At 66.8% G+C, this 105363-nt stretch carries 97 protein-coding genes and 1 tRNA gene (1 of these 98 cut by a window edge); 57 read left to right on the top strand and 41 right to left on the bottom strand.

The annotated features are described in order from the left end of the window. The first annotated feature begins 388 nt into the window (after window positions 1–388). On the top strand, window positions 389–994 hold the full coding sequence (locus DMH01_RS41610) for a hypothetical protein (protein ID WP_125684881.1): 606 nt from the start codon (window positions 389–391) through the stop codon (window positions 992–994). A 47-nt stretch (window positions 995–1041) separates the two neighbouring features. Here the strand turns inward: DMH01_RS41610 and DMH01_RS41605 are convergent, their stop codons facing one another. Beyond that, a complete protein-coding gene (locus DMH01_RS41605) occupies window positions 1042–1650 on the bottom strand; it encodes a TetR/AcrR family transcriptional regulator (protein WP_125684879.1) in 609 nt (202 codons plus the stop codon). Between the two features lie 164 nt (window positions 1651–1814). Here DMH01_RS41605 and DMH01_RS41600 point away from each other — a divergent pair, with 164 nt between their 5' ends. From DMH01_RS41600 to DMH01_RS41590, 3 genes are read left to right on the top strand one after another with little or no spacing between them, the layout of a single operon-like run. After that, complete coding sequence (locus DMH01_RS41600; RefSeq protein ID WP_125684878.1) at window positions 1815–2618, top strand: SDR family NAD(P)-dependent oxidoreductase; 804 nt, start codon at window positions 1815–1817, stop codon at window positions 2616–2618. A 25-nt stretch (window positions 2619–2643) separates the two neighbouring features. Further along, the gene (locus DMH01_RS41595; RefSeq protein WP_125684876.1) at window positions 2644–3771 is read left to right on the top strand and encodes a DUF5938 domain-containing protein; all 1128 of its coding nucleotides are present in this window, start codon (window positions 2644–2646) and stop codon (window positions 3769–3771) included. 17 nt (window positions 3772–3788) lie between these two features. Further along, window positions 3789–5318, top strand: a complete 1530-nt coding sequence (locus DMH01_RS41590; RefSeq protein WP_125684874.1) for an AMP-binding protein — start codon at window positions 3789–3791, stop codon at window positions 5316–5318. On the opposite strand, the gene DMH01_RS41585 is transcribed toward DMH01_RS41590, so the two are convergent. Further along, the gene (locus DMH01_RS41585; protein ID WP_125684872.1) at window positions 5315–6220 is read right to left on the bottom strand and encodes an Lrp/AsnC family transcriptional regulator; all 906 of its coding nucleotides are present in this window, start codon (window positions 6218–6220) and stop codon (window positions 5315–5317) included. The two genes, DMH01_RS41590 and DMH01_RS41585, sit on opposite strands and share 4 nt — an antisense overlap. Before the next feature lie 210 nt (window positions 6221–6430). On the opposite strand from DMH01_RS41585, the gene DMH01_RS41580 reads away from it, so the two are divergent. Then, window positions 6431–8092, top strand: a complete 1662-nt coding sequence (locus DMH01_RS41580; RefSeq protein ID WP_125684870.1) for an amidohydrolase — start codon at window positions 6431–6433, stop codon at window positions 8090–8092. Beyond that, the gene (locus DMH01_RS41575) at window positions 8089–9369 is read left to right on the top strand and encodes an MFS transporter (protein ID WP_125684868.1); all 1281 of its coding nucleotides are present in this window, start codon (window positions 8089–8091) and stop codon (window positions 9367–9369) included. The genes DMH01_RS41580 and DMH01_RS41575 overlap by 4 nt, the downstream gene beginning before the upstream one ends. Here DMH01_RS41575 and DMH01_RS41570 read toward each other — a convergent pair. From DMH01_RS41570 to DMH01_RS41550, 5 genes are all read right to left on the bottom strand, one after another. Then, the gene (locus DMH01_RS41570; RefSeq protein ID WP_125684866.1) at window positions 9366–10940 is read right to left on the bottom strand and encodes a succinic semialdehyde dehydrogenase; all 1575 of its coding nucleotides are present in this window, start codon (window positions 10938–10940) and stop codon (window positions 9366–9368) included. The two genes, DMH01_RS41575 and DMH01_RS41570, sit on opposite strands and share 4 nt — an antisense overlap. A gap of 13 nt (window positions 10941–10953) precedes the next feature. After that, window positions 10954–12582 carry a GMC family oxidoreductase gene (locus DMH01_RS41565; protein ID WP_125684864.1) on the bottom strand — a complete coding sequence of 543 codons (1629 nt, stop codon included), beginning with the start codon at window positions 12580–12582 and terminating at the stop codon, window positions 10954–10956. Window positions 12583–12700: 118 nt separating this feature from the next. Further along, entirely contained in the window at window positions 12701–13540 is an 840-nt protein-coding gene (locus DMH01_RS41560) for an LLM class F420-dependent oxidoreductase (protein WP_199745829.1), read from the bottom strand. A 47-nt stretch (window positions 13541–13587) separates the two neighbouring features. Then, window positions 13588–14754 carry a CaiB/BaiF CoA-transferase family protein gene (locus DMH01_RS41555; protein WP_125684862.1) on the bottom strand — a complete coding sequence of 389 codons (1167 nt, stop codon included), beginning with the start codon at window positions 14752–14754 and terminating at the stop codon, window positions 13588–13590. Then, complete coding sequence (locus DMH01_RS41550; protein WP_125684908.1) at window positions 14751–15908, bottom strand: acyl-CoA dehydrogenase family protein; 1158 nt, start codon at window positions 15906–15908, stop codon at window positions 14751–14753. The genes DMH01_RS41555 and DMH01_RS41550 overlap by 4 nt, the downstream gene beginning before the upstream one ends. 102 nt (window positions 15909–16010) lie before the next feature. Between DMH01_RS41550 and DMH01_RS41545 the strand changes: the two genes are divergently transcribed. Both DMH01_RS41545 and DMH01_RS41540 read left to right on the top strand, forming a co-directional pair. After that, complete coding sequence (locus tag DMH01_RS41545; RefSeq protein WP_125684860.1) at window positions 16011–16355, top strand: hypothetical protein; 345 nt, start codon at window positions 16011–16013, stop codon at window positions 16353–16355. 61 nt (window positions 16356–16416) lie between these two features. Next, window positions 16417–17790, top strand: coding sequence for a hypothetical protein (locus tag DMH01_RS41540; protein WP_125684858.1), 1374 nt, complete (start codon window positions 16417–16419; stop codon window positions 17788–17790). On the opposite strand, the gene DMH01_RS41535 is transcribed toward DMH01_RS41540, so the two are convergent. Together DMH01_RS41535 and DMH01_RS41530 are read right to left on the bottom strand one after the other, a co-directional pair. After that, on the bottom strand, window positions 17787–18446 hold the full coding sequence (locus tag DMH01_RS41535; RefSeq protein WP_125684856.1) for a S1 family peptidase: 660 nt from the start codon (window positions 18444–18446) through the stop codon (window positions 17787–17789). The genes DMH01_RS41540 and DMH01_RS41535 overlap by 4 nt on opposite strands. Before the next feature lie 76 nt (window positions 18447–18522). After that, window positions 18523–19545, bottom strand: a complete 1023-nt coding sequence (locus DMH01_RS41530) for an LLM class flavin-dependent oxidoreductase (RefSeq protein ID WP_125684854.1) — start codon at window positions 19543–19545, stop codon at window positions 18523–18525. A gap of 603 nt (window positions 19546–20148) precedes the next feature. On the opposite strand from DMH01_RS41530, the gene DMH01_RS41525 reads away from it, so the two are divergent. The 14 genes from DMH01_RS41525 to DMH01_RS41460 all read left to right on the top strand — a co-directional run bounded on the left by DMH01_RS41525 (window position 20149) and on the right by DMH01_RS41460 (window position 33918). Next, window positions 20149–20865: an NUDIX domain-containing protein gene (locus DMH01_RS41525; protein WP_125684906.1), complete on the top strand. Its 717-nt coding sequence runs from the start codon at window positions 20149–20151 to the stop codon at window positions 20863–20865. Then, entirely contained in the window at window positions 20862–24014 is a 3153-nt protein-coding gene (locus DMH01_RS41520; RefSeq protein ID WP_125684852.1) for a tetratricopeptide repeat protein, read from the top strand. The genes DMH01_RS41525 and DMH01_RS41520 overlap by 4 nt, the downstream gene beginning before the upstream one ends. Window positions 24015–24497: 483 nt before the next feature. Next, the gene (locus DMH01_RS41515) at window positions 24498–25358 is read left to right on the top strand and encodes an aldo/keto reductase (protein WP_125684850.1); all 861 of its coding nucleotides are present in this window, start codon (window positions 24498–24500) and stop codon (window positions 25356–25358) included. A 577-nt stretch (window positions 25359–25935) separates the two neighbouring features. Continuing rightward, the gene (locus DMH01_RS43770; RefSeq protein ID WP_370323611.1) at window positions 25936–26391 is read left to right on the top strand and encodes a PadR family transcriptional regulator; all 456 of its coding nucleotides are present in this window, start codon (window positions 25936–25938) and stop codon (window positions 26389–26391) included. Continuing rightward, window positions 26384–26839: a hypothetical protein gene (locus DMH01_RS41505; RefSeq protein ID WP_125684846.1), complete on the top strand. Its 456-nt coding sequence runs from the start codon at window positions 26384–26386 to the stop codon at window positions 26837–26839. Before DMH01_RS43770 ends, DMH01_RS41505 begins: the two co-directional genes overlap by 8 nt. A gap of 290 nt (window positions 26840–27129) precedes the next feature. Continuing rightward, window positions 27130–28173: a nucleotide kinase domain-containing protein gene (locus DMH01_RS41500; protein ID WP_158633295.1), complete on the top strand. Its 1044-nt coding sequence runs from the start codon at window positions 27130–27132 to the stop codon at window positions 28171–28173. Between the two features lie 27 nt (window positions 28174–28200). After that, window positions 28201–28791 (top strand): hypothetical protein, encoded by a 591-nt coding sequence (locus DMH01_RS41495; protein ID WP_125684845.1) that lies wholly within the window; start codon window positions 28201–28203, stop codon window positions 28789–28791. Between the two features lie 43 nt (window positions 28792–28834). Continuing rightward, complete coding sequence (locus tag DMH01_RS41490) at window positions 28835–29242, top strand: acyl carrier protein (RefSeq protein WP_125684843.1); 408 nt, start codon at window positions 28835–28837, stop codon at window positions 29240–29242. Further along, a complete protein-coding gene (locus tag DMH01_RS41485; protein ID WP_125684841.1) occupies window positions 29239–30117 on the top strand; it encodes a hypothetical protein in 879 nt (292 codons plus the stop codon). The genes DMH01_RS41490 and DMH01_RS41485 overlap by 4 nt, the downstream gene beginning before the upstream one ends. Beyond that, on the top strand, window positions 30117–30515 hold the full coding sequence (locus tag DMH01_RS41480) for a holo-ACP synthase (RefSeq protein ID WP_255432183.1): 399 nt from the start codon (window positions 30117–30119) through the stop codon (window positions 30513–30515). Before DMH01_RS41485 ends, DMH01_RS41480 begins: the two co-directional genes overlap by 1 nt. Next, window positions 30499–30948, top strand: coding sequence for a helix-turn-helix transcriptional regulator (locus DMH01_RS41475; RefSeq protein WP_125684837.1), 450 nt, complete (start codon window positions 30499–30501; stop codon window positions 30946–30948). Before DMH01_RS41480 ends, DMH01_RS41475 begins: the two co-directional genes overlap by 17 nt. After that, window positions 30945–32300 carry an ImmA/IrrE family metallo-endopeptidase gene (locus DMH01_RS41470; RefSeq protein ID WP_125684835.1) on the top strand — a complete coding sequence of 452 codons (1356 nt, stop codon included), beginning with the start codon at window positions 30945–30947 and terminating at the stop codon, window positions 32298–32300. The genes DMH01_RS41475 and DMH01_RS41470 overlap by 4 nt, the downstream gene beginning before the upstream one ends. After that, a complete protein-coding gene (locus tag DMH01_RS41465) occupies window positions 32297–33037 on the top strand; it encodes a C1 family peptidase (RefSeq protein ID WP_125684833.1) in 741 nt (246 codons plus the stop codon). Before DMH01_RS41470 ends, DMH01_RS41465 begins: the two co-directional genes overlap by 4 nt. Continuing rightward, on the top strand, window positions 33037–33918 hold the full coding sequence (locus DMH01_RS41460; RefSeq protein WP_125684831.1) for a nucleoside triphosphate pyrophosphohydrolase family protein: 882 nt from the start codon (window positions 33037–33039) through the stop codon (window positions 33916–33918). The genes DMH01_RS41465 and DMH01_RS41460 overlap by 1 nt, the downstream gene beginning before the upstream one ends. Window positions 33919–33949: 31 nt before the next feature. On the opposite strand, the gene DMH01_RS41455 is transcribed toward DMH01_RS41460, so the two are convergent. Both DMH01_RS41455 and DMH01_RS41450 read right to left on the bottom strand, forming a co-directional pair. Then, window positions 33950–34864, bottom strand: coding sequence for a helix-turn-helix transcriptional regulator (locus DMH01_RS41455; protein ID WP_125684829.1), 915 nt, complete (start codon window positions 34862–34864; stop codon window positions 33950–33952). 198 nt (window positions 34865–35062) lie between these two features. Then, on the bottom strand, window positions 35063–35413 hold the full coding sequence (locus DMH01_RS41450) for a transcriptional regulator (RefSeq protein WP_125684827.1): 351 nt from the start codon (window positions 35411–35413) through the stop codon (window positions 35063–35065). Window positions 35414–36225: 812 nt separating this feature from the next. Here DMH01_RS41450 and DMH01_RS41445 point away from each other — a divergent pair. After that, window positions 36226–37698 (top strand): helix-turn-helix domain-containing protein, encoded by a 1473-nt coding sequence (locus tag DMH01_RS41445; protein ID WP_125684825.1) that lies wholly within the window; start codon window positions 36226–36228, stop codon window positions 37696–37698. Here the strand turns inward: DMH01_RS41445 and DMH01_RS41440 are convergent. The 3 genes from DMH01_RS41440 to DMH01_RS41430 form a co-directional block, all read right to left on the bottom strand. Then, window positions 37687–38037 carry a hypothetical protein gene (locus DMH01_RS41440; protein WP_025584627.1) on the bottom strand — a complete coding sequence of 117 codons (351 nt, stop codon included), beginning with the start codon at window positions 38035–38037 and terminating at the stop codon, window positions 37687–37689. The two genes, DMH01_RS41445 and DMH01_RS41440, sit on opposite strands and share 12 nt — an antisense overlap. Further along, the gene (locus DMH01_RS41435) at window positions 38034–39590 is read right to left on the bottom strand and encodes a transcriptional regulator (RefSeq protein ID WP_199745828.1); all 1557 of its coding nucleotides are present in this window, start codon (window positions 39588–39590) and stop codon (window positions 38034–38036) included. The genes DMH01_RS41440 and DMH01_RS41435 overlap by 4 nt, the downstream gene beginning before the upstream one ends. 144 nt (window positions 39591–39734) lie before the next feature. After that, window positions 39735–40115, bottom strand: coding sequence for a helix-turn-helix domain-containing protein (locus DMH01_RS41430; protein ID WP_093936782.1), 381 nt, complete (start codon window positions 40113–40115; stop codon window positions 39735–39737). A gap of 344 nt (window positions 40116–40459) precedes the next feature. On the opposite strand from DMH01_RS41430, the gene DMH01_RS41420 reads away from it, so the two are divergent. The 5 genes from DMH01_RS41420 to DMH01_RS41400 all read left to right on the top strand — a co-directional run bounded on the left by DMH01_RS41420 (window position 40460) and on the right by DMH01_RS41400 (window position 45843). Then, on the top strand, window positions 40460–40795 hold the full coding sequence (locus tag DMH01_RS41420; RefSeq protein ID WP_125684823.1) for a WhiB family transcriptional regulator: 336 nt from the start codon (window positions 40460–40462) through the stop codon (window positions 40793–40795). Beyond that, on the top strand, window positions 40792–41121 hold the full coding sequence (locus DMH01_RS41415; RefSeq protein WP_125684821.1) for a hypothetical protein: 330 nt from the start codon (window positions 40792–40794) through the stop codon (window positions 41119–41121). Before DMH01_RS41420 ends, DMH01_RS41415 begins: the two co-directional genes overlap by 4 nt. Beyond that, the gene (locus DMH01_RS41410) at window positions 41118–41819 is read left to right on the top strand and encodes a hypothetical protein (RefSeq protein ID WP_125684819.1); all 702 of its coding nucleotides are present in this window, start codon (window positions 41118–41120) and stop codon (window positions 41817–41819) included. Before DMH01_RS41415 ends, DMH01_RS41410 begins: the two co-directional genes overlap by 4 nt. Then, window positions 41812–43941: an FtsK/SpoIIIE domain-containing protein gene (locus DMH01_RS41405; RefSeq protein WP_125684817.1), complete on the top strand. Its 2130-nt coding sequence runs from the start codon at window positions 41812–41814 to the stop codon at window positions 43939–43941. The genes DMH01_RS41410 and DMH01_RS41405 overlap by 8 nt, the downstream gene beginning before the upstream one ends. A 150-nt stretch (window positions 43942–44091) precedes the next feature. Further along, the gene (locus tag DMH01_RS41400; RefSeq protein ID WP_125684816.1) at window positions 44092–45843 is read left to right on the top strand and encodes a recombinase family protein; all 1752 of its coding nucleotides are present in this window, start codon (window positions 44092–44094) and stop codon (window positions 45841–45843) included. Here DMH01_RS41400 and DMH01_RS41395 read toward each other — a convergent pair. After that, window positions 45825–45908 (bottom strand) — tRNA-Leu (locus tag DMH01_RS41395). The two genes, DMH01_RS41400 and DMH01_RS41395, sit on opposite strands and share 19 nt — an antisense overlap. A 549-nt stretch (window positions 45909–46457) precedes the next feature. Here DMH01_RS41395 and DMH01_RS41390 point away from each other — a divergent pair. Continuing rightward, the gene (locus tag DMH01_RS41390; protein ID WP_125684814.1) at window positions 46458–47012 is read left to right on the top strand and encodes a DUF5753 domain-containing protein; all 555 of its coding nucleotides are present in this window, start codon (window positions 46458–46460) and stop codon (window positions 47010–47012) included. Window positions 47013–47207: 195 nt separating this feature from the next. Here the strand turns inward: DMH01_RS41390 and DMH01_RS41385 are convergent, their stop codons facing one another. Beyond that, window positions 47208–50861: a serine protease gene (locus DMH01_RS41385; RefSeq protein ID WP_125684812.1), complete on the bottom strand. Its 3654-nt coding sequence runs from the start codon at window positions 50859–50861 to the stop codon at window positions 47208–47210. 8 nt (window positions 50862–50869) lie between these two features. Then, window positions 50870–51217 carry a CU044_2847 family protein gene (locus DMH01_RS41380; protein WP_125684810.1) on the bottom strand — a complete coding sequence of 116 codons (348 nt, stop codon included), beginning with the start codon at window positions 51215–51217 and terminating at the stop codon, window positions 50870–50872. Between the two features lie 998 nt (window positions 51218–52215). On the opposite strand from DMH01_RS41380, the gene DMH01_RS41375 reads away from it, so the two are divergent. Together DMH01_RS41375 and DMH01_RS41370 are read left to right on the top strand one after the other, a co-directional pair. Then, complete coding sequence (locus DMH01_RS41375) at window positions 52216–53637, top strand: serine hydrolase (protein ID WP_199745827.1); 1422 nt, start codon at window positions 52216–52218, stop codon at window positions 53635–53637. 22 nt (window positions 53638–53659) lie between these two features. Next, on the top strand, window positions 53660–54379 hold the full coding sequence (locus DMH01_RS41370) for a MerR family transcriptional regulator (protein WP_199745826.1): 720 nt from the start codon (window positions 53660–53662) through the stop codon (window positions 54377–54379). Here DMH01_RS41370 and DMH01_RS41365 read toward each other — a convergent pair. From DMH01_RS41365 to DMH01_RS41310, 12 genes are all read right to left on the bottom strand, one after another. Further along, the gene (locus DMH01_RS41365; RefSeq protein ID WP_125684804.1) at window positions 54338–55411 is read right to left on the bottom strand and encodes a sigma-70 family RNA polymerase sigma factor; all 1074 of its coding nucleotides are present in this window, start codon (window positions 55409–55411) and stop codon (window positions 54338–54340) included. The two genes, DMH01_RS41370 and DMH01_RS41365, sit on opposite strands and share 42 nt — an antisense overlap. A gap of 24 nt (window positions 55412–55435) precedes the next feature. After that, window positions 55436–55990 (bottom strand): dihydrofolate reductase family protein, encoded by a 555-nt coding sequence (locus tag DMH01_RS41360; RefSeq protein WP_125684802.1) that lies wholly within the window; start codon window positions 55988–55990, stop codon window positions 55436–55438. A gap of 34 nt (window positions 55991–56024) precedes the next feature. After that, on the bottom strand, window positions 56025–56435 hold the full coding sequence (locus tag DMH01_RS41355; RefSeq protein ID WP_125684800.1) for a PPOX class F420-dependent oxidoreductase: 411 nt from the start codon (window positions 56433–56435) through the stop codon (window positions 56025–56027). A gap of 153 nt (window positions 56436–56588) precedes the next feature. Continuing rightward, window positions 56589–56966, bottom strand: a complete 378-nt coding sequence (locus DMH01_RS41350; RefSeq protein ID WP_125684798.1) for a holo-ACP synthase — start codon at window positions 56964–56966, stop codon at window positions 56589–56591. A 4-nt stretch (window positions 56967–56970) separates the two neighbouring features. Beyond that, a complete protein-coding gene (locus DMH01_RS41345; RefSeq protein ID WP_125684796.1) occupies window positions 56971–57765 on the bottom strand; it encodes a hypothetical protein in 795 nt (264 codons plus the stop codon). Continuing rightward, complete coding sequence (locus tag DMH01_RS41340; RefSeq protein WP_125684794.1) at window positions 57762–58031, bottom strand: acyl carrier protein; 270 nt, start codon at window positions 58029–58031, stop codon at window positions 57762–57764. Before DMH01_RS41340 ends, DMH01_RS41345 begins: the two co-directional genes overlap by 4 nt. Further along, on the bottom strand, window positions 58028–58987 hold the full coding sequence (locus tag DMH01_RS41335) for a 3-oxoacyl-ACP synthase III family protein (RefSeq protein WP_199745825.1): 960 nt from the start codon (window positions 58985–58987) through the stop codon (window positions 58028–58030). Before DMH01_RS41335 ends, DMH01_RS41340 begins: the two co-directional genes overlap by 4 nt. Continuing rightward, window positions 58987–59811 carry an SAM-dependent methyltransferase gene (locus tag DMH01_RS41330; protein WP_125684790.1) on the bottom strand — a complete coding sequence of 275 codons (825 nt, stop codon included), beginning with the start codon at window positions 59809–59811 and terminating at the stop codon, window positions 58987–58989. The genes DMH01_RS41335 and DMH01_RS41330 overlap by 1 nt, the downstream gene beginning before the upstream one ends. After that, window positions 59811–60059, bottom strand: a complete 249-nt coding sequence (locus DMH01_RS41325; RefSeq protein ID WP_125684788.1) for a phosphopantetheine-binding protein — start codon at window positions 60057–60059, stop codon at window positions 59811–59813. The genes DMH01_RS41330 and DMH01_RS41325 overlap by 1 nt, the downstream gene beginning before the upstream one ends. A 27-nt stretch (window positions 60060–60086) precedes the next feature. Further along, the gene (locus tag DMH01_RS41320) at window positions 60087–60470 is read right to left on the bottom strand and encodes a holo-ACP synthase (protein ID WP_125684785.1); all 384 of its coding nucleotides are present in this window, start codon (window positions 60468–60470) and stop codon (window positions 60087–60089) included. 2 nt (window positions 60471–60472) lie between these two features. After that, entirely contained in the window at window positions 60473–61315 is an 843-nt protein-coding gene (locus DMH01_RS41315; RefSeq protein WP_125684783.1) for a hypothetical protein, read from the bottom strand. Next, window positions 61312–62196: a diiron oxygenase gene (locus DMH01_RS41310; protein ID WP_125684781.1), complete on the bottom strand. Its 885-nt coding sequence runs from the start codon at window positions 62194–62196 to the stop codon at window positions 61312–61314. Before DMH01_RS41310 ends, DMH01_RS41315 begins: the two co-directional genes overlap by 4 nt. 164 nt (window positions 62197–62360) lie before the next feature. Between DMH01_RS41310 and DMH01_RS41305 the strand changes: the two genes are divergently transcribed. Next, a complete protein-coding gene (locus DMH01_RS41305) occupies window positions 62361–62726 on the top strand; it encodes a holo-ACP synthase (protein ID WP_125684779.1) in 366 nt (121 codons plus the stop codon). Between the two features lie 2 nt (window positions 62727–62728). On the opposite strand, the gene DMH01_RS41300 is transcribed toward DMH01_RS41305, so the two are convergent. Then, complete coding sequence (locus tag DMH01_RS41300) at window positions 62729–65959, bottom strand: BTAD domain-containing putative transcriptional regulator (protein ID WP_125684777.1); 3231 nt, start codon at window positions 65957–65959, stop codon at window positions 62729–62731. A 211-nt stretch (window positions 65960–66170) separates the two neighbouring features. Between DMH01_RS41300 and DMH01_RS41295 the strand changes: the two genes are divergently transcribed. From DMH01_RS41295 to DMH01_RS41260, 8 genes are all read left to right on the top strand, one after another. Then, complete coding sequence (locus DMH01_RS41295; RefSeq protein WP_158633292.1) at window positions 66171–66770, top strand: LuxR family transcriptional regulator; 600 nt, start codon at window positions 66171–66173, stop codon at window positions 66768–66770. Window positions 66771–66955: 185 nt separating this feature from the next. Beyond that, window positions 66956–68659, top strand: coding sequence for an NAD(P)-dependent oxidoreductase (locus DMH01_RS41290; protein WP_125684773.1), 1704 nt, complete (start codon window positions 66956–66958; stop codon window positions 68657–68659). Continuing rightward, window positions 68656–69450: a protein phosphatase 2C domain-containing protein gene (locus tag DMH01_RS41285; RefSeq protein ID WP_125684771.1), complete on the top strand. Its 795-nt coding sequence runs from the start codon at window positions 68656–68658 to the stop codon at window positions 69448–69450. Before DMH01_RS41290 ends, DMH01_RS41285 begins: the two co-directional genes overlap by 4 nt. Beyond that, a complete protein-coding gene (locus DMH01_RS41280; protein WP_125684769.1) occupies window positions 69447–71168 on the top strand; it encodes a condensation domain-containing protein in 1722 nt (573 codons plus the stop codon). Before DMH01_RS41285 ends, DMH01_RS41280 begins: the two co-directional genes overlap by 4 nt. Further along, the gene (locus DMH01_RS41275) at window positions 71165–72403 is read left to right on the top strand and encodes an MFS transporter (protein WP_125684767.1); all 1239 of its coding nucleotides are present in this window, start codon (window positions 71165–71167) and stop codon (window positions 72401–72403) included. Before DMH01_RS41280 ends, DMH01_RS41275 begins: the two co-directional genes overlap by 4 nt. After that, a complete protein-coding gene (locus DMH01_RS41270; protein ID WP_199745823.1) occupies window positions 72393–73394 on the top strand; it encodes a helix-turn-helix transcriptional regulator in 1002 nt (333 codons plus the stop codon). The genes DMH01_RS41275 and DMH01_RS41270 overlap by 11 nt, the downstream gene beginning before the upstream one ends. A 12-nt stretch (window positions 73395–73406) precedes the next feature. Then, a complete protein-coding gene (locus DMH01_RS41265; RefSeq protein WP_125684763.1) occupies window positions 73407–74630 on the top strand; it encodes a glycoside hydrolase family 18 protein in 1224 nt (407 codons plus the stop codon). 146 nt (window positions 74631–74776) lie between these two features. Further along, on the top strand, window positions 74777–75031 hold the full coding sequence (locus DMH01_RS41260) for a hypothetical protein (RefSeq protein WP_233621874.1): 255 nt from the start codon (window positions 74777–74779) through the stop codon (window positions 75029–75031). A gap of 110 nt (window positions 75032–75141) precedes the next feature. Here DMH01_RS41260 and DMH01_RS41255 read toward each other — a convergent pair whose 3' ends face one another. After that, a complete protein-coding gene (locus DMH01_RS41255) occupies window positions 75142–77301 on the bottom strand; it encodes an MMPL family transporter (protein ID WP_199745822.1) in 2160 nt (719 codons plus the stop codon). Window positions 77302–77480: 179 nt separating this feature from the next. Between DMH01_RS41255 and DMH01_RS41250 the strand changes: the two genes are divergently transcribed. The 4 genes from DMH01_RS41250 (at window position 77481) to DMH01_RS41235 (ending at window position 80714) form a co-directional block, all read left to right on the top strand. Continuing rightward, the gene (locus DMH01_RS41250; protein ID WP_125684759.1) at window positions 77481–78758 is read left to right on the top strand and encodes a sensor histidine kinase; all 1278 of its coding nucleotides are present in this window, start codon (window positions 77481–77483) and stop codon (window positions 78756–78758) included. Then, window positions 78746–79387, top strand: a complete 642-nt coding sequence (locus tag DMH01_RS41245; RefSeq protein WP_125684757.1) for a response regulator transcription factor — start codon at window positions 78746–78748, stop codon at window positions 79385–79387. Before DMH01_RS41250 ends, DMH01_RS41245 begins: the two co-directional genes overlap by 13 nt. A gap of 10 nt (window positions 79388–79397) precedes the next feature. Beyond that, window positions 79398–80189: a DUF4097 family beta strand repeat-containing protein gene (locus DMH01_RS41240; RefSeq protein WP_125684755.1), complete on the top strand. Its 792-nt coding sequence runs from the start codon at window positions 79398–79400 to the stop codon at window positions 80187–80189. Between the two features lie 156 nt (window positions 80190–80345). Continuing rightward, window positions 80346–80714, top strand: a complete 369-nt coding sequence (locus DMH01_RS41235; RefSeq protein ID WP_125684753.1) for a cupin domain-containing protein — start codon at window positions 80346–80348, stop codon at window positions 80712–80714. 39 nt (window positions 80715–80753) lie between these two features. Here DMH01_RS41235 and DMH01_RS41230 read toward each other — a convergent pair whose 3' ends face one another. The 4 genes from DMH01_RS41230 to DMH01_RS41215 form a co-directional block, all read right to left on the bottom strand. Then, the gene (locus DMH01_RS41230) at window positions 80754–81107 is read right to left on the bottom strand and encodes a siderophore-interacting protein (RefSeq protein ID WP_125684751.1); all 354 of its coding nucleotides are present in this window, start codon (window positions 81105–81107) and stop codon (window positions 80754–80756) included. 16 nt (window positions 81108–81123) lie between these two features. Next, window positions 81124–82032: a sigma-70 family RNA polymerase sigma factor gene (locus DMH01_RS41225; protein ID WP_233621873.1), complete on the bottom strand. Its 909-nt coding sequence runs from the start codon at window positions 82030–82032 to the stop codon at window positions 81124–81126. 99 nt (window positions 82033–82131) lie between these two features. After that, window positions 82132–83856 (bottom strand): FAD-dependent oxidoreductase, encoded by a 1725-nt coding sequence (locus DMH01_RS41220; protein ID WP_233621872.1) that lies wholly within the window; start codon window positions 83854–83856, stop codon window positions 82132–82134. A gap of 2 nt (window positions 83857–83858) precedes the next feature. Continuing rightward, complete coding sequence (locus tag DMH01_RS41215; RefSeq protein ID WP_125684747.1) at window positions 83859–84617, bottom strand: SDR family oxidoreductase; 759 nt, start codon at window positions 84615–84617, stop codon at window positions 83859–83861. Window positions 84618–84772: 155 nt separating this feature from the next. Between DMH01_RS41215 and DMH01_RS41210 the strand changes: the two genes are divergently transcribed. Then, entirely contained in the window at window positions 84773–85819 is a 1047-nt protein-coding gene (locus DMH01_RS41210; RefSeq protein ID WP_125684745.1) for a ferritin-like protein, read from the top strand. Window positions 85820–85871: 52 nt separating this feature from the next. On the opposite strand, the gene DMH01_RS41205 is transcribed toward DMH01_RS41210, so the two are convergent. Next, complete coding sequence (locus DMH01_RS41205) at window positions 85872–87068, bottom strand: low temperature requirement protein A (protein ID WP_233621871.1); 1197 nt, start codon at window positions 87066–87068, stop codon at window positions 85872–85874. A gap of 164 nt (window positions 87069–87232) precedes the next feature. On the opposite strand from DMH01_RS41205, the gene DMH01_RS41200 reads away from it, so the two are divergent. Next, the gene (locus tag DMH01_RS41200; protein ID WP_125684743.1) at window positions 87233–87442 is read left to right on the top strand and encodes a hypothetical protein; all 210 of its coding nucleotides are present in this window, start codon (window positions 87233–87235) and stop codon (window positions 87440–87442) included. A 64-nt stretch (window positions 87443–87506) separates the two neighbouring features. Here DMH01_RS41200 and DMH01_RS41195 read toward each other — a convergent pair whose 3' ends face one another. Beyond that, on the bottom strand, window positions 87507–88073 hold the full coding sequence (locus tag DMH01_RS41195; RefSeq protein WP_125684740.1) for a hypothetical protein: 567 nt from the start codon (window positions 88071–88073) through the stop codon (window positions 87507–87509). A 195-nt stretch (window positions 88074–88268) separates the two neighbouring features. On the opposite strand from DMH01_RS41195, the gene DMH01_RS41190 reads away from it, so the two are divergent. After that, on the top strand, window positions 88269–91088 hold the full coding sequence (locus tag DMH01_RS41190) for a BTAD domain-containing putative transcriptional regulator (RefSeq protein WP_125684738.1): 2820 nt from the start codon (window positions 88269–88271) through the stop codon (window positions 91086–91088). A 48-nt stretch (window positions 91089–91136) separates the two neighbouring features. On the opposite strand, the gene DMH01_RS41185 is transcribed toward DMH01_RS41190, so the two are convergent. Next, entirely contained in the window at window positions 91137–92288 is a 1152-nt protein-coding gene (locus DMH01_RS41185; RefSeq protein ID WP_125684736.1) for an oxygenase MpaB family protein, read from the bottom strand. A 178-nt stretch (window positions 92289–92466) separates the two neighbouring features. Between DMH01_RS41185 and DMH01_RS41180 the strand changes: the two genes are divergently transcribed. Continuing rightward, window positions 92467–92778 (top strand): hypothetical protein, encoded by a 312-nt coding sequence (locus DMH01_RS41180; protein ID WP_125684734.1) that lies wholly within the window; start codon window positions 92467–92469, stop codon window positions 92776–92778. Window positions 92779–92807: 29 nt separating this feature from the next. Here the strand turns inward: DMH01_RS41180 and DMH01_RS41175 are convergent, their stop codons facing one another. After that, window positions 92808–93542, bottom strand: a complete 735-nt coding sequence (locus DMH01_RS41175; RefSeq protein WP_125684732.1) for a phosphotransferase family protein — start codon at window positions 93540–93542, stop codon at window positions 92808–92810. Between the two features lie 239 nt (window positions 93543–93781). Next, window positions 93782–94243 carry a MarR family winged helix-turn-helix transcriptional regulator gene (locus DMH01_RS41170; RefSeq protein WP_199745819.1) on the bottom strand — a complete coding sequence of 154 codons (462 nt, stop codon included), beginning with the start codon at window positions 94241–94243 and terminating at the stop codon, window positions 93782–93784. 90 nt (window positions 94244–94333) lie between these two features. Between DMH01_RS41170 and DMH01_RS41165 the strand changes: the two genes are divergently transcribed. The 9 genes from DMH01_RS41165 to DMH01_RS41125 all read left to right on the top strand — a co-directional run bounded on the left by DMH01_RS41165 (window position 94334) and on the right by DMH01_RS41125 (window position 104474). Further along, window positions 94334–95908 (top strand): amidohydrolase family protein, encoded by a 1575-nt coding sequence (locus DMH01_RS41165; protein WP_125684730.1) that lies wholly within the window; start codon window positions 94334–94336, stop codon window positions 95906–95908. A gap of 333 nt (window positions 95909–96241) precedes the next feature. Next, complete coding sequence (locus DMH01_RS41160) at window positions 96242–97456, top strand: Shedu anti-phage system protein SduA domain-containing protein (RefSeq protein ID WP_125684728.1); 1215 nt, start codon at window positions 96242–96244, stop codon at window positions 97454–97456. A gap of 472 nt (window positions 97457–97928) precedes the next feature. Further along, the gene (locus DMH01_RS41155) at window positions 97929–98531 is read left to right on the top strand and encodes a VOC family protein (RefSeq protein ID WP_125684726.1); all 603 of its coding nucleotides are present in this window, start codon (window positions 97929–97931) and stop codon (window positions 98529–98531) included. Between the two features lie 180 nt (window positions 98532–98711). Further along, window positions 98712–98867 (top strand): nuclear transport factor 2 family protein, encoded by a 156-nt coding sequence (locus DMH01_RS41150; RefSeq protein ID WP_233621870.1) that lies wholly within the window; start codon window positions 98712–98714, stop codon window positions 98865–98867. A gap of 169 nt (window positions 98868–99036) precedes the next feature. Next, a complete protein-coding gene (locus tag DMH01_RS41145; RefSeq protein WP_125684724.1) occupies window positions 99037–101760 on the top strand; it encodes a helix-turn-helix transcriptional regulator in 2724 nt (907 codons plus the stop codon). 113 nt (window positions 101761–101873) lie between these two features. Beyond that, window positions 101874–102242, top strand: coding sequence for a YciI family protein (locus DMH01_RS41140; protein ID WP_125684722.1), 369 nt, complete (start codon window positions 101874–101876; stop codon window positions 102240–102242). A 176-nt stretch (window positions 102243–102418) separates the two neighbouring features. Continuing rightward, entirely contained in the window at window positions 102419–103096 is a 678-nt protein-coding gene (locus tag DMH01_RS41135) for a sensor histidine kinase (protein ID WP_125684720.1), read from the top strand. 3 nt (window positions 103097–103099) lie between these two features. After that, window positions 103100–103750 (top strand): response regulator transcription factor, encoded by a 651-nt coding sequence (locus DMH01_RS41130; protein WP_125684718.1) that lies wholly within the window; start codon window positions 103100–103102, stop codon window positions 103748–103750. Window positions 103751–103850: 100 nt separating this feature from the next. Next, entirely contained in the window at window positions 103851–104474 is a 624-nt protein-coding gene (locus tag DMH01_RS41125; RefSeq protein ID WP_125684716.1) for a response regulator transcription factor, read from the top strand. 6 nt (window positions 104475–104480) lie between these two features. On the opposite strand, the gene DMH01_RS41120 is transcribed toward DMH01_RS41125, so the two are convergent. Beyond that, window positions 104481–105363, bottom strand: the 3' portion of a protein-coding gene (locus DMH01_RS41120; RefSeq protein WP_125684714.1) for a hypothetical protein. Its footprint extends 437 nt past the window's final position; only the last 883 of its 1320 coding nucleotides appear in the window; its start codon lies beyond the right edge, outside the window; it ends in the stop codon at window positions 104481–104483.

Here is a 105363-nt window from a genome sequence, read left to right as displayed (position 1 = left end):
AACTCGATGCCATCGCAGACGAACTCAACGACCGGCCGCGGCAGACGCTGGGCTGGCTTAAGCCGATCGAAGCGTTCAGCAAAGTGTTGCTAGACTAGAGGCGGTGCACTCACCAGTTGAAACCACCAAGAATACCGCAAAAGCCTCGCACAAATGTTCGTAATTTTAAGTCACCATGAATTGGCACGTTTACCACTGAAGGGTGATTTGACAACGACACTCCTTGCGGCCGAGTTTTGCCATGACATCGAGTAAGCGCTTACTCTCAACCCTGCCAACCCCATCGACACCGATCACCGGAACTCAGGGAATCTCCCCGATGCGCTCGCCGAGGACCGAAGCGACAGTGAACCGGACAGGCTCCGGACAAGAAGGAGAACAGCACGCAGTGACTTCACCGGCAGCACAGCTCGAATCAGCACTCGCCGCCACCATCACCGAGAAGACGGCACGCGGCTCGACAGATGTTCTACCGTCCCCACGAGGATGGCATCCCGGCGCCAGGGTCGGGGCCACCGCCGAACACGGAGCACTCCTCGCCTACAACGACGACGGATCCACCGGCATCTGCGTTCTCGAGAACGGCAGGGGCAGGTGGCTGAACCTGCAGTCCGAAGGCCAAGCCCAGGATTTCACCGATCGCCCATATTCGGTCTGGCAGTGGATGCCCGCCTACAACGGCCGGCCCGTCTGGCTACTGGGCGGAATCAGCCCTGAAGCGGCCCGATTGGAACTGGCCGGAAACGACGGCACGGTAGCCGAAGCCGCCATCGTGGACGGCACCTTCGCGGCGGAAATTGCCGTGGACATGGTCAGCCTCCGCAACGCGAAGGGAAGGCTGGAAAGCCACGCACCCGACTCCGACGAAGGCCGTGCGGAGTTCGAGCGACTCCTGGCGGACTCGCGAACGGAAATGACCCAGCTCAAGGTCCGGGTCTACGACAGCGCCGGAGCCCTGCTCTACGACGGCGCGGCGATCGACGCCACCGACTAGAAGAAGCCGTTCGATGGGCTCCACACCAAGGGGCCCATCGAACACCCTTACGAAACCAGCTGTCCCAGCAGCGACCCGGCATCCTCGGCCAGCCTGGTTTCCTCGCCGGCGAGATGATGCAACAACGCCTGCTGGAACAAGCCGTCGAAAGCGGCATAAGCGACCGATCGCGTCACAACCGGCGAAGCATCGGCGAGTTCGGCATAGCGCTCCACGACCCGCCAGATCATCGCCTGCCGCTGCGTGTCGATCTCGAGCACGTCGGCGCGGAACGCGGCCTCGAACAGGCTCTGATTCCGCAGGTCGTACCACAGCCGGTGCATCACGGCGTCCGTCCGCAGCGTGTCCGCCATCGCGACACCGAAGCCCCGTTGGAGTTCCTCGGCCGACTGCGCCATGGCAACCGCTTCGTCGTAGCGGGTCACGCACACTTCTTCGAACTTCCGGACCGCGTAGGTCAGCAGTTCCACCTTGTCGGTGAAGTAGTAGTGCAGCACCCCGTGCGAGAAGTTCGACTTCTGGGCGATCTCCCGCAGGCTCGTCCTGGCGTACCCCAGCTCGGACAGCGCCTGCAGCGCGGACTCCGCCAGTTCCGCCCGTCGCTGGGCGAACTTGTCCACGCTCCGGCGTGCGATCCGCTCGCTCGTCTCGGTCACCACGAGTTCCTGTCAGGTCCGGGAGCCCGCGCCTGCCGCGGGTCCCACAGTCTAGCGTCGCCGAAATCTTGACGACTGTCCAAGAAAATCTTGACGACTGTCCAAAACTGGCTCAGGATGTGACCCACGCCGCAACCGCGGACCGTCTCAAGGAGGAGAAGTCCATGGGTTCGTACGACCTTTCGGGCCGAAAAGCCCTGGTCACGGGTGGAGCGCAGGGCCTGGGAGCCGGTATGGCCGAAGCGCTGGCCTTGGCGGGCGCCTCGGTGGTCATCGGCGACGTCCAGGAGGATCTCGGGCGCGCCACCGCCGACCAGATCAAGCAGAAAGGCGCCAACGCGGGCTTCGTCCGGCTGGACGTCACCGACGAACAGAGCTGGGAGCAGGCGGTCGCCGCGGTCATCGGCGAGCTCGGCGGGCTGGACATCGTGGTGAACAACGCCGGCGTCGAGATCACCGGGCTCGTCGCCGATCTGGACCCCGCCGACGTGCGCAAGATGCTCGACGTCAACGTGCTCGGCACCGCCCTCGGCGTGAAGCACGCCTTCCGCGCGATGCGGCCCGGCGGACCCGCGGGCACCGGCGGCGCCGTCGTGAACATCGCCTCGGTCGCCGCGACCATCGCCTTCCCCGGGATCGCGGGCTATTCGGCAACGAAATCGGCGGTCGACCGGCTGACCAGGGTCGCCGCGATGGAGGCCGGGAAACTCGGCTACGGCGTCCGCGTCAACTGCGTCTACCCCGGCCTCGTCCCCACCCAGATGGGCAATCAGCTCGCGCAGGACGTCGTCGAGGTCGGCCTGTTCCCCAGCGTCGAAGAGGCCATCGGCGCCGTCATCGCGCAGACCCCGGCCGGACGGCTCGGCGAGGTCTCGGACATGGCCGACGCCGTCGTGTTCCTCGCCTCCGACGCGGCACGTTTCATCACCGGGGCCGGGCTTCCGGTCGACGGCGGAATGGGCATGTGACCAGCATTCACCGAAAGGAATCACCATGAGCAGCCCCAAGCCCGTCGTGGTCTACGGCGCCTCCGGCTACACCGGACGGCTGATCTGCGAATACCTGCGCGAGTACAACGTCCCGTTCATCGCCGCCGGCCGGGACAAGGCCCGCATCCAGGAGGCGATCGACCAAGTCCCCGGTCTCGACACCATCGACCACGAGGTCGTCGAGGTCTCGCACGACGTCGAAGCGCTCACCGAACTGTTCCGCGACGCCAAGGTCGTCTGCAACACCGTCGGCCCGTTCAGCGAGTACGGCCACGAGGTCGTCGAAGCCTGCCTGCGCACCGGAACGCACTACCTCGACACGACCGGCGAACAGGATTGGCTGATCGCCGCCGAAGATCGCTACGGCGAGCAGATGGCGGAGAAGGGCCTCCTGCTCTCCCCCGGCATCGCGCAGATGTACACCACCGGCGAGATCGCGGCGAACCTCTGCCTGGAGACCCCGGGACTGGACACCTTGGACATCCTGGTGTTCTGGAAGGGGTATCCCACGGTCGCTTCGACGAAGACCATCCTCGTCAACGCCGCGCTGTCCGCCGCGTACTACCTCGAGCAGAACGAGTACCGGCCGTGGCCCGCGGACGGCGGTTTGCAGGACGTCACCGTGCCCGGCCATCACGAGACCGGCCTGGCTTTGCCCTGGGGCGGCACGTCGCATCCGGTCTGGTTCAAGAACGACGCCCGCGTGGCGAATGTCAAGGCCGTTGGCGGCGTCTTCGATCGCGCGCTCATGCAGGGTGTGCCGCAGATCGTCGCGGCCGTGCTGGAGCAGGTGAAAGATCTGCCGCTGGACGAAAAGATGCGTGTGCTGGCGGAGCAGGCCGCCGCGGTGCGCGACGAGATGCCGCCGCGGGAGAACCAGCGGCTCAACACGTCACTCGATTCGGTGCACGCGTCGGGACCGCTGGGCCGCGCGCACTGCGTCATCCACGGCACCTGCAACTACAAGCAGACCGGGCTGATGCAGGCTTACGGCGCCTACTCGCTGCTGCAGCAGCCGCCGAAACGGGTCGGTTTCGCTTCCGGCTGCCAGGCTTTCGGCCACCGCGAACTGCTCGGCGTGCTACGAAGCTTCGGGCTGGTTTCGAAGCCGGTCCTGACCGTCCACGACTGACCGGGAGGGACGAGCGCGTGCGACTGACCGACTACCTCGACAAGGGCGCTTCACTCGATCCGGCGGCGCCCTGCCTCACCATGGGCGACACGTCCCTCAGCTACGGCGAAGTGCGGGAACTGTCGTGGCGGGTGGGGCGGGCGCTGGCCCGGTCCGGTGTCAAGCCCGGCGACAAGGTGGCGATCCTGTCCGGGAACGATCCCCTGTCGTTCGGCTGCGTGTTCGGCATCAGCCGGGCCGGCGCCGTGTGGTGCCCGGTCAACCCGCGCAACGAGGCCGCCGAGAACAGGGAACTGCTCGACCTGTTCGACTGCACCTGCCTGCTGGTGCAGGAGTCTTTCGCACCGCTCGTCTCCCGGATGCTCCCCGACCTGCCGAAACTGTCCACAGTGGTCTGTCTCGACGGTTCGTTGCCCGGCGCCGTCCCGTTTTCCGACTGGCTCGACAGCGGCGAGCCTTGGGAGGAGACCCCGCCGGACGACATGGTCCTGCTCGTCGGCACCGGCGGCACCACCGGCCGTCCCAAGGCGGTGATGCTCAGCGGCGCCAACGTCGAGACGATGTCCGCGCTCACGCTGATGAGCTATCCGTTCACCGGGCGGCCGCGGTACCTGGCGCTCGCCCCGCTGACGCACGCGGCGGGCGTGCTCTGTTTCCCGGTCCTGACGCTCGGCGGCGAGATCGTCGTGATGCCGTCGCCGGACCTCGGCGAATTCCTCGCGCTGGTCGAAAGCCGCCGCATCACGCACACCTTCCTGCCGCCGACCCTGATCTACCTCCTGCTCGACAATCCGGCGCTGGACGGCGCCGATCTTTCGTCGCTGCAATGTCTTTGGTACGGCGCCGCGCCGATGTCGGCGACGAAACTCGCCGAAGCGATCACCCGGATCGGCCCTGTCTTCGGGCAGTTGTTCGGCCAAAGCGAAGCGCCCATGATGATCTCCACCCTCGCCCCCGCCGACCACGTCCATCCCGATGGCTCGCTCGCCCTCGAACGGTTCACCTCCGCGGGCAGGCCCACCCCGCTCACCCAGGTCGCGATCATGTCCGAGACGGGTGAACTGCTGCCGCCCGGCGAACGCGGCGAGATCGTCGCCCGCGGTTCGCTGGTGATGCTCGGCTACTACAAGAATCCGGCCGCCACAGCCGAAGCGAGCACGCACGGCTGGCATCACACGGGCGACATCGGCTACCTCGACGACGACCACTACCTCTACATCGTCGACCGCGCCAAGGACATGATCATCACCGGCGGCTTCAACGTCTATTCGGCCGAGGTCGAGCAGGCGCTCATGGCCCATGAAGCGGTGCAGGACTGCGCCGTGATCGGTCTGCCGCACGAGAAATGGGGCGAGCAGATCACCGCCGTGGTCCAGCTCCACACCGGGAAAACGGCGGCGGCGCAAGAACTCCGCGCCGCCGTCAAGGAGCGGCTGGGCAGCGTCAAGACCCCCAAGGAGATCCTGATCTGGCCGGACCTCCCCCGGTCCAAGATCGGCAAGGTACTCAAGACCGAGATCCGGAAAACCTTGCTGGACGACGACTAACGCCGCGCGAGTTCTTCGGCGGTCGGCAGCGGCCACTCGTAGCGTTCCTTGGCGATGCGGAGGTGGACCCACGTCTCCGCGGTCACGACGTCGGGTCTGCCGCTGATCTCTTCGAGCGCCCGGTCGAGGTCGCGGGCGGACTGCGCCGCGATCGTGGCGACGACGTCGAACCGGCCGATGGTCCTGGCCAGGAACTCGGTGTCGTCGCGCGCCGCGAGCGCCGCCGTCACGGAGTCGCCGGCGCCCCGCACGTTGAGGCCGATCCCGCAGACCAGGCCGGCGTCCGGGCGGGCGCGGCTGAGCACCGGCGCGATCCGGATGACGTCGTGCTCCACGAGGAAGCGCACGCGGGTGCGCGTGGCCGACGGCGAAAGCCCGACGTGCTCGGCGATACGCGCGTAACTTTCCCGGCCGTCGGCCTGCAACCGCAGCATGATCGCGAGGTCGCGGTCGTCGAGCCGCAGCCAGGGCGGCAGCGGACGGCCAGGCATGAACAGGCCCTTCACCACGTCCACGTAGACGAGCGTGTTGACCTGCTCCACCTCCGGCAGTCCGCGGATGTCCGCCACCGTGCGGTACAGCTCCGGGGAATCGGGCAACCGCAACTCGGCGACGGTCTGGTACTCCCCGCTCACCGCGGAGACGAACGCCGCGGCCGGCAGTGCCGCGATGGCGTCCGTCGTCGCCTGCGAACGGCCCGACGTGCGGATCGCGAGATGCGCGTACGCGGTCAGGCCGAGGAACTCGGGATGGACCGCCGCGACCACGTTGAGTGAACCGTCGGCCTTCAGCTGCTCCAGCCGTGCCGACACGGCCGCCCGTGACGCCCCGACACGGTGAGCCAGGTCGGCCACGCTCATCCGGCCGTCCGCGCGCAAGGCCGCGACCAACGCGTCGTCCACGGCGGTTCTCCTCTGCTGAATTTCCGACGGGGCCCAGCACCATATCACCGGCTTGAAAGCCCGAACTACAGCCGAGATTGCGCGTTCTGTTCAAGATCACGCGCATATCGATCGTGAACACCGTCCGTGCACGACCGATCTGATTGCGCTCCCGGTTTTCGTCGCTTACCTTCGCCCCACTTCACCGACGAACCCCCTGGAGTCCGCGCGATGCGTCTGTTGCCCCTCGATCGTTCAGTCCTCGACGCGAGAGCGACGATCCTGCTTCCCGACGAGCTGGTGACCGTCGACGACGCCACCGAAGGCGCCGAAGCGGTGCTCGTGTTCGGCGAGGAGATCGCCGCGGTCGGTTCGGTGGACGAGTGCCGCGCCCGCGCCGCGGGCCTCGGCCATCCGGATCCGGAGGTGCGACGGCTGCCGGGCACGCTCCTGCCCGGCTTCATCGATCCGCACGCGCATCCCCTGATGTACGGACAGATGATGACCTGGGTGGACTGCGGTCCCGAGCGCGCGTCGACCATTCCCGAGATCGTCGCGCTGCTGCGTGAGGCGGCCGAGAACACTCCGGCGGGCAGGCCCGTCCGCGGGTACGGCTACGAACACCGCAACCTGGCCGAGAAACGCCACCCCCGCAAGGAGGAGCTCGACGCGGTCGCCGAAGACCGCGAGGTCTACCTCATGAACGCCAGCGGACACGGCGGCGTGGTGAACAGCTTCACGTTGCGGCGCAACGGCGTCACCCGCGACACCCCGGATCCCGACGGCGGCGTGTTCTTCCGTGACGAGCACGGTGAACTCACCGGGGAGCTGTCGGACGCGGCGTGCAACATCCTCACCGGCGTCACCGGGGTGAAGGTCGGGCGGCACGGGCCGAACTTCCACCTGGAGGACGAGCCGGAGGAGCACGCGCGGCAACTGGCCGCCGCGCAGGAGAAGTTCCTCGCCGCGGGGGTGACCGCGATCGGCGACGCCCAGGTGACGCGCCGCGAGTTCGACATGTACCTGCGGCTGGACGAAGCCGGCCTGCTCAAGACGCGCGTCCACATGTACCTGCTGTCGCATCTGCTCGACCAGGCCCTGGAAATGGGGCTGCACGGCGCTTTCGGCACCACTCGGCTCGCGTTCGCGGGGATCAAGTTCTACGCCGACGGCACGCTCGGCGGCTGGACCGCGTACTTCCCGGACGGCTACGTCGGTGACCCGTGCCGCACCGGGCAGCTCTATCACGACCCGAAGGACTACTCCGCGCTGATCGACAAAGCCCACGAAGCCGGGCTCCAGACCGCGACTCACGCCCAGTCCCCCGACGCGATCGCCATGGTGCTCGACGCCATCGAGGACGCGCAGCGGCGGAATCCCCGGCCGGACGCCCGTCACCGTATCGAGCATTGCGGGCTGCCGTCCCCGGAGCAGATCCAGCGCATGGCCGCGCTCGGCGTCCATCCGGTCAACCAGCCGCAGCACTACTACAACTGGGGTGAAGGCGTCACCGACGCCGTCGGCACCCCCGGCGAGCGGTTCAACCCCCTCGGCGAGTTCCAGGCGGCGGGCGTGCCGGTCACGCTGAGCTCGGACGCCCCGGTCGCGGAGCCGAACCCGCTCGAAGCCATCCAGACCGCGGTGACCAGGACGACCCGCCGAGGTCACCGGCTCGGCGGCGACGACCTGCTGATCGACGTGCGGTCAGCGGTCGCCGCGCACACGATCGCCGGTGCCAGGGTGCTCGGCCGGGAGCGCGACCTCGGCTCGATCACCCCCGGCAAACGCGCCGATTTCGTGCTGCTCGGCGAGAATCCCCTCACCTGCGAGCCGGACCGGATCGCCGGTATCCGCGTGGTGGAAACCTGGATCGACGGCGAGGTGGCCCGATGACCGTTCAGACCGGCACCCAGTCGCTCCGCCGAGCCCGCCGGGCCGGGCTCGCGGCTTTCGTCGGCACCACGATCGAGTGGTACGACTTCTACATCTACGCCACCGCGGCGAGCCTCGTCTTCGGCACCGTGTTCTTCCCCGAAACCGGCGACCGGCTGACCGGGGTCGCGGCGGCCTTCGCGACGTACGCCGTCGGCTTCTTCGCCAGGCCGCTCGGCGGCATCGTGTTCGGGCACGTCGGCGACCGGGTCGGGCGCAAGACCGCGCTCGTCGTGACCCTGACGATGATGGGCGCGGCGACCTTCCTCGTCGGCTGCCTGCCCGGCTACGCGCAGATCGGCACGTGGGCGCCCATCCTGCTCGTGGTGCTCAGGTTCGTCCAGGGGCTCGCCGTCGGCGGCGAGTGGGGCGGCGCCGTGCTGATGGCCGTCGAACACGCGCCGCCGGACAAGAAGACCTTCTACGGCGCCTTCGCGCAGGCGGGGAACCCGGCGGGCGCGCTGCTGGCCACCGGTCTGTTCAGTCTCCTGAGCATCGGCGGCACCGAATGGCTCACCACGTGGGGCTGGCGGATCCCGTTCTTCGCGTCCGTGCTGCTCATCGGGGTCGGCCTCATCGTGCGCCTGAAGGTCGAAGAGTCACCGGTCTTCGAAGAAGCCGCCGAGGAAACCGGCGTGCCGATCCTGTACGCCGTCCGGACGAACTGGAAGCCGATCCTGCTGGGCATCTGCGTGCTGCCCGTCGCGGTCGGCGGCTACTACCTCGTCACCACCTTCGCGACGGCGTACGCGACCGATCCGGCCGTCGGTGTCTCCGAATCGCTCGTGCTCAACGCGCTCACCATCGCCGCGTTCGTCGAACTGGTCGTCAGCTTCGGCGCGGCCTGGCTCGGCGATCGCTTCGGCCGGGTGCGGGTGGTCGTGATCGGTCTGATCGGCGTCGCCGTGCTCGCGGCTCCGCAGTTCCTGGTGCTCTCGACCAAGAACGCGGCGCTGATCATCGCGGCGTTCGTGGCGATGCGCCTCGCGATGACGGCGACCTACAGCCCGATCGCGGCGATCCTGTCGCAGATGTTCCGCCCGCGGGCCCGGTACACCAGCATCTCGCTGTCCTACCAGCTGGCAGGCGCGCTCTTCGGCGGCCTGTCGCCGTTGGTGTCGACGCTGCTGTTCCAGGCGACCGGCAGTATCTGGCCGGCGATCGGCCTGCTGATCGGCATGTGCGTGCTGAGCATCGCCTGTGTGCTGGCGGCACCTCAGCACACAGACGACGTTTAGCGGATGCGCAGACGCCGCATGAGTTTCAGCCCGGACAGCATCCCCTCGACGTACTTCTCGTAGGTCTGGCCGCCGCGGGGACCCATGACCTGCTTCTTGAGCACCGCCACGTTCTTCACGTCGGTGTACTTGAGCAGGCCCTGGTCCCCGTGGCGGGCGCCGACGCCGGAGTTCTTGACCCCGCCGGACGGCGTGCCCTTCGAGGCGTACGCGGTGGCGAGGATGTCGTTGATGTTGACGTTGCCGGACTCGATCCGCGCGGCCACGGCGCGCGCGGCGCCGACGTCGGTGCCCCAGACCGAGGCGTTGAGGCCGTACTCGGTGTCGTTGGCGAGGGCGACGGCCTCGTCGATCGTGCGGTACTTGTGCAGTGCGACAACGGGTCCGAAGGTTTCGGTGACGCCGCAGAGCATGTCCTTCGTGACGCCTTCGAGGATCGTCGGCTCGAAGAACGCCGGGCCGAGGTCGGGCCGGGGCTTCCCTCCACAAAGGACGGTCGCGCCCTTGGCGACGGCGTCATCGACGTGGGACTTGACCCGGTTCATGTGGTCGACGGAGACGAGTGAGCCCATGTCCGGCCCGAAGTCGTAGGCGGCGCGGACGTCGAGCGCCTTGGTCTTGGCCACGTACGCGTTCTTGAATTCGTCGTAGCGGGATTCCGGCAGGTAGATCCGCTCGATGTGCATGCAGATCTGCCCGGTGTTGCCGAAAGCGCCGAAGATCGCGCCCTGCACGGTCTCGGCGAAGTCGGCGTCTTCGAGGACGATCATCGGATTCTTGCCGCCGAGTTCGAGACAGCAGCCGATGAGGTTGCGGCCCGCCCGTTCGCCGATCACCCGGCCGGTCGCCGTCGAGCCGGTGAACATCACGTAGTTCGCCTGGTCGATCAGGGTCGGACCGACGTCCGGTCCCTCACCGCACACCACCTGGAACAGGCCCTTCGGCAGCCCGGCCTTCTCCAGCAGCTCGACGCCGTACAGCGGGGAAAGCGCGGTCTTGTTGTCGGGCTTCAGCACCACGGCGTTCCCGGCCATCAACGCCGGGACGGCGTCGGAAATACCGGTGGCGAACGGGAAGTTCCACGGCGCGATGATGCCGACCACGCCCTTGGGCTGGCGGATCTCGGTCGACGTCGTCAAGAACGGGACCGGTCCGCCACGTTTGGTCGGCGCCAGCAGTTTGGCGGCCCGCGTCAGGTAATGGCTCATCACCATTGCCGGATCGCAGGTCTCCTCGATCGCCATCCGCCGGTTCTTGCCGCTCTCGACCTGGATGAGGTCGGTGACGATCGGCGCGTTGTCGACGAACAGCGTGTGCGCCCGTTTGAACACCTCCAGCCGCTGTTTGAGCGGAGTGGCGGCCCACTTCTCCTGCGCGGCGCGCGCGGTGGTGAACGCCTGCTCGATGTCGGCGGGAGTCGATTGGGGCAGCTCGACGAGCACGTCGCCGGTGTAGACCTCGGTGAGCTTCCAGGTCGCGCCGGACGAGCCCGGCACGCGGGCGGCGAGCCGCTGGAGGAACGCGTCGGTCACCGACGCCGGACGGGTGAGCGCGAGCGGTGTGACGGTCATGGCCCTCTTTCCGTCAGTTGTCCGACAGGAGGAGCTGCGCGCCCATCTCGCCGATCATGATGGCGGGCGCGTTGGTGTTGCCGCCGGTGATCGACGGCATGATCGACGCGTCGCAGACCCGGAGGCCGTCGACACCGCGGACCTTGAGATCAGGGCTCACGACCGCGAGTTCGTCGACGCCCATCCGGCAGGTGCCGACACCGTGGTAGACCGACGTCGCGCGGTTCAGGATCGCGTCGCGCAACTCCTGGCCCCGCAGCGACTTGCCCGGGTGGAGTTCTTCCTTGATCGAGCCGTTGAACGCCTTCGACGCGAAGATCTCGCGAACCATCTCCGAGCCTTCGCCGAGCACTTCGAGATCGGACGGGTCGGACAGGTACTGGGGGTCGATGAGCGGCGCCGCCGTGGGATCGGCCGAGGCGAGGCGCAATGTGCCGCGGCTCTTCGGGTAGATCAGCGTGGTCAGCACGGTGAGCGCGGGCCGTTTGTCGACGTCGTGCCGGATCGGCGCGTCCTGGTTCGGCGTCACGTACGCCCACGGCAGGAGGTGCAGCTGGAGATCGGGCACCTCGGCGGCCTGGGAGGTCTTGAGGAAGGCGACCGCCTCGAAGACCGAGTTCGCCAGGAACGTCGTGCCGGGGCGCAGCAGCTCGCTGACGAGGCCGCGCGCGAAGTACGGTGGGGTGCCCCGGTTCTTGCTCGACGACGCGCGGAAGGTCAGCGCGTGGAACATGTGGTCGTGCAGGTTGTCGCCGACCGGCAGGTCCGCGACGACGTCGATGCCGTGCTCCTTGAGGTGCTCGGCGTGGCCGATCCCGGACAACATCAGCAGGTGCGCGGATCCGACGAAACCCGCCGCGAGGATGACCTCCTTGCCCGCGCGCAGCGTTCGCTGTCCCCCGTTCGCGTCGACGACCTCGACGCCGACCGCACGGCCGTTCTCGATGAGCACCTTCTTCGCCAGCACGCCGGACTGGACCTGCAGTGTGGCGGGTGCGAGATGGTGGATGTAGCCGCGTGAGGCGCTGTACCGCAGGCCGTCGGCGGCGTTCTGCTGCATCCGGCTGACGCCCTCTTGGGACTCGGCGTTGTAGTCGTCGAGGATCTCGCAGCCGATCGCCTCCGCGGTCGCCTGGAGGAACTGGAGCGTGCCCTCCTGCGGGGTCTTGTTGCGGGTGACCCGGATCGGCCCGCCCGCGCCGCGGAACTCGGTCTCACCGTCCTCGAAGTCCTCCATCCGCTTGTACGCGGCGTTGACGCTGTCGGCGTCCCAGCCCTTGTTGCCCTCGGCGGCCCAGGAGTCGAAGTTGGCGCGGTTGCCGCGGACGTAGACCATGCCGTTGATGGAGCTGGAGCCGCCGACCACCTTGCCGCGCGGCACCGGCATCCGCCGATCGAGAACATGTTTCTGCGGCACCGAGTAGTAGCCCCAGTCGAAGGGCTTCTTCAGCTGGGGCACCGCGTGCATCGGGCCGACCAGCCCCGGCTTCTTGACGAGCATCTTCTCGTCGCTCTTGCCCGCCTCGAGCACGATCACGCTGGCCCCGGACTCCGCCAGCCTGCCCGCGATCGCGGCACCCGAGCTGCCCGATCCGACGACCACGTAGTCGGCCTCGTCGCCGCGCGCAGCCCTGTTCGCCATGTCCGCTCCTCGGTCCGCCCACCGTGCAGAACTGTAACCTGTTCTAGTTCTGTCACCGTATAGCGAGACCGGCCGGTTCCGCAACGGGCCATCGCTCCCCGGCCGGCCTCCGGGGCTCTCAGCGCAGCGGCTCGAGCGCCTTCGCGAGCGGCTCCAGCACGGCGGGGGTGTGCGGCGGCGGCAGGTAGATGATCGCCAGGTCGAGGCCCACTTCACCGAGGGCTTCGACGTCCGCGGCGACCTTGGCGTAGTCACCGTCCGTGCCGAGCCGGACGTGCGAGGACAAGGTGATCTCGCTCGGATCCCGGCCGATGTCCGCGCAGTGCCGGTGCAGCACCTCGCGCTTGTGCGCGAACTCCTCCGGCGTGCCGCCGACGAAGTTCCAGTGCTGGGCGTACTTCGCGGCCGTGCGCAGGGTCCGCTTCTCGCCGCTGCCGCCGATGCAGATCGGCGGATGCGGCTTCTGCACACCCTTCGGCTCGCAGCGGGCGTCGGTCAGCTGGTAGTGCTCGCCCTGGAACGTGGTGGTCTCCTGGGTCAGCAGTCCGACGAGCACCTCGCAGGCTTCCTCGAACCGGTCACTGCGTGCCTTGATGGTGCCGAGTTCCATGCCGTACGCGCCGGATTCCTCCTCGTTCCAGCCCGCGCCGACACCGATCTCCAGTCGTCCGCCGGAAACGATGTCCAGTGTCGCGGCCATGTTCGCGAGCAGCGCGGGGTGGCGATAGTGGATCCCGCTGACCAGCGTGCCCAGCCGGAGCCGTTTCGTGGCCTGCGCGAGCGCGGTGAGGGTGACCCACCCTTCCAGGCACGGACCGGTCGAATCCGAGAAAATGGGATAGAAGTGATCGAAGGTCCAGCCCGATTCGAAGAGTTCGATCTCGTCGGCGGCCTGCCAGACGGCGAGCATGTCGGACCAAACGGTGTCCTGCGGCGAAGTCTTGATGGCGAATCGCATGATCTTGATCGTAAACCTGGAGTTCCTCCAGTCGCGCGGACTTGATTTCAGCCGGCGATACCGCGGCGAAGGTAGTCGTCGGCGTCCACTCCGGACTCGACGAGCAAAGCTCGCGTGTGTTCGCCCAGCGCCGGGACGTCGCCCATGCACGCCTCGAAATCGTCGAACGTCACCGGCGGCAGCAAAGCGTCGATCCTGGCGAATTCGGTGCCGACCTTGCGCCAGCGATCACGGGCCCGCAGCTGGGGATGATCGGCGACCTGGCCGACGTCCTTGAGCTGGGCGGCGGGAACCCCGGCCGCGGCCAGCCGTTCGTCGAGTTCGCTGTTGGACCATCGCGAAGTCCTGGCCGCGACGGCGGCGTCGCATTCCGCGCGATGGGCCACGCGTTGCACGTTCGTGGTGAAGCGAGGGTCGTCGGCGAGTTCGGGCGCATCGAGGACATCGGTGACGAGAGTGCGCCAGCCGGTGTCGTTCTGGACACCGATCAGCATCTGGCCGTCGCGCGTGGGAAAAGCGTCGTACGGCGCGATCGAACTGTGGCTCAGGCCCATCCGCTCGGGCTCGGTTCCGGCGTACATCCGGGTGTTGAGCGCGTAGCCCATCCATTCGACGGTGGCCTCCAGCATGGAGACCTCGATCGTCGCGCCCTCACCGGTACGCCAGCGGCGCAGCAACGCCGCCAAAACCGCCTGCGCGCAATACATCCCGGACGCGATGTCCGCGGTCGGGATCCCGGTCTTCGCCGGCGCGTCCGGGGTACCGGTGATCGCGATGAGCCCGGCCTCGGCCTGGATCAGCATGTCGTAGGCCTTGCGCTGCTCCATCGGCCCGCCCGCCCCGAATCCGGACAGGTTCACCACGACCAGCTCCGGGTGATCCGCCCGCGGATCACCGAAACCGAGCCGCTCCGCCGCGCCGGGCGCGAGGTTCTGGACGAACACGTCGGCCTTCGCGACCAGCCGCCGGACGACGTCACGGCCTTCGGCGGTCTTGAGGTCGACGGCGAGCGACTCCTTGCCCCGGTTGAGCCAGACGAAATGCGCGCCGCTGCCGTGTACGGCATGGTCGTAGGCGCGGGCGAAATCCCCGCCGTCGACGCGTTCGACCTTGATCACCCGCGCGCCGAGATCGGCGAGGTTGCGCGTGGCCAGCGGGGCGGCGACGGCCTGCTCGATGGCGACGACGGTGACCCCGTCGAGTGGCCTGGTCATGCCTTCTTCTTCTCGGCCCGCACCAGGCCACCGCCGATGATCAGCCGCTGGATCTCGCTCGTGCCCTCGTACAGCCGCATCAACCGGACGTCACGGTAGATGCGCTCGACCGCGACCTCGCGCATGTAGCCGCTGCCTCCGTGCACCTGCACCGCGAGGTCCGCGGCCTTCCCCGCCATCTCGGTGCAGAACAGCTTCGCGGCCGACGGCGCGATCCGCCGGTCCTCTCCCGTCACATACAACCGGGCGGCCTCCCGAGCGAGCGCCCGGCCGGCGAGCACACCGGTCTGCTGATCGGCGAGCATCGCCTGCACCAGCTGGAAATCCCCGATCGGCGTCCCGCCCTGGGTCGCCGTCGCGGCATACGAGACCGACTCGTCGAGTGCCCGCTGCGCCGTCCCCACCGCCAGGCCCGCCATATGGATCCGGCCGCGCGCAAGCGACGTCATCGCCGCCTTGTACCCGACCTCCCCGTCCCCGCCGACCAGTGCCTCCGGCCCGACACGGACCTGCGAGAACGTCACGTCCGCGGTACGCGAACCCTCCTGCCCCATCTTCGCGTCCTTCGCCCCGACCGTGATGCCCGGCGCGTCCGCGGGCACCAGGAACACCGCGATGCCGTCGCCCAGGCGCGCGAAAACCACGAGCAACCCCGCCTCGGTGGCGTTGGTGATGAACTGCTTGCCGCCGTCGATCACCCAGCCGTCGCCGTCCGGCTTCGCGCTGGTCCGCAGACCGGCCGGATCCGATCCGGCGCCCGGCTCGGTCAGCGCGAACGACGCGACGACCTCACCCGACGCGATACCCGGCAACCACCGCGCCCGCTGCTCGTCCGTGCCGAACCCGACCAGCACCTGCCCGGCGATCCCGTTGTTCGTCCCGAACATCGACCGCAACGCCAAGGACGTGTAACCCAGCGTCATCGCCACCTCGACGTCTTGCACCAGATCGAGGCCGAGCCCGCCCCACTCCTGCGGGATCGCGTACCCGAACAAGCCCATCTCCGCGGCCTGCGCGCGCAGATCGGCCGGGATGGCGTCCGTGCTCATGATCTCCAGCTCGCGGGGCATCACGCGGGTGCGGACGAAGTCGTCGATCTGGCCGAGAACGTCCGCGAAAACGTCGTCGGGGACGTCGGGGTTGCCGGTGTACATGCCCTCACTATCGATCACCGGCCGGACTCCGGTCCACCTCCCCGAGTGGATCCGGCCGTGAGGCCTATCGGAGATCTCGATCTTCGGCCTAGCGTCGTTCCCATGCGTACACGTACCGCTTTCCTCGCCATGGCCAGTGCCGTCGCCCTGTGCTTCACGATTCCCGCGACGGCCTCCGCCGCCGAAGGCGAATTCACCTACCGCTATTACGACGAGAACGAAGAGCTCCAGATCGGCACCCTGGTGGACCCGCCGAGCGGCGAATGTATAGAGATTCCCGAAATAGCCGACTGGGACGTCGACGCGTTCCGTCCGCGCAACGACACCGACTCCACGGCGGTGGTGTTCTTGGACGACGACTGCAAGAGCGACTCCTACTTTTCGCTTCGCCCCTTCGGCGGCCGAGGCTCGGACAGGCTCCTCCTGCGCTCGGTCCTCTTCAGTTAGGCCGAGCGGACCTCGACACTGCACCCCTCGCGGCGAAGGATGAGTCCCGGGGGTGGTCGTGATGGCCCGACGTGGTCTTGTTTTCCTGGCCCTGCTGACGATCTTTCTGGGGCTGCTGGTTCCGCGCGCCACGGCCGCCGTCCCGGTCACCAGGTACGAGGGCTCACTCGAAGGCGCGCGCTATCTGGTGCTGGTGCCGGAAAACTGGAACGGCACGCTCATACTGTGGAGTCACGGGATGTACTCCCTGGCGTTTCCGGAGCCGGACCGGATCGCGCTGACCTCACAGCCCACAACGGAGTCCTATCTGCTGGAGCAGGGGTACGCGCTGGCCGCGTCCCAGTACCGGACCGTGCGCGGCTGGTCGATCGAAGAGGCGCTGACCGACCAGACCCGGTTGCACGACTGGTTCTCCCGCACCGTCGGTCCGGCGCGCCGGACCATCGCGGCGGGCGAATCGATCGGGGCGATCACCGCGACCCTGCTCGCCGAGCGGAACCCGCACCGGTTCACCGGTTTGATGACCTTCTGCGGCAACCTCGCCGGCGGGGCCGCGCACTGGAACTCCGGTCTCGATCTCGGATACGCGCTGAACACGCTGCTCGACGCGCGGCTGGAACTGGTGCGGATCACCGATCCCGCGGCCAACGTGGGCCGGTTCACCAACGCGGTGCAAGCCGCCACCGCGAACCCTCAAGGCCAAGCCCGGCTCGCCCTGGCGAACGCGCTGGCCGAAATCCCCGGCTGGTTCGACGCCACCCGGCCCCGGCCGACGGCTGTCGCCGATCAGGTCTTCTGGCAAGGCGTCTGGGATCGCTTCTATCGCGCCGGCGCGTTCGGCATCGACAGAGTCGCGTTGGAAGAGCGCGCAGGCGGCAACCCGAGCTGGAACGTGGGCGTCGACTACCGGCGGATCCTCGCGAAGGCAGGCGAGCGGCCGCTGGTCGAACGGGCCTACGCGGAGGCAGGGCTCGATCTCGACGTCGACCTCGAAAGGCTGGCGAAGGCGCCGCGAGTCACGCCCGATCCGGCCGCGGCAGGCTATCTGGCGAAGTTCGGGCTGCCGCTGGGAGGCACGCCGGTCCCGGTGCTGACCATGCACACCGTCGCGGACGGCACCGCGCCGGCGGCGCACGAACGCGCCTACGCCGAGCGAGTCGGGCCGGGCGGCGATCTCCGGCAGCTGTTCGTGAACCGCGCTGGTCACTGTGTGTTCACCGCGTCCGAGGAGATCACCGCCCTGCGCACGCTGGAGCGGCGGCTGGACGCCGGAAACTGGCCGTCGAGCGGGCCTGCCGCGCTGAACGCCGAAGCGGGCAAGCTCGCGCCGGAACACCAGACGATCTTCGACGCCGTCGGCGAAGCCCGGGTGACGACCACACCAGCGTTCGCACGGCACTCCCCTCCCCCGTATCCGAGGGTCCTGCCGTTCTAGGGACCGGTGAGGATCGTCAGCCCGTAGGCCGACAGGACGCGGTTGACCGGGTAGAAGTAGGTCGTGCCGCCGCTGGAGCAGTTCCCGCTGCCGCCGACCAGCACTCCCTGCGCCTGCGTCCCGCTGACGAACGGACCGCCGTGGTCACCCGGCTCGGCGCACACGGAGGTCCGGGTCAGGCCGGTCAGCGTCCCCTCGGGGAAGGTGACCGACTGGTTCTTCGCCTGGATGATCCCGCAGTGCCAGCCGGTGGTCGCGCCGTACCTGCACACCGACGCGCCGACCTGGGCTTCGACCGAACCGGTGATCGTGACGCGGCTGTCGGTGGGCGGGATCGAGCCCACCAGCCGCCAGTCGGTCGTGTTGGTCACGCGGATGACGATCGCGCCGGTCGGCGGCGTCTGGGCGCCCACGACCACCCCGACCACCCGGCCCGCGCTGCGGATCGTGTCACCGGGTTTGCCGCAGGCGGAACTCGCGATCAGGTAGCCGGTCTGTCTCGAGACGGCGGCGAATCCGGCCGTGCACCGCGTCGCCGCGCTGCTCTGCAACACGCTCCCGCCGCCGAGCGGGGCGGGAGCGCTCGCATGCGCGGTCGACGGCAGGGCCAGACCGAGGGCCAGGACCAGGCAGGACAGGGATCGGGGCAGTCTCACGGGGCCCTCCGATGGCCGGGGATGTCCCGATCGTAACGAGCGGAACGCCCCGGCCCATCCGCCGAATCGCGCATTCTCAGCGCCAGCCGAGCTCCGGTGCCACGTGTTCGAGGATGCTCTCCAGCACGTGCGCGTTGTACTCGACGCCGAGCTGGTTCGGGATGGTCAGCAGCAGGGTGTCCGCGGCCTCGATCGCCTCGTCCTCCTTGAGCGCCCGCACCAGCTCGTCCGGCTCGGCGGCGTACGACCGCCCGAAGATCGCCCTGGTCGTCTCGTCGATCATGCCGACCTGGTCCCGAGAGTCCCGATCGCGGCCGAAATAGGCGCGGTCCAGGTCGTTGGTCAACGCGAAGATGCTGCGGCTGACCGACACCCGCGGCTCGCGCGAGTGGCCGGCCTCCTTCCAGGCTTCGCGGTAGGCCTCGATCTGCTTGCGCTGCTGAACGTGCAGCGGCTCGCCCGTCTCGTCGTCCTTGAGCGTGGAACTCTGCAGGTTCATGCCCTGCTCCGCCGCCCACACCGCGGTCGCGTTCGAGCTGGAACCCCACCAGATTCGCTCGCGCAACCCCTCCGAATGCGGCTCGAGCCGCAGCAGCCCCGGCGGGTTGGCGAACATCGGCCGCGGATTCGGCTGCGCGAACCCCTCGCCGTCGAGCAGCTTGAGGAAGACCTCGGTGCGCTGCCGGGCCATATCCGCGACGGTCTGCCCCTCCGCCGGCCCGTAACCGAAGTAACGCCAGCCGTCGATCACCTGCTCCGGGGATCCCCGGCTGACCCCGAGCTGGAGCCTGCCGCGCGAGATGAGGTCGGCGGCGCCCGCCTCCTCGGCCATGTACATCGGGTTCTCGTAGCGCATGTCGATCACGCCGGTCCCGATCTCGATCTTCGACGTCCGCGCCCCGATCGCCGACAGCAACGGGAACGGACTGCCCGCCTGCCGCGCGAAGTGGTGCACCCGGAAGTACGCGCCGTCCACGCCGAGTTCCTCGGCCGCGACGGCCAAGTCGATCGACTGATGGAGGAAGTCGGCGGCGGACCGCGTCTCGGAGTGCGCGCTCGGCGACCAGTGGCCGAAGGACAGGAAACCAATCTTCTTCACGCACGTGTAAGCGCCCGGTGACCGGGTTTGATTCCCCGGCTGGTCGACCTGCAGAGGCCCCACAACGCAAAAGAGCGGACGGTCGCTGTGACCATCCGCTCACCCCGTAGGGTACTGCGTGTGTCCGAGGGGCGAGTTGTTCACTATCCACACGCCTCTGGCTGATGTGACGTTCAGCAGTTTAAGTCCTTGGTGCCAACGCCCGTTCGGTGGCTACTCGCCGGTATTTCATGGGTGCTCGACCAGGTGGTTCAGCAAATCGGCCTAGCAAGCGAGGCTCCGGTGTCGATGGGCCGCGTGGTGATCGTGACCGTTAATGTCGGCGCTACGTCACCGAACTAGACGGCGAGTGCGCCGACGATGACGCCGACGAGCACGCTCCACACGACGAGCCAACATAGGGATCTGAGTGAGCACAAGATAGTCATGATGTTCTCCTCTGATGCTACTCGGCCGCAGTGCGCGACAAGGCTGTCTTCAACCCTTTGTCTCACTCTGAGTCTTATGGGCGTGGTGGCAACGGTAGAGCTGTCACCCCTTTTCGTCAAGGTGAGTTTAAGGTAGGCTTTGGTTGTGTCCCTGGAACTTTCGACACCGTTCGTCATGGCCGTCGCCGTCGACCTGGCAATACTCACTGTCCGCGACAAGCAGCTGCAGGTGCTGACCGTGGAACGTGGGACCCCCCCGTTCCAGGGAGCGTGTGCACTGCCGGGCGGGTACGTCGAAGACGAGGACCTCTCCGCAGCGGCGGCCAGGGAACTTCAAGAGGAGACCGGGTTAGACGCCGACAAGCTACACATCGAGCAGTTTGGCGCTTACGGTGCCCCTGACCGGGACCCGCGCGGCAGGGTCGTGTCTATCGCCTACCTTGCGCTCATGCCTGACCTGCCACTGCCAAGCGCTGGCGGCGACGCCCGCTCCGCGCATTGGATACCAGTTGGAAAGCTTCTCGCCGAGCCTGAGCGTTTGGCGTTCGACCACCACCAGATCCTCACCGACGCCGTCGAGCGTGCTCGCGCGAAGCTCGAGGACACAACCCTTGCACCCGCGTTCTGTCCGGACGAGTTCACTGTCGCTGAGCTGCGCGAGGTCTATGAAACCGTGTGGGGCCACGCCCTGCATCCTGGTAACTTCCGCCGCAAAGTCACCGGCGCTGAGGATTTCCTGATTCCCACGGGGGAACGCACGATCCGAAGTGGGGGCCGTGCTGCGGCCCTGTACCGGCGTGGGCCAGCGGAACGGTTGATCCCGGCGATCCTGCGTCACCACTCCGCGCGCTCAGGGGCTGGACGCAGCCAGCTAAGAGGACCAGCACGGTGACAGAGGCTCCGGGGACTCACGAGCAGATGCGCGGGGTGGCGGTGATCTGCACCGCGATCGACCTCGAATACGAGGCCGGCCGCGCCCACCTAATCGAGCCGATCGAAATACACCGCGAACGCGGCACCGTCTACGAAGTCGGCACTTTCCCAACCGTGCGTGGGCATTGGCGCGTAGTGCTGGTGCGCACCGGCCCCGGCAACTCGGTCGCGGGAGTGGCGTTGGAGCGGGCGATCGCCACGTTCGCCCCTCAGGTGGTGTTTTTCGTCGGAGTCGCCGGGGGTCGTAAAGACGTCGCCCTTGGCGACGTGGTGGTTGGAGATGTGATCTACGACTACGAGTCCGGCAAGGACGCAGGCAACGGATTTTTGCCGAGGATCAAGACCAACGCCCCTTCTCACGCCTTGGTGCAACTCGCCGGATTCGTTGCCCGTCGTGGGCGGTGGCAACAGCGGATCCGGCCTGGATGCCCCAAGCGGATCCCGACAGCGGTGGTGAAGCCGATCGCCACTGGAGGCAAGGTCGTCGCCTCCAGTGGCTCCGCCATTGCGAAACTGCTCGATCAGAACTGCGGCGACGCCGTCGCCGTGGAGATGGAAGGCAACGGGTTCCTTCACGGCGCCTACGTCAACAATCGCGTCGACGCCCTCGTCGTCCGCGGCATCTCTGACCTACTCTCCGGCAAAACCGAGAACGCCGATGCCCGTTGGCAGCCGGTCGCCGCCGCACATGCTGCAGCCTTTGCGTACGAACTACTCACCCATCACGGACTGGAATCGCCGTCGGTCGCGTTCCGGCCCAAAGCCATGCAGCCAGTTGACAATCTCAATCCATCCACGGCAGCCAAACTAGTCGCTCCAGCACTGACCATGAGGCGCGATATAGGTACATTTGTTGGCCGCGAACTGGAATTTCAGCTTCTGGCACAGTTTGCGTCCATTCATGGCGAAGCAATTTCCATATCTTCGTCGAACATCTGCATCATCGACGGAATGGCAGGAGTGGGCAAGACTGCCTTTGCTATACATGCATCACATAAGCTCGCCACCCAATTCCCAGATGGTCAGTTGTTTATTCCTCTCCATGGGCACACTTCGGGGCAAATTCCCGTTAGCCCAGAGGATGCCCTAGCTTCGCTCTTGCTTGCAACTGGAACGGATGCAGATTCAATGCCGGCAGATGTCGACTCCCGCGCAGCTCTATGGCGAAGTAAAATGGCGGGAAAGTCTGCAATTATTCTACTGGACGATGTGTCCAGTCATGATCAAGTTAGAAACCTGCTACCTGCTTCCAAAAGCTGTCTCGTCATCATCACTAGCCGACGTCGCCTTGAAGCGATCGAAGACGCGAGGGCAATTGCGATGAAAACCCTCCCAACTGATGAAGCAATGTCATTGTTTATCAGAATTTCCGGGACCAAAGAGGACAACACCGATGCCGTAAGGGAGCTGGTGCGACTATGCGGCCATCTTCCACTGGCAATCACTTTGCTGGCCGGACGCTTGCGGCACCACCCATCATGGACCTTGCCTTACCTGGTAACCAAGGTGAGTGCGACAGTGGACCGCCTGACCCACCTGCGCGCAGAAAACGTAGCTGTAGAGACCGCGTTTGACCTTTCGTATCGCAACCTTCCCTTGGATATGCGTAAAACATTTCGCAACCTCGGAATTCATATTGGTGACGATTTCGACGCGTACTCAACGGCGGCACTAGATGGCGCTGAATTGGCAAAAGTAGAGAATGATCTCGAATCTTTGCATGCTGACCATCTAATAGAAGAAATCGCCCCAGGTCGTTATCGCTTCCACGATCTAATTCGAGATTTTGCGAGAAACCTCGTCCCGACAGCCGAACGAGCGCCAATAATCGATAGGCTGATAAACTATTATATTTATGTGGCGAACCTTGCGAGTGAGAAGCTTCCGGGATCCGATCCGGATCCTAAGTTGCCCGGCACGGGTCTTCGCTTCCAGCATTCAGACATGTCATCCGAGCTTCTAGCTAAAGAATGGATGAACCGTGAGAGTGTAAACCTGGCGAGTTGTTTCAACTATGCCGCCAATCATGATCGTCCACGTCAGGCCCTATTGCTATTTTCCTCTTTTGGGTCCCATATGCGCCTACACGGCCCCTGGCAACAGGCGCTTGACATCCACCGCACGGCGAACGTCATTTATCTAGCGCTCGGCGACCAGCCCGGCCAAGTCGAAGTACTTTATCATCTTGGTCTTATGCATCGCCTCGTTGGCGACTATCCGGCAGCGACTGACGCACTTGCGAGGGCGTACGCGATCTACGTTGACCTGGACGACCGTCTCGGCCAAGCTCACACTCTCAACCGCCTCGGGGTAGTACAACAACTGACCGGCGATTACCCTTCCGCAACGAGCACCCTCACAAATGCCTACGCGACCTACGTTGATCTAAATGAGCTTCCTGGCCAAGCCCACACTCTTATGCATCTAGGTCTGGCCCCCCGTTTGTCTGGTGACTATCCGGCAGCGACTGACGCACTTGCGAGGGCGTACGCGATCTACGTTGACCTGGACGACCGTCTCGGCCAAGCTCACACTCTCAACCGCCTCGGGGTAGTACAACAACTGACCAGCGATCTCGGTGCTGCCACGGACACTCTCGCCGAGGCGCACGCCATCTACGTCGACCTTGGCCATCGGCTCGGCCAAGCCAACGCCCTCAAGAACCTCGGTCGAGTACAACACGCACTCGGTGATCTCGGTGCTGCCACGGACACTCTCGCCGAGGCGCACGCCATCTACCTCGCCATCGGCGACCGTCTCGGCCAAGCCAACGCCCTCAATTGCCAGGGTCGCCTGTCACTTAGTCGGTCATTTTATGAAGAGGCAATGAAGTTTCACGGCAAAGCCCTGACGCAAGCCCGCGAGATAGGAGCACTCCTCGAAACTGCTCGCGCTTCCGAAGGAATGGGACGGTGTCTAATTCAGGAAGGGGACCCGTATCGAGGCCGAAAATTTCTGAACGAGGCGCTTCGAATGTATAGAAACCTTGGTTCTTCTGAAGCGGGAAACCTAGCGAAATTCTATTTTGATCAGCAGTGGTCCAGTGATATAACTCCGTCTGCGGGTGCCGATCCCCAGTTTGTGAAGCCTGAGATCGCGGATGAATAGTACATCTAAGTCAGCTTAATTAATCTCTCAAGAGGGATGGTGCCCGCCATGGCGGATCACAAGCAGGAAACTTCGGGTCTATCAGATTCTGACTGGCCGAGTCTATCTTCGCTCTCAAATGAGAAAGCCTCAGCTGGAAGACATGGCGACCGAGACATGAAAAGGTGCAATACCCTAATTATTGCCATTGAGGAACTTGCAACTATCCGCAATCGTTCTGATCTTAACCATTCGGATAATGAAGACAATGGCGCTGGGGGTGATTCTTACTATCCGAATTGGAAATAACTCTAACTTGAAGAAGAGGACGAACATGTTGCAAGGCCTACTTCTTTCCGACAGGAGGCAAGCAGGTTGCATCCACAGTAAGGCCCTCTCCGTCTTGCGCTTGATCTCCTCAGCTGATCCAGGCAATCTGAGTCGGTTAGCGGTAAAATCGGATTATATTTACCCGTTCGCAAATGTGCTAATTAAGGATGGGATATGCGCAGGAGTGAACGGCGAATTTCTATCGGCCTATATCGATCTTTGCCTGACCGGAAGCTGCTTGAAACTGCACTGGATCTCGGTATTCGAAGTCTTGATACGTCGTTTAACTACGGCAATTTTTCCTCGCATAGAACCCTTTCGAGCCGCTTTGGAAGCCTCCTGACGGAGTTCTCTATTTCTACAAAGGTCGGCTTTTTTCCAGGAATTAACGGCGTTGAACACTCTCTCGATATCGGACGGCTGCGCGATGCTATTTTGGTCTCTGTTGACGAGCTCAATGTAGTTCCTGGCGCGGTGTTATTGCATAACCCCGAGCGCACGCTCTCCCGTCTCGCGCCTATGGAAAGATTCCAGTGTCTCGCCGCAGCCTGCTCGGTCCTGGTCGATGCTACTCGTGCTGGCTTGTGTCATTCATGGGGTATCTCCACTTGGGATCCTAGAGTGATCCAGGACACACTTCCTGCGGACGACCTTCTGCCGAAGCCGCAAGTGCTCATGGTGCGAGCGGGACTGAGCGTTTCTGCGCCTATACTCAGTGCAAGTGAAGCACTTGTCAAAAGTGTAAGATCCACTACCTTCACGACGTGGGGAATGAGCCCTTTTGGCGGAAATGGACGACATCCTGCATGGAACGTCCAAAATACTCTGCCATTTATAGGTCGCGACCAGAATTGCACTCCTGCGCAAGCGGCGTTTCGTGCGGCGTATGAGCTTCCAGTCGTAGATTGTCTAACCGTTGGCACGAGTAGTGTTGAGCATCTTCGTGATTTAGTTGATGCCTTAGATGTTAATCTTGACAGTGACGTAATCAATAGATATAGAGAAATTATTCGGGGACTCGATCGTGACTTGTGAGCTGGGGATCAACTCTCAGCGGTTACGATGCCCGTCGGGTTTCCGGCTTTGGCTGGCTCGAAAGCGCAAAGGCGCTTTAGTGGTCGACGACACCGGCGTTGAGGGGTGCCGCGGCGAGACACGCGAGTGGTTGGCGGTGGCTGCGGGTGATGCAGTGCGATCACGAGGGGCTCTCTTAGGAGGTATTCAGGGCTAGGCAGGAACTCCTGGGTGTTCGCGTCGGCCGAGTAATGCCGGCAGCCTAGGCTCGCCCGGGTGGCGAATACTCAGTAGGTGTGTCGCCACCAGGGCGTAGGTAGTGGTAGGTCGATGTCGTCGGGATGACCGGGTCCTCGCTCGTCTCGGGGACGGCCACCCAGCGGTTGCTGCGGCGGGCGAGGTTGGGTTGAGGATGATGACTCCGCGGTCGTGGCCGAGGCCCTGCGCGGTGTGGATGCAGTCGACTTGGTGAAGACCGTCGTCATCGGCCACCCAGAAGTGGGTAAGAACCAGAGATCACTTGCAGTGCTGCCGGCGACACGGAGAGGGTGGCGTGTCGGTTGCGATCCTGATCGGCCCCGAACGACCCACGTGACGGATGGATGCCGCGCAGGTCGGCGGGGGCGGGTTTGCTGATGGCACCGGGGTGCAATCAGCCGCGCCGGGGTGGCGATCTACGGAAGACCTATGTAGAGTACGAGTCATGCGAGTAACGCACGCTCTCGTTCAAGTCGCGGTGGCCATAATGGCGAATCCTGACGATCGCCAGTGGGGCTACGCCCTCAGCCGCCAGTCCGGCGTCCGGTCGGGCGTGATGTACCCAATCCTCCGGCGCATGCTGGAGGAAGGATGGGTCAAAGACGGTTGGGAGTCGGCAGACGAGGCGACAAAGCGACGGCCGCGGCGGTACTACCTATTGACTGACAGGGGGCGGCAAGCGCTCGGCGCTCTTCTTGTCTCTGCGCAGAGTGATCCACGCTTCAGGGGTATCCAGCCCCGACCCGGACTGCAGTTCGACTGGAAACGCCTCGGCTTGAGGTCGGCCTGTGACTGAACTTATAGAGCTGGCTGGCGCGCCCGGTGTTCTGCTCCTTGCGATAGTTATTTTCAGTATCGCGCCCGGTCTCGTGCTTCGCCTTACAGTGCTGCTTTACCCGGAGAATGACGAGCGACGAAAAGAACTAATCGCTGAACTCTATGCGATGCCAAGACTGCAGCGCCCCTTCTGGGTTGGCGAACAGTTTGAAACGGCGATCTTTGATGGATTGCAGGCGCGCCGAGTTGACAAGAGGCGGACTGTCCTCATTTACCTGGTGAATGAATTGGAAAACGACAACCTTCGGGCTGAATTGATGGGCCACCTGAGGGATCCGGATAAGTTCAATTCGTACGTTTATCGCATCCTTAAGGAAGCGCCGTCTCGTGTCGCTAAGAAGAATTGGCCAGGAATTGCAATTTCGGTTTCTGTTTATGTTGCCGCTCGTCATCGGCAGTCAAGGTGATCACTAGCGTCGACTCGGTCGCTCAGAACGCGCCAGTGGAGGCGCCCGTGATTAAGCTTTTCATCGTAGGTCATAACTAACTGTCGGTCGGGCTGACGCGCTCTGCGATCAAGCGAACGGCGACTGCGGTCTCCGATCCTGTCGTCAGCTCGGCGGCTGCGGCACGACTTCAGTGGCGTAGTGGTTGCCGGACACGGTCGACGACCGTGTCCGTATCATTTCTTCGCTCGCAAGTATAGTGTGACGTGTGGCGCGAATCGCGTCACCTCGGTTGCAGGAGGCGCTCAGTCATGGGATCTATCACGGCCACAGGACATCAACGGGCGCTGTCGCGTCCTCTGAAGGCCGTCGATATTCCGCAGGCGGAGTATCCGGAAGTCCGGATCGCCGGGCGAACCCTGCGCCCCACTGTGGTCTTCGATACCTATTGGCGATTCGCCGCGAAGCGGCAAGCTGTCTACCTTTCCCGGTTGGCCGGCGAGTCGGGCCCATGGACCGACGACCCGATCCTGTTACGCCACCGGTTCACCAACTGCTACCGGGCTGCGGACCGGGTGAGCCAGTACTTGATCCGGCATGTCTCGTACGAGGGATCGCAGCAGCTCGAGGAAGTGGTATTTCGCACGCTGTTGTTCAAGCTGTTCAACCGAGTGTCTACCTGGGAGCTACTTCGAGACGCGTTCGGTGAGATCTCGTGGGAAAACTTCGACTATCCCGCGTATGACGAGGTACTCAGCCGCGCATTCGCCAGTGGTCACAGGCTGTACTCCGCAGCATATGTTGTGCCACCCCCTAGACTCGAGGCGGACCGGAAGCACAGCAACCATCTGCGGCTGCTGGAACTGATGATGATGGGTGATTTGGGTACCCGGATCGCCGACGGTGGATCGCTGCGTGCCGCCTTCCAGATCCTGCAATCCTTCCCAGCGATGGGCAACTTTCTTGGCTACCAGTTCGCTATCGACCTGAACTACTCCGCGGTCTTCGACTTCGATGAGATGGAGTTCGTGATCCCCGGACCTGGCGCTCGCGATGGGATCCGCAAGTGCTTTGGGCCGGCCTCGGATGGCATCGAAGCCGAGATCATCAGCTATATGGCTGACCATCAGCAGGAGCATTTCGAGCGCTTGGGACTCAGATTCGCGGGCTTGTTCGGTCGCCCGCTGCAGTTGATCGACTGCCAGAACTTGTTCTGCGAGGTGGACAAGTACGCCCGCGTAGCTCACCCTGAGATAGCAGGTCACAGCGGTCGTAGTCGGATCAAGCAGCTCTTCGAGCCCGTGCCTGAGCCGGTAGACGCGTGGTTCCCTCCGAAGTGGGGCCTGCGAACCTGACCCTGCCGACAAATCCGGGGAGGATGGATGAAGCCACATCTGCGCCCCGGATGTCTCGTGGTTCTGGAAGGCTTGGATCGAAGCGGTAAGTCCACTCAGATCGAGCGCTTGCGTGCCCAGAACTGGGCCGGGCCACACCCGACCTTTGCGCACATGCCGTCAGGTCTCACGGTACTGACCGAGCGCATCTACGGCATCACCGAACAGGATCCGATTACGTCGCCGTTGGCACGGCAGCTACTACATATGGCCTGTCATGCGGAGAACATCGCAGCACTGGCCGACGCACGCCAGAGGGGTGGCGTCGTGCTTGACCGCTGGTGGTGGTCGACAGTCGCCTACGGCTGGCATGGCGGACGCCTCGCGGAGCTGGGCGTCAGCGAACGGGCGTTTTTCGGGATGATCGATGCGATCTGGTTGAGGCAGCCAGCAGACGTCGTCTTCCTCTTCACTACGCCGTTCGAACGGGATGAGCTCAACCGAGACGTAGTTCGTCACGGCTATGCGCAGCTCGCCGAGCGTTACGGCTCGATCACGATGGAGGTGCCGTCCGGCACCGCAGGCGAGACGACAGACTTCTTGATGTCACGGCTCCGCGGCCTTCAGCTCGTCGAGTGACGACTCCCTTGACAGGAATGTCAGATTATCCGACACTGATGTCATGACAGAGAACACAATGGGTGCTTTCGGTGCTCCGCTGTTCTTCCCGTCGTCCGGCGTAGTCCCGAGTGCTCCCGACGTCGATCTCCAGCCGAGCGACATCGCCCTGGACCCGATCGCCCTCCAAGCAATGAGCAGAGACGAGCTCTGCGAAGAAGTCCTCCGCATGCTGGCATGCCTTCGGCGTCAATCGGTGCAGGAAGTCGCTGCTGGCGCCCAGCACACCGACGGCACGCTCGCGCTCGACAGCATGACCGCAGTCTGGGTGATCTCGAGGGTCGGCACAGCCTTTGGTCGACACCTCGTCCGGCTCTCAGAGGTCGAAGACGAGAGCTTGCGCAGCGTCGGCACCGTCGCCGCGCTGATCCGACAATCCATCGCCCCGACAGCGAACGCAGGTGCGGCATGAGTGACTTCGTCGAACCCGCCGACAACATTGGCGAGGCATGGCTGCGCACGCTCGAACTGGTGCATGCCGAGGGTGGACGGCGGACCAACGTGCTAACCACCGTGGCGGAGCCGCTGGCCCCGGAGCCGCGCGCCATCCGCGCGGCGATCGACAGGACCTTGACACCTGGCAAACGTCGAGGAACCAGCGTTCAGCGAGCCGAAACGGTTGCCAACACGATCTTCCCGCACGACCTCTATCGCGACACTGGCCTTATGTGGTCGCCTGATCTGGACGCGGGTCAGACCGCCGTACTGGACGCGGCCGCGAGCGACCTCTACGAGGCCTACAGTGGGATGCTGGGCCTGCTCCGCACAGCACACGGCAATCCGCGTGGAACCTACTTCGGCCGCATGATCAGCTGGCCCGGCAAAGAAGCAGGAGGGGTGAACCAGCTGGCTGCCCGAGTGAAGTACCTGCGCAGCCAGCGACGGCAAGGGAACCGGAGTTACAACCTATCCGACATCGCGATCGGCGGAGAGGCAGAAGCATCGGCGATCGAGCGTCTAGAACTGGACGACGTGGGGGTCCAGGTTTACGCCGTGAACGACACCAGACAACGAGGCTTCCCCTGTCTAGTGCACATCGACCTGACGCTGCTCGACGGCAGGCTAAGCATGGTGGCGGTCTACCGCCACCAGTACCTGATCACCAAAGCCTATGGGAACATGCTCGGCCTGGCCCGACTGCTGGCGTTCCTAGCCCAGCAGACCGGCTTCGAAGTCGGCGAACTCGCTGTACTGGCCACACTGGCCGATACCGAGGAGACATTCGCCGGTGGCAAGCGTGGAGTCGCAGCCTTGATCGCGTCAGCCCGCTCCGAGAGCGCAGCGTGATGACTGCGATACTGCTCCGGACCGGGGTCGACATAGTCGACGTAGAACGACTGAAGCGGATGATCGAGCTATCCGGAACAGAGTTCCTGGAAAGCTCGTGGACCGCAGCAGAGCGCGAGTACTGCGCCGGTCGCCCCGAACGGCTGGCGACACGGTGGGCAGCGAAAGAGGCCACGATGAAGGCGCTGGACCGCGGCATCGGCCGCGTCAGCCCGCTGGACGTCGAAGTCGTCGCTCACGAAGGGCAGGCGCCCTCGCTGCTGCTGCACGGCCCCGCCGAAACGCGAGCTCTCGACATGCGGCTTGACACCTGGTCGGTTTCACTCAGCCACGAGGACCGCTGGGCCCTCGCCTTCGTCATCGGAGTAGGAAACGGACCCCATGGACAACACCAGTAACGCGCAGACCGGCAGCTACGCCGGTCAGGAACCGACCGAGCAAGAGATTGTCGGGAGACAGCTGCGCATCGGACGCGAGACACTGGGATTGACCCAGGATGACGTCGCTGGGGTTCTCGGCATACCGCGCACGAGTGTCGTCGCGATGGAGGGCGGCCGCCGCAACGTGACAGCGCTGGAGCTACGGCGGCTGGCGAGACTGTACCGCCGGAGCGTGCAGTGGCTGCTGGGAGAGGAAGACTCAGCTGCCGAGGTGGACTCTGCGCTCTACCGTGCCACGGCGGAACTGTCCGAAGGGGACAAAGAGCAAGTGCTGCGCTTCGCGCAATTTCTCGCGACCGCGGACGGTCCTCCGTCGGGCCCCGGCCGTCGTCAGGCACCGCCCTCGTTCGCACGAGGACCGCGTCCCGGTCCAGGAGCCTCAGCGCCATGATGGCACCGTCCCCAGGAGTCGGCCGTCGCAGGCGGGCGCTGCAAGCAGCGGCGAGCCTGCTCGAGGAGTTGAACGTCGATCAGGACCGGCCGGTGGACGTCTTCGCAGCCGTGGCTCGGCTCGACCTGTGGCTTGTGTTCCAGCCGCTCGAATCATTGCTGGGGGTGATGCTGCCGGAAGGTGGGATGATGCTCACCTCTCAGCGGCCGCCGACGATCCAGCGCTATACCGCAGCGCACGAGATCGCTCACTGGGTACTTGACCACAACCCCACGGCTTTCGACACCGAGGCCGATGTGCTCGGGTCCGGCACCCTCGAGCGAGAACGGCTCGCACAGTTATTCGCGTCCTACTTCATGATGCCGCCGTCGCTCGTCCACGGAACAGCAAGCCGTTACGGAGTGACAGCCAGCAGGCCGCCTGACCCCGTGGTGGCCTATCTGATGGCGCGGGACATGCGGATGAGCTACGAGGCCGCCGTACGACAGTTCGGCAACCTCCGGCTCATCACCGGACACACCCGCGAAGCCTTGCTGGAGGTGCCTCCACTGAAAATCAAGAAACAGCTTGCCCACGGGCACCGGCCCCAAGACGGCCGTGCAGACGTCTGGCCAGTCGACGAACGGGCTATGCATCACAGCATCGACATAGCGGTCGACGACGAGATCGTGATCGCACTTCCAGAGAACCGGACAACCGGTTTCCGCTGGCTGGACGAGACCGCGAACCGGCGCCGCGCGGACATCCGGGCTCGTCCCGCGCCGCCGCCGTTCGCCGGCCCGAGGACCCCACCAGCCGTCTCGGCCAGTTCGCGCCCCTCGCGACGAACGGCCGCAGACGTGAACGCCGCCCTCGCCTTACTTCCTCGGTCACCTCAGCCCACAGACGATCCGAAACCCACAGACAAGCCGAATGCAAGTCCCGAAGGCGGTGCACTGGTGGTCGTCTTCGACGACCACCAGGCCGACAGTGACGATCGCGACGCTCGCGAGGTCGTCCGACACCGTCGCACCATCGCTGGGAGCGTTCCGGTCCCACCTGCCACGACCGACCGCCCCGTCGATCTGGCGTCGGAGGATGAGAGGACGAGCCTTCCGAATACCCGGACACCACGGATTGGGGCCACTGGACGGCGCTGGCTTGCCCTGCGGGCAACGGCGGAGGGCCACTTCACATATGTGCTGCACTACGCGGCACCACACGAGCCCGATCATCCGGCAGCCGCGACGTTCACGGTGGAAGCCACCGTCGAGCCCCAGCCCGAACTCGCGAACCGTCGCCGGCTGCTGCAGGTGGATCTTTCCGACGACACCGGCGACAATCCCACCGCACGGAACGATCCGCAACGATGACCGCCCCCTCTGCTGCCGACCACGGGCCCGCCGCACGAGTCGCCCGCCTCGCCGCCTCTACAGCGCGTCCCGACGTTGATCTTCGGGAGTACTTGGACCCGGTCATCATCGCTCAGGGCGCACGTCCTCTATGCGTGGCTTTTGCCGTCTCTGGTGGCCACGAAGCCGCACGAGCGCGCAATGGCTCGACGCCAGATCCGCGTGCGCCGGAAGCGGTCTGGTGGGCCTGCACCCAGCGTCACCAGACAGGTAGTCACGGCATGCTGCTGACCGATGCAGCTGCAGCCGCGGCCGACATCGGGCAAGCCACCCTCGCGCACTGGCCTTACAACCCCGGCCTGGGCATCAGTACCGAACCCCCGCCACCGGCAGCCGGTACACCACCATGGCATCGGGCGATCGTTCGAGAAATACCGCTTGTACACGACGGTGTCGAAGATCCGCTCGAAGACGCCCTTGCGGCTGGGATCCCCGTCATTCTCGTCGCGGAGGTGACCGAGCAGTTCACATTTCCCGACGATGAGGGCCACGTCGAGTTGCCCAACATCCGTGTTCACGAAGGCGGGTACCACGCTGTCCTGTGTGTCGGCGCAGCGACCGATTCCCAACGGGGACGGCGGCTGCTCATCCGCAATAGCTGGGGCGAGCACTGGGGTCTCGGCGGCTACTGCTGGCTGCCGATCGCGTACCTGGTCGCCTTCGTGGTGCAAGCAGCAGTAGTCGAGGTGGAAAGGTGATGAATTTAGCCGACTACGAGCGCGCCGTCGCCGAAACCGATGTCCTCGCACCGGACGACCTGGTCCTTCCTATGCTCGGCCTGGCGGGCGAGATCGGCAGTCTGGTCGCTGAATACAAGAAGAACCAGCGTGACCACACTGGCTACCGAGCATTCCCCGAAGAAGTGAGCGAAGAGCTCGGAGATTTGTTCTGGTACGCCACAGCGCTGGCCCGGCGTTGCGGCTTGTCTCTCGAAGAGATCCTCGAGGATAATGCTCGAAAGGCTCGCGAGCGGTTCCTCCGGCCCGCCACGCCTCTCCCTCACTCGCTCTTCGACGAGCACCTGCCTGATCACGAGCAATTACCGCGCCTGCTCGACGTGACCTTTACCGAAACGCTCGCGCAGGATCGCGGCACTAAGCCAGTCCGCGTCGTCCGAATCCACCGAGGTACCAGCAGTATCGGAGACCCCCTCGACGACAACAGTGACGACGACGATGACTACCGCTACCACGACGTTTTCCACCTTGCCTACATGGCGGTCCTTGGCTGGTCGCCCGTAATGCGCAGTCTCTTAAAGGTCAAGCGCGCCACAGACCGCGACGTGGACAGAGTTCAAGACGGAGGCCGTGCGATCGCCGTCGAGGAAGGCGTCAGCGCCTATGTATTTTCTGCGGCGCGGGCGCACAGCTACTTCAGTACCAGTAAAATGATCCCGACTCAGATCGTTAAGGCTTGCCGAGCGATGACGTCTCACCTCGAGGTCTCACGGCGTTCTAACCAGGACTGGGAATACGCGATTCTATTTGGTTACCAGGCATTTCGCAGCCTTGTTGAAAACCGTGGTGGGGTAGTTCGCTTGGATCTGAACCGTCGAAGTCTCCACTATAGCCGAGAGTGATCCATTGGTGCCCCTGCTCTACTACCTCAACTCACGACCGGCGTAATTGATCTGGACGAAAGATGCTCGGCTCGCGATGCCGGTGATCAAGTTCCAACTCGAGCTCGGTCAGGTGATTGGTGAGCCAGTCACGGGTTTGTTGGCAAGTTAGAGCTTCGTTGGCGACGCGTTCAAGCTGACCTGCGTAGAAGGCGACGTCATCATCGTTCTCGAGGAACAGGCTGGTTGTGGGCTGTTGGTGGTGAACGAGCGGAAGGTGCTGATCGTGTCGATACAGGGCGAAACCGGTCTGGAGGCTGGCCAGAGCGAAGTGATCGGGTACGAGGTGGATGTGGTGATGGGGCAGCGACGACGTGATCAGCAGGTGCAGCACTTGCTCGTGCTTTACGGAGGGTTCTTTAGGGCGCCCGAGCAGAGTGGCTTCGTGCAGGTAGAAGGTGAAGGGGCCTGGTGACCGGAGGGATGCTGTCTGGCTGGCGAGGCGCGTACGCACTGCTGTGTCGAGGGCGTGGCCGTCCTCGTGCCCCTTCCTTATGAAGGCTTCGCGGATGTAGGGCTCGATCTGGAGTTGCCGCGGGATTTCGACAGGGTTGTAGGTCGTGATGGACTGGCTGCAGGTGTCGAGCACCTTGATGAGTGGAAGGCCGTCGGGAAAGTCATTGGGGTGGCTTCTGACCTGGTAGCCGTCGTCGGGGAGGCGGTCTAGTGCTACTAGTTCGTCGAGCTCCTGTGGGGTGGCTTTCGCTCGGGCGAGGTAGATGGCGATGTCACCGGCTTGGTAGTTGCGGAGGCCGCTTTCCAGGCGCGAGATGGTGGAGGCTGGCCAGCCGAGCATGCGGCTCATGTCGGTTGCGAGGTAGCCGGCGCGCATGCGGATTCGCCGTAGCTCGGCGCCGATCTCCCTTTGCTTTGCGGTCGACAGCTGCGGAGTCTTCTTCGCTTTCACCGGTTCCTGCTCAAAGGTCGTTGCGGGGGCGGGCCGTCCCACGGGGGCTTGGGTCGTCACAGGCGCCGTGACGGCGCGAGATAGCGGATTACCTGCGGAAACATCGCGTATGACGGCTGCGGCGGCGTGCTTCGCGCCCGTCACGTCGGCTGTGAACCGGCCATGAGACGTGCGGTTTCGAGGAAAAGTGATCAGCCGTCACGTCGGCGAACGAGGAGCGCCGTGTCGTGTAGTGACGAGTTGCGCGGCTGTGCCAGCGACCGCTTGGAGGGCAGTTACGTGTCCGGTCAGTCGGTCGAGTCCAAGCGGGGTAAGACGCATCTTGGTACGGCGACCAGCGACCCGGATAGACACATAGCCGGCCGCGGCGAGGAGCTCCGCATGGCGAGCGACGGAGTGCGGCTTGATTCGCAGTGCGTTTGCCAGAACCGCGTCCTCGTACCAGCGTAGGTCGGAGAGGAGGCACATCACGAACAGGCGGACCGGCAAGAGGAGAAGCGGGTCGAGGTCGCGGTGGGAGGACGGAACCGCAGGGCGTGTTGGCCGCATCACTGCTCACCACTCGTCAGCTCATGAGAGCCGGGTCGTCGGAGATGGAGGGCTAGGGGCGACCCGGCTGGGCTTTTCTGCAGCTCAAGTGGGTCGGCGCCCAAGGGTTTGCCGCAGTGCGTGGTCGGACTGTGCGGTGCACCGCCGTCCTGAGGGACGCGACGTGCGGCTTGCTGGGACTCAACCGCGGTGCCGGTCCGTGGCGCGATGATCAGCTGGCCCGGTGAACGGCGGGCGCGATGCTGCCCTACGTTCGTCGATGTGGTGGTCCGGCCGTCCCGCTCGGGGGTAGCACGCGCGCGTTGACGTGGGCGCGACTGCGGGACGGCCGGAGTCTGATGGCGGCCGAAGAGACGACACCAGCGGTGAGCCTGCCGGTGGCGTTCGGGTTCAGCCGTGGAAGCGGCGGGGCGGTTGAGGATCCGGAGCAGCGCCACGCACGCGACGCATGGAGGTCCAGGCGGTACGAGGCACGAGCCGATGAGTACAACATGACCGCAGACCGCCTGGTAGCAGCCCTCTTGGAGATCAAGCCCTTGGGCGAAAGCTTCATCGGTGACGGCGTGATCGAGGTTGTCACCTGCACAGCGGTACCAACTGACGTAGAGGCGGGATCGCCGTGGCCTGCGCGTACCGCTCATCTCATCCGCCCCTGTGTCTGCCCAATGTGTTGAAATCATCAAAGATGGATCAACGCCGAGAGACCAGGGCGGAAGTGTCAGAGTTTGGTGACAGACTAGTGACATGTATTGCCTTCACCTGCATATATAGCTGATATGCTCAAGTGCAAGTCAAGCAGTGCGAGGTGGTCGATGATCGGCGTCCGACGGCGCGATGGGCTGGTTTCAGCTCGTAAGACTGTGGGGCTGAGCCAGGAGAAGCTCGCTGAGATCATGGACGTCGATCGCCGGACGGTCATCCGCTGGGAAGCGGGTGACTTCGCGCCCCTGCCGTTCCAGCGGCCGAAGCTGGCGAGAGTGTTGGGACGCTCCCAAGAAGAGTTGCGCGTGCTGCTCGAGGGCTCGCCGGCGGCTGATCTGCCGCATGAGCTTGAACCTGCGTTCAGCTGGCTGGATCGTCGTGTGGGTTGGAGCCCTGGCACTACGCGTGAACGGGTCGGGGCACGTGTGTCGCCAGACGGGCGTCGCGGATCGCGAGTCGATCGGAGTCATGCCGCCGACGCGTTGGCGAGCTACTACGGCGAACTGCCTGTCGGCTACGCGCTCTACCAGGCGCGTTACGGAAAGCAAGGCGTCCGGACCAGCATTCTGAGTCGGTCAGAGTGGCTGGACCTGAGCTGCCAGCTGACGCCGGAGAACGACCAGCTGCTTCTGCGGCCTGGCCTTGGGGGCCACTCTTGCGGCATCAATGAGAAAGCGGCCGTTGGAAGGCTCGCGGAAGCGGCTGAAGGCGGCGTTCGGCTGGCTGACGTGCCGATCTACCGTCTGACGGAGCTCAATGTGGGCGGTGGCGCTCTATCGGGCAGCTTGGACGTCGTGCCCTTCGTCGAGTACGCCTTGACGTTGGACCTGCTTGAGCGCGAAATGTTCGAGACCCTGGCGGCGGAGAAGGCCTTACGTCCTGGCCACGTGCCCCTGCGGGACAAGTACTTGCCGGACCTCGCGACGGTGCTCGACCTGGCCGGACGGTTGTGCGCGGGTGGCGTGCTTGCATTGACCGCGATCGCTCGGCCCGCGGACCCGTATCGCGGTGGTCGCGACTACCTGCTGCTCATCCAAGAGCGGTCCAGGAACGTGCTGAACGCGACCGAAAGCTTGGCCGTGATCCCGAAGGCGTTCCACCGGCCATCGACGGATCAACGCGCGGATGCTCGGATCGGAGCGACCCTGCGGCGTGCGCTGGAGAACGAGCTGTTCGGACGGGTCGACGTCGACAACACCGCGGGCAGTCAGCGAGCAGCTGATCCGATGCACCCGCACAGGTTGTCCGCGCCGATGAGGTGGCTGACCGAACAACCAGGACGCCTGCGGATGGAGTGCACCGGGTTCGGCCTCAACCTTGTCAGCGGGAACTACGAGCTTGCCAGCTTGGTCGTCATCGACGACGAAGAGTTCTGGTCCCGCTTCGGCGGCGAGGTTGAGGCTAATTGGGAGTCGACTGAGTTGCGCTCGTATTCGACACTCGATGGCGATTTGATCGGCGGACTGATTGCCGATGAATCGTGGAGCAACGAAGGTTTGTTCGCGTTGCTCCAGGGGCTGCGCCGACTCGCAGAAATTAACGGTGAGCGGTTGGCAATCCCGAGTATTGAACTATGTCGCTGAAGGCCACCGCACAGCCAATACGACAGAATCCGATATGGCTTCCCAGGAATGGTCGATACCTGGCCCCCACATGATGTAGTCGCCTTGACGTGTCATAGTTTTGCCGCCGCCAGTGACATCGACGCGAAAGTGGCCGGAAATGAGAATCACGAGCGTCGTCCGCTGGTCATCGGAGGTCCACTCCGGGCGCTTGTCGCCTGCAGGATGGTTGGCCCACTTGACTTCCACGTCTTTCGATGAGCGGACGCCATGGGAGGGGTCGATGAAGTGCCCGACTAGCCAGCTGCGGGTGTCTGCTGCGTCTTCATTGGCGTTTCCGGCGGTCCAGCCGTCGTTCACGTGCTTATTTCCCATTCTATCGGCGGCAACTTCACGCGCTCTCCTCCGATTTCCGCCAGCCGTCGCAGGCCCTGCATCATCGCAAAGAGTCCTTCGTTGCTCCATGCTACATCACTCAGGAGCTCGGTGACGAGCTCTGTATCGGTTGTCGAATACTGCCGAAGTGTCGCTGATTCCCAGTTCGCTTCGACCATGCCGCCGTAACGTTGCCAGAATTCTTCGTCGTCGATGACTATCAGGCTTGCAAATTCGTAGTTTCCGCTGACCAGGTTCAGGCCGAAGCCTGTGGACTCCATTCGCAAGCGATCAGGTTCCTCCGCAAGCCAGCGCATCGGTTCAGAGCGGCGCGCTGGGTGCATGGGGTCCGCAGTCAGCATCTCGTCGAGTGTGTTGTCGATATCCGGCCGCCCGAACAACTCCTCTTCCAGCTCTCGTCGGAGTGTTGCGCCCACCTGGGCATCTCGGCGGACGTCGGTCAGCGGCTGATGGAAGCCCTTCGGGATCACCGCGAGTCGTCGCGCAGCGTTTAGGACGTGACCTGAACGCTCCTGTACGAGCAGGAGATAGTCCGCGTCGCCCCGGTATGGGTCAGCCGGGCGCGCGATGGCGGTGAGTGCGAGTACGCCTCCCGCGCAAAGCCGGTTGGCGACGTCGAGCACTGATCGAAGATCAGGTAGGTGCCGGTCGCGAAGTGGCATGGACGATGAGCCGGCCGCGAGGGCGTCCATGAGTTCGCCTTCGAGCAGGTCCATCGTCAGCGCGTAGTGCGCGAAGTGAGTGACGCCGAACGAGCCGCCGAGCTGGTGTTTGCGGATGTCCGTGCCGAGCAGGCGGTAGATCGGACTGTTCACGAGACGGGTGTTCATGGCCAGCGTCTCCGCCAGGCGCTGAACGGCGAGACTCGCCGCGCGTTCATCGAGCTCGAGGCTCGCGTCCGGCCGGGTACTCGTCGCCGTTAACCGCTCTTGCTCTGGCCGCAGCTCGCAGGCCACATCCAGCCAATCGACGCAGGTCAGGACGCTGGTGTTCACGGTGTCAGCGCCGATTCGCCCGCAGTACAGACCGTGATTCTTGACTTGATGCCCGTAGTACTGGCGGAGAGCGTCGACGACCTCCCGCTGGCTCACCCAACTCCGTCGGGTTCCGCGGTTGTGGAGGTCGTGGACGGTCACGTCCGCGAGGCGCGCAGCGACCGCGCGGCGGGCTGTGCCGGGGATCCAGCGGGCTGAGCGGTCGAGCCATTCGAGGGCTGCGCCGATGTGCGGATCAGTCGTAAGCCGCTCGTCCTCGGTGATGCCCGATACCGCCTGAGCGGCGGGCGCCTCGCCGGCCAGCTCGGCGAAGCGCGCACGCTCCGCCTCCGACGCTTGCTCAAACGCGGTGTCGAGCACCTGTTGCATCTCGGACTGCTGGACCAGGTCCGGCTTCTTGCGCCATGACGCCACGGTGCGTGCAGCGACGCCCAGCTTCTCGGCGAACCGCTCGTTGCTCAATCTCAGTGCGGCTTGAAGTGCCGACGCTGATCGACCGGTCCATTCGTTGGCTCGGCTCATCGGTGCACCGAAAAGCCGATATGCAGCGGATATGCAGTGATTGTGCAGTGCTCCCGCACTGGTTGTGCATGGGATCGTGCGCCGATTCGGCCTTGAATTCTAGGTATGGAAATCACCTGGATCACCAGCCCGAATCGCCCGCCTTCAACGCTTCGAGCGGACATGCTCGACCACGATCGCGAGGTTCGACTGAACGTCTTCGAGACGCTCGGTGAGCTCAGCCAGCCGCTGTTCGAGAGCGTCCAGTCGAGGCCAGAGATCATGCCCGTCGTCAGCAGGCTCGTCCGGATGCGGCGGAGTGCGATTTTGCAGAACTGCCAACAGATGCTGCGGGTGCCAGCCCAATGTCGTCGACAGTGCTTCGAGCGTGCGGGCGCTCCGGCGACGCTCCACCGTGTGGTGCTGCAACTCGCGCACGATCGCCTGCGACACGTGCGATCGCTCGGCCAGCTCGCGTTGCCGCCAGCCGAGTTCGTTGACGCGCATGCTGATCGCCTTCGCGACTGCTGCCCAGTCTTCCGACACGTATCCCTCCGCGCTCCGCCTCAGCGCTGAGATTAGCGGCTCATCGCGCTTTTATCGCGTCGCCTAGCGCATTAGCGGCGGCGCGTCGGACGAACGCGCCCTCCAGTGCGCTGAAATCACCAACATAGTCTTGAAATCATCAGATTGGTCTTTCTTATGAACTCGCAAATGACTTTTCACACCATTCCGCAGGCCGCCTGGATTCTGGGTGTTCCGTGCTCGGCTGCGAGCCGGGCGATCCGTACCGGACAGCTGAGGGCGATTCGCTCGCGGTTCGGTCTGCGGGTGTCGTCGACCGAACTCGTTCGGCTGCTCGGCACCACGAAGCAGGACGGAGGTGCGGCATGCACGCCGATGACCTCCGGCTGATCGGGATCGCGTGGCGGCTGGACCGCCTGCGGTGGATCCCCTCGGACGTCCTGATCGCCATCGTTACTAGCGAAGGGGTCTGCATGTGGCCATCGGCGGAGGGCGAACCGCCGCTGGCGCAGACCGATCAGCAGCTCGCCGACCGACTGTGCGGAGGATGTCCGGTCCGGGACGAGTGTCTGGAACTGGAGTTGCGCACTGCCGGGACGGAGACAGCCGGCGTCTGGGGCGGGATAACCGACGACGATCGTCGGGAGCTTCATCCGCACTGGCTTCGACGCGGTGAACGGATCGAGCGAGGTGCGCGATGAACGGCCTCACCTTGACGCCAACGCAGATACTCGCCGGAGTCGGCGTGCTGGTCGTGCTGTTCTGGGTTTGGCGGGCCGGCGCTCGCCGGGCGAAAGCCGCGGCAGAGAAGACGCGCAGCGGTGCGCGCCTCGTCTCCTTGGCTGGCCGCGTTCTTTTCAACGCTGGGTTGATCGTGGCTGTTCAGTGGGTCGTCATCTCGCATCCGAGCAGCACGTGGCTGCGGCTCGCGGTACTCGGACTACCCGCGCTGTTCGCATCTCATGCGCTGACTCGCGCTATGACCGTGACGACCGTCGACACCTCGAAGCGGGGTGGTCGCCGATGACACGAGCGCAACAGCTGGCCCAGGACGCGGCCGAGGCCGCAGAGGTACGGGCGTACGAGACCGATCCGGACGTTGTGGCGCTCCGGATAGAGCGGGTACGTCGGCAGGTCGACTGGATGTGCTGGACGGGGATTGTCCTCGGACTGGCGTTCACGATGACGAACGTTCAGACCTTCGCTTCGACAGGGACCCAGGCGTGGTCGCTGCCGTGGCTGGCTGCGTGGGTCCTGGATCCGACGGTGTCCCTCGTGCTGCTAGCGATCCTTCGCGCGGAGCAGGTAACTGCCCGGTACCAGGTTCGCACCGGTGGATGGGTTCGGCGGGCGAAGTGGTTCACGCTCGCCGCTACCTACGTCATGAACACGTGGACGTCCTATGCGGAGGGGGATCCAGCGGCGATCGTCCTGCACTCGGTGCCTCCGCTGGTCGTCTTCGCCGCGGTCGAGGCGATCACTGATCTGCGCGACAAGCTGACCGATGCTGCCATCGTGGCTGCCGGTGAACGGCGAGGTGTTCAGGGCGAGTCCATGAACGCCGGGCGCCGGAAGCTGTTCGCTGACTACCTGGCCGACGCTCGGCGACGCTGGACACCCGATGTCGACGTCACGCCGGCGTGGATCCGGCAGGCGACCGGATGTTCGCGCGGGTTGTCGCCGCGGTTGGCGCGTGCGTTGCGCGCGGAGGTGGCCGATGACTGAGCCGGGCGCACTGCCAATGAAGGCAGATCCCGTGCTGGATGGCGAGCTGGTCGATGACACGTTGCCGCAACCACGTCGCCGCACACGTCGCAACCGGCTAGTGAGGTGGTGGCTGCGCTCGCAACGCGTGCCGTTGTGGCTCAAGAGCAAACCGCAAGTGGTTCAGGCCGCGAAGGACGTGGTTGCCTGGCTGGTCATGTCGCCGGTGCGCTTCCTCGGGGCGGTTGTCCGCGGGGTGGTGGTCGGTGCGCGGTGGTGGCGTGGCTGGGTGACGGTGCGGGACTATCGGGCTGCTGCGGAGGAGTCCGAGAAACTGGCCGACAAGTTCACGGAGATTCGCGGGCTCACGCTGTTCCGCTGGAAAGTCACGGGCTTGGTTCTCGCCGTTGTCGCTCTGGTGGTCGCGATGGTGGATCTCCTGTACGGCGCCGATCCATTGTGGATGGCAGGGGCTGGTGTATCGGTCGCCTTGGCGATTCTTGGTCGCCGTAAGGACGGGAGCCCGGGACGCAAACCTGCGCTCGCTGGTCCGCGCACGCTGACGTGGACGATGGACCCACAGGTGCTGGTGGACGCGTTTCGGGATGCGAAGCTCATCGGTAAGGACGAGTCGCTGAGGTTGGTCGAGCGGGCAACTCGGGTCGGTGATGGCTGGGCCGTAACAGTCGACCTTCCCGCCACCCGCAAGGCCGCGGACGTCGTGAAGAACCGGGACGCGCTCGCGTCCGCCTTGGCGGTCGATGAGGTGCAGCTCATCGTGGAACGCGTCCGAGGCAACGGTGGTCACGCTGGCCGAGTCTCGATGTGGGTTGCCGACGAAGACCCGTACGCGTCGCCACCGCTACGGACGCCGCTACTCGGGGCGGCCCAGTGGGATGCGTGGCGTCCGGTTCCCTTCGGGCGAGATGCGCGGGATAGGCGGATCGATCTCCCGCTGGTGTGGACGTCGTTGCTCGTGGGCGCGATTCCGCGGCAGGGCAAGACATTCGCTGCCAGGCTCGCTGCTTCTGGACTCATCCTGGACGCGTGGGTGCGGCTGTACGTCGCCGACTTCAAGGCGGGCAAGGACTGGGACTCGGCCGGCAAGGTCGCGCATCGGTTCATGGCGGGCGACGAATCCGAGCATGTCCTGGCCCTCATCGGCTGGCTCGCCGAGCTGGTCGCAGAGGTTCAGTCGAGGTTTCGGCGGATGCGGGATCTCGATGACCTGACGTGCCCGGAGTCGAAGGTCACCCCGGAGATGTCTCGCGATAAGGCGCTGGACATGCCGATTACGGCGATCTTCATCGATGAGGTTCAAGTTCCGCTTGAGGACCGCACATCTATCGAGGTCCAGGGGAAGAGACTGACGGCGGGCGAGTACGTCGGCGAGTTGCTGACGTGGTTGGCGAAGAAGGGGCCGGCTGCCGGGATCGTGCTCGTACTGGCGACGCAGCGGCCGGACTCGAAGACGATTCCGTCCGGCCTACGTGCGGTGCTCGGCTCCCGGTTCGCGCTCCGAGTGATGGATTGGCGCGACTCGAACATCGTGCTCGGCGAGCAGATGAACACGCGCGGGTTCGATTCGTCTCGCCTGCTGCCGTCGCACAAGGGCGTGGGCATCCTGCGCCCGGACGGTGACACCGCGGCCGGGGCCGATGTGCTCGCGATGACCGTCCGGACCTACTACATGCCGAACGAGGACTGGCGAACGATCTGTGAGCAGGGACGGGCGCTGCGCGAAGCAGCTGGAACGTTGACCGGCCACGCAGCAGGCCAGGACGTTAAGCCAGTGCTCGACCACGCTGCGGTGGTCAAGGAGATCAATGCAGGTGGCAGCAGTGACGCGGTTGGCGCGTTGCCTGAACCGTTTGCGGCGATTGTCGACTACCTCGGGGCCGACCTTGGTCCGGAGGGTCGCGAGTTCGTGCCGACTGCGGAGCTCTTGGACGTGCTGAAGATCGACCGGATGACGCTCGCCCAGCAGATGAGCGAGGCGGGATGTCGGCCTACGCGGGATCGGATCACGACCGAAAACGGCGAGACACGGCAGGTTCGTGGATATCTAACAGCTGAAATCAATAGTTCCGTAGCCCGCATGGCCAGCGGTGACGCATCGGAAGATCTCGGTGATCGGACATGAGCGCCGAGCATTCGAAGAATCGGGACGTTCAAGTTATTCTACCTGCTGGATTGCCTGCTGTGTCGCCTGCGGTCGCACGCGGATTGCTCGCCATCCTGATCGAGCTGACCGAGGTGCCTGTCCTGGACGGACCGGCGGAGGAGGTAGGCAGTGACGGCTGAAATCAGTAATGACCCGTGGTCAACGCTGGACGACATTCTGGGACTCCAGGCCGCGGACCCGGTGGATGAAGGAATCGGAGAGCTTGCGGTCTACGGCCGTTGTTCGACCGAGGACAACCAGGACCCGGAGACCTCGCGGGGTTGGCAGTTCGGCAACGCGCGCAAGTTCGTCGAGCCGCTCGGCGGCCGGATCGTGGCGGAGTACTTCGACATCGGGCAGTCGCGCTCAGTGCCGTGGGAGCGCAGGACCGAGGCATCCCGGTTGCTCGCCGAGCTGAAGAATCCGCGGCGGACCTGGAACGCCTTGGTCGTCGGCGAGGGCACCCGTTGCTGGTTCGGCAACCAGTTCTCGCTGATTGCCCCGCGGTTCGCCGCCTATGGGGTGGAGCTGTGGGTGCCGGAGCTCGGCGGGCGGTTTGATCCGCGGAATCCATCGCACAAGATGCTGATGAGCGTGCTAGGCGGCATGAGTGAGTCGGAGCGGCAGCACGTTCAGGCTCGGGTGAGGGCAGCGATGGACGCGCAGGTCCTCAACGAGGGACGGCATCAGGGCGGCCGCGCGCCGTACGGCTACGTGGTCGTGGATGGCGGCCCTCATCCGAATCCCAGGAAGGCTGCGGAGGGTTTCCGGCTGCGGGTGCTCGCGATCGATGAGCCTGCTGCCGAGGTCGTGCGGCGGATCTTCGCCGAGTACCTCGACGGGAAGGGTGATCGAGCGATCGCGAACGGGCTCAATCTCGATGGGATCCCGTGCCCTTCCGCTCGGCGGCCGGAGCAGAACCGGCATCGGCTCGCCGACGGATGGCAGGGCAGCACGACGCGATCGATTCTGGAGAATCCGCGCTACACCGGGTACGCCATCTTCGGCCGATGGGCCAAGCACGAGACGCTCCTGAATCCTGACGACGTCGGTGCCGGGCATGTGGTCCGGTTCCGGCGCGCGGCACCTGACCGCATCGTGCGCTCACGGCAGCCGGCGCATCCGAAGATCGTTTCGGTGGAGGACTTCACGCAGGCCCAGCTCATGCGCAGGTCGCGGGCTGCTGGTGGACTGCGCGGTATCGCGAAGCTGGAGCGCGAGCGGCCCGCTGCCAAGCACACGTACCTGCTGAAAGGGCTAGTGCGCTGTGACATCTGCGCTCGGAGGATGCAGGGTGCGGTGATTCGTAAGGGCATCTACTACCGGTGCATCGCGCGGACGATGGCGCCGGGGTCGCCGGTGCTGGCCGATCATCCGAAGACGGTGAACCTTCGCGAGGACGTCGTGATCCCACCGCTCAATGCCTGGCTTTGCCAGGTCTTCGACCTGGACAACCGCGACGAGACCGTGGCCGCGATGGTCGGAGCCCAGCCGGGTGGGTCGGGAACGGGACGCGAGACCGTTGAGAAGCGGTTGAAGGCCGCAGAGGCGCGGTTGCGGCGTCATCAGGCGGCGATCGAGGCTGGCGTGGATCCGGCGGCGCTCGTGGACGCTATGAACCTTGCTCAGGCGGAGCGCCAGGCGGCACGAGAGGAACTGGAGAACCTGCCTGAGTCCGCCATGATCGATGCGGCGGAGGTGTACGCCATGCTGGACTCGCTGGGTGATGTCGAGCGGGCACTCAACTCGCGGAACCCGGACCGCATCACGCAGGTCTACCGGGATCTCGGGCTGCAAGTGCTCTACGACAACAAAAAAGAGGCGGTCGTAGTGACCGCCTCTCCACGTGTGGATAACGTGTGTGTCCGAGGGGGGACTTGAACCCCCACGTCCGTTAAGGACACTAGCACCTCAAGCTAGCGCGTCTGCCATTCCGCCACTCGGACTTGCTGATGTGAGAAGAGTATACGTCCCCTGAGAGGCCTCAATCAGGGGGGTACATATCGTCACCGATACTCACATTGAGACAATGTCAGGTTACCGTCTGGCAGCGATCAAGCCTCTCGGCGATCTCAATCCGCAGGTCAGAGGCCATAAAAGCAGAACGTGACGGCTGCTAACTCCAGGTGATCGTGGCCTCTGGCCACAGTCACTCCCTGTCGGGACTGGCCACCCAATGCACCACCGACCTACTCTGCGAGCCCAGGCCTACCGCACCCTGGCGTCCTTCATTACGCGCCGCGACAGTCCGGATGCGTCGGCTACCTCGCAACCGACATGAGCCGCCTGCTTGGCTGGCCCGCCTCCACCATCTCGCGACTCGAAAACGGCCTCCGCAGCTACCAAGCCGGCGACATCGACATCTACCTCGCCCGAGCCAAAGCAACCTCTGCGAACTCGACGACCTGGTAGCCCTAGACCGTCGCCCCCCCGACGATGGATATCAGGTCAGAAGCCATCCAGTCGGCTTCTATGAAGACCTACCGCTGATCAAGTTGCTCGATACCGGCAGCCAATCCATTACGATCTACGACCCTGTGGATATCCCGCGGAAGCTGCAGATCGAGCCGTATATCCGCGAGGCCCTCACCGGCACCATAGACGAAGACGGGCTCTCCCTCGACACAGCAGTACGTCGGCGACTCGGCTGCCAGTCGACATCCCTCAGAACACCCCCTTCCTTCAGCTTCTACGTGCACGAAACCGCGCTGCTCAAGCAGAATGACCGGCCCGTAGTCCTACATGAGCAGATACTGCATCTCCTGATCACGTCGTCGCTATCTTGCCACCATATCCGGCTCATCCCAGCAGACTCGGCCGCGATCGACATCCGCATGGGATTCACGCTCTACCAACACGATCACCACCGCCCAGTCATCCACCATCAACAACCCACCACAAGCCTCTTCCTCGAACACGACCATGACGTCGCCTTCTATAGGAGACAGCTTGAACGCATCGCCAGCAAGGCCGTCACCCGTCGCCCACGGGACGGACCGACCAGTTCGCCTGTAGTTGGCGGAGTGTTAGGTTCGATTGTGCGTTCGTAGCCGACTCCCGCCCAAGCGTCATCCAGGCAGAGGCAGGCGTGTGGCTAGTGAGCAACTCGCCCCTCGAACTTGTGGGGGCTCAGGGCCTAGGGCACCGCTGCGCACGATCCTCCAGGTGTTCGTAGGTGCACGGCAGGAGCGCGGCAACGATTCCGCCTGGCCGCGACATTCGACGCAAGACTCGCCCAGTCGGACCTAGGCGAACAGGTCTTTAACGATTGAGTTAATTTCCACCGCCACGCCCTGGCGAGTCAGGGCTTGCCGGATCACGTTGCGCTGTATCTCGAACCGCTTCGAGGGAAGGGGGACATCGGCGGCGATCCTCTCCGCCTGTTCGGCCAGGTCCACAAGTCGACGGTGCACCTCGTCGGCGGGGTCATACAAAGGTATAGGTAGCTGAAACACGGACTTGTCGAAGTGCCGTGGATTGTGCTCTCCGCGTGGTTGCAGCGGTCGGACAGCCATCGTGAGGGTTTCCGAATTGAGAAATGTGGTCAGGAAGCGGGCTTCGTCGATATCCACGGCCGGACCCCAGTACAACTGGTGCTCGATAATGACCTTCTCGTCGGTTACCATTGCGGCGGCGGAATACATGCCACTGGCGGCATAGGCCACCCGATACTTTGTCGCCGGTAGCTGACATGACAGTTTGTTACGATAGTCTAACTGTTCCACGAGGCTCAGTCTCTCGCTTTTCCGGTGCCGTTCCCAAACCTTCTCGGCCGCCCGCCACCACTGGGCAAGTCCCGGATAAGTATCGAGCTGTTCATCGTCACCGTCGAGAAGTCGATTGCCACTCCATGGAATCACCGCACTGACGCCGGGCGTGCCTCGAAACGGCAGAATGCTGTCACCGCGATATAGGGGCCGAACGAAATCCTGCTCGACGACGCCGATCATTGAAGGAAGATGTTTCCAAGGTGGTTTCTCGTTCGCGCTGCGACGGCTTCGAACCGCTATGCGGCCGGCGCCGGCGCCGAGTGGTCCGCTATCAATCTCTTCAACGAGGAACAACATGTTGGGCACCACTGTGGCTCCCTGCGCAAACCTGCCCATGTATGGAGAGGCAGTCGTTGCACGCACCGGTTCGCCGATGTGGCGTGAGATACCGGCTAGGACCTCGGCGCGAGATTTCCCGTTGAGGTTCAGGCGTCCGGCCCACACTTGCGGTTTCTGGGCGAGCGGGACATTGTTCGCCGCGCTCCGGCGCGTGCCAAACGCAACACACGCGGGAATTGGGAAGAACGAGGGCTTCACGAGGTGCAAGTCCCATGGACGATCGAATGCGACCGTCACATCTTCGGTCGGCGCGGAATAGTTCCCTTTGCGGAACCCTTCGTAGGTGCTGCGACTCTGGGTTTTTCGTGGCAGGACATCCCATGGCATGACGTACCCGAACCGACCTCCCGGCCGGAGATATTGCTCGATGCACCGCGCGACAAATAACGCGGAGAGATCTTGGTTAGTGGCATGGCTTCCTCCCACCCACAACGATCGATCGACGCACATGGCGCGGAACGTGGCTTTCTGAGGTCCGGTCATGTGCCGGTAGGACAACCACGGAGGATTGCCGACGAGCACCTCTACCCTATTGTCCGAGCGTTTCAGCCAATCAGGCCGGGCCACGTTGCGAATGTAATAGCCCCAAATATGGTCCAGCTTCTCGTCGTGCAGTTCGCACATGACTCGGAAGGTCTGCTTGAGCACCGCGCGCTCGTCGATGTCGTCGATGCCGAGTCGCCGGAAAAGTCCAGTGAGCGACGGCACTGGTGCCCCGCGCACCCGGTCGGTGGCGCGATCGGCCAACTCTGCGACAAGGCGGTCGAACGTGTCCGCACTCGCGACGATCCGATCAGGGAAACTGAGCATCCGAACCGCAGAGTCAGCAAAAGTAGCGTCCGATACAAACGTCGAATGGTCAAGTTCAGCGGGAATGGTGAGGTTGTCGTCCGACCACAGCGAGGTCTCCTGTCCCCACCGCAGCGAGTCCGCAAGGTACACCGGCACAGCGAACGCGGGTCGCCCTCGGTGCTGCAGGCGGCGGGGTCCGATCGCGAGGAGATAGGTGACGCGCGCGAGCGTCACCGCGACCGGATGCACATCGAAGCCCACGACGTGCTCGGTCACCGCACGGACAACAGCTGGTTCGCCGGTGCCGGCAGCTTCCGCTGCCGAGATGTAGTGGCGGACTGCATGGAATAGGAAGGTGCCGCTGCCGCAACTCGCGTCGAGTACCCGCTCGACGAGCGGGTGCTGCACGCATTCATCAACGATGCTTTCGGCGAGCCAGTCCGGAGTGTAGTACTCACCGAGCAGGTGCCGGACGTCCGCGGGGATGATCGACTCGTACAGAACTTTCATCACGTCGTGCTCGACATGGTGCCATGAGAAGCGGGTTAACCGACGCGCCAGGTCCTTGACGAACCGGTTGCCACTGGGCACTTCGACCACCCAGTCGAAGAAGTCAGCCTCGATCACACCCCCGATTTGTGCTTGGGTGAAGAGCTCACCGGACGTGATCGCGGCTGCCGTGAGCGCGGGATCCGCCGGGTCGAAGCCCACCACGGCGTGACCGATGACCTCCGCCATCAGAACCAGAAGTGTGTGATCGATAAAGAGTGCGTCGTCGTCACTGAAGTGCGTGCCGGAAGCTGTGGTGAGCAATCTGGCCCACAACGCTCGCTTCACCCTGACCTCGGGCATGTTTCGATGTCGTTCGTAGATCGCGCGTAGTTCCGTGGAGTCAATGGCATATGAAGGGCTGCCGGCTCCAAGCTGGCGAACGATCTCCCTCGGCGTCGGTTCTACCCCGTTCCCGCTGGCAAGCACGGATTGGAGCCATGCCAGCACCTTGTCGGCGTCCGTTTTGCCGGAGCCGACCTCCATAGTGGCCTGAACGGCGTGGAGCTTGCCGCCGAGACGGCGGTAGACCCGCCATTCGAAACCATCAGTCACCACCCCAACCCACCGACGTTCGGGCTCCTCTTCGTGCGCGGCGAGAGACTTGGCAAGCTGCTGCCTCGCAGCGTTTTCTGCGGCATCATCCCGCAGGTCCCGTCGCACAACGAAGACAGCGGTGCCCGTCGCGGTCTCGATCGGCCCCTTCGTCCCGCCGAACTCCTGCGCAGGAAGTCCCAGGCTGCCTGTCTGCAGTAACCGCGTGACGTCGCCGCGGACCTGTGCGTCGGTTCGGCCATCGTCTCGGGTGGCGAGGCGTCTGACCAACGAGAGAAGGCTCGTCGGGTCGTCGCCGCCGGCCGAGGGCAGCGACGGCCAGCGGCGCAGCACCTCAGTGGCCGGTGTGGCGAAGACGGCGGCACCAGCAGCGAGCTCTGGCTGGTCCACACGAGGAACGTTGAACCGGACTACACCCGCCGCACACGCCGGCTGTCCGACCAGTACTGGCGCGCCACTCACTCCGTCCAGTGGTAACGCTGCTGCGGACTCCCGGCACGCCAGCTGCATGACGGGAGCCCCGTCGGGAAGCTCCCCCGAAACCCAGGTGATCTCACCGGACACAGCGAAACCAGGCATTGCACGTACAGCCGCCGGCCTCCCCGGTGCGACGAACGGCATGTGTTCTACGGCATCGCGGGTCAGCTGAATCGGTTCGAGACCCTCAGGCAACGCGCGCCTGAGGCGAAGCAGGGCGACATCGAGATGGTGATCGCCCTCATCGACTGTGGCGTCACTGATGTGCCCGGTCCACACGCATCGCAGCCGTGAGAATGCGATCTCGCCGGTCTCCCTGTCACCGATGCAGTGAAAGGCAGTCAAGGCTAGAATTTCCGTGACCGCGAAAACGGTGCCCCGCTCGGCGCCGGTTGCAGCGTCCAGCAACCGGCCCACCGCCAAAGTCACCTTTCGCTCTGCCGGGATTTCAATATCAACTTTGCTGACAGCGTCGCTCCAGTCGATGCCTTTGCGATCACCACGCCGGCTTCGGCCTGCACGGCGATGTCGAACCCGACTTCGATGGTGTCAACTGCCCACGGACTCTCGTTGTCGGAGGTTAGGACGTGCTCGAGCCGAGCTCGGAACCGGTCCGCTACCTGCGCCACACTGTCGGCGATTTCGGAGGCACGCCGCCGAAAGTCCTCCGGCACCGCCACCCGCGGAGAAAGATCACCGGAAACCGAGCTAGGACGAACTTCCAGCAGTATCTCCACTGGTTGGTCGTCCTCACGCGCACCAGATTTGGCCATCGTGTCCCTCCCGGACGGCGAGTTATCGACAACAATCATCATCACGAGCCTTGGGCGCTGGACTAGCGGCCGATCAGGTATTTCTGCACGTCACTCCGCTGTCAGAACGGCGACTACGAGCGATGTGGACCCGGCGCCCAAGCGGCTCCGGATTCCAGAAGCTACCGGTCATAGGCAATGTCGAAGCTTGACGTAACCCCAAAGCATCTGGTTGATAAGATCGACTCGGACGCATCGTTGTTGTACGGCGAGAGCCCGGCTGGCCGTCACGATCCGCATCTACGCGAACCGATCAGCTGAGGTTGAGGCGTGTGGATAGTGAGCAACTCGACTCTCGGACACATCACTATCCCACGCCTCGCTCAAGATCACTTGAGCGAGGCGTTTGACTTTGATACTCGTCACGATACGACGAGAAGTCGCGCTCGCTCACGAGGGTCGCCCCCGCTGTCACAGCCCAATATCGACCCTATAGCCGGAGTTCCGCGGCAATACGGGGGCATGCGTGGCTCCGGGCATCGTGATCGGCGAGGATCGCCCGGCGACACCAGCGCGTTGTGCTGTTCTGGGGCCGCCCGGCGGACGCGCCTCACTGCCGACGGCCCGTCAGCACCTCGGCCCCATCTATCTGGCAGGTGACTACTAGCTCGATATGCCTTCACTCGCCAACGCGGCCTCATCAGGCAAACGGGCCACCATGCAGGTTTCTGGCGAGCCTCTCCCGCTCAGCCCTCTGACCACAGAAGCCCGCGACGCAATCAAGCCTTTCGGCAGTGGCGGACCGACTTCGGCAAAGCGCGAACGCGAACAAAGCACCGAATGCCTGCCGTTGATACGCCCCACGCCCCAGACGTAGCTCGGGGTGTGTCCGACCGGCGCCTACCACCTCCCCGCCTGATGCTCGCGTTCCCGGCGTGAGCGAGGCGACACGGCACTGACACGTCGATTGGCACCCAGCCTTGACCTTGCCCCTGGGGCAAGGTCCGACGATGGTCCACATGAACGACAACGAACTCCGAACCCTCGAGGACCGGATGCGCGAGCTGGTCGCCGCATTCTGCGAAGCGAACAACGTCCCCGGTTTCGTCGCTGGGGTCCACCACGCCGGCGAGCAGGTCGCCATCGCCCATGGCACCGCGAACGTCACCACCGGTGCCCCGATGCGCGCGGACACCGGCTTCCTTTTCGGATCCGTCACCAAGGTCATGACCACCACGCTGGTGCTGCAGCAGATCGACCGCGGCTTGCTCGACCTGGACACCCCGGTGGTGGAACACCTGCCCGATCTCGCGCTGGCCGTCCCCGGTGCCGCGGAGAAGATCCTGGTCCGGCACCTGCTCTCGCACACCAACGGCATCGACGCGGATCTGTACTTCCCCGACGCCAAAGGCCGCGACGCCCTGAAGACCTACGTCGAAGGGCTCACCACATGTGGCATCTTGTTCGAGCCCGGAGAGCAGCTCAGTTATTCCAACGGCGGCATGATCCTCGCTGGCCGCCTGCTCGAAGTGGTGACCGGACTGACCTTCCCCGAACTTCTCCAGCGCGACATCTATACCCCGACCGGCATGCGGGACTCCAGCACCTCGGCGGAACAGGCGATCCTGCGCAGTACCGCGGTCGGCCACTTCCCGAATCCCGATACCCTGGCCGCCGAACCCACCGGCATGTTCACCCTGCCCGAGACTTGGGGGCCCGCCGGCGGCACGCCGATCGGCACGGTCGCGGACCTGCTCGCGTTCGGGCGTACGCATCTCGATGGCGGGATGGCTCCGACAGGTACTCGAGTCCTCTCCGCGGCGTCGACCGCTTTGATGCAGGAGACGTCTCACGACATGGCGACCCCGAACGTCCCGCCCATGGGCTTGGGCTGGGTGCGCTACCCCTTCGGCGACACGACCGTCCTCGCCATGTCGGGGGCGTCGCCCGGAGGGGTCTCCATCCTGTGTGTCATCCCCGGGCACGACCTCGTCTTCGCGGCCTTCGGGAACACTCCGGACGCGATCCTGCTGCAGGACCAGCTCCTGCAATGGCTGGTGAGCGACCATCTCGGCGTCGAGATCCCCACTCTGCTCACCGAGACCGCGCCGGACGTCGATCTCACCCCATACGTGGGCTCGTACCGCTCGAACCAGCTACAGGTCGACGTCGGCATCGTCGACGGCCAGCTCGAGGAGCGCGTGACCTACGAACCGGCCGACGCGTCGCAGGAACGGATCTTCACCGACTTCGCCGGTGGCGCGACATCCGCTCCCCCGCAGCGCTACGTGCCGATCCGTCCCGGCTTGTTCGCACCGGTGGGCTACCCCCTCGCGACGTTCGACGGATATCTGCGCCTGCTGCTGGTCTCCTATCACGACGTCCGTGACGGCCAGGCACGCTTCCGCAACGGCGGCGGTCGTCTGACCCGCCGGGGATGAGCCGGGTGACAGGATGACCGGCATGATCACGATCGGGAAGCTGGCCGACTACGCCGGTGTGACCATGAAGGCCATCCGCCACTACCACGAGTGGGGCCTGCTCCCCGAGCCTGGCCGCGACTCGTCCGGCTACCGGCGCTACACCGCGCAGGACGCGATCGCACTGGTCAAGATCAGAACCCTCGCCGACGCGGGCGTGCCACTGGCCCGCGTCAAAGAGTTGCTCGACGGCGGCCAGGAAACACTCGAAGCCGCCATCGACGAGATCGACCGCGACCTCCAGGACCGCGTCGCGCGGCTGCTGGCGACCCGCGAACACCTCGCCCAGCTTCGCGGCGGCGATCGGCTCTTCGTCTCCCCCGACGTCGCCGCTTACCTGGACGACCTCCGCGAGCTCGGCGTCAGCGAACGGCACATCCAGACCGAACGCGACGGCTGGATCCTCATGCGGACCGCCTCGCCCGACGACGCCACCGCCTGGATCACCGAGAAACGCGAACTCATGACCGATCGCACGTTTCGTGCGCTCTGCCTCGACTACGACGCAGCCTACGACTGGTCACCGGACGATCCTCGCCTTCCCGGGCTCGCCGAACGGACCCGTGCCTGGTTCACCGACCACGACAGCCACACCGAAACCCGGCCTGTCCAGAACCCGGCCATCGCGGAGCTGGCGATACGGTCCCTGCCTGGCGCCTCGTCACCGGCCTGGGACCGCATCGCCCGGCTCATGCAGGACTGACCGGAGGCCCTGCAGACCGATCGGCTTCGACCGGATGGGCAGGGTCAGGGGCAGCCGGAAGCTTTGCAGCACGCCCTTTTCGAAGCGGGTCATGGCGCGGATCCGGCTGCCGGCGAGGGTGAGCACCATCAGCCCGTTCGCGTGGCAGACGCCCGCCTGGGGATCCGGTACGTACATGCCGAACGCGGGCTGGCCGTTGGCCCTGGTCGCCACCAACCGGTAGGTACGGCCCCGGCGGAAGGTCACCGCGGTGTGGAAGCGGGCCGCCAGATCGCGGCCCTGGTATTCCAGCGGCAGTGGCGGCATGGTCAGCCACACGTCGTCGGTCAGCAGGGCGACCAAGCCGTCCACGTCGCCGACCTCGAAGGCCCGGGTGAAGCGGATGACGAGTTCCCGCTCGGCGGCGGAGTTCGCCGGCGGCGGCTCGGGCGGGGCTGACGGACGCTGCCGCAGCGTGGTGCGTGCGCGCTTGAGCGCGCCGGCGACCGACTGCTCGGTGGTGTCCATGATGTGCGCCACCTCGCGAGTGGGGAATTCGAGGACGTCACGCAGAATGAGGACGGCGCGCTGACGGGGCGGCAGCAACTGCACCGCCGTCACGAACGCCAGAGAAATGGTTTCCTTGGCCTCATAACGCTGTCCTGGACCGGGAGCGGTGTCCACCCATTCTGCCAGCAAGATGTCCGGATAGGGCTCAAGCCATTCCACCTTGCCGAGGCGAGTGGGTTCCGGCGGGTCGAACCCGGGCACCGGCCCGCCCGTGCGAGGACGCCGGCCCGCCGATCGCAACGCCTTGAGGCATCGGTTGGTCGCGATCCGATACAGCCAGGTCCTCACCGAGGAGCGCTCCTGGAAACCGTCCAGACCCTGCCAGGCCGACACCAGGGTCTCCTGCAGCGCGTCCTCGGCGTCCTGCATCGAACCCAGGATCCGGTAGCAGTGCACGTGCAACTCGCGCCGATAGGGATCGGTGAGCTCACGGAACGCCTCCCCATCCCCGTTCCGCGCTCGCGTGATCAGGTCCACGGTCATTCCGGCGCTCCCACGAATTCGCCGTCAGCCGGCGCCGACGGAGTCGTTCCCGACAAGGTAGTTCAGCACGACGACGCCCGACTGGCGAGAATGCGTGCCGACCAGCGTCAGCGGCGTCTTGGGATTCTCGCGGAATGGCCCCGAAGCGCGGCCAACGACGACGGGGTGCACCGCGAAGCGAAGCCGGTCGAGGAGGCCGTGTTCCAGCAGGGTGTGAGACAGCCGCCCGTGACCGAAGACGACCAGGTCGCCGCCGCCCTCCTCCTTCAGCTTCCGCACCTCGGCGACCACGTCGCCGCGTACGACCACCGAGTTGTTCCAGTCGGCCCGCTCGAGCGTAGAGGAGAACACATACTTACGGATCCCGTTGATCGCATCGGCGAAGTCCCCCTTCTGACCGGGCCAGCGCCAGGACAGGTCCTCGTACGTGCCGCGGCCCATCAGCATGGCGTCGCATCCCTGCAAAAGCTCGAACGCCTCCTTGAGAAACTCGTCGTCGAAGTAGTCCAGTGCCCACGATCCGGGGTCGTCGACCACTCCGTCGAGGCTGCTCAGCGTCGACTCGACGATCTTGCGCATGCGTAGTCCTTCGGTTCTCAGGGATGTGCGGGTGTCAGCTCTGCTCGGCGACGGGCACGGGCGGCCAGAGGTAGACCTTGTCCGCGGCGACACGCACGGCCACCCGCGCCGCTTCGGGCTCCGGCGGCGGTTCCGCGCCGTCCAGGTACCGGTCGTACATCTCGCGCAGCAGCACCTTGCCGGGGTCGTCGGTGATCGTCACCGTCCCGCGGATCTCCACGTACCCGGCCGTATGCGCCACCACGAGCAGGCTCACGCGGGGATCGCGCTCCATGTTGCGGGTCTTGAGCCGCCCCCTGATCGTGCTGAACACCATCTCGTCGCCATCGCGCTTGACGAAGATCACCGACGACTGCGGCCGTCCGTCGGCGTTCGTGGTCGCGAGGATCGCGGTATGCGGCCCATCGAGCATTTCCCGGGCCACTGCGGGCAGCGTGACGGTCAAGGGTCTCTCCTCCAAGGTCGGGCGTTCTTTTCGGGCAGACCCCGCGCACGACCAGAATGGGGCGTTCACGAGGTGAATCGTGACCTGGATCACATGACGGCGTCTATCCAGGACGTGGGGAGTACCGAGCGGAACGCGAGGCACTCCCGCACATCATGGAGCGATCACCGCGAGCGCGACCGCCAGGACCAGGTCCGCCTTGTGCGTGATCGAGACCTGCACCTCCACGACCCGGAGCGCGGCGGCGCCCGCGGCCGCCGTGCCGGTGAGGACCACCAGGGCCTCGCCGGAACCGGCTCGTTCGACGGCGATCTGGCGCGGCGCGACGCCGCCGGCGAAACCGGTGCCGATCGCCTTCGCGACGGCTTCCTTCGCGGCGAACCGGCCCGCCAGGAACTCCCGGCATCGATCGGGGCCGAACCCGGCCGCGGTGGCGAGTTCGGACTCGGCGTAGACGTAGGCACGGAACCACGGCCGTGCCAGCAGCCGGTCCAGTTCGCCGAGGTGCAGCAGGTCGGCCCCGATCCGCATCGGGCTACCCGGCCGGGAAGGTGAAGGCCGCGGCGTGACTGCGACCGCTCACCGGATCGGTGTCACAGAGCACGACCTTCCGGTACGTCTCCTGCCACGCCGGCCAGTTTCCCGCCAGGGCGAGCCACACACTGGTGCAGTACGAGCCCGGCGCGACCCGGTGGACGCCCCCGGGCTCGACGGTTTCCGTCACCCACGGGCCGAGGACCACGAGCGTGCCGGGCTCCCGATGAGGTTCGAGCAACTCGCCCACCGTCCCGCCGGACGACACCGACGCCAGACGTGGCCCCGGCCCGGTGCCGAGGACCAGCGCGGCACCCGAGTCGACCAGCCCGCCGTCGTCGACCAGCGGATGCGGGGTCGGGAGCGTCGTCTGCTCCAGTACCGCGATGACCGCCTCGTCGCACCGTCCCGACCGCTGATACGCCGCCACGATCCGCAAGGCCGTGAACGGCGCGGCCAAACCCTGCTGTGCCACGGAGAACGTGGTCGCCGTGACATCGAGCCGGTCGGCGAGATACGGCGCCACGGCGGTGAACGGGAGGACGTCGGGCAGGGCGTGGGTCACGATGATCAGCTGCGGACGGCTCGCACGCACGCCCTCGGCTTCCAGTAACCGGTCGGTCAGCGCCTTGTGCGAGACGTGCGCGCCGCGTTGCCAGCGTTCTTCGTCCACTTTGGACCCGAACGGTTCGACGAGATCCGCGAGGAACCTCGAGACCGCCGCGTCCTCCCGATAGCCGGGCCCCGGCGGTGAGATCACCGCGCTCGTGCCGCGCAGGGTCGGTTCGCCGCTCATGACACTCCTTCCCCGATGGCCTGCCTGGATTCGACGTAGTCGGCGAACGAACGGACGGTACGAAGGTGATCGATGTCGAGGTCGTCCGGATCCACCGTGATGCCGACGGCCATCTCCACCAGCATCAGCAGTTCCAGCACCTTCGACGAGTCCAGCCGCAGGTCGTCGAACAGCCGCGTGTCCTCGGTCAGCCCGGTGATCTCCCGTTCCAGGACGTCCCCGAGCGCGTCCCCGATGGCCGACACCACCTCGTCGCGGGCCGTCACGTCCCGCTCCCCCGCGTCCGATGGGTGATCACCATCGCGCCGAACGTGGCACCGAGACCGACCGTGACGAGCACGTAGCGGGCGCCGTCGACGAGCCTGCCGTTCTCCCGCAAGGTCGTGTAGTTCAGGAACACGTCCGACGAGAAGCAATGGCTGAGCTTGGGGATGTTCTCCAGGAAGAACTTCTCCGGCGGCGCCTCCAGCGCCTTCACCGTCTGCCGCCAGGCGAGGGCGTTGACGTTGTGCGGGATCACCAGATCGATGTCGTCGAACCCGTATCCCGCCTCGGCCACCGCCTCCAGGATCACCTCGGCCAGCCGCGGCCCGTAGAGCTGGCCGAATTCGGTGTTCTGCTCCGGGGTCAGCGCCAGCCATTCCGCGTATTGCCCCAGCGTCTTCGTGACGAAGGAATGCACGACGTCGCCGTCGCCGTCCACCGTCAGCAGGCACGCCGAGGCCGCGTCCGCCATGATCGCGGTGTTGGGGATCAGCTGCACGATCGGCGAGAACGCCCGCTCGCCGGTCACCATCAGCGCGTAACCGCCGGTTTCGCCCTCGGCCCGCAGCAGCTCGGCCGCGACGTCGATGGCACCCAGGCTGCTCACGCACGCCTGGTGGGACAACGCGAACGCCTCGACGTCGATCAGCCCCAGCCGCCGCGCGAGCTCCTGGGCGATGTCGACGTCGGCCGGAGCGAGCGCCTGGGTCGTATGCGCGAACACCAGCCTGTCGATCCGTCGGCCGGCGGGCAGCGCCGCCAGCGCCCGCTTCGCGGCGGGCAACAGCAGGTCGAACAGGTCCATCCCGGGATCGAACCGGAGGGTGTCGAGGCCGTAGAACTTCCGGAACACGCCGAGTTCCGCCCGGCGCAGCCCGAGGTGCTCGCCGAGCTCCTCGATGCGGACGCTGCGCTCGGGTACGAACGATTCGACGCGTTCCAGTGTGGTCGCGCCCATCAGCCCTCCAAGTACTCGGCCCGCAGCAGCCAGAGCCGGTTGGCGCCGCGGCGTTCCGGCGGCTGTACCTCGTACGGCCAGCGGCCCTCACCCGCGCCGGGCTGGCCGGGCTCCTTGATCTCGTCGACCTTCCAGCCGTGGGCCAGCAGGAACTCCTCCGGCTTGTCGGTGCCGAAGATCCACGGTGTCCCGTCGTCGGCCAGCCGGTCGAGGAACGGCTTCGAGAACGGGCTGCGCAGCAGGGCACGGCCGAGGATGTCCAGCGCCAGCCGGCTTCCCGGAGCCGACACCGAACCCAGCGTCCGCAGCAGACCGCCCGCCTGCTCCTCGGTCAGGAAGAAGGTCAGCGCCTCGGCCACCCACAACGTCGGGCGGGCCGGGTCGAAGCCCGCCTTCTCCAGTTCGGGCAGCCATTCACGGGTCAGGTCGGCGGGTACGACCCGGCGATCGACACGCGGCTCGGCGCCCAGTTCGGTCAGCCGCCGCTGCTTCTCCACCAGCAGCGGTTCGTGGTCCACCTCGAAGACGACGGTCTCCTCAGGCCAGTCCAGCCGGAACGCCCTGGTGTCCATCCCCGCCGCGATCAGCACGACCTGGCGGATGCCGGGATCCGACCGCAGCTCGCCGATCGCGTCGTCGAGGAACCTCGTCCGGATGCTGATGAACGGCAGCAGCCCGCCACCGGCGTAGCGCTCGATCAGCCGGAACCCGTCCGGCGCCGCGAGGGCGCTCGCCAGCGGGTCGACGAACAGCGCGTCCTCGCGCTCGGACTCGAGCGAGCGAGCCGCCGCCATCCACTGCGCGGTATAGGAAACGGCGTGCATCAGCTGACTCCCACTCCGGCGAAGAACGCCTTCTCGATGGCCGACAGGGTTTTGAAGTCCGCGATGTCGATGTTGTCGAAGTCGATCTCGACGCCGCTCGCGTCCTCGATCACGTAGACCAGTTCGACGAACGACAGCGAGTCGACCAAGCGGCTTTCGATCAGGTCCTCGTCGAACGCCAGCTCGGTGCGTTCCGGGTGCCTGCCGAGGATCCAGTCACTGACCTTTTCGATACCAGGGGTGGGCATGTCTTCTCCTTCGAGGTTGTTTCCCGCTCAGTCGGCGGCGGACACCGCGACCGCGATGGCGTACGCGTCGTCGTGGGTGATGCTGATTTCGATCTCGCCGAGCCCGGCTTCCCGGGCCAGCCGCGCGGCGCGTCCGGTGAGCCGGACCACCGGCCAGCCGCCGTCGCTCTTGAGCACTTCGGTCGAGAGCCAGGGCACGGGCTGCCCGCCGACGTGGAAGAGTTTGAACACCGCTTCCTTGGCGGCGAGGCGTCCCGCGATACCGGCCAGGTCCGGACCGTCCGGAGTGGACGAACTCAGCAGTTCGGCGGAGGACAGCATGCGCCGCAGCGCGGCTTCCGCGTCCTGGCCGACGAGCTCGCGCACCCGGCTGAGCGGGACGACGTCGATGCCGATCCGTCTCGCGGGCATGGTCACCCGGCCCGGTCTGCCGCCGCTCGGACGGCCGCCAGCGCCGCTGGGAGATCGCCGTGGTGGACCTCGGTCAGCACGGCGAGCCAGCGCTCCAGGCCGAACGCCACACAACTGGTGTAGGCGAACTCCTTGCCGTCACCGAAGCGGATGTCGCACCGTTCGCCGAAGAAGTTCCGATGGGTGTTGACCGAGGCGATCGCGAGGGTGCCGTGCTGGAACTCGTATTTGACCGGGCTCAGCTTCTGCAGGAGAGCGCGGGCGCCGTCGTTCTGGAAGAACGGATCGATCGCGGCCTCCTTCTCCAGGCCGAGGCCGAGTTCACCGGAGAACGCCAGGATCCGTTCGGTGAAGCGGGAAACCACTTCCTGCGTGTGCTCGAACGAGCCGAGCGCGACGATCTCACGCATCTGGAAACTCGCCAGCCGCCGCAATCCGCTGTAGTGGTCTTCGCTGCGGAAACAGCGGTTGACGAGTGTCACGATCTCCGTCTCGGACACCTTCGTGCCCTCGTAGAAAAGGTAAGCCCCGTAACAGGTCGCGTGCGGCAGACCGTAACGGCCGTCCTGCAGATCGCCGCCGGCGAACCGCCCGTCGACCGGCTTTCCCTCCCGGTCTGCCAGATCCAGCGGACCGGCCACGAACGCCAGATGCGGGAAATTCGCGTAGACGTCGAACTTCTCCAGGTCGGTGACCGGGTACAGCGGCGGCGGGCTGATCTCCCGCGCCCCGGCGGTGCCGGCCCAGCCGAGGAAGGTCCGGTCGAGTTCCTGGACGAGGGCGGTCTCGTCGGGACCGAGGATCGCCAGCGCTTCGGCGCCGTCCACTCCGGTGGTGCGGGTCATCGCAGGATCCCCGTTCGCTCCAGGTACTTCAAGGTCTTGCGGAACACCTGTTTCTCGGTGGCGGGCCGGGTGGGCGCGTCGAGCAGCGCACGCCGGAATTCCAGCGGGTTCTCGATGCCGGCGTCGCGATAGACCTGCGGGTTGTACAGCGACTCGAAGCTGTAGGAGAGATACCGTCGGAGATAGGCCGAGACCTCGACGAGTTCCTCTTCGGTCGCCGTCTTCTTGAGGTCGCCGTAGAGATGCTCCACCAGCTCCCGGCCGAACGCGATATGCCGCGATTCGTCCTGATGATGGATGCGGTTGATCGCGCGGATCGTCTCGTGCAGGCGTTCGTCCCGCGCCATCAGCGAGTTGTAATGGTCCACCAGTTCCTCGAAGATCAGGATCCTCGCGAACACCAGCAGGCTCTCCACTTTGGACGAAGACGCGGGCGGGATGGCGACACCGGAACCCGGTGCGCGGTAGATCTTCTTGCCGTAGCGCAGGCAGAATTCGGCGAAGAACCACATATGCTCGTTCTCCTCACCGATGAAGTGGTGGAAGAACTCCGACGGCGTCTCGAAACCCGCCGTGTGGATACGCGCGACGACCTCGATGAGCAGCTCGCGGATCCCGTGCACGTTGAGGCTGTAGAAGTTGATGCTCTCGAACCGCGACAGGGCGAAGAGCCGGTCTTCGCTCAGTGTCTTGGCGAACTCGGTGCCGTGAGTGGTGGTGAGCTCGGGGCTCATCCACCACATCCGTTCGGGCAGGCTGTCCGGCCACTCGAACATCTGATAGGGGTTGTAGTAGTCGTCGATCGACTTCGACGAAAGGCGATCGAGCAGGCCGCGAAACCGTTCGTCCGCGTCGATGATGTCGCTGATGTCACTGGCCACGAAGGTTTCCTCCGTTCTTCCGGGCTCAATTCGACGCTACGGCAAGGAATCCGCGCGATTCAACGTCCACAAGCGGTCTGGCCGACACCGGCCAGCACCCTGGTTCCCGGTGCCGGGGCGACATAGGGTGGTCGCATGGCGAAGCGCGAAGGAACCGGGGACGTATGACCACGCTCGTCGGAGTGGACGCGCTGCGCGTGGCCGAACTCGATCTGCTCGCGCGCCGCGGCTGGTTCCTTAAGTTCCTGTTCTCCCAGGAGGAAATTGACGACCTCGCGACGGCGGGCAGCGTCTGTCTCGCTTGCCGGTTCGCCGCGAAGGAGGCGGTGCTGAAGGTGCTCAGGACCTGCCTGTCCGGTTCGGTTCCGCCGGCCCAGATCGTGATCCGGCGGTCCGGAGCGGGCGCGACGTCGGTGGAGTTGCGCGGCGCGGCGTCCGAACGTGCCCGCGCGCTGGGCATCGAGCGGGTCGACGTCTCCATTTCCTGTGAACGGGGGCTCGTGATCGCGGTCGCGCTGGGGACGGCCTGACCTCAGGTCGCGAGCAGGTTGGCCACCCGGAACCGTTCGACCGAACCGCAGTCGGCGAGGATGTCGTGCGCCTTCCGCAGAAGTCCTTGCCCGGCACCGGGATCCCGTTTCACGGTGACTTCGCCGAGGACGGCGAGCGCGTGCCCCTCGCCGATCCGGTTGCCCGTGCCACGATGCAGTATCAGCGCCCGCTCGGCGCATTCGGCGGCCTGTTTCCGGTCGCCGCGGTCCCGCCGGGTGGTGGCCAGCACCGTCTGTGCCCGGGCCGCGAGGAGCCGGAAGTCCCGCCGTGCGGCCAGTTCCGCGGCCGCGCCCGCATGCGTGACGGCGGCGTCGAGCCGCCCGCCGCGACGATTCACCTCGGCCAGCGCCAGCAGGCTGACGATCTCCGCGCGGGTGTAGTGGATGTCGTGGGCGAGTTCGACCGCCTGCCCGGCCAGGACCTCGGGAGCCACGGACAACTCCGCCCGGCCACCGAGTTCGGCCAGCGCCGCGAGCGCGTTCGCCTCCGCCCGGCGATCACCTGTCTCCCGGGCCAGTTCCAGCATCGCCTCGGCGTGCTCGGCCGCTTCGGCGAATTCCCCGGTCTCGGCGCACACCGCCGCCAGTGAGCAGAGCGCGGTCGTCTCGCCGTAACGAGCGCCGTTCTCCCGGTGCAGGGAAACACCCTTCGACAGCGACTCGCGCGCATCGGTCAGCCTGCCGAGGTCGAGATAGACCTCGCCGAGCGTGGTGTAGACGTGCGCGGCGCCGTCGCGATTGCCGGCGCGTTCGATGAGGGAAAGGGCCTGGGCCAGCCGTCGGATGGCTTCCTGCGGCTTGCCCAGCTCCCGCAGCAGGGTCCCGATGTTGTGCAGGTTGGCCGAAAGTCCCGCTTCCCAGCCCATCCGGCTGTTCAGTTCGATCGCGCGGTCGAGTTCGGCGACAGCCTCGTCGAGCGCGCCGAGTTCCCAGTGGACTCCGGCGAGATTGCCGCGCGCGGCGGCTTCCGCCTCCGGCCACCGTTCGGTGGTCGCCAGCTCCAGCGCCCTGGTGTAGTACCCGACGGCGGCCGCGTAGTCGCCCAGCCCGCGATACACCTGCGCGAGGCTTTGCTGGGCGGCGATCCGGCCGCGCGGCTCACCGTCCGCGACCGCCGCGGCCAGCCCGGCCTTCGCGACGGCGACCCAGTCCACGGAATGCCTTCTGAGCCAGAAGAAGCCGCGAAGGGCGTCCGCCAGTAGCCAGACGACCCGGCGCGGGCCCCGCGCGGTGGCGTCGTGGACGATGGCCACGAGGTCGGCGCGTTCCGCTTCGAGCCACTCCAGCGCCTCGGCGTCGTCATCGAAGACGACATCGGTCTCGCCGAATTCGGCTCCTTCACGAAGCCGGAGGATCTGCGGCGTGATCCGCGTGACCGCGACGGTCGCCGTCGCGAGATACCAGCCGAACAGCCGGAGCCTGGCCGCGTCGCGTTCGGTCGCGCCGTCCTCGGCCCGCGCGCGTTCGGTCGCGTACAGCCGAAGCAGGTCGTGGCACTGGTACCGGCCGTCGACGTCCCGCGCGACGAGATGTGCGCGCTCCAGTTCGGCGAGAGCCTGGGACGTGCTCTCGGGGACCTGCCCGGCGAGCACGGCTATGGACCGCGTGGTGAAATCCGGCACCTGGACCACGCCGAGCAACCGGAACAGGCCCCGGGCGGCCGGACCGAGCCGCCGGTACGAGAGCGCGAACGCGGCGCGGACCGCGGTCGACGGGTCGCCGTCGACTCCGAGCCGGTCCAGCCGGTCGGCCCGCAGCAATCCGTCGACCACGGCGCCGATCGGCCGCTCCCGGCCGATGCCGATGTCCGCGGCCGCGATCCGCAACGCCAGCGGCAGCCCGGCGCACAACCGGACCAGCGTCGCCGCCGCCCGGCGTTCCTCCTTGACCCGCTGCGCGCCGACGATTCTGGCGAGCAGCTTGAGCCCGTCCTCTTCGGTCAGCAGGTCGAGCCGGACGGCACCGGCGTCGTGCAGGACGACGAGCCCGGGCAGTTCCTGCCTGCAGGTCACCACGACGAGGCTGCCGGGACGGCCGGGCAGCAGCGGCCGCACCTGCTCGGCCGTGCCCGCGTTGTCGAGCACCACGAGCATCCGTTTGCCCGCGAGCTCGGACCGGTAGAGCGCGGCCAGTTCGTCGATGTCCACCGGTATCCGGTCGGGCGGGACGCCCAGCGAGCGCACGAGCCGGACCAGCGCTTCGGCCGCGGTCACCGTGGCCGACCGCGCGTAGCCGTGCAGATTCAGGTAGAGCTGGCCGTCGGGGAACCGGTCGAGCGCGCCGTGCGCCCATTGCAGTGCCAGCGCGGTCTTGCCCACCCCCGCGGTACCGCTGACGACCACCACCGGTGCGCCGCCGGCGACCAGGGCGTCGATCCGGCGCAGCTGCGCGGCGCGGCCGGTGAACGTCGGCACCGCGGCGGGCAGCTGCCTCGGCCCGGCGGAAACCGGCTGTTCGGGGGCAGGCAGGTCCAGTGCCGGATCGGTGCGCAGGATGGCCTGGGCGAGGCCGGTCAGCTCCGCACCCGGTTCGAGACCGAGCTCGCCGGTGAGCAGGGCGCGTGCCCGGCGGTAGACCTTGAGCGCCTCGGCCTGGCGCCGCGACCGGTAGAGCGCGAGCATGAGCTGAGCCTGGAAATGTTCCCGCAACGGATGTTCCGAGACCAGCTCGGTGAGTTCGGCGACGACGTCCGCGTGTCTGCCGAGCGCCAGATCCGCGTCGATGCGCTGTCCCAGCAGAACCAGCCGCCGTTCCTGCAGCCGGTCCGCCTCGACCTGGAGGGCGGCGCTGCTGTCGGCCAGCCCGCTGAACGGAGGGCCCTGCCAGACCGCGAGCGCCTGCCGCGCGAGACTTCCGGCGACGACCGCGTTCCGCCGCTCGTGTGCCGTGCGCGCCTGGTCGGCGAGGTCCTCGAACCGCCGCACGTCCAGTTCGCCGGGATTCACCACCAGCAGATAGCCGGGGCTGCGGTGCACCACGCGATCCGGATCCGCCAGCGCGCGGCGGAGCTGGAGGACGTAGAGCTGGAGGTTCTTCGCCGCGGTGCGCGGCGGGCGGCCCGCCCACAGGCCGTCCACCAGCGCACTCACCGGGACCACCTCGCCCGCGCGATGGAGCAGCAGCGCCAGCAGACGGCGGACTTTCGGCGCGCCCAGATCGAGTTCGGCATTTCCGTCGCGGACACCGAGCGGACCGAGAATCGTGAACTCCATCTACCCCCCACTCATCTCGCCGGAATAATCGCGAAGTGCTCGCGACCTTCCCGGATTAGTGGTCCATACCAAATATATACCGGCTCTCCGCATGCTTCGGAACAAGAATTCAGCTGGCGGGAAAACAAAGTGCGATCGTGTAGGACGAACACGCCTGGGGGCAAGGTCAGTGTCTGCGTCATCCGCTCCGAACCCGGCCGATGGAACGAGCTTGTCGACTGTACTCGATCTGGTTTCCACCGCAAGACGGGAAGTGCTGACCACCGCGACAGGCGGTTCGCCGTGGTTCGGCGGGACCGTCACCGAGGCCGCGCGCCGCGGCGCCTTCCCGCCGCACGTCCGGGTGCGGCTGCTGTGCACGACACCGGCGGAACACACGCGCGGAGAGATCATCGAGGCGGTGCGGCACGGGCTCCGGGTCAAGGTGACCGATCGGGCGATCGAAGAATCCCTTTTGATAGACCGCAGAGTGGCGCTGGTCCCTTCGGGTGGCGACGACGCCAGAAGCTTGCTCATGGTGACCACGCCGACGTTGATCACCGCCCTCGCCGACGCCTTCGACCCTCGCTGGGAGGAGGCCACGCCCTGGGAGATGACGTCCGCTCGGCCGGACGAGTTCGAACAGGCGATCCTGCGCTGCCTCGTCGACGGAATGACCGATGAAGCGGTCGCGAACCGGCTGGGCGTATCCGCGAGGACCGTTCGGCGGTACGTGAACGTCCTCATGGCCCGCGTCGGCGCGAGGAGCCGGTTCGAACTCGGATTCCGGGCGGCGGAATGCGGGTGGCTTCCCGCCGACGCGCTCGGCTGAAGCGGCTGTCCGGTTCCGGCCGCATTCTCCGTCCATTGTGGATTGATCATTTCCGGCGTCGCCGATCGACGGCTCTTTCGCCGGCCGCAGAGTCCGCTTTCGGCCAAATTCTGGTGGCACCTGCCGGGACCGACCTAGATTCCGTTCTGGATCGTCTCGAATTCACGTCCTGATTGGACAGCAACGTGACCACTCCGACTCCCTGCCACGACATAGTGCTCACCGGTGCCGTCATGACCCATCCGCGACGGCCGGGACTCACCGGCCGTCTGCTGGCCGCCGCGCCCGCCGGGGCGCTGCGACCGATCGCCGATCCGGAGCCGGCCGGACCGCCGACCGCCCTGCGCACCGCGATCCGGGCCTGGTCCGCGATCGCCGAAGGCACGACCCACCACCTGGTCCTCCAGGACGACGCCGTTCCCGCCGACGGCTTCTTCGACCACGCCCTGGCCGCCGTCGCGGCCGCGCCCGACGCCGCGATCGCCTTCTACACCAACTGGAACTCCCGCAACGGCGCCGCCGTGCGGCTCGCCGCGCTGGCCGGGGCGAGATGGGTCACCGCGACCCACGAGTACACCCCGACCGTCGCGCTGGCCCTGCCCGCGGGGATCGCGGCCGGTTTCGCGGATTTCGCCGAAGCGCACGGCTCGACCTGGCCCGACGACGTCGTCATGTCCCGGTACCTGCGCGCGGCCGGGGTACCGGTGCTCCTGGTCGCGCCGAATCTCGTCGAGCACGCGGACGAACCCAGCGTCCTCCGCAACGACTCCCACGGCTCGCGGCGGTCGGCGTGTTTCGCCGTCCCGCCCGGCGACGACTGGTCGCTCGGCGCGGGCCCGCTCGATCCCGACGTCATCCCGTTCTTCAAACACGGGATCGCCCAGTGCGTCGTCCGTGACGGCGGAAGACGGACGACCATCGACGCCGAGCGGTACTTCGGCCGGGCGGGACTGGATTTCGACGCCTGCCAGAAGCAACGGCTCGAAGTCACCGGGTCGGTGTTCGGCGCGCTCGCCGATCTGGAACGGCATCTCGACGAAGAAGCCGTCGAAGGCCTCTGGACCACGGCCTACCTCCTCGGCGCGCTCGGGACCGGCCGCCGGCTCGACCGGGTCGGCTCCCTCGCGCTGGGCACGATCGGCGCGGGCGGTGTGTGCACCACCGTCGGCGCCTCCACGCTCCGGACGCTGCGGCCCGCTCTGTCCGAATTGGCCCGTCTCGGCCACGAAGCCGGTGCCCGGGCACGGCGGTCGCCCGCGCGCCGGCGGGAACGCGTCCTCGTCACCACCACCCACCGCCCGCTCGGCCGGGAGATCGCGCGCCATCTGGCCGATCGCGGATACGAGGTCCTGGACGGAAACGACGGGCCGGACGCCGACGCCGTGGTCCACGTCGCCGAACCCGGTTCCACCCTCCCGCCCGTGACGGCGCGGCAGGTGGTCCAGGTCTGTCCTCCCGGCGCACCCGTCCCCGCCGCCACGCCGGGCACCAGCGTCCTGCGGACCGGTTCGCCGTACGGGCCCGGGATCGAGGGCTATTCCGTCCTGGAGACGTTCACCCGGCAAGCCCTGCTGGCACAACCGATCCAGGCCGACGTCCCGGCGCGGGCGACCCACTGGCCCGCCTACATCCGGGACATCGCGCTCGCCGTGCACCACCTCCTGCACCAGCCCGTGCCGCGGCGGACCGTCGCGTCGCCGTCCCCGCTGACCAGTCAGGAACTGGCCGACGCGGTCGCGCGGACCGTCCGGCGGGTCCCGGTCAGCTGGCCGGCGTCGCCGCACGGCCCGTCCGCCCCTCCCCTGGTCGCCGACGAACCGGCGACGGAACTCGATCAAGGCATCCGCGCACTGGCCCAGTGGCTCGCCTACGAAAAGGAAGAAGCATGAAAGTCGATCGTCTCTCCCAGCCGGGTGACGGCGTGGTCAACGAGGATCTGGTGCTGTCGGGCCGGTATCACGCGCTGGTCATCGACGGTGCGACGGCGGAACCGGGCGCGGAGACCGGCTGCGTGCACGACGTCCGCTGGCTGGTGGCGAGGCTCGGCACCGCGCTGGACCGGCTCCTCGTCGAACGTCCCGCCGAAGACCTGCGCGCCGTCCTCCGCGCGGCCATCGAGTCGGTGCGCGACGCCCACTCCGGCACCTGCGATCTCGGCAACCCCTGCGGCCCGACCGCGACCGTGGCGATCCTGCGCGAACGGGACGGACTCGCCGACTACCTGGTGCTCAGCGATTCGGCGGTGGTGCTCGAACGGCTCGACGGCACCGTCGAGGCCGTCATCGACGACCGGATCGACCGGCTGCTGCACCTGTCCTGGCAGGAGGTCCGGCCCTTGCGCAACGCGCCCGGCGGGTTCTGGGTCGCGGGCAGTGATCCGGCCGCCGCCGACCAGGCGCACACCGGCACCGTGGAACTCTCGCGGCTGCGGCGCGCCGCCCTCCTCACCGACGGCGCGTACCGGCTCGTCGAACGCTACGGGTGGACCTGGCACCAGCTGCTCGACGTCGCCGAGTTCGACGGCCCGGCCGCCGTCGTCGGCGAGACCCGCCGCGCCGAACTCCGTACCGCGCCGGGCCACTTCGCCGGGAAACACCACGACGACGCGTCAGTCGCCTTCTGCCGGTTCGAGACCACCACCGCTCCCCTGACCCGCCCGACCCACGAGGTGACGAAATGACCCGGTTCCAGGTCCGTTTCACCGGCAAGACGGCTCGCTCCGGTCCGCTGGCGTTCGGCCACGCGAACATCGTCCGCGCCATCACCCTCGACGACGATCCGACGCGGCTCAACCTCGCGATGGTGTTCGACGTGCCCGGCGCGCCGCTGGACCGGGTCGCCGCCTGGATCCGGGTGCTGCTCGAACGCCACGAGTCGCTGCGGACGACGTACTCGTTCGGCGACCGGACGCTCCAGCACGTGCTCGCGGAAGGCGAGGTGGACGTCGAGGTCGTCGAGAGCGGCGGCGACGTACTCCAGACGGCCGAGGGCACCGCGCGCGCCCTGCGGTCCCGGGTCTTCGATCTGACCGCGGAGCTGCCGCTGCGGCTCGCCGTGGTGACCGAGAACGCCGTCCCGCGCCGGCTCGTCTGGGTGGTGAGCCACGCCGCGATGGACGTCGCCACCTGCGAACTCCTCCTCGGCGAATGGACCGAGCTGGCCGCGGGGCGCGAGCTGCCCGTGGACGACTCGCCACAGCCTCTCGACGTCGTCGAACTCGAGAAGACGCCCGCGGTGCAGCGGCTGGGACAGGCGGCGACGCGGTACTGGGAAAGCAAGCTGCGCACGGTTCCGCAGGCGATGTTCCCCGTGCCCGCCACCGGAACCGGCTTCCTCCGGCCCGGGCTGCGAGTCCGTTCACGGGCCGCGATGGGCCATATCGCGGCGATCGCCGAGCGGACCAGCGCGAGCCCCTCCGCCATCGCCCTCGCCGCGCTCAACGCGCTGATCGCGCACTGGACCGCGCAATCCGCCTGCGTAACGACGTCCTTGTCCGGCAACCGGGTGCTCAAGCAGTTGCGCCGCTTCTTCGGTTCGATGGCGCAGGACGCGCTGCTCCCGGTCACCATCCCGGAGACGTTCGACGAACTGGTCCACGCCGTCCGCGCCGCTTCCGTGCCCGCGTACCGGCACAGCTGGTTCGAAGCCGACGCCATCTGGGAAGTGATCACCCGCGTCACCCACGAACGGGGCTTCTCCTTCGCCAGGGATCTCGTGTTCAACGACATGAGCGCGCTGGGCGACACCGCGGTCGGCGAGCCGCCTCGCGCCGCGTACAGCAGGCTGCCGTCGGTGTGGCTGCCGGGTGGACCGGACGTCGAAGACGACCCCGAAATCGGTGGCACGCTGGAATTGCTGCCGCAGGAGGACATCCCGACCCGTTTCTTCGGCTGCCTGTACCGCCTCGACACGGAACTGGATCTGACGCTGTGGGTCGACCCCGGTTGCCTCGACACCGCCGAGGTGACCGAGTTCGGCCGCGGCCTCCTGGCGTTGCTGCGGGCGGCGGCCGAGGCGGATCTTCCGGTGAAGGAACTGCATTCGCTCACCACGCTCGCCCCCATCGAACGAGGGGAAGGCTGGTACCTCTCGGATTCGTGCTGGGTCGAGCTGGACGCCGTCCGGGAACTGGTCTCCGACGTCCTCGGTGACCGGCCGCATCTGGTGACCGCGGAGCCCGACGACGTCCTGGGTCACCGGCTGGTGTGTCACCTGACCGGCCCGGCGACGCCCGCGGACCTGCACGCCGAAGTGCTGGCCGCGCTGCCGGGGCGGCCGACCGCCCTGGCACCGCACCACTACGTGATCTGCGCCGAGCCGCCCGCCGACCCGCTGGATCCGGGCGCCTGGGCGGCCACGGCCATCGACTCCGCGAGCGGGCGGGAGCTGCCGGTATGAGTCACGACACGGAAACCCTGACCGGTGAAGGAAAACCGGCCGCCGGACGGCTCTGGTCCGGCAACTTCAAGCTCTACCTCACCGCGCGCAGCGGGTCGATGCTGGGCGACGCGATGCTGCCCGTCGCGCTCTCGATCGCCGTGCTGGCGGCGGGTCACGGGATCGACGGCGTCGGCTACGCCCTCGGCGCGTGGATGGGCGCGCTCGCGCTGTTCATGCTGTTCGGCGGCGTGCTCGCGGACCGGTTCACGCCGCGCCGGATGATGATCATCGCGGACCTCGTCCGGCTGGTCGTCCAGGGCGGGATGGCGGTCGCCTTCGCCGTCGGAACGCCGTCACTGCCGACGATCGTCGTCCTGCAGTTCCTCAGCGGCGCCGCCACCGCGTTGTTCCAGCCCGGTGTGGCGAGCATGGTCCCGCAGGTCGCGGAGGACGTCCAGGGCGCGAACGGCATCTTGCGGATTTCCGAGGCGATCTCCGGCGTCCTCGGCCCGGCGCTCGCCGGTGTGCTGGTCGCCGTCGCCGGAACCGGGACCGTGTTCGGGATCTATGCCGCGACGTACGGGATCAGCGCCATCTGCCTGTTCGCCCTGCGGCTCAAGCCGGTGAAGTCCACTGAGGACAGTGAACCGTCGTTCTGGCGTCAGCTGGTCGAGGGCTGGCGGGAGTTCGCCGCCCGTGGCTGGCTCTGGGGCGTGATCGCGATCCACCTGGTGTACGGCTGTTTCGTGGCGGGCGTGTCCCTGCCGGTCGGCGCGGACCTGGTCGTCTCGGACTACGGTTCGACCGCGCTGGGCATCGGGATGGCCGCCTTCGGCGCGGGCGGGGTCGCGGGCGGCGCGATCGCCATGCGCGTCCGCCCGAGCCGTCCGCTGCTGTCCGGCGCGATCGGCTGGGCGTTGTTCGCGCTGTACCCGATCACGCCCGCGGTGGGACTTCCGGTCGCCTTGCTCATCGTCGGCTGGGCACTGGCCGGTTTCGGCCTCGCCTACTGGGGCGTCCTGTGGTCCACCACCGTCCAGACCCAGATTCCCGCGGAACTCCTGAACCGGGTCTACGCCTACGACGTCTCGGGGTCGCTGCTCGCGTTGGTGCTGGGCAGGTCGCTCGCCGGGCCGATGGCGAGCCTGTTCGGCGCACGGCCGCTGATGATCCTCGCGACCGTGCTCGGGCTCCTCTGTACCGGGCTGCTGCTCGCGGTCCGCTCGATCAGGGATCTGCGAAGTGCTCAGTGACCGGATCGAAGCCGACGAGGTCGCCGTCGAGGTCTACGAACGGATCCTCGACGGCGACGGGCCCGCGGAGATCGCGGCCCGGCTCGGTGTCCCGACGGCCGAGGTGGACCGCACGTTCGGCCTCCTGCGGCGGCTGCGACTGATCCGGGAGACCCGGAACGGCGAGGTCGTCGCGGTCGATCCTGACAGCGCGCGGACCGAACTGCTGCTGCCGCTGGAACGGGCGATCCACGACCAGCGCAGCCTGCTGCTGGCCCGGCGGCGGCAACTGCGTTCGTTCGCCGACGCCTTCGGCCGCGCGAATCGGGCGAAACCGCGTCACTCGCCGATCCAGGTCTCGCACGATCCGCGCGAAACCGAGTTGCGGCTCGTCGAAACGGCGAACGGCTGCAAGTCCGAAGTGCTGATGATGCAGTCCTGCGTGGCGCACGAGCCGCCCGAAGCACGGCATCTGCGGCCGCTCGTGCTGGACGCGTTGCGGCGCGGGATCCGCGTGCGGGTGCTGTACCCGCACGCGGCCCGCGCGGACGCGGCGACCCGGTCGTTCCTGTGCAACGTCGCCTCCCTCGGCGGCCGGGTGCGGACCTCGGACGAGATCTTCGACCGATTCGCCGTCTTCGACCGCGAGGTCGCGTTCCTCCGGGCCGGACTCGAAGGCGACCAGGCCGTCGCGATGGTGCACGGTCCGGTGATCGCGCAGTTCCTCGCCGGGACGCACGACCGGGGCTGGGAATCCGGCACCGACTTCGACCCCGGCCGGGCGGGCTACGCGGGCACCCTCGACGTCGTCAAGTCCCGGGTGCTGGACCTGCTCGCCGCCGGCCTCAAGGACGAGGTGATCGCGCGCCGGGTCGGTCTGTCCGAACGGACGTTGCGCAGGCACATTGCGGCGATGATGCAGGAACTCGCCGCGGAGAGCCGGTTCCAGGCGGGCGTCGCCGCCGCACGGGCGGGCCTGGTCGCCACCACCACTCGAACCCATCACCGATAGGAAGGGTCTTCCATGCGACCGAAGAATCTGGCCTTGCGGCTCGGGCTGTCCCTCGCCGCGGTCCTGGCACTGCTCCCCGCCTCGCCTGCTTCCGGGACACCGGAGACCGAGGCCGCCCCGCCACCGGATCGGCCGGTCCTGGAGGCGTTCTGGGGTGGCACGCCGCCCGCGGACCAGGTCCCCTGGGAAATGCTGAACACCATCAGCTACTGGTTCGCCTCACCGGCGGGCGGCCGGTGCAGCACCCCGGACGCCAAGCAGCGCAAGGACATCGAAAGCCTCGCGGCGGTGAAACGTGGTCACCCCGACCTGACCGTGCTGATCTCCATCGGCGGCTGGGCCGCACCGGGTTTCGGTGCGGGCGCCGCGACCGCGGAATCCCGGCGCGCCTTCGTCAAGTCCTGTGTGGACAAATGGCTGAGCGCGTTCCCTCCCGGGCTGGTCGACGGATTCGACGTCGACTGGGAGTTCCCGGTCTCCGGAGGCCTGCCCAGTATCGGCAACTCGCCCGCCGACCGCGCGAACTTCACCTTGCTGCTCAAGGAATTCCGGGCACAATTGCAGCGCTATGCCCGCGACCACGGCCGGCCTTCCCGCGCCATGAAGCTGTCCGCGGACATCCCCGCGGGCCGCGTCCAGGACGACGGCACCGGGACCGGCGGCGCGCCCTACGACGCGTCCAACAGTTTCGACCTGCGTGAAGTCGGCAGGCTCGTCGACATCTTCAACCTGATGACCTACGACTTCTGCACGGGCTACTCGAAGTTCTCCTGCTTCAACGACCCGCTGGTCAAACGGCCCGGTGATCCGAACGACGAGTACAACAACAACGTCGGCGCGCTGAAGTACATGACCGACCACGGTGTCCCGCGCGAGAAGATCGTCCTCGGCGTGCCTTTCTACGGACGGGCGTTCACCGTCACCTCGACCGCCAACGACGGCCTCTACCAGCCGTACACGGCCATGCAGTTCCTCGACTACAAGGTCCTCATGGGCCCGGAATGGGCCGGTGACCCCGGATTCCGCAAGGGCTGGGACCCGATCGTGCGCTCGCCGTACCTCTGGAACCCGGAGAAGAAGATCTGGGTGAGCTACGAGAACCCGCGGTCCATCCAGGACCGCTCGCTGTTCGCGAAACGCCACCGCCTGGCGGGAATGATGATGTGGGAGCTGGGCGCCGACGATCCGCAGCACAGCCTTCTCGCCGCGATGACCGGGCCCTGGCTCCGGCCCTGATGGAGCGACCGGCGGTTCCTCGACGTGGGGAACCGCCGGCCTCCGTAGAATCATGGAGTGTTCACTCTGTCGGAGCCACCGCTGTTCGCCCGGTTGAAGTCCGCCTCGAACGTCCTTATCGCCGGGGCCGGTGGCGGCCGAGCATCGTGAACGGGCAGATCGCGGCGGCGTTGCGCGGAGAATTCGGTGACGTGGCGTTCACTTCACGCACCGCGGGCAGCGAGCTGTTCGTGAATCCCTTGATGGGCGTGTACTTCGCAGTCGATCTCCTCGCGATCGCCGCGTCGGTGGGCTACCTGGAACGGTCGCGGGACACGGAAACCATGTTCGACGTGGCGCTGGCGATCGAGAACCACCGCGAGACCGTGCCGCGGAGAGTGCGGCGTCCCTTCCCGCATTGAGCACCATGCCGTGCACCTTTCTCCCCGGCGTGTCCGTAGCGGTTTGTGCGCATTTCTCGTCCACGGGGATACACACACGATGTGCCAGGGTGTCGCCGCGCTGGACCCGCTCACAACCCGTCGGTCTGTGACCGGGCCTTTCCAGTCTCTGAATGTCGTGGTCGCCATGGTTCCTGCGCCCGTCCTTCGACGGTGCCGGTCTCCCGCAGGCCGATCCTGTCGTGCAGCCGCTTGAGTGGTCGCGGTGCCCACCACGCGGCCCTGCCGAGCAGAGTCATCGTGGCGGGGACCAGCAGGCACCGGACGATCGTGGCGTCGACGAGCACCGCGACGAACAGTCCGAGACCGATCTGCTCGACCTGGCCGACCTTGGCCGCGGCGAAGAACGCGAACACGATCAGCATCAACATGGCCGCCGAGGTGATGATCCGGCCGCTGTCCTGCAGTCCGTGCCGGACCGCGGTGTCGCTGTCCTCCTCCGCGTCCACATACTCCTTGATCCGGCCGAGCAAGAAGACCTCGTAGTCCATCGAGAGCCCGAACGCGAAGGCGAAGACCACGACGATCATGTAGGGACTCAGACCGCCGACGGTCAACGTATCCAGTGGACCGGCCAGGAATCCGTCCTGGAACACCGCGACCAGTACCCCGAACGTGGCTCCGAGGGAGATCACGTTCATCGCGATGGCCTTCAACGGAATGACCAGCGAGCCGGTCATCAGGAAGAGCAACAGGATCATGGCCAGCGCGGTGATGGCGATGCCGAGCGGCAGCCCGTCCGCCAGCCGCTGGTTCAGGTCGATGAGCTGAGCCGCGTCACCGGCCACCCAGGACTCGATCCCGGCGGGCCGGTCCGCTCGAAGCCGGTTCACCAGGTCTTGAGCGCCTTTGCTCTGACCGTCTCCCTTGGTGGCGACGACCACGGCGGACACGGTCGGGTTCACCGGCCTCGCCTTCTCGACCCGGAGCACTTCCGGATCCGAGGCCCACTTGGCGGCGTAGGCGTCCAACGTCGCCGGATCGGCGCGGGCCACCACGCGCACCGCCGCCAGGCTGGTCTGCCCGAACCGGGCGTCGAGCTGATCGGCGACCCTGACCGATTCGATACTCCGAGGGAGGCCTTCCAACTGCGGGACCTTGACGTTCACGTGCAGCACCGGTGCCGCGATCGCCAGTAGCACCACCAGTGAACCCAAGACCACCAGCAAAGGTCTGCGCTGGGTGGCCTTGGCCAGCCTGGCGAAGAACCCCTTCTCGAGTACCGCGGCGGCGGCCTTCGCACCGCCTGCGGCCGCGTCGCGCGACGCGGCCTGTCGCATCAGATCCTTCTTCCCCGGCTTGACCCACTTGCCGAGCACGCCGATGAGCGCCGCGGTCAGCGTCAGGCCGGCCAGCATCGCGACCAGGGCGACGGAGATCCCGGCGGCCGCCATCGCCTGCAAGCGTGGAACGTCGAAGACGGCCAGGCCGGTCAGCGCGGCCGCGACGGTCAGCGCGCTGAACGCGATGGTCCTGCCCGCCGTGCGCCACGCCCGCTCGACGGCCGCCGCCCGGTCATCCGTGGCTGCCAGTTCCTCCCGATAGCGGGCAACCAGCAACAGTCCGTAATCGATGGAGAGGCCGAGTCCCAGCAGGGTGATCACGGTGATGACGTTGGCATCGAGGTCGAAGATCGCGGAAAACCCCAGCAAACTGGCGAACGCCCCGAGCATCGTGCCCACCGCGGCGAGAATCGGGAGCCCGGCCGCGATGACCCCACCGAACACGAAGAGCAACACGATCGCCGTGAGCGGGAGCGAGAACAGCTCGGCCCGCTGGAGATCTTCATCGACCGCGTCGTTCGCCTGCGGACTGATCAACTCACCGCCACCCACTTGTACCGTGGCGCCCGGCAGCTCGCTCGACAGTTGTTTCAGCCGGTTCGTCGATTCGCGGAAGGGCACCGCCTGCTTTTCCGCCTTCGCCAGTACGACGGTTATCGCCACGGCCCGTTTGTCCGTCGCCGTACGGGGGGCGGCCACTTCCTTGACGCCGGGAATCGCCTTGACATCGTTCAGTGCCCGGTTGACGACTTCTCCCGTGGCGGGAACCAGTGGATCGACGTTGTCGACCACCGCGATGAACTCGACCCCCCGGTCGATGCCCTCCTTCATCGCATCGCGGGCGTGGCTCGCCTCGGTCCCCTTCATGTTGTTGGTGTCCCCCATGCCGTCGAGCACGGGACCGATGGCGAACGAACCCGCGATCATGACCAGCACCCACGCCGTCAAGACCCACCATCGTCTGCGAAAGCAGAAGTTCCCAAGTCGGCTAATCATGGGAAAAGCATCGCGGGAAAAAAGTGTGATATCGGTAGCCCGCACACCCGACTTAGGGGTGGTGCTGGGTACAGCCGAATACGGAATCCTGCTTGCTGGTGCCCGTCGCGCGTGCTCCTTAGGCTGGACCCATGACGACGGATGTCGGTTCGGAAACCGCGGGTGGACGGCTTGGCGGTCTCCTTCGCGCGCCTTTGACCCCAAGGGCGTGGCGCGACACGACAGTCGTACTCGCAGGTTTCCCGATCGCTCTGGTGGCATCGACGATCGTGGTGACACTGCTGGCACTCACGGCCTCGCTGGCGATCACCGCCGTGCTCGTGATTCCCTTGATGGCGGCCCTTTTCTGGCTGAGCAGGGTCTTCACCTTCTGGCAGCGTGCACGGCTCCAGGGGTTTCTCGGGATCTCGATCCCACCGCGATCGCGGTTGCCACGGGAAGACTGGCTGCGCGGACTCTGGGCCGAAGCTCGCACGAAAGAGACCTGGCGACACGTCCTGTACCACCTGCTGGCCGGCGTGACCGGCACCGCGTGCGCGGTCCTCGTCTCCGGCTTCTGGACGCTCGGCGCGTTGTTCAGCACCATCCTGCTCCACGGCTGGCTGTTACCGGACACCTCGCGAATCGACCGTTCGCCGCTGATGTTCACCTTGCTGACCGCGCTCGGCCTTATCCTGCTTCTCGCGGCGCCCGCCGTGGCCGAAGCCGCCGTCAAGGTCGACGTCGGCCTCGTGAAAGCCCTCTTGGCACCCAGCAGGAGCGAAACGCTGGCACAGCGGGTCGAAACCCTCTCCGCGAGCAGGACCGAAATGATCGACGCGGCCGATGCCGAGCGCCGCCGTATCGAACGGAACCTGCACGACGGCACGCAGCAACGCCTCGTGTCACTGGCGATGAACCTCGGCATGGCCCGCACCACGCTGACCGGGATACCTCCGGAGGCTCGTGAGGCGATCGAACAAGCCCACGAGGAAGCCAAGCTGGCGCTGTCCGAGTTGCGAGACATGGTGCGCGGCCTGCACCCCGCGGTGCTCGACGACCTAGGGCTCGACGCGGCGCTCTCCGGAATCGCGGCCAGGTCTCCGGTGCCGGTCAGGCTGCTCGTCGAACTGCCTCGACGGCCGCCCCGCGCCGTCGAGACGATCGCGTACTTCGTGGTCTCCGAATCACTCACCAACGCCGCCAAGCACGCCCACGCAGCGCAAGTCGATATCGTCGTCGAAATGACCACTGACGAGGTGCTCAGGATCATCGTGTCCGACGACGGCAGAGGGGGCGCCGACCCGGCCCGGGGTACCGGCTTGCGCGGCCTGGCACAGCGGATCGGCTCGATCGACGGAGAGATGTCCATCGACAGTCCGCGAGGTGGACCGACCCGACTCGTGGTGACACTGCCATGCGCGTCGTGATCGCCGAGGACTCGGTCCTGCTCCGCGAAGGCCTCGTACGGCTGCTCGGCGTCAACGGATTCGAGGTCGTCGAGGCGGTCGGCGATGGCGAGCAGCTCGTCGACGCCGTCCAGCGGCACGAGCCTGATCTGGTCATCGCGGACGTGCGCATGCCGCCGACGTACACCTCGGAAGGCCTGCGGGCCACGCTCACGATCCGCGAACGTTGGCCGGATGTCGCGGTGCTCGTGCTGTCTCAGTACGTCGAGGAGCGCTACGCGTCGGATCTTTTGTCAAGGGAAACCAGCGGTGTGGGGTACCTGCTCAAGGACAGGATCGCCGACGTCGTCGAGTTCGTCGACGCGCTCCGCCGGGTCGCCGCGGGCGGCACCGCGCTCGACCCCGAGGTCGTCGCGCAGATCCTGGTGCGCACCAGGCCGCGTCCTCTCGAACGGCTGACCTCGCGGGAACGCGAGGTGCTGGCGATCATGTCGGAAGGGCGCTCGAACTCCGGTATCGCGGCCGCGCTCGTCGTCAGCGAGAGCGCCGTCGCCAAGCACGTGAACAGCATCTTCACCAAGTTGGACCTCGCCACCGTCGACTCCGACCACCGTCGTGTGTTGGCGGTCCTTCGTTTTCTCAACGGCTAGAGAGGACTCGATGTCCACCGCGACGGAGAACCGAAACCCCCGGAAGACCTGGTTCGCCGGCGGCGCGCTGGTGACCGCGCTCGTCCTGCTCGTCGCCTGTGCGGCGGTCTGGTCGTGGTTGTCCGGCGAGAGCCGTCCCAACACCGATTCGCAGTCGCAGGTCTACCGGCAACCGATCGGCAGGATCGAGATCAGCTCCGCCGCGGGTGACCTCACCGTCTCCGCGGGCCCCGACGGTGAGGTGGGCGTGGATCGGCGGCTGGAATGGACCGAGCACAAACCGGCCTACACCGAAGAGTGGACCGGCGACACACTGCGGATCACCGTCCGGTGCCCGGACGGCAAACTGGGCTGCTCGGTGCACTACACGATCCGGATACCCCGCTCGGTGAGCGTGCAGGCCCACACCGACGCGGGCAACCTCGACATACGAGACCTCAGCGGCGACATCAAGGCAGAGACCGAGGCAGGCCGCACGACGCTGGAGAACACCAAGGGCAAGCTGTACGCGCGCAACGGCAACGGCGACCTCACGGCCACCGGAATCACCTCGGCCGACGTCGACCTCGGCACCCGCGCCGGAAAGGTGGACCTTCGGCTCAGCGGCGTTCCCAGCCTCGTGCGGGCCACCAGCGGTGCGGGTGACGTCCTCGTCCTGGTACCCGCGAACCCGCGCGGATACCAGGTGCGGGCCGACACGAACGCGGGCAGACGTGTCGTGGAGGTCCAGGACGCCTCTGCGAGTCCGCACCGGATCGAAGCCTCCACCTCGGCCGGGGATGTGACGGTGGGCGACTCCTGAAGTCCGGCCCGCCGTCCGTTCAGCGCGCTCGGGTTCGGCCGGAGGCGTGTGGACAATGACCAATCACCCCTCGGACATCAGTCCGGGCCCACCGGTCACAAATCGCCCGGCCGCCCGGTCTTAACGGATACATCCGTTCGACGAGGAGGTCTTCCGATGTCATTGACCGTGCTGCAGGAGGCGAAACCGCCCTTCATCCCGGAGGGGGCGCATGCGATGACCATCGTCATCGAGTACCCGCCGGGCGACACGGGCACCCCGCCGCACCGCCACCCCGGACCGGCCTTCGGCTACGTGCTGGAGGGCGAGATGGTCTTCGAACTCGAGGGCGAGCCGCCGCGCGTCGTCCGGGCGGGCGAGGCGTTCTGGGAGCCGGGCGGCGACGTCATCCACTACCAGGACGGCAACAACCGCGACGACATTCCGGTGCGCTTCACCGTCACCATGCTCTGTGAACCGGGCAAGCCGATGGTGGACCTCGTGTCCGAGGAAGAGCTCCGGGCGAAAGGATGGTCGAGGAAGTGAGCAGACCGGGCCCGCACGGCGAATGCGGTGCGGGCCCGGTCAACGGCGACGGTGCCAGCCGCCCAGCTTCGCCGGGTTGAGCACGATCCAGAGTGCGGTGACCTTGGACCCGGCCGTCTCGGCGGCGGCGACCGCGACGGCGCGGGAGGCACGGCGCAGGGCCAGCCCGGCGCGGCCGTTGACGGACTCGACGGTCAGCTCGGCACCCGATCGTCCGCACAGCACTGCCATGACCAGCTGGGCGACCTCTGCCGCACCGTGCGCGGGCGCGGCTCCTCCCCCGTCGCACGTGGCGACGGCGTCGACGTCCAGGACGGCCGCGAGCGCGGTGACGTCTCCCCGACGGCAGGCCTCGGCGAATCCGCGGATGACCTGGTCATGCCGATCGAGCACAAGGCCCCGTTCTTTCTCAGCCCGTGACGGACACTGCCCCGTTCTTCTCGGGGTTGACGAGCCACAGCAGCCGGTCGATGCCTTCGGTGGTGGCGCTGACGGTGAGCAGGCCGTACACGGCGCCGTCCTGGCACAGCACGGCGGAGGTCTGCCCGTTCGTGACCGCCCAGCGCACCTCGACGTCGTCCCAGAACCAGGTGGAGATCGCCTGGAGGAACTTCGCCACCCGCGCCGCGCCGACGAGCGGCGTGCGGGCGATCCCCTTGCGGCCGTTGCCGTCGGACAGGCTGGTCACGTCCGGAGTGAAGAGCCGCTCCAGCGCGGTCAGATCGCCGGAGCGGGCGGCGGCGAGGAACGTGGTCAGCAGTTCGCGCTGCTGGGCCGCGGTCGCCGGGGTGCGCCGTTCGCTCGCGATGTGCTTGCGGGCCCGGCTGACCAGCTGGCGTACCGCGGGTTCGGTCGAGGACAGGATGTCGGCGATCTGCGTGTAGGGGTAGTCGAAGGCTTCCCGCAGCACGTAGGCGGCGCGTTCGTTCGGGGTGAGCTTCTCCATCAGCAGCAGCGCCGCGAACTCCAGGGCCTCACCGCGCTCGGCGCCCAGGTACGGGTCCGCGCCGGTGTCGACCGGTTCGGGCAGCCACGGCCCGATATAGGTCTCGCGCCGCTTCCGCGCCGACTGCAGGACGTTGATGGCCAGCCGGGTGGTGGTCGTGGCCAGGAACGCCTCCGGATTGACCACTGTGGACCGGTCATAGGTCTGCCAGCGCAACCAGACCTCCTGCACGAGGTCTTCGGCCTCGGTGACGCTGCTGAGCATGCGGTAGACGATCCCGAACAGGCGCGGCCGCACCTGCGCGAAGACGGCCGTGGCCGTCTCGAGATCTTCCACGCCGCCGAGTTCGGTACCCGGCCCGGAATCTGCCACCCCACGCCCCATCGTCACTTCGCGAACGCCCCCGACCCCACCACTCTACGAGGTCGGCCCGCGAGGGTCCCGGCAGCACGACCGGGACCCTCCTGGGGTTCATTCGACGAGCTTGCCCGCGGTGGAGACGTCGCGCATGAGCGAGGCGATCTCGTCCGGGATCGGGGGAAGCTCTTCGCGTTCGACCTGTCCCGGGCCGGACCAGACGAGGTTCACGCGCAGCGACTCGTCGGGTTCGGGATGGTCCGCGCGGTTGTGGCAGCCCCGTGTCTCGCGGCGCTCCAGTGCCGAGTCGAGAGTTGCGCGCGCGGCCAGTGCCGCGGCCTTGAGGTCGAACGCGTGCGCGAGGTCCTGGAAACCGGCGATGTCGGGATGCACGCCCAAATCCCGCATCCGGTTCTCCAGTTCGTCCACTTCGGCCAGTCCGGTACGCAGGCCCGCCTCGTCGCGGACCACACCGGCGTGTTCCGTCATGGTGTTGCGCAACGTCCGCTGCAGGGCGCGCACGTTCTCCGAGCCGTCGGCGGCCAGCAGCTCGTCGACCTCGCCCCGGGCTTCCTCCATCGCCGACGGCGACCGCTGTTGCGCTCCCAGGTCACGGGAGTAGCTCGCGGCGGCCGCACCGACGATGCGCCCGTAGACCAGCAACTCGATCAGGGAGTTCCCGCCGAGCCGGTTCGCGCCGTGCAGGCCGCTCGCCGCCTCGCCGAGGGCGTACAGGCCCTCGACGCCGGTTCCGTGGTCCTCCGGCCGTACCCGGACACCGCCCATCGAGTAGTGCGCCGTGGGCGCGATCTCGATCGGTTCCCGGGTGATGTCCAGCATCTGGAGTTCGAGCAGGGTTTGGTAGACCCGCGGGAGCCGGCGCATGATCGTCTCCCTGGGCAGATGCGAGACGTCGAGCCACACCCCGCCGCCCGGCGTCCCCCGGCCCTCCTTGATCTCCGTGTAGGCCGCCAGCGCCACTCTGTCGCGAGTGGACAGTTCCATCCGGTCGGGGTCGTATCGGGCCATGAACCGCTCGCCGAGCGCGTTGCGCAACATGCCGCCTTCACCGCGTGCCGCCTCGGAGACGAGGGTGCCCGCCGCGTTCTCCGGTGCGATGAGGCCGGACGGATGGAACTGCACGAGCTCGGCGTCCCGGATCCGCGCACCGGCCAGCACGGCGAGCCGGAACGAATCACCGGTGTTCTCGTCCCGCCGGGACGAAGTGCGGCGCCAGATGCGTGTGTGCCCGCCCGCGGCGAGGATCACCGCGTCGGCGTGGATCACGTACCTCGTCCCGTCCGTGAGGTCGAACCCGTAGGCGCCGAAGACGACGTTGTCCCGCACCAGGATCCGCGTGACGTAGATCGTGTCCAGGATCGGGACGCCGAGCTGCGCGGCCCGGTTGACCAGTGTCCGCTGGATCTCCAGTCCGGTGTAGTCACCGGCGAACGCGGTCCGGCGATAGGTGTGCGCGCCGAAGAACCGCTGGGAGATCTTTCCGCCCTCCTCTCGCGCGAAGGGCATTCCGTAGCGTTCGAGGTCTTCGATGCCACGGGCGGCGTTTTCGGTCACGATCCGCACGGTCTCGGGATCGGCCAGCAGGTAGCTCTCCTTGAGCGTGTCCGCCGCGTGCTGCTGCCACGAGTCTTCCGGGTCCATCGTGGCCAGCGCCGCGTTGATGCCACCGGCGGCGAGCGTCGTATGCGCGTCCGACTTCGCCCGCTTGCCGACCGCGAGCACGTCGACACCACGTTCGGCCAGCTCGATCGCCGCGCGCAGGCCGCCCCCGCCGGTCCCGATGACGAGGACGGACGTCGCGATCTGGTGGTCGGCCATGGTCACTTCGCCGGTGCCGGGTTCAGGGGCAGCCAGTCGGCGAACCGGGTGGCGGACAGCTGCGCGCCGGGACCGGGCAGGAGCATGTCCTTGTCCAGCAGGGCACCGAAGTAGCGCGCTTGCGGGTCGGCGACGACCTCACGCGGGTCACCGCGGAAGGCCAGACCGGTGCGGACCAGCTCGTCGAGACCGAACTGCTCGGGACCGGCCACCTCGACGGTGCCGTTCAGCGGTGCGCCGACGGCGACCCGGCCGACCGCGGCGGCCACGTCTTCGGCGGCCATGGGCTGGATGCGGGCCTCCGACAGGCGCACGGTGTTCCCCTCGGTCGCCGACTGGGCGATGCCGCCCACGAACTCGAAGAACTGCGTGGCGTGCACGATCGAGTACGGCAGTCCCGCGTCCTTGATGAGCTTCTCCTGCGCGATCTTCGCGCGGAAGTAACCGCTTTCGGCGAGCCGCTCGGTGCCGACCACCGACAACGCCACGTGGTGCCCCACTCCGGCCTTCTCCCCGGCGGCGAGGAGGTTTCCGGTGGAGGTGCGGAAGAAGTCCAGCACGGCGTCGTCGGCGAACGAGGGTGAGTTCGAAACGTCGACGACGACCTGCGCACCGTCCAGTACCTCGGCCAGCCCTTCCCCGGTCAGCGTGTTCACGCCCGAGTCGGGTGACGCGGGGACGGCTTCGTGGCCGTGTTCTCCCAGTTTCCGGACGAGTTTCGAACCGATCAGCCCGCTGCCGCCGATCACGACGATCTTCATGAGTTGCCTTCCGTCCCGCGTCCCGGCCGTTCCGGGAAACGTCGTTCTCCAACCAGGACACGGCAGGCCCCCGGTTTGTGACAGCCCGGATGTCACAAACCGCGATGGCGTCCTGTCCTGCCTGGCGACAGTGATCCGACGAACAGAGGTATCGCATGGACACCAGTGGCGCCCACGCCATCGAAACGATCGACGATCTCCGCGGCCACCTGCAGTGGGCGATCGAGCTCGAGCACGCGACGATCCCCCCGTACCTGTGCGCGCTGTACTCGTTGGACCCGGCCCGCAACGCCGAAGCCGCCCAAGTCGTCGGCACGGTCCTCGCCGAGGAGATGATCCACCTGGCGCTGGCGGCGAACCTGCTCAACGCCGTCGGCGGCGCGCCCAAGCTCGACACGCCGGAGCTGCTGCCGCCGTACCCGCATCCGCTGCCGCACGGCGACCGGTCCGTGCACGTCCACCTCGCGCCGTTCGGCCCCGAAGCCCTCGAGCTGTTCCTGCGCATCGAGCAGCCCGCGGCGGCGGACGCGCCGCCGCAAACCGACGAATACCGGACGATCGGGCAGTTCTACGCCGCCATCGAAGCCGGCTTCCGCACGCTGTGCGACAAGCTGGGCGAGGAGCAGGTCTTCAGCGGCGATCCGGCCCGGCAGATCGGCGAGCTCCACCTCAGGGGCGGGGGTGGCGAGGTCATCCCGGTCCACGACCTGAAGTCGGCACTGGCCGCGTTGGCGGAGGTCGTCGAGCAGGGCGAAGGCGCCGCGCGCACGGACGTGTGGGACGGCGATCGCGACGTCTTCCACCCCGAGCGGGAAGAGGTCGCGCACTACTACCGGTTCCAGGAGCTCCGGCTCGGCCGCCGGTACCGGACCGGCGACACACCGCAGTCCGGGCCGACCGGCGAGGAGATCGCGGTCGACTTCGACGGCGTGCTGCCGATGCGGCCCGACCCGCGGACCGCCGATTATCCGGAGGGCAGCGCGATCCGGGTCGCGCAGGAGGAGTTCAACCAGACCTACAGCCTGCTCCTCTACCAGCTGGAGGAGGCCTTCAACGGCGGCCCGGGCGAACTGCAGGACGCCGTCGGCACGATGTTCGGGCTGCGCAAGCAGGCGCTGGCGCTGATGAAGATGCCGACCGGTGACGGGAAGACGACCGCGGGCCCGACTTTCGAGTACGTGCCACCCGAGCTGCGGAACTGAAGCAGGGGCCGTCGTGCTCGCCGGCACATCCCCGGCCGGCGAGCACGCTCGCTCATGACGGATTTCCCTTTCTTTCCCGGGTGATGGTGAAAGCGACAAGCAGGACGCAGGCCGCCGCGATTCCCGCGACCACGGCGGCCACGCCGGTCCACGGCGCGGCGAGCGGGAGCAGGAACACGACGGCGGCGCAGCCCAGAACCGCGCCGGGACGCAAGGCGGCCGCCGCCACGATCGGCACGTGGACCAGCCACAGCAGTACGAGGAAAACGCCCACGGAGGCCGCGACGGCGTAGCTGATCACCAGTGGCGAGGCGGTCAGGTGGTGACCGGTGTTTTCGACCGCCACCTCCAGGCTCGCGCCGAGCGCCGCGAGCGCGGCGAAAATGCCGTAGTGGCCGTAGCCCCACCGATAGGACCTCTCGCGGTGATCGCGCAGCCCGTCCCCCGCCGGTTCCAGGAAGTACAGCCACCAGACGGCGAAAAGCAGCACGAGGCCGGAGATCGCGATGGTGAGGAACGAAGCGCTGATCGCGTCCGCTGCCAGAGCCGCTCGGACACCGGTGATCGCGGCCAGGACGCTCTCACCGAGCAGGATGATCGTGAACAACCCATAGCGCTCGGCGATATGGTGCGGATGCCAGGTGGTGGCGCCGGACCGCTCCGCCCAGCGCGGCACGGCGAGTTCCGCGGCGACCAGCGCGAGGAAGCACACCGGCCGGGTGAGCGGGGTCAAGGCACCCGTCTCGGCGAGGACGAGCCATCCCACCCAGCCGGCCTGCAGGACGGTGATGCCCGTGGCGTACCGGAACGCCGTCCGCCGGTGGGCCGGATCCTCGACACCGGCCCGCACCCAGTGCGCGACGAGCCCGATCCGCATGACGAGATAGCCCGCCGCGACAGCTCGATAGTCGCCGGCGGCCGTGGCGGGCACTCCTCCGGCGAGCACGAGCACGCCGGCCATCTGCACCATGGTCAGCAGCCGGTACGCCACGTCGTCGGTGTCGTAGGACGACGCGAACCACGTGAAGTTCATCCACGCCCACCAGATCGCGAAGAACACCTGGAGGAACCCGGCCAGGCCGGCCAGGGCGTGGCCGTCGGCGATGTGGTGCGCGAGCTGAGCGGTCGCGGCCGCGACGGCGACCACGAAGACGAGGTCGAACAACAGCTCCAGCTGGCTCGCCGCGCGGTGCGGCTCGTCGGTCGGACGTGCGCTCATCCGGACGCGGATCCGGATCCTGGTGCTCATCGATGTCAAGGGCTCGCTCCATCCCCACTCGGTCGGTCGCGAGACAGGACAGCGCAGCCCCGGCGTTCGTGACCGGTATGGAGATTTCGCCGTGCCGGTCACACCACGGCGGGCTGCCTTGTCTCAGCGGGCGACGAGTGGATTCACGCACGCAGGGAGAAGACATGAGCACGCCGGACAACGAGGAGTTCCTGCACAGGCTCGAAATCGAGGTAGAGGCGGAGCTGGAGATCACCGAGTCGAGCAACTTCGAAGAGGTCGCCCGCACACCGGTCGCCGAATGGCGGTTCGACCCGACCGAAGCCGAGCGCTACGAGATCAACCTCCGTGGTCTTCTCGGCGCCGTCGAAGCGGTCGAGGACCGGGAACGGTGACACGGGTGAGCGAGGGGCGGCGTACCGACCCTCGCTCACGTGGCTCACCTCGCTCGGGACGGCTTCAGCACGGCTGTACGTTGGCCACGAAACTGAAGGTGGTCAGCGCGACACCCGTTCTGGTGCCCGCTTCCGAACTGTTGGTGTCCCCGACGAAAGACCAGCCGCTGACGAAGCTGTCCGTCACCTGGCCCCCGAACGCGTCGACCGCGTGGTCGGTGTCGCGGTAGCGGATCTCCTCGTAACCGCCCCGGCTGACACTCAGGACGCACTGGCCCGCCGGCGCCACGTAGATCAGGAAGTCGGGCGATGTCCCGCGCGCCCGGGTGAAGTCCGGCGTCGTTTCGATCGCGTCCATGAAGATCCTGACCGCCAACCGGTTCGACCCGATGCCCACCAGTATCGCGTTGGCGAAGACGTCCGGGCCATGCCCGTCGAATTCGGCGTCTCCCCCGACCCGCGGCGGGATGAAGCGGTTGTCCACCGGAACCCGCTTGGCCCCGATCACCACCGACGCGAACGTGCCGACCCCTCCCTGCCCCGCCGATCCTGGTGCCGCGATGGCCGCCGGCGCCAGGGACAACCCCAGCACGGCCGTCATCGCACCGATACCGAGCACTGACTTTCGCATGTCGTTCTCCCTCATCCGTATTCCCTCTGATTCGAGATCTTCGGACCCGGATTCACCGTGGCAGGAGCCATCGACAGGCTGTCGACACCTGGTCGACGGTCCTCGGCCCGACCGGTCCGATCGGACGACTCGACGTATCTGGACCTCGCACCGCGGCTCATGTCTCGATGAGCAGGGTGGAGGTGGTCCGACACCGTGGACGAGGTCGAGGGGGCACCGTCACGCGGTGCGTGGGCCGTCGGGGTGCTCGGCCCGCTCGAAGTGGCCGTGAACGGTCACGCCTTCGAGGACCTGGGCGGTCCACGGTTACGTGTCGTCCTCGCGCTGCTGGCCGCCGATGCCGGCCGGGCGGTGAGTGTGGCGGCCTTGGTGGAGGGCCTGTGGAGGACACAGGCCCCGCCGGACGCCGCCCGCACGACGCGCACCTATGTCTCCCGGCTCCGCGGGGCGCTGCGCCGGACCGGCATCGGGTCGGAGGACTTGATCGTGACACGGCCTCCTGGGTACGCGCTGCGCGTGGAGCCGGACATGCTGGACGCGGCGCGGTTCGAGCGGCTGGCCGCGGCCGGCAGACGAGCCCTCGACGCCGGGCATGCGGACACCGCAGCCGACCGGCTGGCCGAGGCGCTGGCGCTGTGGCGTGGGGATGCCTACGGCGAGTTCACCGACATAGCGGCTCTGCACGCCGAAGGAGAAAGACTGGAACGGCTCCGGCTGACCACCGTGCAGGACCGGATCGAAGCGGATCTGGCGACCGGGCCGAGCGAGGTGCTGATCGCGGAACTGGAGGGGCTGCTCGCACGCCATCCGGAGTACGAACGACTGTGGGGCCAGCTGATGACGGCCCTGTACCGGGCCGGGCGCCAGGCCGACGCGCTGCGCGCGTATCAGCGGGCCCGTGAGGTCCTCATCGAGGGTTCCGGTCTGGAACCTTCCGCCGGCCTGGCCGAAATCCACCGGCGGATCTTGGCTCAAGACTCCCGGCTGCTCCTCCCCCGCACACCCGAGCCCCGTCCCGCGCAGTTGCCGCCCGCCGCGCGCGCCTTCACCGGCCGCGGCGGCGCCTTGGCCGCTCTGGAGGCGATCCTGCCGGGCGAGACCGCGCCGGTGGTGATCGTCGTGGTATCCGGCACCGCCGGAGTGGGCAAGAGCGCCTTGGCTGTGCACTGGGCCCATCGAGTGGCCGCACGGTTTCCCGACGGGCAGCTGTATGTGAACCTGCGCGGATTCGACACCGCCGGATCCCCGCTCGACCCCGCCGACGCGCTGCGGAGGTTCCTCGGCGCCCTCGGCGTGCCGGAGGTGCGCCTGCCGGTGGATCGCGACGCGCTGACCGGCCTGTACCGCAGTGTGCTGACGGGCAGGCAGGTGTTGCTGGTCCTGGACAACGCGGGAGACGTCGAGCAGATCCGTCCGCTTCTGCCCGGCTCCCCGGGCTGTCTCGTCCTGGTGACCAGTCGCCACCGGCTCACTCCCCTGCTCGCCGTCGAAGGTGCCCACGCGCTGGACGTGGGCCTCCTGCCCCAAGATGAGGCGCGAGACCTGCTGGCCCGCCGCCTCGGCCAGGACCGAGTGGAGCGCGAACCCCTCGCCGTCGCCGCGATCATCGACGGATGCGCACGGTTGCCGCTGGCACTGGCCATCGTCGCCGCCCGGGCCACCAGCCACCCCGGCTTACGGCTCGCCTCGCTGGTGACACAGCTCCACGACGAGACGAGCACGCTGGACACTCTCCGCGGCGGCGACCCGGCCACCGACATCCGGGCCGTGTTCTCCTGGTCCTATCGCGCGTTGAGCCCTTCGGCCGCCCGGATGTTCCGGTTGCTGAGCAGGCACCCCGGTTCCGACATCGGGACAGCGGCCGCCGCCAGCCTCGCCGGCATCCCGCTCCGGCAGGCCCTGGAGCAGCTGGCCGAGCTGACCGGAGCGAACCTCCTCACCGAACATGCTCCCGGCCGATTCGGCTTCCACGACCTCCTCCGCGCCTACGCGGGCGAGCAGGCCGACGACTCCGCCGCCGAAGACCCGCCGCACGAAGTGCTTCACCGGCTGCTCGAGCACTACGTGCACACCGCGCACACCGCCTCCTTGCGGCTCCACCCGCACCGCGCTCGTCCTTTCACCCCGACCACGCCCGAAAGCGGAACCACCGCCGAACGACCCGCTGACCTCGAACAAGCTCTGGCCTGGTTCACCGTCGAACATCCCGCGCTCCTGGCCGCCGTCGACCTGGCCGTCGGCACCGGGGCCGACACGTACGGCTCCCGGTTGGCCTGGTCCCTCTCGACCTTCCTCGAACGGCAAGGGCACTGGCACGACCTGGCCGCGACGCAACGCGCCGCCATCGCCGCCGCCGGCAGGCTCGGTGATCACCGTGCCCAAGCCCAAGCCCACAACGACCTGGCGGGCGCCGAAATCCGGTTGGGCCTGTACGACGACGCCCACTCCGACCTTCGGTACGCCCTCGGTCTGTTCGATCGGCTGGGCGACCAGGTCGGACGGGCCTATACCCACTTGGACCTCGCCTGGATGTTCGAACGGCAGAGCCGTCACACCGACGCGCTCCGCCATGCCACGCAAGCACTCGACCTGTTCACGACCGCGGGCCACCAAGACGGGCGAGCCAGAGCTCTCAACCAGGTCGGCTGGTGCCACTCCCAGCTCGACAACCACCGGCAAGCCCTCTCCCACTGCCGTCAAGCCCTGACCCTGCACCAAGAACTCGGTGACCAGGCGGGCGAGGCGCACACCTGGGACAGCCTCGGCCACGCCCTCCTCCATCTCGGCGCCACCCGGCAGGCCACCACCTGCTACCAGCACGCCGTCCGGCTGTTCCACCGACTCGGAGACCTCTACAACCAGGCGGGCACACTCACCCACCTCGGCAACACCCACCACGCCGCCGACGACACCGAGGCCGCCCACACCACCTGGAACCACGCCATCACGATCCTCAACGACCTCAACCACCCTGATGCCGACCGGGTTCCACGCTCGTCGCACCTCATGACCTGAACCATCCGTCCGAAGTGGACAGACCGGTCCGGATCCCGGGTGGCGATGTCAGGTCCGCCGGACGGGGCAAACGCCTGCGGCGAGCCATTTCTCCCGGAGGTCCGTGGGGATGGTCAAGGCGGTGGGTTGTCCATCGGTGAGCGTGCGGACGCTCCCGCCGAGCAACAGTTCGCCTGCCTTGTCGAGCACCGCCGTGGCCACCCGGCTGCGATCCTCCGACCGTTCGAGTAGCCGCATGGCCCGTACGCCCGCGCCGACGGCGCGACCCCAGCCGCGTGAGCGTGGCACCTCGAGCCAGTCGGCGACTTCTTCGGTGACGACCTGGCGGACCATCGCGGCGACCACGCCGTCGAAGGCCTTGCCCGGCACCATGTTCTCGTAGAGACGCAGAAGATTGCGGGTCAGTTCGATGCCTTCCGCGGAGGGGCCGTAGCTCGCCTCGACGAGTTCGGCGTTCAGTTCTTGAGCCTCCCGCAGTGTTCCAGGCATGGCTTCGGCGGGAATGCCGAGCATCGCGCCCGTCACCCGCCAGACGTAGTAGTAGTCCTCGGCTTCCCGGTCGGTCACCGTGACACCCATCCGGCGCATTCCGTCGATCACCTGCACCGAGAAGATCAGCAGTGCTCCGAGCATGTCCTGCTGGCACAGCGGGATGCCGTCCGCCTCGACATCCCAGGCACCGGACCGGGTGATGAAATACCGGACGGCCGCGTGGATCAGCCTGGTCTTCTGGATCGTGGGGACGAAACCGCCACCGGAACCGAACGGGTCGCGGCCCATGAGGTTCAGCACGAACTGGGAGGTCTCCGACAGCCGGCGGTGCGGCTGATTGAGCCGGTGGGTCAGCGACAGGACGCGAGACGGACGTGGCTGGGCATAGCAGTTCACCATCGCCCCGAACGACAGCACCGAAGCGACGTGCACACCGTCGTCGACGAAGAATTCGTACGCACCCGCGACCCGCTCGAGGTCCGCCCAATCCGGCGGGGCGTCGGTCTCGATCAGGTACCGGCGCACCGATTCCGGCAATTCCTCCGGAATGGGCTGGTCGTTGTCCCGGAAATGCGCCAGCACCTCGTTCACCGCGTTCGTCCGCTCTTCGGCCACCAACTCGGCGACGACGGCGTCCGCGAGCGGATCACCTTGGTACTTCAGCATTTCCAGGGCGGAGAGCCCCGGCGAATCGAGCGTTTCCGACATCGGATCAGCTTTCTTCACGCCGGAATGCCGCGCTAGCGCCGTCCGGGGAAAGATCGAACTCGATCTGATGGCGACCGCGCTCGCTGTCCGTGACGCCGCGCAGGACCGCCCGCTACGGCACCACCCGCGTTCCGGTTGGCGGTGCACCAGGCGGTGAAGTCCGCGTAGCGTCATCGCCATGTCCAAGGGACAGAAGCCCGTTCTGAGCTTCCGGAGGCTGATGGGCCGCGTGGCCGGGTTTTTGCTCGGAGCCGGCGTGACGGTCTTGGCCGTGCTGGCCATAACCGGCGACCTCACCGTCACGAACGGCGCGGGCGAGCCCACCGCCGATATCACCCGCATACTGGTCGGGCTGCTCTACTGCGCCATCGGGCTGACGACCATGGGTGCCGCGATCGCAGGCTTCCCCGAAGGGCCGCACAGCAGCAGCGACCGCACCGACCGCGAAAGCGGCTTTGACGGGGACGGCGGCGACATCGACGTCGACTGAAAGACCCGCGGGAACCGTTCGGGGACGCTTCACATACCGGCTTTCAGTACGTCGATCTCGCAGCCCGGCGCGGCCGGATCGAAGCCGTGCTCGACCAGCCAGCGGATGCCCAGCAGGCTCCGCAACGACCACCACGCGCGGATCACGTCGAGATCGACATCGGTGCCATAGCCGGCGACGACGTCACCGAGGTGCTCCCGGTGGCCGAGCGTCAAGGTGGCGAGATCGAACAGGGCATCACCCCGGGCGGCCTCGGTCCAGTCGATCACGCCGGTGATCTCGTCACCGTCGACGAAAACGTGGCTGACCTGCAGGTCGCCGTGGGTGAACACCGGTGTCCACGGCCGGAGCGCGGCCTCGGCGATCTGGCGGTTCCGTGTGACCAGGTCGGCAGGGAGGACGCCGTTCGCCAGAAGCCACTCGCATTCGGCCTCGAGTCGCGATGCGAACTCGCCGGGGCTTCGGCCGGGCCGGGGTGGCGGCGGCGCGTCGTGCAGCATCCGCACGGCGGTGCCCGCCGCGAACCAGGCCGACGTCGACGCTGTCGACGGCTCGCCGAGGCGGCCGAGCGCCTTACCCGGAAGGGCGGCGAGCGCGAGCACGGGCGGCTTGCGCCACAGGATCTCCGGAGTCGGGATCGGGGCCAGGGTCATCGCCTCGACCTCGATGCCGGTACGCGCCTGGTCGGCGTCGATCTTCAGGAACACGTCGCCGACGCGCAGGGTCGCGCATTCGTGATGGGCGACGACGACTTCGACGTTCATGCCTGCCATTGTCGAGGAACGGGGCCACCGACGTCGCCGGATTATTCGGCCGAGAGTCCACAATGGATTCAGCGTGACCGCAGGCGCGGTCTCGCGACCGGGACGGTCACTTCGACGCGTTCCATGATCAGGGCGAACGCCATGATCACCATCGGGGTCACCAGCACCATCCACATGGATCTTGAGGTACCCGGCGGCCGCGACTTTCAACCCTTGATCGATTTTCCGGCCCGCCGCTGCTATCCGGGCGGCTGGTCTGCTCGCAGGTTCTCGAGGATCGTGGTGGCGATGCCGGCGAACCGGTCGAGTTCTTCAGGCGTGAGGCGGTCGATGACGAGGCGCCGGACTTCCTGGGCGTGGCTTGGCGCGGCCTGCTCGAGCGCGGTGAGGCCTTTCGCCGTGATCACCGCTTCCATGCCGCGCGAACCACAGCGTTCCCGCGTGACCAGGCCTCGCTTGCACATCCGGGTGAGCTGGTGGTGCATGCGGCTCTTCTCCCAGGCGGCCTCCCGGCCGAGCTCGTAGGCCCGCATCCGCCCGTCCGGCGCCTCGGAAAGCAACGCGAGCACGGTGTAGTCGGCGTTGGACAGGCCGCTGCTGGCCTGGAGCTGCTGCTCGATACGTGTCCGCAGCAGCTCCAGCATCTGAAAGGACACCCGCCACGCGCGGAGCTCGTGTTCGGTCAATCCCTGCTGCTTCATGGCGTCATCCTAGCCCACGAGTTGACAAATCAACTCACGGCCGTAGCCTTCAGTTGACACATCAACTCAACACTCGCGGGAAGGCACACCATGACCGGACGACATGACGACGACGAGCGGCCCGTTCCGAGAACCGGGCGGCGCGACTTCCTGAAAAGGGCCACGGTGGCCGCCGCGGGAACGAGCTTGTTCGTGGCCGGCCCGGCCGCCGCGGAGAGTGGTTCCGGTGGCCTGCCACCGAAGGACAGCGGGCAGCGGGGCCGCCGCTACGTCATCCGCGGCGGCGCGGTGATGTCCATGGACCCGAACGTCGGGAACTTCGCGACCGCCGACGTTCTGGTCGAGGGCACCAGGATCGTCGAGATCCGGCCCGGCATCCGCGCCACCGGCGCCGGCGTGATCGACGCGCGGGGACGCATCGTGCTGCCGGGCTTCGTCGACACGCACCATCACCTGTTCGAGACCGCGGAGCGCGCGTTTCTCGCCAACGGCCTGCTCCTCGACGATCACTCGGGTTCACCGAGCGCGTACCCGAACTACGGCGAGCACATCCTGCAGGGATTCGCCCGGGCCTACCGGCCGGAAGACGTCTACATCAACTCGTTGTTCGCGGGGCTTTCGCAGCTCGACGCCGGAGTCACGACGGTGCTGGACGTCTCGCAGATCCACCACTCTCCCGAGCACACCGACGCCGCGATCCAGGCACTCGTCGACACCGGACGGCGTTCGGCGTTCGGGTTCTTCGAGGGCGACGGCCGCACGGGAGCCCGCTATCCGGAGGACGCCTACCGCATCAGGGACCGGTGGTTCTCCTCGAACGACCAGCTGGTGAGCATGGTCATGGGCGGGGAGCTCCACCTCGGCAGGCAGGTGTACACCCGCGCCTGGGCGATCGCGCGCGAGCTGGATCTCAAGATCGCCGCGCACTCCGTCGGCTCATGGGGGATGCGGCCGGTCTTCGACGATCTCGCCCAGGGCACCGCCGGGGTCGAGGTGGGGCCGGACAACCTGTTCATCCACATGACCGGCATGTCCGACCGGACCTGGCGACGGTTGCGGGACGCCGGTGCGCAGGTCTCGCTGGCCTTCCCGATCGAGATGAGCATGCGGCACGGCACGCCGCCCATCCTCAAGATGCAGCAACTCGGCATGGAGCCCTCGCTGAGCTCCGACGTCGAGACGACGATGGCCGCGGACCCGTTCACGCAGATGCGCTCGGCGATGACCATGCAGCGCATGCTCGTCAATCAGCTGATCCTGGACCAAGGCGACCTCGTACCGCCGAACAACTGGCCGACCCCGGCCCCGGGCACGCCCGAACTGCTGACCGTCCGCGACGTGCTGCGGTACGCGACCGTCAACGGTGCCAAGCACCTCGGCCTCGACGGCAGGACCGGCACCCTGACGCCCGGCAAGGAGGCCGACATCGTCCTGCTCGACGCCACCGCGCTCAACGTGGCCCCGCTCAACAGCGTGCCGGGAGCGATCGTGTCGCTGATGGACCGCACCAACGTCGAGACGGTGATCGTCGCCGGCGAGGTGCGCAAGTGGAAGGGGCGGCTGCTCGGCGCGGACCTGCCCCGGTTGCGCCGGGAACTCGAAACGTCCCGCGATCACCTCTTCGCGGCGATGGACCTCAAGCAGGACCTGTTCGCCTGGAGCTGAGAGGCCATCGCGGCGATCAGGCCACCCTTTACCGGAAGCTGGCGACGATCCTCGACGAGGGACTCCACGAGCAGATCTGACCACCGCCTCGTCGAGGGCGGCGAGCGGCTCTACGAGCGAATCTGCGCCTGATCCACTGCCGCCGGCACCCGGACAACCAGGTGAAGCCGGGAGCACTCGAGTTCAAGTAGTGGATCGCTGACACAACTGGTGATATCTGCGGAATTGCGAAGCAGAAGACCTCCGACATCTTCTCCGGCTGAGAGAAGTCGACGAAATTCGTCCCGGGACCCATGCGCATATCCGCACGTTAGACTGTGCCACACTTGATCGATGGGATACCGCTCAGGTTTCACGCTCGTCCAATTGCTCGAAGAGACGCATCACATGACGACTCACGCGGAGGTGCTCGACCGAATAGACGCGGCGATCCAGTTCACCACATCCGGGCCCGATTCAGGCGGCCATCGTTATCCGCGAGGTAAGCGACTGGTCACTTACCTGCAAGATGCCTCACAAGCTGCCGCGCGTCTAGGCCTAACAGTTATCAGCGACCGGCTGGCCGATTTCGCTGAGTATGCCGCAGGCGAGATTCCGTTGTCGCTTCTCGAGACTTGGTACTTTCCGAGCAGGAGAGAAGCTGGAGAGAACCTTATGCGCCTGCAACTGGAAGCTGGTGTACGTCGCACTCTGGAGCTGCTCGCAGAATTCATCAAGGACAGGCCAGGCGCGAGCGTCGACGAAGCCAGAATTTGGCTCCAGAAGGTCACCAAGGCGATGGAGCTATGGAATATAGGCGATGATCGGCTAGGCGGCGTCAAGCTGCCAAAGAACGGTGCCGACTATTTGACTTGGCTCAACCGCATCCAGCTCGTCCTCAGTGACCCGCCAAACCGATCAGTAGTTACTCCCGAGGTTGTCGAGCAGATCGCAGGCATGGCAGGCTCGGACCTTCTTGCTCGCGCAGTCCAATGGCAAAAGAGGAAGGCTGCACTGAGTCGCCTTCAGGCCGTTGTCGAACATCCCGACAGCAGCGAGAGGGCCATCCATGCGGAGCTTAAGCAACAGACCTGGATCTTCGGTGGCCGTTATGTGAAGGAACTTGCTCGTCGGCGTCTCACCACAGTCGACGAGATCGACATACCGCTACTGCGCGGCGACGGCTCCCTGCATGTCGTCGAACTGAAGAGAGCCTCGGTGTCAAACCTGGTAGAACCACTGCGATCCCACTACGCGGCGGGACCCGAGGTTCACCGCGCGGTTTCCCAGGCCGCAAATTATCTCCGCTCCTTGGACGAGAACCGTGCGGGGATACTGGCCGAACATGGCATCGACTGCCGACGATCCTCTGCGACCGTACTGATCGGCCATGCAAAGTTTCTCAACACTGCATACAAGCCAGACGACGTCGCAGCAACACTCCGAACCTACAACGCCACCCTGAACCGTATCGAAGTAGTTACATATCAAGAGTTGATCGAGGCCGCCAAGCGAACCATGGCCTTGGACGAGGAGGACGCCGGATCCACAGAGGACCAACTGGATTGATTCGTCGCCCCTATGTACCACGGATACTATCCCCACTAGGTCCACGGGGGCATGAATGGTTCACGCCTCGATCAAGACCACTCGAGCGATCGTTTGCTCTTGTTGCTCCCCGCCCACCGTTACCATCGCCACTCCGGTCATCTCTGCTCGCCTGAAGACCGGACGCGGAAGACGGGAAGGCATGACAAGCCCACAACACAGATTCGCTCAACCAGCCCGATCGCGCACGGCACCCCTTCAGCGAGCTCGCCGACATGTTTGGCCGCGTAGCCGAACCCCGCTTTTCGACGGAGCAGGACGCTTCGTGAACGCGCGACCAGCGACATGAGCCGATGCTCTCCATTGCAGGGCGTGTCGCGCGAGGGCGCTTTGTGTCTGTCTCGTACGGGGTTGCCGGATTTCGGCCAACCTGCGTGACGTAGCCCACTGCGCGCGTGGTGACGTCCTGGGCCGGCTGGCTACTGTTTTCAGGATGAACTTTCTTGATCATGTTCTTCTGGGAGTGCGCGATCTCGAGGCGGCGGCGGACCGGTTGCGTCGCGAGTGGGGTCTGGGAACCGTGCCTGGCGGATCGCCGGTTCCGGGTGTCGCCAATGCGGTCGTTCCTCTCGCCCCGCCGGTTTATCTGGAACTCGTCACCGCCACGGACGTCGGCGCGAGTGAGGCCGCGGCGCGTTTGGCGGCCGTCACCGCGGCAGGAGATCGCCTGTTTACCTGGGCGGTTGAGCCGGACGATCTCGATGCCCGTGCGGCGAGTTTGGGAATCGAGCCGTTGGGCGGCGGCGGAGACACCGGGCGGTGGCGTTTGCTTGGCGAGGTTGAACAGAGCCGGCCGTTCTTCATCGAATACGACGTCGCTCGGGCAGGTCGCGTAGCGGGATGGCAACGCGCTTATGCGGAGGCAGCACATGACTGTGTGCCTAGCCGGGTGACGTACCTGGAGGTCGGCGGCGATGAGTCCGGTGTGCGGCAGTGGGTGGGCGAGGTTGATGTGCCGCTGCGCTTGGTCGGCGTTGAGCCCCGCCTTGCGGCCGTGGGGATCGCCACCGCCCGAGGTGAGATCGTGGTGCGCTGACGCGGCCACTTCCGGATTGCCTGCATGGTGAAAGGGTGTAGCCGACGGCCATGATCAAGGGGTCGGCATCGGCACAGATGGCGTCAGCGAGAGACCGCCCCTACGCCTTCTGGTCTGGCTGCAGGCGCATGTGTCGCCGACCAGGACCGAACGAGTGAACAGGAGCGGGTATGACCGACGATGTGGCCGGGCACCGTGTGGGCGAAGGCCGAACACCTGGATCTCCTCACCTCAGGGCGGGTCGCCTACCGTGAACTAAGGCTCACCTGCGACGTGGACACCATCGTCGGCACCGACGTCGTCGTCCTCCGCTACCGGTGCGTCAACAACACGTAGCGTTGTGTCTGGGCACAAGCCACCGGCATCATGAACCTTCCGCCGGCCGCACCCTGACCACTCGGCAACAAGTAGCGGCTTGACCGGCTGTTCTCCGTCAGGGAGGGTGCCTGGCTCGTCCTGGACCTGGCGCGGGGACCGAGTTCCCATCGCCCTTTAGGGTGACCGCATGTCGCTGATGGGAAGGGACGTCGAGCTGGCGCGGGTCCGACGCCTGCTGACGGATGCGCGGGGCGCGCGCAGCGGCGTGCTGGCGCTGCGGGGTGCGGCGGGCATCGGGAAATCGGTTCTTCTCGACCACGCCGTGTCGATCGCCGAAGCCGAGGGCATGCGTGTGGTCCGCGGAGCGGGGGTCGAGTCCGACTCCGAGCTCGCGTATGGCGGTCTGCACCAACTCCTGTTTCCCCGCTTGGATCGGTTGGACGCCCTGCCCCCTCCCCAGGCGACGGCGCTGCGGTGCGCGTTCGGCATGGCCGAGGGGGACGACGCCAACCGGTTCCTGATCTCCGCCGGCACCCTGTCGTTGCTCGCCGCGCTGGCCGAGGATGCCCCGCTGCTGTGCGTGGTCGACGACCTGCAATGGCTCGACCAGGGTTCCGTGGAGGCGCTGTTGTTCGCGGCCCGCCGGTTCGTGGCCGACCCGATCGCGATGCTGTTCGCGGTGCGCGAGACGTCGGCGCCGGTCGGGCTCGCGGGCGTCGAGGTCGTGGATCTGGCCGGCCTCGGCGCGCCCGATGCCGCCCGGCTGCTGGACGACCACGCACCGGAACTCGTCGAACCGGTGCGGACGCGCGTCCTCGCGGAGTCCGGCGGCAATCCACTGGCGATCATCGAACTCGGGTCGTCGCGGCTCGCGGCGGGCGACGTCGACGAGTCCGACCCGGCCGGGCAGGTCGGCCCGCTGCCGGTGCCCCGCCGCGTGCAGGAGGCGTTCCGCCGCCAGATCGTCGAGTTTCCCGAACCCACCCAACGCGCGCTCCTGGCGGCTGCGGCCGACACGGCGGCGCCGCTCGCGACGATCCTGCACGTGATCGAAGCCCTCGGTGGCGCGCCCGGCGACCTGGCGCCCGCCGAACGCGACCGGCTGCTCCGGATCGACAGCCGGATCACGTTCCGTCATCCCCTGGTACGGGCGGCCGCCTACCAGGACGCGCCGCTGCACCGGCGGATCGAGGTACATCGCGCGTACGCCGAAGCGCTCCACGCGGACGCCGACGCCGACCGCCGGGCCTGGCATCTCGCCGCGGCCACCACCAAACCCGACGAGGCGGTGGCCGCCGAACTCGAAGGCGTGGCGGAGCGGGCCTGGCACCGAGGCGGCGCGATGGCGGTGTGCGCGGCCTACGAACGCGCCGGTCGGCTCAGCGCGGACCGGGAGCTGAAGGCCCGGCGTATCGGCCTGGCCAGCCAGGCCGCGTTCGACGCGGGCAAGGCCGACCGCGCCGCCCGGCTGGCGGCCGAAGCGCTCGCGCTCACCGCCGACACCGGCGTCCGGGCCGATGCCATCTACACCCGTGGCGCCGTGGAGTACGAACGCACTTCCCCGCGGGCCGACGCGGAGCTGACGCTCGAGGCCGCCGAGTTGGTGCGCGACAACGATCCGGAGCGCGCCGCGCTCACGCTCTACGAGGCCGCGCACGCCGCCCGGCACGGGGCGGCGCACGACCTCCTGGAGCGCGCGGCGGAGCTGATGCGCGGGTTCACCCCGCCGGAGCACTGGGCACCCGTCGTCGCCGCCCTGCTGGGGTGGGCGGAGCTCTTCGCCGGGCGTCCGAAGCTGGCCGTCGGCCCGATGCGCGAGCTCTACACCGCCTCACCCGGCGGCGGGAACGACCTGATGCGGCGCATCACGGTCGCGATCGGCGGGCTCATGCTCGCGGACGACGACGACGTCGTCGCCGTGACCGAGGACATGCTGGCCGAGGCGCGGGCCACCGGAACGCTGGGGTGGGTCCCGTACCTCCTGAACGTGCTCGCCGTGGCGCGGCTGTTCCGCGGTGAGTTCGCGGACGCCCGCGCGTGTGTGGCGGAAGGCGCGGCCGTGAGCGCCGAACTCGGCAACACGACCGAGCGCTTGGCCCACCGATCGGTGGAGGTCTGGTTGCACGCCGTGTCGGGTGACGAGTCACGCTGCCGAACCCTTGCCGAGGAGGTGCTTCCGGGAGCCCGAGCCCGGCACCGGGTCAATGCCGAGGTCGCGGACTGGGGTCTCGGCATGCTCGACCTCTCCGCCCGGCGGTTCGGGGAAGCGCTCGACCGGCTCGAGCGAGTGTCCCGGGGACCCGCGAGCCGCGACCTCCTGGTCCGGGCGGTGCCGGATCTGGTGGAGGCCGCCGTGCGCGGCGGCGAGCCGGATCGCGCCCACGGACCGCTGGCGGAGTTCCGGCACTGGGCCGACCACGTCGACCGCCCGATCGCCGCCGGGCTCGTCCTGCGTTGCCGGGCCTTGCTGGCCGACGACGGCGACGCCAACGCGCTGTACGCCGAGGCGCTGCGGCTCCAGGAGCGGCACGGCGGCCCCTACGAGCGGGCCCGTACCCAGCTGGTCTACGGCGAGTGGCTGCGCCGCCAGCGCCGCCGTACCGAGGCCCGCGCCCATCTCGCGGCGGCGGTGTCCGCGTTCGAGGACCTCGGCGCGGCGCTCTGGGCCGAGCGTGCGCGCGGCGAGCTGGCCGCTTTCGGCGAGCGGGGCGACGAGCCTCGGCGCAGCGGCCCGCTCACCCTGCTGACCCCGCAGGAGCTGCAGGTCGTCCGGCTGGCCGCCACCGGTCACACCAACAAGGAGATCGCCGCGCAGCTCTTCCTCAGCCCACGGACCGTCGGCCACCACCTCTACAAGGCGTATCCGAAGCTCGGCGTCACCGGTCGCGCCGAGCTGGCCGGCCTCGTGTGACGGTCGTCGTTTCCCGGACACCAGTCACGATGACTGATTCGCCGGTGGTGTGCCTCGCCTAGCGTTTCCGGCATCAGAGCAATGGCCGTCGGCCACACGACGAGGAGACGACAATGACGAAGTATTTCCTGAGCCTCCCGCACGACTCCGCCGAGGAGCCGACGATGGAGAACATGGACCCCGCGGAGCTGCAGGAGATCATCGCCGCCGTCGGCGCGTTCAACACCGCCGTCCAGGAAGCGGGCGCGTTCGTCACCGCCGGAGGCCTCCAGCCCCCGTCGACCGCGACCACGGTGGACTACTCCGGAGACACCCCCGTCCTCACCCCAGGCCCGTTCGTCGAGGCCAAGGAATACCTCGGCGGCTTTTGGATCATCGAGGCCGACAACGACGACGTCGCGATCGAATGGACCAAGCAGGCCTCGCGTGCGCTGCGGAGCAAGGTCGAGGTCCGCGCCCTCCAGGAGGAACCCCCCGCCTGACGGAACAGCGCGTCCCCACCGGGGCCGGTCATCGCAGCGATGGCCGGCCCTTTTTATCGGCCCCAAACCGTTACCCGGCAGGGAAACGCCGGGACCACGTTTCGCGACTAGTACAGCGAGTGACCAGAACGCTACGCACGAAAGAGTCGCGAGAGTGCCGCCGGACGGGGGAGACAATGCGCCGGACCTTCGTCGTCACCGACGTCGTTCATCCTTCCGGGTACGAGAACCGGCTCAAGACCATGCTCAACGATCTCCACGACGGCGTCGGACCGACGCTCGCCGTGGCGGTGCTCGGGCTGCGCGCGGCCCGCGAACTGCTCGTCCGTGACCGGGCCGGGGCCGAGCGTCTCCTGGCGCGGATCGAGGAGGAACTCCACGGCGCCATCACCGAATTGCGCCGTATCGTGACCGACGCCCGCCCGCCCGCGCTCGACGAAACGTGCCTCGTCACGGCCGTGCGCCGGTATGCCGGGATGCTCGCCGACCGCGTCCCCGCCGAGCACGGGCCGCTGGGGGTGTCGGTCGAGGTCCGCGGTGAGCTGCCGCCGCTATCGGCCGAGGTGGAGGTCACCGCGTACCGGATCATCCGCGAGGCGCTCGTGAACATCGCCCGCCATTCCGGTGCCCGGCAGTGCGCGGTGCGTCTCTGGCCGCTGGACGGCGATCTGCGCGTGGAGATCGTCGACGACGGCGTCGGCGCGGGCGGCGAGGCGCTGCCCGTGGTCGGCGGGACCGGACTGCGTTCGATGCGGGAACGCGCCGTCGACCTCGGCGGCGGCTGCGTGGTCGAGCCGGTGCCCTCGGGCGGCACCCGGATCGCCGCCTGGCTGCCGCTCGCCACCAAGGAGTGAGCGATGTTCCCGCCCCTCCGTGTCCTCGTGGTGGACGACCATCCGGCGTTCCGGACGGCCATCTGCGCGATGCTCGACGGTACCGACGGCATCGAGGTCGTCGGCCAGGCTCCCGACGGCCTCACCGCGGTCGCGGAAGCGGGCCGGGCGGAGCCCGACGTCGTCCTGATGGATCTGAACCTCCCGGACCTCGACGGCGTCGAGGCGACCCGCCGGATCGTCAGCGCCTGCCCGCACACCGGTGTGCTCATGCTGACCATGTTCGAGAACGAGGCCGCGGTGTTCGCCGCCATGCGCGCGGGCGCGCGCGGCTACCTGCTCAAAGGGGCGCGCAACGAGCAGGTCGTGCGCGCGGTACGGGTGATCGGCGACGGCGAGGCGATCTTCAGCCCGGCGATCGCGACCCGGGTGCTTTCGCTGCTGGGTACGGAGACCCCGCGCGACGAGTCCTTTCCGCAGCTGACCGCGCGCGAACGGGAGATCATGCGGCTCATCGCGCAGGGCATGGGCAACGCCTCGATCGCCGACCGGCTGGTGCTCAGCCCCAAAACGGTGCGAAACCACGTGTCCCACATCTTCCGCAAGCTGCACGTCACCGACCGGGCCCAGGCCATCGCCAAGGTCAGGAAGGCGGGCGTTGCCCGATCGGAGTAACGAAGCGGGACATATCGGGACTCCGGATCCCTGTTCGCGGCACCCGGTCCGCACGATCCTTGAGGAGGACGAAACACCGTTCGCGGGGAGGGGTTCACCGATGCTCGTCGACCAGATCCCGGTGCTGCTTCATGCCACCGACACCATCACGCACGCGGGTGTCACCGCCGCGCTGCGCTCACGCCCTGAGATCCGCTTCGCCGGCGACTCCGACGAGCAGGCCGTCGTACTGGTCATCGTCGAGCGGCTGAACGAGGAGGCACGGCAGTTGCTGCGCAGCCTCCACTGCGCCGGCCGCGCCGGGATCGTCCTGGTCGCCGGCGAGGTGGACGACTCGGAGTTGCTGGACGTCGTGGGCAACGGCGTCTCCGCGATCATCCGCCGGGCCGACGCGACCCCCGACACCTTGGTGCGGCTGGTGAAGGCCGCGGCCGCCGGGGAAGGCGCGCTGCCGCCGGACCTGCTCGGCCGTCTGCTGTCCCGGGTGTCCCGGTTGCAGCGGGACGTGCTGCAACCGAACGGCTGGGATCTGGCCGGGATGTCGCAGCGCGAGACCAAGGTGCTGCGGATGATCGCCGACGGCTTCGAGACGAAGGAGATCGCCGACCGGCTGAGCTACTCCGAGCGGACGGTGAAGTCGATCCTGCACGACATCACCAACCGTTTCCAGCTCCGCAACCGCGCTCATGCCGTCGCGTTCGCCTTGCGCGAGGGATTGATCTGATCCGGTCTATTCGACTCGGCCGGAGAAGGAGACCGACGGGGTGCACCGGCTGCCGCCTCCCGGTGTCTGGCAGCTGACGGCGAGCACGATCTTCTCCCCGGGGGCGAACCGCCATGCCTGCAACCAGTGGTGGTCGAGGTCGCGGAAGTTCGCGAGGCCGACCTCCAGCAGCACGGTCTTGGTGCCGCCGGCGTCGCGCAACAGCCGCAGGGTTCCGTTGTCACCACGAGGGTTCTGCAGGATCAGGTCGGTGATGACCAACGTTTTCGCGGCATCCGGCACGGTGTAAGGGAATTCGGCGAAGCGGTTGACGTTCGAGTCGACGGCCGCGTCCGCCGCCACCCGGAAGTCGGTCGGTGTCCCGGCGCCGTTGCCCGCCGGGTTGGGGACACCGTTCGACGGCCGGGGGCCGGGAGACGCGCCGTCGACGGGCGGGGTCAGCCCGACGGCCTTCATCGCGTCTTCGGAGTTCTGTTTGGCCTGAACGGCGTCCTTCTTCGCCTCACCCGCGGCACCACCGGCCTCCTGCGCCGCCTTGACCACCTCTTGGTTCTGCTCCTGAGCCGCCTCCCGAGCGGCCGACTTCACCGCGGGCCTCAGCACGGTGAACCACAGCGCCACCAAGGCCAGCAACAACACCAGCAGCGCGGCCAGCGCCGGCAGCAGCCACTTCGGCAGCAACTGGCGCTGCACCATGGTGCCTTCGGTCTTGAGCGGCTCGGCGTCGTCGGCGATGACGAACACCTGGAAGCGGTGACGGACGGGTTGCCCGCGCAGGAACCGTTTCCGCGGCCGGGCCCGCAGCCGGACGAACGCGGCCGTGCCCGGCGCGAGGTCGGCCCGGTTCCGTTCGAGCTCGAAGTCGAGCTCGTCCTCGGGGTCGAGCGCG

The organism is Amycolatopsis sp. WAC 04182 (genome assembly GCF_003947465.1).
GTDB lineage: Bacteria > Actinomycetota > Actinomycetes > Mycobacteriales > Pseudonocardiaceae > Amycolatopsis.
The sequence above is the reverse complement of the archived record's forward strand: the minus strand, read 5'-3'. Positions and strand labels throughout refer to the sequence as shown.

Coding starts and splice junctions, on each gene's coding strand:
- DMH01_RS41600 (WP_125684878.1), top strand. CDS start 1,815: ATGGGTTCGTACGACCTTTCGGGCCGAAAAGCCCTGGTCACGGGTGGA.
- DMH01_RS41595 (WP_125684876.1), top strand. CDS start 2,644: ATGAGCAGCCCCAAGCCCGTCGTGGTCTACGGCGCCTCCGGCTACACC.
- DMH01_RS41580 (WP_125684870.1), top strand. CDS start 6,431: ATGCGTCTGTTGCCCCTCGATCGTTCAGTCCTCGACGCGAGAGCGACG.
- DMH01_RS41575 (WP_125684868.1), top strand. CDS start 8,089: ATGACCGTTCAGACCGGCACCCAGTCGCTCCGCCGAGCCCGCCGGGCC.
- DMH01_RS41570 (WP_125684866.1), bottom strand. CDS start 10,940: ATGACCGTCACACCGCTCGCGCTCACCCGTCCGGCGTCGGTGACCGAC.
- DMH01_RS41565 (WP_125684864.1), bottom strand. CDS start 12,582: ATGGCGAACAGGGCTGCGCGCGGCGACGAGGCCGACTACGTGGTCGTC.
- DMH01_RS41560 (WP_199745829.1), bottom strand. CDS start 13,540: ATGCGATTCGCCATCAAGACTTCGCCGCAGGACACCGTTTGGTCCGAC.
- DMH01_RS41555 (WP_125684862.1), bottom strand. CDS start 14,754: ATGACCAGGCCACTCGACGGGGTCACCGTCGTCGCCATCGAGCAGGCC.
- DMH01_RS41550 (WP_125684908.1), bottom strand. CDS start 15,908: ATGTACACCGGCAACCCCGACGTCCCCGACGACGTTTTCGCGGACGTT.
- DMH01_RS41545 (WP_125684860.1), top strand. CDS start 16,011: ATGCGTACACGTACCGCTTTCCTCGCCATGGCCAGTGCCGTCGCCCTG.
- DMH01_RS41540 (WP_125684858.1), top strand. CDS start 16,417: ATGGCCCGACGTGGTCTTGTTTTCCTGGCCCTGCTGACGATCTTTCTG.
- DMH01_RS41525 (WP_125684906.1), top strand. CDS start 20,149: ATGGCCGTCGCCGTCGACCTGGCAATACTCACTGTCCGCGACAAGCAG.
- DMH01_RS41515 (WP_125684850.1), top strand. CDS start 24,498: ATGCGCAGGAGTGAACGGCGAATTTCTATCGGCCTATATCGATCTTTG.
- DMH01_RS43770 (WP_370323611.1), top strand. CDS start 25,936: ATGGATGCCGCGCAGGTCGGCGGGGGCGGGTTTGCTGATGGCACCGGG.
- DMH01_RS41500 (WP_158633295.1), top strand. CDS start 27,130: ATGGGATCTATCACGGCCACAGGACATCAACGGGCGCTGTCGCGTCCT.
- DMH01_RS41495 (WP_125684845.1), top strand. CDS start 28,201: ATGAAGCCACATCTGCGCCCCGGATGTCTCGTGGTTCTGGAAGGCTTG.
- DMH01_RS41490 (WP_125684843.1), top strand. CDS start 28,835: ATGACAGAGAACACAATGGGTGCTTTCGGTGCTCCGCTGTTCTTCCCG.
- DMH01_RS41485 (WP_125684841.1), top strand. CDS start 29,239: ATGAGTGACTTCGTCGAACCCGCCGACAACATTGGCGAGGCATGGCTG.
- DMH01_RS41480 (WP_255432183.1), top strand. CDS start 30,117: ATGACTGCGATACTGCTCCGGACCGGGGTCGACATAGTCGACGTAGAA.
- DMH01_RS41475 (WP_125684837.1), top strand. CDS start 30,499: ATGGACAACACCAGTAACGCGCAGACCGGCAGCTACGCCGGTCAGGAA.
- DMH01_RS41470 (WP_125684835.1), top strand. CDS start 30,945: ATGATGGCACCGTCCCCAGGAGTCGGCCGTCGCAGGCGGGCGCTGCAA.
- DMH01_RS41465 (WP_125684833.1), top strand. CDS start 32,297: ATGACCGCCCCCTCTGCTGCCGACCACGGGCCCGCCGCACGAGTCGCC.
- DMH01_RS41460 (WP_125684831.1), top strand. CDS start 33,037: ATGAATTTAGCCGACTACGAGCGCGCCGTCGCCGAAACCGATGTCCTC.
- DMH01_RS41450 (WP_125684827.1), bottom strand. CDS start 35,413: ATGCGGCCAACACGCCCTGCGGTTCCGTCCTCCCACCGCGACCTCGAC.
- DMH01_RS41445 (WP_125684825.1), top strand. CDS start 36,226: ATGATCGGCGTCCGACGGCGCGATGGGCTGGTTTCAGCTCGTAAGACT.
- DMH01_RS41435 (WP_199745828.1), bottom strand. CDS start 39,590: ATGAGCCGAGCCAACGAATGGACCGGTCGATCAGCGTCGGCACTTCAA.
- DMH01_RS41420 (WP_125684823.1), top strand. CDS start 40,460: ATGCACGCCGATGACCTCCGGCTGATCGGGATCGCGTGGCGGCTGGAC.
- DMH01_RS41415 (WP_125684821.1), top strand. CDS start 40,792: ATGAACGGCCTCACCTTGACGCCAACGCAGATACTCGCCGGAGTCGGC.
- DMH01_RS41410 (WP_125684819.1), top strand. CDS start 41,118: ATGACACGAGCGCAACAGCTGGCCCAGGACGCGGCCGAGGCCGCAGAG.
- DMH01_RS41405 (WP_125684817.1), top strand. CDS start 41,812: ATGACTGAGCCGGGCGCACTGCCAATGAAGGCAGATCCCGTGCTGGAT.
- DMH01_RS41380 (WP_125684810.1), bottom strand. CDS start 51,217: ATGGCCAAATCTGGTGCGCGTGAGGACGACCAACCAGTGGAGATACTG.
- DMH01_RS41375 (WP_199745827.1), top strand. CDS start 52,216: ATGAACGACAACGAACTCCGAACCCTCGAGGACCGGATGCGCGAGCTG.
- DMH01_RS41370 (WP_199745826.1), top strand. CDS start 53,660: ATGATCACGATCGGGAAGCTGGCCGACTACGCCGGTGTGACCATGAAG.
- DMH01_RS41365 (WP_125684804.1), bottom strand. CDS start 55,411: ATGACCGTGGACCTGATCACGCGAGCGCGGAACGGGGATGGGGAGGCG.
- DMH01_RS41360 (WP_125684802.1), bottom strand. CDS start 55,990: ATGCGCAAGATCGTCGAGTCGACGCTGAGCAGCCTCGACGGAGTGGTC.
- DMH01_RS41350 (WP_125684798.1), bottom strand. CDS start 56,966: ATGCGGATCGGGGCCGACCTGCTGCACCTCGGCGAACTGGACCGGCTG.
- DMH01_RS41345 (WP_125684796.1), bottom strand. CDS start 57,765: ATGAGCGGCGAACCGACCCTGCGCGGCACGAGCGCGGTGATCTCACCG.
- DMH01_RS41335 (WP_199745825.1), bottom strand. CDS start 58,987: ATGGGCGCGACCACACTGGAACGCGTCGAATCGTTCGTACCCGAGCGC.
- DMH01_RS41330 (WP_125684790.1), bottom strand. CDS start 59,811: ATGCACGCCGTTTCCTATACCGCGCAGTGGATGGCGGCGGCTCGCTCG.
- DMH01_RS41325 (WP_125684788.1), bottom strand. CDS start 60,059: ATGCCCACCCCTGGTATCGAAAAGGTCAGTGACTGGATCCTCGGCAGG.
- DMH01_RS41320 (WP_125684785.1), bottom strand. CDS start 60,470: ATGCCCGCGAGACGGATCGGCATCGACGTCGTCCCGCTCAGCCGGGTG.
- DMH01_RS41315 (WP_125684783.1), bottom strand. CDS start 61,315: ATGACCCGCACCACCGGAGTGGACGGCGCCGAAGCGCTGGCGATCCTC.
- DMH01_RS41305 (WP_125684779.1), top strand. CDS start 62,361: ATGACCACGCTCGTCGGAGTGGACGCGCTGCGCGTGGCCGAACTCGAT.
- DMH01_RS41300 (WP_125684777.1), bottom strand. CDS start 65,959: ATGGAGTTCACGATTCTCGGTCCGCTCGGTGTCCGCGACGGAAATGCC.
- DMH01_RS41285 (WP_125684771.1), top strand. CDS start 68,656: ATGAAAGTCGATCGTCTCTCCCAGCCGGGTGACGGCGTGGTCAACGAG.
- DMH01_RS41280 (WP_125684769.1), top strand. CDS start 69,447: ATGACCCGGTTCCAGGTCCGTTTCACCGGCAAGACGGCTCGCTCCGGT.
- DMH01_RS41275 (WP_125684767.1), top strand. CDS start 71,165: ATGAGTCACGACACGGAAACCCTGACCGGTGAAGGAAAACCGGCCGCC.
- DMH01_RS41265 (WP_125684763.1), top strand. CDS start 73,407: ATGCGACCGAAGAATCTGGCCTTGCGGCTCGGGCTGTCCCTCGCCGCG.
- DMH01_RS41250 (WP_125684759.1), top strand. CDS start 77,481: ATGACGACGGATGTCGGTTCGGAAACCGCGGGTGGACGGCTTGGCGGT.
- DMH01_RS41245 (WP_125684757.1), top strand. CDS start 78,746: ATGCGCGTCGTGATCGCCGAGGACTCGGTCCTGCTCCGCGAAGGCCTC.
- DMH01_RS41240 (WP_125684755.1), top strand. CDS start 79,398: ATGTCCACCGCGACGGAGAACCGAAACCCCCGGAAGACCTGGTTCGCC.
- DMH01_RS41235 (WP_125684753.1), top strand. CDS start 80,346: ATGTCATTGACCGTGCTGCAGGAGGCGAAACCGCCCTTCATCCCGGAG.
- DMH01_RS41220 (WP_233621872.1), bottom strand. CDS start 83,856: ATGGCCGACCACCAGATCGCGACGTCCGTCCTCGTCATCGGGACCGGC.
- DMH01_RS41215 (WP_125684747.1), bottom strand. CDS start 84,617: ATGAAGATCGTCGTGATCGGCGGCAGCGGGCTGATCGGTTCGAAACTC.
- DMH01_RS41210 (WP_125684745.1), top strand. CDS start 84,773: ATGGACACCAGTGGCGCCCACGCCATCGAAACGATCGACGATCTCCGC.
- DMH01_RS41205 (WP_233621871.1), bottom strand. CDS start 87,068: ATGAGCACCAGGATCCGGATCCGCGTCCGGATGAGCGCACGTCCGACC.
- DMH01_RS41200 (WP_125684743.1), top strand. CDS start 87,233: ATGAGCACGCCGGACAACGAGGAGTTCCTGCACAGGCTCGAAATCGAG.
- DMH01_RS41195 (WP_125684740.1), bottom strand. CDS start 88,073: ATGCGAAAGTCAGTGCTCGGTATCGGTGCGATGACGGCCGTGCTGGGG.
- DMH01_RS41185 (WP_125684736.1), bottom strand. CDS start 92,288: ATGTCGGAAACGCTCGATTCGCCGGGGCTCTCCGCCCTGGAAATGCTG.
- DMH01_RS41180 (WP_125684734.1), top strand. CDS start 92,467: ATGTCCAAGGGACAGAAGCCCGTTCTGAGCTTCCGGAGGCTGATGGGC.
- DMH01_RS41175 (WP_125684732.1), bottom strand. CDS start 93,542: ATGAACGTCGAAGTCGTCGTCGCCCATCACGAATGCGCGACCCTGCGC.
- DMH01_RS41170 (WP_199745819.1), bottom strand. CDS start 94,243: ATGAAGCAGCAGGGATTGACCGAACACGAGCTCCGCGCGTGGCGGGTG.
- DMH01_RS41165 (WP_125684730.1), top strand. CDS start 94,334: ATGACCGGACGACATGACGACGACGAGCGGCCCGTTCCGAGAACCGGG.
- DMH01_RS41160 (WP_125684728.1), top strand. CDS start 96,242: ATGGGATACCGCTCAGGTTTCACGCTCGTCCAATTGCTCGAAGAGACG.
- DMH01_RS41155 (WP_125684726.1), top strand. CDS start 97,929: ATGAACTTTCTTGATCATGTTCTTCTGGGAGTGCGCGATCTCGAGGCG.
- DMH01_RS41150 (WP_233621870.1), top strand. CDS start 98,712: ATGTGGCCGGGCACCGTGTGGGCGAAGGCCGAACACCTGGATCTCCTC.
- DMH01_RS41145 (WP_125684724.1), top strand. CDS start 99,037: ATGTCGCTGATGGGAAGGGACGTCGAGCTGGCGCGGGTCCGACGCCTG.
- DMH01_RS41140 (WP_125684722.1), top strand. CDS start 101,874: ATGACGAAGTATTTCCTGAGCCTCCCGCACGACTCCGCCGAGGAGCCG.
- DMH01_RS41135 (WP_125684720.1), top strand. CDS start 102,419: ATGCGCCGGACCTTCGTCGTCACCGACGTCGTTCATCCTTCCGGGTAC.
- DMH01_RS41130 (WP_125684718.1), top strand. CDS start 103,100: ATGTTCCCGCCCCTCCGTGTCCTCGTGGTGGACGACCATCCGGCGTTC.
- DMH01_RS41125 (WP_125684716.1), top strand. CDS start 103,851: ATGCTCGTCGACCAGATCCCGGTGCTGCTTCATGCCACCGACACCATC.